Below are 115,343 nucleotides of genomic sequence, written 5' to 3'. Positions count from 1 at the left end.
GGTTTTTTATTTGGACAACTATGATGAACAAGATGAGTCACCGCCGCGCGGTGATCCTGATGATTTGCGCCGCGACTTTATGGAGCATCGCTGGCGTATTTACCCGGCATCTCGAAGTCGCCCGCGATTTTGAAGTGACCTTCTGGCGTAGTTTTTTTGCTGCGCTGTTTGTCGCTGTTGCCATGTTCAGACAATACAGGCGTGCCTTTATTCCGCGCCTGCGCTTGCTTGGCAAGATCGGCTTCTTGTCGGGTTGCATGTGGGCGACCATGTATAGCTGCTTCATGATCGCGATCACCATGACCACCGTGGCGAATACCTCGATCATGGAGAGTCTGTCGCCGTTGTTCACTGCATTTCTCGCCTGGCTGATTTTGCGCCAGCATATTCCTGCCAGAACCTGGTGGGCGATTGCCGCCGCCGGTGTCGGCATGTGCTGGATGTTTGCCGGCAGCATTTCGCAAGTCGATCAGCGTGGTTTGCTCGGCATGTTGATTGGTCTCGGCGTGCCGATTGCCGCGTCGGTGAATGTGATTCTCTTGAAAAAGGGTGGACATACGGTGGACCTGGTTCCTGCCGTATTCATGGGCGGTTCGATTTCTGCGTTGATGATGTTGCCGTTTGCCTTGCCGTTTCAGGCATCGCTGCATGACATCATCATCCTGGCGATTCTCGGTTTTTTTCAGCTAGGCTTTCCATGCATGCTGATGGTACGTGCATCGGCCAGTCTGAGCGCGCCGGAAATCGCCTTGCTGTCTTTGCTCGAGGTATTGCTGGCACCGCTCTGGGCCTGGCTCGGCGCCGGTGAAGTGCCCGCCCAGGCGACATTGATCGGCGGCGCGGTAGTGCTGCTGGCTTTGGTGTTTAACGAACTGGCAGCGCTGCGCGAAGAGTGATTTACCTCACATTAAATCCTTTGCCAGTGAAGTTTGGGAAATGCTGTAAAACCTATTCTTCTCTACCACTGTAGTGAGATGTTTGGATTTTTGTGGTCTTGATTGAAAATAGAACCCGCAGTCAATATGCGGCCGTCAGCACGATTTCCTGCCAGCAGGCGCATGGATATTGCGGATCCGGTTTTAAGGAATTTATTGATCGGCAAGTAAACAGGTGAATAAATTCAATTGAGGTCTCACGTCGTCGCTCCTGCGAAGGCAGGAGTCCAGTGTTTTTGGTTGCGCCATCAACGTCACTGGATTCTTGTTAAAAGCAGTGGGAATCAACTATTGTGTCTTCAGCACATCCGCAATCGCGCCAAACAAGTGATCGATCTGCGCCGGCGTGATGACCAAGGGCGGTGACAGCGCGATGATGTCGCCGGTGGTGCGTATCAGGACGCCTTTTTCCCAGAAACATCGGAGGAACACATCAAACGCCCGGGTACCGGCTTTGCCAGGAATACTCTCCAATTCAATGCCGCAGACCAGGCCCAGATTGCGGATGTCTTTGACATACGGCAGGCCTTGCAAGCTATGTGCAGCTTGCTCGAAATGGCTGGCATGCGCGGCGGCACGGTCGAATAATTTTTCTTCCTGATACACATCGATCGTCGCAATCGCGGCGGAGCAGGCAAGCGGATGGGCGGAGTAGGTATAGCCGTGAAAGAACTCGATGGTATTTTCTGGGGCGGCACTCATGAAGGCATCATGGATAGCCTGTTTGACGATCACGGCACCCATCGGGACTGCGGCATTGGTCAAACCTTTGGCGCAGACGATCATATCGGGTATCACGCCGAAATAGTCGGCGGCAAAGGCCGTGCCGAGACGACCGAAGCCGGTGATGACTTCATCAAAAATCAGCAGGATGCCGTACTTGTCGCAGATCGCCCTGAGTTTTTGCAGATACCCCTTGGGAGGCAGGATCACGCCGGTCGAACCTTGCAGCGGTTCTACGATGACCGCAGCCACGCTGGAGGGATCATGCAAGGCGAGCAGTCTTTGTTCCAGCTCGTCCGCCATCTCGGCGCCATGCTCGGGCAGACCGCGGCTGAAGGCATTCCTGGCGATGTTGAGCGGATGGCGCAGATGATCGACTGCCGGTAGCGCCGGTCCGAAATGTTTGCGGTTGCCGGCAATCCCGCCGACCGAGATGCCGCCAAAACCGACGCCGTGATAGCCGCGCTCGCGTCCGATCAGCCGATGCCGAATGCCGTCGCCGCGCACGCGGTGGTAAGCCAGCGCAATCTTCAAGGCGGTATCGACACCTTCCGATCCGTCATTGCAAAAGAACACGCGATTCATGCCTTCGGGTGCAATCGAGACCAGCTTGCTGGCCGCTTCAAAGGCTAAGGGATGGCCCATCTGGAAGGTCGGGGCGAAATCCATGCGCGCCGCCTGCTGCTGTATCGCACCGACTATCCTGGCATGCCCATGTCCGGCATTCACGCACCACAGACCCGCCGTGCCATCGAGGATCTGGCGACCGTCATCGGTCGTGTAATGCATGCCTTCAGCGGCGACCAGCAGGCGCGGCTTGCTCTTGAACTGGCGGTTAGCAGAAAACGGCATCCAGAAATGTTCGGTATTGACCGGTGTACTCATGACCTTAAGTCCTTGTGAAGTCTTACGAAAAATCGTTTGCCGATCTCGATTGTGGCATTACCGACCAGCTTACTCAAGTGCTGACCAGATCAAATTGCTTTGAACAGCTATTTTAAAAGCCTCTATTTAAATTTTCTTGTGGCTGACGGATCGGTACGTATCAGCGCAAAGCAGCGCTGAACATTGCATGAGTGCGTTAGCGTACAGACTTCATTACTGGCAGCGCGCATTCTGGCAATGTGAATAAACACTGCCTACTCTATGAAAGAGGTACCAAATGAATATCATCAAATGTGTCGATAAAGCGTATGAACACTTGAATTTTATTGAACTTGCCGATGCGCCAGTAAGTGCCTTGCAAGGGGTGAGCGCCAAGGATGCCGAGTTATTGAAAAAAGCCTTTCAAGTCGATACGATCCGCGATTTTGGCAAGCTGAAATTCGTTAAATGGGCAGCCGCTATCGCAACGCTGGCTGAGCAAGTGGAGACTGAAGAAGATAAAGCCAAAGAAACCCTGCTCGACGACGCGCTGGAAATGTCGTTCCCGTCCAGCGATCCTATCTCGGTGAATTCCGGCATTACCAGAATTGAAGTGGCGCCGGAAATGGTGAATGCGAGCACCGATCACCAGAATAGCCTGGCCATTGATCCGCCGAAAAAGGGCAAGTAAGGCTTGCTCCTCGTGGCACTCTTCCCGGATAAGCACGGGTCTATGAAGGCCCGCCGGTGAGTCTGACACATTCCCGGTATCTATAAAAAAAGCGCCTTTAATCATACCTGCCACAGTACGATTAAAGGCGCTTTTCTATTTATTTGCTTCCCGGCTGGCATCCCGGAATGTCGATAGCGGGCGCGCATGATCACTTGCATCACCTGCAGATGAGCTATGCCTCTGCCGCTTCACTCGCTCAGCAATTCCGCCACCGACTGCAAGCCATCAATGCGTTCAGACACGACGCGTATCGCAACGATGATAGGCACGCCCAGCAACAAGCCCCAGATACCCCATAACCAGCCCCAAAATAAGAGGCTGATGAAGACTGCCGCCGCATTCATTTTGGCGATCTTGCCAGTCATCCAGGTCGTGATGAACGTGCCTACCAGGACCGTTGCTGCCAGCGAGGATCCGGCAACCAGCAATGTTTGCGATAGCGATCCGAATTGCATGAATGCCGTCGCGCCGACCGCCAGGGTGATCAGCACCGGACCGAAATAAGGAATGATGTGCAGGCAGCCTGCGGCAACCGCCCATGCGCCTGCATTTTCCAGGCCGACCAGGCGAAATACGATCCACAACAATAAGGCGAGCAGCAGATTGGTCACCAGCAGCATAAACATATAACTCTGTATCGATTTATTGATGTCATCGAGAATATGTACCGTAATTTTTTTGGACGATAAAGAGGGGCCGGTGATTTTGACGAGTTTTCGTTTAAAACTATCACCCGATAATAGAAGGAAAAAAACCAGGAAGATCACCATCATGAACTGGCCAAGAGCGCCTGCTGCCCCCATAGAACCGGCCCACAGCCAATCCTGAACCTTGAACGCAGGACGCGCCACAATGACGGTGGTTGGCTGCCGTGCAGTCGGGCGGGCAGCGCTGGTCTGGCTGGTGGCTTTCTCAATCTCGCTCGCTACCGCTTGCATTTGCTGGATCGTACTCGGCTGATCGTCTTGCGTTTTGGTAATCGCCTGTGAAATCTGGTGCGCGGCATCGGGCAGGCGCACCAGGATAGAGTTGAATTCGGTCCGTAAAGAATTAGCGACCAGCGCGGTGCCGCATAGGATGGTGAGCATTACCAGGCTGGCGCCTGCCGCGCGTGGGATTTTGATATGTTCCAGCCAGACCACGACAGGATTCAGCGTGTACGAGATCAGGATGCTAAAGATCAGCGGAATAAAAAAATGCTGTGCCGACTGTAGTGCAAATACAAAGGCAACCGTGGCTAATATCCCTAGCGCCAGGCCACGTGCATTGACCGGTATATGGATGTTTGGTCCTTTGGTACTGAGTATCGAGTGCGCGGGGTGCGCTATCTGTGCATTCTCCGGTGCCTCCGGTGTTTCTTGGGCGGTATCTTCTTGTGGGGAAATGTTCATTTTCTTGCCCTGCTATTTTTATTGGATATCGGAATTTCTTCTCTATTAATAAAAAGCGGACATTGCTTATAACCTGATTGAAAAGAGACATCCAGTACTTGATGTGTCCTTCAATCTTGTTGCCACAATGCCCGCTTTTTTGTACTACTGACTTACTCGTTTGTACTTGTTGTTACTTAATCCGCATATCATTTTTGACCGACTTGACGCCTTTGACATTGCGCGTAACTTCTACTGCTTTATCGATGTCGGGTTGTGAAGAAACAAAGCCGCTTAACTGAACGATACCTTTGAATGTTTCAACATTGATTTCACGAGCTTTCAACATTGGTTCATTTAAAATCGCAGCTTTGACTTTAGTCGTGAGAACGGTGTCGTCGATGTATTCGCCAGTGCCTTCGGATTTAGGGGTTGATGCGCAACCTACTACGCTAATCAACATAAAAGACAGTAGAGCGGTTGCTACACGTTGTGGAATGTTCATGATAGTCCTTCGTAATAGATGAATAAAATCCCCTGGTATGACATGATTTTTTCAGGGGAGTGACCGTGATAAACAGATCGGATGAATCTACTGCTACACATGCATTGCTCAGCGCTGTTATTTACCGAACTGTTTTTTAGCAGTAGCGACGCAAGTGTCTTTGCTTGCACCGGCTAAGGCTTCACATTTCTCGATAGCGACTTTGTAGTTTGCATCGACTTTATCTTCACGGGCATCGACACGGGCTGCGACGACTTTTTTATCGGCCGTTGCATCGGCTTTAGCGGCGACCAGGGCTGCTTTAGCTTCTTTGATGCAGACGTCTTTTTCGTTGCCGGTTTTGCTATTGCATTTGGTCTTTGCAACATCGTAGTCGGCATTCGCCATCGCTTTGCGTGCATCGGTACGCGCGCTCATGGTGTTTTTATAGTTAGCTTCAGCTTCTGCTTTGGTATGCTTTTGCATCGACTCCGCTTCTGCGACGCAGACATCTTTAGGATTGCCGGCCAAGGCATTGCATTTTTCACGCGCTACTTTGTAATCGGCAGCGGCACTTTCTTTAGCGGCTTTATATGTGGCTTTCGCCTCATCCGTTGCAGCGCTGGCGAATGTACTGTAACCAATGGTCGCTGTACCGATCAGCAGTGTTGCGATAATGTTTTTCAGAGTATTAGTTTTCATTTTTTTGCCTTTCATTGATATTTATAAATGCCTGCAAAGAACCTTGCCGACAAACTGACTTCTCATTAAGAAGAACGACTTTCTTTCAAAAACTTTTGGAAAGCGACAACTTGCTTTTCAGCTTCATCCCGGTCTATGCCATAGGATTCTTGTATATGGCCAAGTAACTGGTCACGCTTGCCTGCGATAACCTCGATATGATCGTTAGTTAATTTGCCCCATTGGGCTTTAACGTGGCCTTTATATTGCAACCAATTTCCTTCAATTACATCCCAGTTCATATTCATCTCCTAGTGAAGCGATTCATCCCGCTAAAGTGGCGGCGGTATCGCAGTAGTTCTAAAAAAATTATCTAAATGTGCCAGTAATTGAATGTGTCATCGCTAACAATAAACATCAGAGAAAACTTCACTACAATCAATTATCTGAATTGATGATGCACTTTACGTGGCAGGTGTTTTTGGTTCTGTTCGTTGACGCACATTCGAATAATTATTTTTTATACGCTTGATATGAATCATGTGGAAATAAGAAAACATGTTCAGCAACAAGAAGCGACGTGGCTTTGATGGTGCGCATCCAACGCGCTAAACGCCACGTCCGCTAATCAGGCGCAGCAGTATCATGATTACCGCGACCACTAATAAAATATGAATGAAGCCACCAATGGTGTAGGACGTGACTAAGCCGAGTAGCCACAAGACGAGCAGGACGACGGCGATGGTATAAAGCATGATGTGTTCCTCTTTAGTTCATGGATGGAGTCGATGTCAGAACAGGATCAGCAGGACATAAGCTTTAGTCCCATCGACATCGTGAGAGTGAGTATCCGGCGAATAAAGCCAGAGTTCTGTACGTTGACGTACACAAGAAAATTTAAACAATAGATAACTTGATTGGGCTTGCATCAGCGCCCTCTGAAAAGAAAAAAAGCCCTTGCAGGTGATGACAAGGGCTTGATATCGATTGTGGTGCGACTAGTTTTACGGAGTCTCTCTGGTATAGCGAATCAGATGGCGTAGCACCGTCCCGATCTGTCTATCCGTTGGCGCGCAATACGCCATTGACAATTTTTACCCGGTCACCGGAGCGCCAGGCGGAGGTGCCTGCCTGTGTCAGTGTGCGCTTGGAGCCATCGTTCATGCGTATGGTGATTTCGGTGCTATGTGTCGCATTGACCTGGCCTTCGATTTGATTGCCAGCGACTGCACCGCCAATGGCACCGATGACTGTCATGGCTTCTTGTCCGTGGCCGCCACCGACTTGATTCCCTAACAGGCCACCCACTACGGCGCCGCCGGCGGCACCGATACCGCTGCCCGCAGCACGGTTGGTAATATCGCGGCTTGATTCAACAATACCGCAATAGCCGCAGATCGTTTTAGCCGATCCGTTATCGCTGGTGTTGGCATTCGCGTCAGCATTGTGCAGATTTTGATGCAACGGCATGGTGGACGCTGTAGCGCCTTCGTGCCGCTTTAAGGGCGGTACTTGCGTGCTGGTGACGGCTTGAACCGTCATTTGATCGGTTGCGCTCAAGCTCGCGTTATTACCGAGATTGCCGCCGATAGAGGTAGGGATCCATCCCATGATCGCTGCAATGCCGATAGCGCAAAACAAGATTACTGCCGCGCCTGCGACGAGGATCATCGGATGCAGTTTGGCTTTAGGGAAATTGCTAGGAATCGAATTCATATAGATTACCTTTTACGGTGTTGATACTGCCTATTCTTGACTACGCGATACCCGATGATCAGTTGGTATTCACCAATGCTGATCACCAGGAATCAGAAGCGCGAACATTGCGCTACATAATCGAGCTTACTTCTTCGGGTTGACCTGATTGCCGATGACGCCACCAACTGCGGCACCACCTACCGTACCAGCGGTGCTGCCACCGGTCAGTACAGCACCGACGACCGCGCCAGCACCGGCACCGATTGCGGTATTTTTATCTTGCCTGGACATGTCCGCACATGCTGTCAGACTCAGCGCCAGGCTGATCGCGGCGGCATATACGCCGATATGTTGAGTTGTATTCATTTGTAGTCCTCTTCGTTTATTTATTTGTTAAGCTATGTTTACACCATCTCTCATCGACATCATTCTGATGACCAGGCTGATTGCAACGAGAGAGAGTTGCCATCAGCAATACTTATTTCAATCGCATATCGTTTTTAACGGATGTAACGCCTTTTACGCCACGTGCCAATCTGACTGCGGTAGCGATGTTGTCTTCAGAGCGCACAAAACCGCTGAGTTGCACGATACCTTTATAAGTTTCAACATTGATTTCGGCGACTTTCAAAGTTGGTTCGTTCAGGATGGATGCTTTAACCGCAGCAGTGATGACAGTGTCATCGACGTATTGGCCGGTGCTTTCATGTTTCGGTGTGGCGGCACAGCCGACTATCGTCGTCAGCATCAGAGCGGCGATCAGGGTCGAGATAGAAGTAATATTTTTCATTTAGAGGTTCCTTAGATAGTTGATCTGGTTCATTTCACAGAGAATGCATTGTTCTATTACACCGCGGCGGCAGATCCTTATGCAGCGATGCGATAATGCAGAATGAGGCATATATCTCACTGCTTCAGTGCGCCAACGTACAGAAATGAAATTTAATTTTTGACATAGGGGTACGATTCTTTTTTCCGAAAAAATGTCAGCTTGGTTTTCGAGATGATTGCTTATGTGCGCTAACAGACGGACTATGTAGCCGATGCTAGATTATTGTGAGGAGTTGGTGGTGGGATGTGTTACATTGTTCCGCCGATAATAAGTCGGCATGCGCATGCATTTCATATTTTTCTGAGCTCGCATCTTCTAATTTTTCACGACTGGAAACAGAAACGCAGCTATGTCCAGTGTCCATAATCCCAATCAGAATCATCTGCTAGCCGCTTTGCTAGACGCTGAATATGATCGCCTTTCCGCGCATCTGGAATTAATCCCGATGCTGCTAGGTGACGTGCTATATGAGTCGGGCGGCAAGCTGCAGCACGTATATTTTCCGACGACGTCGATTGTCTCGCTGCATTATTTATTGGAAAACGGCGGCTCCTCTGAAATTGCGGGAGTGGGAAATGAAGGAGTTCTCGGAATCTCGCTGTTCATGGGAGGGGATACCACGCCGAGCCGGGCAGTTGTTCAAACCAGCGGTCACGCATATCGCTTGAAATCGCACATATTGATGGACGAATTTAATCGTGCCGGCCCGGTGCTGCGCTTGCTGCTGCGCTATACCCAGGCATTGATTACGCAGATGTCGCAAACTTCGGTATGCAATCGCCATCACTCGGTCGAGCAACAATTGTGCCGCTGGTTGCTGTTGACACTGGATCGTGTGCCATCGAATGAACTCACCATCACCCAGGAATTGATTGCGAATACTCTGGGGGTGCGGCGTGAAGGTATCACTGAAGCCGCCGGAAAATTACAGCAAGAAGGTTTTATCAGTAACCGGCGCGGTCATATTACGGTAGTCAACCGCGGCGGCCTGGAACACAAAGTATGCGAATGCTATGAGGTCGTCAAAAAGGAATTTGCCCGGCTTCTGTCTGATGTGCGTCAACGCTGATAGGTTGATGGACGGATTCAGGCAATGCATCAGTGAATCGCAGATGTAAGATTAAAACGCCTCGTTGGCGTCACGGCATCGCCGTTACCTTGTTTGAGCCCAGGTTAGCGCTCTCGTTTTTTGCTCCGCTTAAGTCATCAAGGTCAGAATAGATATGGTCGCCCTCAATAAATTATCAGTCGAACGCTTAATCTTAATCGGTATCGGCATGACACTCGCTGTCTTGTTGCTCATCGGCGGCATGGCGTGGAATATCGCTCTGCCGATTGCTTCCTATACCACGGTTGAACATACGCGCGAAGTCGTTTCTCGGTTTAATCAATTCAGTTCCGAAATTGATAGGGTTGAGAACGGGCAGTGGGCGTATTTTTTGACCAAGGAGAAAAAATTTCTTGAGGAGCGCAATGCCGCTGTAGCGCAGTTAAGGTCGGTCATCACACAACTGACCGACCTGACAATCGATAATGTCAGTCAGCGGGCACGGATCGTCCAGCTCACGGTATTGCTGGATAAACGCATCCGGATGCTGATCGAGAGCCAGGCGGTATTTGATGCGCAAGGCTTTGAATCGGCGCGTTCTCTGTTCAATAGCGGACGAGAGGCAGCGGGCGCTATCCGCGCACTGACGGCAGACGCTACTGCAGAAGAGCAGCGATTGTTAGGGCAACGCAGAAGTAGTGAGCTGTTACGATTTGAAGTGATGTTGATCAGTATCGTCTTATTATTCGGTTTTCTGGTATGGCTAGCTTTACACGTGCGGCGGCTGGCGCATGGCCGATCCGCGATGGAGCAGGCGATACAGTACGGTCGCCAGCCTTTGCTGAAAGCCGAAGCGTTGCAAAACGCGATTTTTAATAGCGCCAACTTTTCCGTCATTGCAACCGATGCACAAGGTGTGATCCAGATTTTTAATGTCGGCGCCGAACACATGTTGGGTTATCGTGCCGTCGATGTGGTCGATAAAATTACGCCGACCGGTATCTCCGATGAAGAAGAGGTGATCACGCGTGCTGCTGCGCTCAGTTTGGAATTGGATACCACTATCACGCCAGGTTTTGAGGCTTTGGTGTTTAAGGCGTCACGCGGTATTGAAGATATTTATGAGCTGACTTATATCCGTAATGACGGCAGCCGTTTTCCCGCGATCGTTTCGGTGACGGCTTTGCGTGACGAAGCCGATAAGGTGATCGGCTATCTGTTGATCGGTACCGATAATACGGCGCGCAAACAAGTCGAAGCCGAGCAGGCTTTGCTGGACCAGCGTCTGCGCGATCAGCAGTTCTATACCCGCTCTTTAATCGAATCGAATATTGATGCCTTGATAGCGACCGACCCCAAAGGCATCATCAGCGACGTGAATCAGCAGATGGAGGCCTTGACGGGTTGTACGCGCGACGAATTGATCGGGGTGCCGTTCAAAAATTATTTTACCGATCCGGACCGCGCCGAAGCCGCGATTACCCGGGTCCTGCGTGAAGGCAAGGTGACAAATTATGAATTGACCGCCCATGCCAAGGACGGCAAAGAAACGGTGGTGTCCTATAACGCCACCACGTTTCATGATCGTGATCGTAAGTTGCAAGGTGTATTTGCGGCTGCGCGTGATGTCACGGAGCGCAAGCAATTTGAGCATGCTTTGCAAGAGAATAATGTGGAACTGGAGAACGCCAAGGCCATTGCGGAAAAAGCCAATTTAGCCAAATCGGAATTCTTATCCAGTATGAGTCACGAGTTGCGCACGCCGCTCAATGCGGTGCTGGGTTTTGCACAATTGATGGCATCCGAGACGCCGCCACCGACCTCGGCACAAAAATTGTCGATCGATCAAATCTTGCAAGCCGGCTGGTATTTGCTGCGCCTGATTAATGAGATCCTCGATCTGGCCATGATTGAATCGGGCAAAGTCACGATGTCGCACGAGGCGATATCCCTGACCGAAGTATTGCAAGACTGCCAGGCCATGATAGAGCCGCAAGCGCAAAAGCGCGGGATCCATATGACGTTTCCGCAGTTCGATGATTTGTTCTACGTACACGCGGACAGAACCAGGGTCAAGCAAATCGTCATCAATCTATTATCGAATGCGATTAAATACAATCGGGATGGCGGCGTCGTGATTGTTCAATGCAATGCGAGCGGCGACAAGCGTATACGTATCAGCGTGCAGGATACCGGTGCTGGTTTGAGCGCAACCCAGTTAGCGCAGTTATTTCAGCCCTTTAATCGCTTGGGGCAAGAGACTAGCGCCGAGGAGGGTACAGGCATTGGCCTGGTCGTGACCAAGCAGCTGGTCGAGTTGATGGGCGGCGTGATCGGTGTTGAAAGCAATGTCGGTATCGGCAGCGTATTTTGGGTCGAGTTACCCGCCTGTAACGCCCCCGAGCTGACCACCGATAGCAGCAAGGACATTGTCGAAGATAGTGTGGACCGTTCGAATAATGGAGTTATCGCGGCTCAACGTACCTTGCTCTATGTCGAAGACAATCCAGCCAATCTGGCCTTGGTAGCGCAATTGGTGGCGCGCCGCAGCGATTTAAAACTGTTGTCCGCGATTGATGCGCATCTTGGTATCCGCTTAGCCCGTGCATACCTGCCAGACGTGATTTTGATGGATATCAACTTGCCCGGATTAAGCGGATTCGGCGCTCTTAAAATTTTACATGACGATCCATTGACCAGTCATATCCCCATCATGGCGCTATCGGCAAACGCCGTGCCGCGCGATATTGAGAGAGGGCTGGAGGCGGGATTCTTCCGCTATCTAACCAAGCCGATTAAGGTCAATGAATTCATGGATGCACTGGATGTCGCATTGCATTTTGCCGCAGAAAATAGCTTGCTAGAAAAGTAGGCCGCTGGTCATAGTCGCGGTATGAGCGATATAAGCGTTTTTGAAAAATATTTGGAAGATCATCATGTTAGAAGCAGCCGAATTCCTCAATGCGAGTATCCTGGTCGTCGATGACCAAAAAGCGAATGTGATGTTATTGGAGCAGATGCTGACGAATCGCGGTTATACCAATATCACCAGCACCATGGATCCACGCACAGTCTGCGATCTGCATGCAGAACATCGCTATGATTTGATTTTGCTGGATTTGCAAATGCCTGGATTTGATGGCTTTGAGGTGATGGAGGCATTGAAGAGAATTGACGCCGATAGTTATCTCCCCATACTGGTCATCACCGCGCAGCCGGGACACAAGTTGAAGGCACTGCAAGCCGGTGCCAAAGATTTTGTCAGTAAGCCGTTTGATCTGGTTGAGGTGCAAACGCGGATTCACAATATGCTGGAAGTACGGCTGTTGTATCGCAAGTTGGAAAATTACAGCAAAGTGCTGGAGCAAACCGTCATGGAGCGCACCGCAGAATTACGCGCGAGCGAAGCCCGCTTCAAGAGTTTTACTGAACTGTCTTCCGACTGGTACTGGGAACAGGATCCTCAGGGTAATTTCACCAGCATATCCGGTCCGGTGTTCGAGATGCTGGGTATTGATGCCGACGATATGCTGGGCGAAAGTCCTAGAGCCCTGGCTGGCTGGAATGCCGCCGAGCGCGCCCAATTGAATGCCAACATCGCGAGTCGCCGCCCGTTTCTCGATTTTGTGTATAGCCGTACCAATGCGGATGGCAGTATTCAATATCTGCAAGTCAGCGGCGAACCGATGTTCGACTCATCGAGTCGCTTTACCGGCTATCGCGGCATCGGTATGGATGTCACGCATCGCATGCGACCTGAGCGCAAATAGCGTTGGCTTTATATTTGCTTGAACTTCAACTTGGTCTTTCTTAGGTAGATCAAGGCAGATACCCTCCAAATCTAACCGCATTTAACCCCCTCTCCCGCATGCGGGAGAGGGTTGGGGTGAAGGCGGTTCACATTATCGTCATAGTTGTTTCAGCCGTAGGTTTTACGCAAAACCAAAATTACTCACTACTGAGACATAGAAAAAGGCGAGAGTAAACGGCTCGATAGAATGTCGATATTAAAAACGAAGCCGCAAGCCGGATGCGCCTGTTGGCACGAAATGTCTCTGTAAGCCGCATTCAGCCTGTGGCTAAGCGGGATGTGGTTTTGCATTTCAGCGTACATGCATATCCAAACGCGCCACCAAACTTGGTGAATATCCTTATTTAACAGCCGCTTTAGCGCGGTAGGTTTTACCCGGTGCCGGTGCGACGGGTTTTACCCTGGCATCTGCCAGCAATTGGGTGCAGCCGCTCTCTGCATCAGGTCCGGCATTGATCAGCGGCAACAGGGCTGCAACAGGTGCGGCGGCGGCCAGGGCGAGCGCGCCGCCGGCCTTTAAGGCTAATACGCCTTTATCGATGCTGACTTTCGGATCTTTAAAACTGCCGCGTACATAGAGCGGTGTCCTGAGCGAAAAAATGCGCAGACCTTTGCTATTGGGCTTGATCGTCAGATCTAATTGTTCTTGCGTCATATTGATATTGCCGTTGACATTTAATATCGCATCATCCGTATCGACAATAAAAGTACGGGTTTGCATCACGCCATTGGTCACGGAAAAATCCGTCGCCATGCAATTGAGTTTGACTTGCTTGTCGCCGGAAAGGTAGGTAAGGACGACATTGCCGATATTTAATCCCATTTCCTCCAGCAAGCGCTTGCTGATACTACCTTGATTGATCTGGGTCTTGATTTCGCCGTTTGATGCGCCTAATAAGCTGGCGACCGAGTTGCCAGTTGCCGATAAGGACGCGTCGCCGTTGATCTCGCCTATACTGGCTTGCAGCGCGTCCAGGGTCGGGAATAATTGTTTCAGCTTGAGATGACGGGCGCTGATTTTCATCCTGGCCTTGATGGCATGCTGATCGGCTTTGCCGCTGCCGTCCAGAGTGATATCGGCATTGAGCTTGCCGCTGGCGACATCAAAACTCAGAGGAGATAGTCGCAGCACGCCGTCTTGTAGTTGCAAGGTGGTGGTCAGTTTATTGATCGGTAATTCTTTCTCGCGAATAATTTTTTCTGCACGGAATTGTATTTTTGCATCGACGCTAGTCCAGCGCTCTGTCTTGAATTTTTCTACTGGCAATACTTTATCGGCCGGTTGATGTGCCGTCGCGCCGCGTTCTGCTTTGCTGCTATTCGAGTCTGCGCCAATCAGCGGCGCAAGGTCGGAGAATTGCAACAGGTGCGACAGAATTGTTCCTGTCAGTACAGGACGGCTTGGCCGGGTTTGTAAGTCGAGGGTTCCACCGATATCGCTGGAACCGACTTTGCCGCTGAAGTTGTCATAGATCCAATGGCTGCTGTGCCGACCCAGCGTCCCGATCAGATGCCCCTCGGTGGTAAACGGCGGCGTCTCCGGCATCACAATGCCGCTCAGCGCATACAGGCGCGCCATGCTGGTTCCTGCTATTTTCAAACGCATATCCAGCGCAGCCAATTCAGTCGGCTTGGTCAGCGTACCTTCAATCGCGATCATGGTTTTACCGAGGTGCAGATTGGCCATTATCGGGTAGGGCGCGGTCTGCTGTTGCAGCGACAGTATCGCGCCTGCTTTGCCGCTGCCACTGACGGTTTCTCCATCGTATTTGCCATGCAATTTCCAGCTAACGCCGTAGCCAGGATCGGTGTCGATAGTATCGATATCGGCATGTACATCGGCATGTTTTACCGCGTCGAGTAAATGTACGCTGCCTTTGGTAAAAATCACCCGCTGTAATTCGATTTTCCAGACGGATGCCTGATCGTTGCCGGGGAGCGTCCAATTATTTTGTCCGTCTGCATTGCGCAATAAGTTTACTGAGGGGGCGTCAAAACGCAGTACCGGGATAGCGATTTTTTTATCCAATAAAGCTAAAGGATTTAATGAAAAAGCAAACTGCTCGATACTCGCCATTTCAGCAGCCGGGCTAGCGTCACTTGATCCCCCGACCGTTGACACAGCCAGCGATGCCGGATTGCTGATGTGAATATCTTTGGCAATCAGGTGCGGCCACGGAATCATGCCGCGCCAATTTTTTTCCAGCTCCGGTCCCACTGCTTGCTTATCCCAGGTCAGAGACAGATCGCCACGGATCGCAAACGGTCGTCCAAGCGTTTCGCTGGTACGGGCGTTGAGCCAGGGCTTGGCACGATTCCAATCGAGATGGGTGAATACGATAAGTGCGATGACGGGAATCGCCAGCAGGCAAGTAAAGACGATGAGTTTGATGCGATACATAGATTCTATTGAAAAAAATTATTTACATCGAGGAACTTCGTCAGATTGCCGATCAGCATGTATACGCTCATCACTGCCGCCATCGGGCGCGGTACCACAATAGCGGAAAACTTGGCGATCAGTGACATCAGCGGCATAAACATAAGCGAGGTATTCATGATGCCAGACTTTCGATGTTGGGTAGATATTGGATACGATGAACGTCAGGCTAGGTTATCCAGATTTTTCGATATGTACGTTGACATACCGAATTGAGGTTTAATTTAATTTTTAAAAATACTACGTGTGTGCGTCAGCGTACCGATCTCTCCAGTAATACGGCCTATAACCTTCTACATCGTGGGCAAAACCCTGCTCGATGAATAGTTCACCGGAGAGAAATAATGACGATACATCTAAACTTATACTTCGCGGCCCTGTGTGGTGCTGCAGTGATATTGACTACTGGTTGCAGCAGTATGAAGACCCCGGCGACAGCGAATGTTGCCGTTTCTAAAGCCGCCGTAGACAATGCCTCTAGTGCAGGCGGTGCGGAATTCGCACCAGTCGAAATGGCATCTGCCCGCGACAAAATGGCGCTCGCCAACAAAGCCATGGCGGCAAAAGACTATAAGCTGGCGAACGACCTGGCGACCCAGGCGCAGGCTGATGCCAAGCTGGCCCAAGGCAAGGCGAATTCAACTAAGGCACAAGCCGCAGCCGATGCTCTGCAAGACGATATTCGCGTTCTGCGTGAAGAGTTAGCCCGCAATAACGCAATCAAATAAAACGGTATTACTGCAGACTGGTTGTCGATGGATCTGCAGTGCAGTGTGCATCGCTTTAAGTGGGCACGTTAAGCTTATTCCAAAAAATTAAAAGGTCCTATCATGAAGAAAACACATTTCACCCCAGTTCTGTTGGCGATGGCTGTTTTTGTATCGGCATGCAGTTCCATGCCAACAACAACGAGTTTGCTAGACCAGACCCGCAATGACTATGCCGCAGCGCAAAGCAATCCCAAGGTAGCGAGTTATGCACCGCTGGAAATGAAACAGGCAACTGATGCATTGGATCAGGCAAACGTGGCAGCAGCGAATAAAGACGCCATAGAAAAAATCGACAAATTAGCCTATGTCGCCAAACAAAAAATCGCATTGACGCTAGAAGTTGCCAAGCAAAAATCTGCAGAAGCCGAAGTGGCCAATGCCGGTAAAGAGCGCGACCAAATTCGTTTAGATCAACGCACCAATGAAGCCAATCAAGCGAAGGTCAGCGCCGATCAGGCGAAGTTGGCCGCACAAATAGCGCAAGGCGAAGCTGCCGATGCGCAACGTCAGACCAAGGATGCACAGGCACGCGCTGCCCAATTAGAGGCGCAGCTAGCCGACCTGGCCGCCAAAAAAACCGAGCGGGGTATGGTGATCACCTTGGGTGATGTCTTGTTCGGTACGGACATGGCGCGCCTGAATCCAGAAGGCATGCGTACTGCAAAAAAACTCGCCGATGTATTACAGCAGAATCCGCAACGGACGGTATTGGTTGAAGGTTTTACCGATAGCACAGGCACGGCCGCCCATAACCAGCAATTGTCCGAACGCCGCGCCATGGCAGTGCGCAGCGCCTTGCAGGAAATGGGTATCGCGGGTGAACGCATCGCGCTCCGCGGATATGGCGAAGCCTATCCGGTCGCTGGCAATGCCACCGCGCAGGATCGCCAGTTGAATCGCCGGGTAGAGATCGTGCTGTCTGATGCCAGCGGCAAAGTTGCGCAGCGTTAATCAATTTCTTGATTCATTCAATACGTCAATTTGGGAGAAAGCATCATGCACGAAGTTAAAAAAATGAAACATACCGCAATCGACACCGCCGCCATCAGGGATGCTGCCAAAAATCTCGACGATGGCGCAGTGACCGTCGGTTATCAGGCCGATCGTAAAGAGGTGATTGCTATGTTGAATGGCGCATTGGCGACCGAACTGGTGTGCGTATTACGCTATAAGCGCCATTATTACACCGCTAACGGTTTGCAGAATGGCCCCATCAAAGCAGAGTTTTTACAGCATGCGATGGAAGAGCAGGCGCACGCCGACTTGCTGGCGGAACGGATCGTGCAACTCAACGGCAGCCCGGATTTTAATCCGGCTACCCTGGTCGAGCGCAGTCATGCGGAGTACGATGATTCTGACAATATCCAGTCGATGATCAAAGCCAACCTGATTGCCGAACGCATCGCGATCGAGGCCTATCGCCAGATGATAGAGCAGATCGGTGACACCGACCCGACGACGAAACACATGCTCACTGGCATTATGGCGATGGAAGAAGAGCATGCTGACGATATGCGGGATTTGCTGGCGTAACTCCGCAAGTAACTATTAAAAATTGACTAAACCTCAATCTTAAACTTAAACGACGTGTTTTGAATTCGTTTGAGCTTGACAGCTTGAGATCAAAAATATCAGGCCAGGTAAGTTAAATAATCACACATTTTTTAGGAAAACATCATGTTGGAATCAAATTTAAAAGCAGTCAACACCGACGTTAAAGTCTTATTGAAAGATTCGCAAGCCCTGTTCGTCGCCGCCGCTGCGTTAACCGGCGAGAAGGCGGAAGAAGCACGCGCTCGTGCCATGCAGATGCTGGATGCGGCTCTGGTGAAAGCACAGGAAGCGCAAGCCAACGCCATCATTAAGGGTAAGGAATTGGCAACCTCTGCCGATGTTTATGTCAAAGAAAATCCGTGGTGTGCGATCGCCACCGCTGCCGGTGTTGGATTGTTACTGGGCATGGTAGTGCGCCGGAAATAGACCAACTGCCAGATGTAGTTTGCTGATATTTACGCGCTATCCGCATACGGGTAATTGCTGCAGATGATATTGAATTGGGGCGTTGATAAAGCAGGCGAATCGTCAAATGCGTCTTGAGATGAATTTATTCCGAGTCATCTCGATAAACGAAAAAATGGTTGCAAAAGCCTTATTCGCTTAGTGCTTGTGCTGATGATGTGCATCAGGGAAGTGTGCATGACCGTGCGTCAATTGGCTGTGCTTGTGAGGATGGCTGTGCTTAACGCCTGTCTCAACTGGAAATTCGTGTGCATGCTGATGATGCTTGTCATGAACATGTTCATGCCCATGCTCCAATTCTTCGTGGGTGTGCAGATGATGATGGTGTTCGGTCAGATGCAAATAAATTCCCAACGCCATTAATAGCCCGGCAAAGATCAGGCTGAGGCTCAGTGGCTCGCCCAGCAGCACTGCCAGCGTCGCCCCTAGGAAGGGGGCAAGCGAAAAATACGCACCCGTCCTGGCGGTGCCAAGGTGTCGCAAACCGATCACGAACAGGCTCAGGCTGACACCGTAAGCAAAGAAGCCAAGCAGCGTGGCTGCGATCAAGTCGGGCATTGGCGGAATGGCCGCTCCTGACATAAAGGCTAAAAATAAATTTACCGATCCCGCTACCAGACCTTTAACCGAGGCAATCCACGACGCATCGGATAATGATACTTTGCGCGTTAAATTATTATCGATCCCCCAGGCCAGGCAGGCTCCCAGGATCGACAATGAAGGCCAGATATTTTCCATCCGGAGATCATCGGGCCAGCTTAATATCAAAGCGCCGGCAATAATGGCGAACATCCCAAATGCGATACGGCGGTCGAGGTTTTCTTTAAATACGAACCAGGCCAATGCCGTTGTAAACACGCCTTCTGCATTTAACAGGAGCGAGGCGCCCGATGCCGACATGCCGCTCAAGCCCAGCATCAGCAAGACGGGGCCAATGATGCCTCCGGCAACGATGGCGCTGACAAACCAGGGGATGTCGCTACGAGCTAATGCGACGCTCGCAGATCGACGCACATAGCGATACAGGAATAAGCCTGTGCCGGATCCCAGGTACAGCAATCCGGCCAGCATCCACGGATTAATCGATCCCAATAGTAATTTGGCGAGCGGCGTACCTATGCCGAATAATAAGGCAGCACCGAGAGCCGCCATGACACCCGATTGAAAAAAACGCTGAGTGACCATATCATCCTATTCTTTGGCAGTGCGGTAGCAAATGACGCTGCAAGATATTCCGCATTTGCTATGTGTAAACCGTGCTGGCTGGTCCGTGTATGGTGAACTGGTATCGTGAACTAGCGGCGAATCCATCCGCGTGCAATTGGCTGGGCGAACAGAACGCGATAAATTTTCTCACACCATTTTGTGATCGCATCGCCCATTTTATTCCACAAAAAAGTCAGGCCTAGCCAAGCGATGCAGGATACAAGAACCGCTCCCAGCATATCCAGTGGAAAATGGACGCCCAAAAATATACGCGACCAGGCAACCAGGGCGCCCATGGCTAAAATTATCCATCCTGTTGCCGATCGCAGCGATGAAAACAAGAACGTTAATCCTATCGATGCAAATGCAGTGCCATGATCGCTAGGGAATGATGCGTCAGCCGCATGCGGAATAAAGCTGTGACCCAGGCCTATCATAAAAGGTCGGGGATGCGGCCAATACATAATAATGAGCTGATTCATTCCAAGTGCAATCAATGCGACGGCACATGCTTTCAGCGCCAGGTTGCGTTGAACAGTATTACCCCAACACCATAGGATGATGAGCAGCAAGGGAATCGCCAGAATCAAGTATTCAGCGATGAATATGGCTAGATTGAGTTGCCAGTTCGAGGTCGTTAAATCTGCATTGATTTGTAAAAAAACAGATTGATTAAGTTGCTCTAAAAAATCGGAAGATTGATCAATACGATAGACAAGATTGGTCATTGGTTTTATGGAATTGTCTGAAATTAACCGAATGTGCGGAATTTTATAATAAATCGCACATGAACCCGTTGATTTTAAGGAATGCTGCGTGCTTGTTTCCTATTAATGGACGGCTTGCTGTCGAACATACTCAGCCCGTTTCATCTCAACATAATCGCTTTGATCGAGTTCGTGCAATTGGCGGGGATATTTCTCGGTGGCGGAATACCAGCTTAGCAAGCGCTTCTCTAATTGCCCATCAGGAGCACTATTTGCCGAGTCCAGATAACTATCAATCGCCAGGTAATAGCGCATGGTATTGCGCTCCATCAGGCCGCGTACGCCGCCGATATAGTCGGGCTGACCATCTGCCTGTTTGCCGGTGATGGTGAATCCGACTTTGCCATGACCGACGGTAGCCAGATAGGTTTGCATCGCGATGCGTCCGGCAACGCTGACTGCGTAGGAGTAGGTCAGGTGTAGGAAGGTTTTTGTTTTTGACAGCGCGATGGCTTCGAGGATGATGCGATAGTCGCTCGTGCCCAGCGGTCCTTCGTCGGCGCTGAGGTTGATTTGCAGATAGTCAGGTCTGCTTGTTGCGAGCATATAGTTGAATTCCACACGCTTTGCATCGGCTAAGTCTTCCGGTATTTTTTTTCCGATATAGATTCTCAGCTTGGTGGCAGGAGAATCGCTCTCTGCTCCCTTAATGACATGGCAGTACTTGGTATTAATGTGCAAGTGCATGATGTCGCACCAGTGTTCCGGATTGTTGAGTCCCGTGGCGACGGTAGCGATCGGGTAGTTGACGACGGCGTAAATATCGCCTTTTAAACGATGATCTATCTCTGCCGATTCGAGCACCAATGGCCGATTGAATTGATTTTGTTTAAGCTGAGGCTCGAATGCCGCGTACTTGGCTTGCATGGTTTTGACGGGATCGAACGCCTTCGGATCATTGTCTGCCAGTACCTTGTGGTTAATATTTACAAATAGGAATAGCGCGAAAAATAGCGGAGCAAAGCTGACATGCTGTGATAAGCGGGCCAGCTTTATATTGTTGATGCTTGGCATTGCAACTCCATTGATTTTTTTTGAGGGAAGTTTCTTCAATGATTTATGAGGCCATGTTCACTGAGAACTGTCCTTGCGATGACTCGTCAGGATTAGAGCCAATATTCCATGCTGCGCGCAGCCCATTCCTTCAGTTTGTCGCTCATTGGCCGACGTGCCCATTCTTGCTGCGTGATTTCGACTGAATAGCGTAAATCTTCCAGGAAGGTCGCTTCCATCGTTTTACCAAATTCTTCGCCAAATACCACGACATTGATTTCATTATTATGCAGGAAACTGCGGGTATCGATATTGGTCGATCCTATCGTTGCCCAGACCTGGTCGATAACGGCAGTTTTGGCATGCAAGACGGCGATCTGCAACTGATAAATCTTGATCCCGCTGGCAAGCATCTCACTATAAAAAGACTGCGCGGCATGAAATACCAAGCCGCTATCCGTGACGCCCGGCAGAATAATCTTGACGTCCACCCCGCGTTGGCTGGCCTCGCTCAAAGCGCGCAGGATCTGCGCATCCGGCACAAAATAGGCGCTGGTGATGTGGATACTCTGCCTGGCTTCTTGTATCGCCAGAATATAGGCTTTATAAATTTCGTAATTGCTGCCTGGCTCGCTGGCGAGTACCCGCACCAATTTATCCCCGATTTCTTTTAAAGGCGGAAAGAAATTACTGTCGGACAGCTCCGGCGATTTCTGGTTTGTCCAGGTATTGATAAATATCCATTGCAGGGCAGCGACTGCCGGACCTTCAATTTTGATGTGGGTGTCGCGCCAGCCCACCTTGGTATCGCGTTTGGTTTTTGAACGGAATAATGAACTATTGGCGTAGGCAGCGCTGATGTTGACGCCGCCGGTAAAAGCCACCGTACCATCGACGATCAGAATTTTTCTATGGTCTCGGTTATTCGGTTCCCATGGTCCGATCAGTTTTAATGGATTGACTGGATTGAAAGCTAGCAGGTGAATCCCTGCAGACTGCATCCGGTTAAAGAATGCTTGAGGTGTTCCTATCGTCCCAACGCTGTCGTAGATGATGTTGACCTGTACGCCTGCGTTTTGCCTGGCAATCAATAAGTCGGCAAAGCGGATACCCAGTTCATCCTGGTCGAAGATATAGGTCTCCAAATTGATGTGGTCTTTTGCGGCGCTGATTGCGTCCATCATCGCGGCTATCGTCTGCGGGCCGTCGTAGAGCAAGGAAACTTTATTGCCGGCGATGAGTGGGCTGCCGGTAGCCGCTTCCTCAAGTGCGGCCAACGCGGCAAGATCCGTGTGGGAATTGCGCCAGCGTTTGGTCAGCAGAAGATTGGTTTTCTTTGCGCTGAGCGCGCCTTGCGCATTCGTAACAGTCGGGCTGCCTGGCGCAGTGAGCGACGTATTCAGATAGCGCACCTCAGGCAGCGCAGCGCAGGCAGTTGCCATCAGGCTGACCATGATGATGCTAAGAGTACGAATTACGTCAATAACATGATTGGTAATGCTGGCGATCAAGCGAGGACGAGTGTTGAATTGCATGCTTGCTCCAAGTGACTCTGTTCTGGCTATCTTTAATATGGCTAGTCATCCCAGAACGCCTGTGCAGCGCTCTGGAATTGACTGGTAAAACCGATCGTTGTTAATTGCGTGCGATGACGCCATTATTGATCTGTACTTTGTCACCGACCCGATAGCCCGGTTCGCTCGTAAATGGAATCGTTTGCGTCGCGCCGTTCTGCAGACGTACTACGACTTCGTAGTGATTCGTTTTGCGTGTATTACCTTCGATGTTACGACCTACGTAGGCGCCGCCTAAAGCCCCGGCGATTTCTGCTGCGGTACGTCCATTGCCACCACCTACCTGGCTGCCAAGGAGTGCGCCGACCACACCGCCGCCGATGGTGCCGAGGTAGCCGCCTTCACCGTTGACTTCAATCAGGTTGACCGCTTCTACGGTGCCGCAGTTATAGCAAATGCGGGCGGCTTGCACAGGTGCTTTAGCTGGCGCTTGTGCTGCTGCAATTTGCAAATTTTTACCCAATGTCGCACTGGTCACGCGTTCCACACCACGATCCATGACGCGTAAATTCGCAATAACACTGCTATTTGCCGTAATGTGATCACGATTCCTGATGGTGTAGGTGTTGCTGTACTCGCCGCTGCTTACTTCAGATAAAAGTAATTTTCCCTTGACACCGTTGATCGTGAGATCGACTTTGCCGCCGGGTGTGCCGAATACGGTAAAACGCAAATCGTTACCGCCCCCAAGGTCTGATACAGGATCAACATTGAAACGGTCGATTTTTGGCATGAGTCCCGAGACCGGCTGATTAGTATGATAGCCAACACCGATTTGCAGGGATTCATTTAACACGGCGCTGGTGACTTGATTGCCAACCCGCAGATTGGCAGTGACCGCGCTGCGTGCGGCGATTTTGTCTCGGCTGTTGATGGTGTAGGTTCCCTCGTATTGACCGGCTTCGACTTCAATCAGATTGAGATTGTGGGTCGCGCCGGCAATACGTAATGTCGCCATGCCGCCTGGTGTACCGTAGATACTAAAATTGAGTTCAACGCCAGGTGCAATCCGCGGCACTTCATCGACATTGAAGCCCTCGATCCGGGGTGTTGCTTGTGATGCGTTATATTGTTGCGCCTGAGCTTGAATAGGCGTAGCCAGCATTGGTATCAGACCGGATAGGGCGAACATGCCGACAACGAATTTTTTTGACATAATCATGTGATTCTCCTGATTTTTTGTGAGATGAGAACGACTAATACAGATGAATTAGCCGATATATTGTTAGATGCGAATTCACCAGGCTGCAGGCATACCTACATTTTTAGTTGCTTCAGCACGCGCTACTTACTGTGATCCTTGTGTCATTGATCTGGCTCTTGCCAGATCCTGTTGATACATAGCCTGTGCTTCGCGCAAACATCCGGCGCGCGCAACACGTGCTAATTTTTTGCAAGCGAATTGTGATTCTTGAAGAACCGCACCCGCTTCTTTCTTTAAGGTCAGGAAGCGCGCTTGTGGCGTCGTATCTTCCTGGAACCAGCGGGGTGGATCAATCAACGGTGCACCTGCTTGCGGCATGCCTTCTGGCGATGTCTGTGCCCAGCCTGCATTCATCAGCAACACGGATGTGGCAATGCCCATCACGGTCTGACAAAAATAACGAATAGATTTTTTCATTTCAATTCCTTGGTGATATGCTGGTGTGTGATTAAAAATAATGCTGCGCCAGGCGAGGTTCATACGATCACGTGAAAATAGCGCCTTATAATCGACCCGTCAGCAGCATGACAATAAGTACGATAACGATTAAACCCGTCAAGCCGCTTGGTCCATAGCCCCAGTTACGGCTATGCGGCCAGCTTGGAAAAACGCCGATCAAGGCGAGGATTAAGATAATGATTAAGATGGTGCCCATGATGTAATCCTGAAAGATAGTAAAAATATAGTAAGAAATAAGAGCGGATCGAGTGTTCTGTGCTGCTTATCTGGTTAATGCTTCGCTTTAAAGTCGTGAAAAGTTTTGATAAATGCGTCGCGCACTTTGTCCGTACCGATGACCAGATCCTTCCATGATTCTTCGGCCGCATCTTTGGGCTCCATGAGTTTTTCGGCCGCTAGTTCTGATTGCTCACGTAGTTTCGCCATCTCCATGACATATTTTTCATGCGCTTCTTCCCTTGCTTTTTGCGTTTTAGCTTCAAGTTCTTGCATGGTGAAATTTAATTCATCAAGTTGTCGTTTCATTGCGGCGATATGGCTGTCTCCGCTGTATTTGCTAAGCATGATGATTCCTTTGACAGGTGAAAAATGTCAGTGATGATGGCGCCAGATAAAAAATACATTCGCCAGTATTCTTGTTAATAGCGATTAACCTGGCCGTTGATAAGTCGAATACGGTCGCCGACGCGCAGGTCGTAAATATTGTCTTGAACGATAGTGGTGTAGCTGCCGTTATCCAGGCGTACTTGAATTTGAAATTGATCTGAAGTACGGACATTTTTATTTTGTTCTACACTGTTGCCCACCATTGCGCCGCCAACTGCGCCGGCCACTGTCGCAGCTGTCCGACCATTGCCATTCCCTACCTGATTACCTAACAAACCGCCAATCAGGCCACCAACAATCGCGCCACCGCCGCTGGTATTATTGGCTGGACGTATCACTTGGATAGCGTCGATGACGCCATAGTTACTCGCATTATTTTGATAGGGCGTTGAATACGTATTGGAATTTTGTTGCGCATAATTCGGCACATTGTTGGGGGCATTACTCGCGCAACCCGTCAGCAAGCTGATTGCAAGCAATGGTGTTGCAAAAATAAATATACGGACGACAGAGGTTGATTTCATTTTGTTCTCCTGGCTAAGTGTGCGACCAGAATAGAACCGATAAATCACAGGGTCTGTACGTTGCCGCACTAAGCATGGATATCCCTTATCTGATGGTAAATAAGGCCTGTATGCCCTATGTCAGCTATAATTCGGGCATTCGAAAATCCCTCTTATTGATCAAAAATGATCGATAAATAGCAAATAAATCAATGAGTTACAAATCAAGAAGAATATCTGTCGCGCCCATGATGGATTGGACAGACAGACATTGCCGTCAATTTCACCGGCAGATTACGCGGCATAGCTGGCTGTATACCGAAATGGTGACCACCGGTGCTTTATTGCATGGAGACGTGCCGCGCCATCTTCAATTTAACGAAGAAGAGCATCCGCTTGCCTTGCAACTGGGCGGCAGTGAGCCTGCTGATTTAGCGCAGAGTGCCAGGTTAGGTCAGCAATGGGGTTACGACGAGATCAATCTTAATTGTGGCTGCCCATCCGAGCGTGTACAAAAAGGGGCTTTCGGCGCTTGTCTGATGTCGGAGCCAACCTTGGTCGCTGATTGCGTTAAAGCGATGAAAGATGCGGTCAGTATTGATGTCACCGTCAAGCACAGGGTTGGTATTGATGACATCCAGTCTTATGATTTCGTGCGTGATTTCGTTGGGAAAATTGCAGAGGCAGGGTGTAATACGTTTATCGTTCATGCACGCAATGCGATACTCAAGGGATTAAGCCCAAAAGAAAACCGTGAAATTCCGCCTTTGAAATATGAGTATGCTTATCAGTTGAAAAAAGACTTCCCGCAATTAGAGATTTTGATTAATGGCGGCATCAAAACGATAGAAGAAATCGATTTGCATTTACAACATACCGATGGTGTGATGCTGGGACGTGAGGCATATCACAATCCGTATCTGATGGCGACGTTTGATCAGCGCTATTACGGTGATGCCGCGCCGGTTAAATCGAGAGAGGAAGTGGTTGAGGCGATGCTGCCGTATATTCATGCCCAACTGACGCAGTTCGGCAGCGGCAGCGCCCCCAAAGGCGGTGGCCTCAGGCTCAATAGCATTACCCGCCACATGCTGGGGCTGATGACGGGTTTGCCGGGCGCCAGAGTTTTTCGTCAGACTTTATCGGATAGTAAAAAATTGGCACTCGGTGATCCCGCTTTGCTGCTTGAGGCAATAACGCGTATGCAGGGATTGCGGGATTACGTTGAACATAAACACGTTTAGAAAGAGGATGAACCCATGAAATTCAAAGCACAGATTGTCATTGCAAGCTTGGCCTTGATCAGCGTCGCAGCACATGCCGAAGTCAGCGTGAAAGATGCCTGGATCAGAGCAACAGTCGCACAGCAGAAATCGACAGGCGCATTTATGCAATTGCAGTCCAACAGCGATGTACAAATTGTTGACGTGCAAACCGCAGTAGCAGGCGTCGCTGAGATCCATGAAATGAAAATGGATAACAACATCATGAAAATGCGCGCAATCCCCCAATTGACCTTGCCGGCAGGCAAAGCAATCGAATTGAAGCCCGGCGGTTACCATGTCATGCTGATGGATTTAAAAACGCAAATTAAAGAGGGCGATACCGTGATCATGACCTTGACGGTAGAAGGCAAAGACAAAAAACGCGAAGTGATTGAGGTGAAAGCAAAGGCGAGGGCGTTGAACGGTGCTCAAGGGAAGATGTGATTGATGATTCTTACTACTTAGTGGTAAGTTAATTTCCTCATCTATGCACCGGTAATAATTTGTAAAAATTGGCAGTTGTTGGTTATTGGCCGGCTATATTTCAATTGTTTCAAACTTACTTCCTTACCCTCACGCCGATCGTGAGTTCTGCCCGTGCTAACGCTGCCCGGGCTTTTTTTTGAATTTTAGTCGTGCGGTCATTGGCAATTCATAACAAAGAGTTTGCCAGGAACGTAAAAATCTCGTATAATGTTTTGCTTTCTTGCAGAGAATTGTTGCAAAATAAATCTCAGTAAGTTTTCAGTGGTGGTCGTAGCTCAGTTGGTAGAGTCCAGGATTGTGATTCCTGTTGTCGTGGGTTCGAGCCCCATCGTCCACCCCAAAATATTAAATGATTTAGCCCGCTTTCGAGCGGGCTTTTTCATTTTTTGGAAGATATTTTCTCAAAACGTCTATTCTGTCGCAATAGCATGCTGTGACGCCGCGCCGATTTTGTCTCCCGTTTGCCAATCTTTTGTCGTTGCAGAATACGATGAATTCGCAGATTAATTGCCCCCAAACACAAAAAATTATTTCCGCAAATTTCATCTTTGAAATGATGGATATAAATACAGCCTGTTACTCTTTACATCGTACCGTCGATGTAAAGAGTAACAGGCTCAAAGTCGTGTTTAAATTCAACTAATTCCGTTACAGACCAGATAAAAGGCAAATACTAAAGATGGCGCTGTAATGCGGATATTAGCTGCAGGCCTTGCCGTGATCAGCATGCGCCCCTTTGGTTTTGGCCTCGGCTTCCGTCATATACTCGCCTGCCTTTGTTTTTCCATAAAATTTGCTGCCCGGACAGTGGTAGGTATTCGATTTTGAGTTTACCCAAACCTTACCTGCACCGCCACCGGCTGCTTCAGGCGTTGCAGAAGCAGACGCTTTCGCCGTAGCTTTTGCGCTGGCTGCGGCCGGCGGCGGCATTTTGGTGGCAGGTGTTGAAGCAGGCGCTGGAGCGGGAGTTTGAGCAAAACTCACACCTGCAATGAGAGTGCCAATTGCGAATAGAACTGAATTGAATTGAATTTCATTTGATATTTCCTTTCAGAAGTACTACTCAAAACGACCGGCATAGAAAACCTATGTCAGTATGGGTAAACATCAGAATAACGATTGCTAGATTTTCTGTATATAGAAAAATAAATTTTAATTTTGAGCCAGTAACTATCGAACAGATTTAGCGTTCATGCTCACGTCTATCTCGTTCAGTTCGCTTCTTTTCTTCTTTTGGTTCATCACTTTGCGAATGAGGGATGGGCTTTGAGCTGATTGATGCGCTATTTGCTGGATGTATGTCATTTCTGTTTAATGGTTGTTGGGTACCCGCGGGAGAGACAATGGGCTGCGGAGCCTGCTTGATACTCTCTGGAGTATGTTCAAATGGCGCTCTATTTTGAGAGCTGTAGGCGTTGCCCTGAATCCGTCCGTTTTCTGCTTGGTTCTGAATATAGGTTCTGCGGTCTTGTTGGAATTGGTCAGTTGGCATTTTGTTGTTTTGAGATGATTGTATATTCAGTGGTGCTGGATTCATCGCTGGCTGTACGACTCCCTGTTGCTGGCTTGGCGTGGTGATTACATTGGGATGAATTTGTTCTGCCGCACGCTCCCGCATAAATCCTGTTACCTCTTGTTCATATATCGGCCGTGCCGTATTTGGAGAAAAGCGATCTCTTCCTTGAGCATAAGTCGATACAGGTTTTGTAGATAAGGGTTCTGGCGCCATACTATTTACAACAGGGGAGATTTTCGCAGCTAGGTGAGCTTGATTGGGTACTGAAGAGTTAACCGCTTGTCCGTTTAGGGTCGCAAATGCCGGGGCAACAATGGTTACATTTTTGATGTTAGACACATTATTGATAATCGTAGTGTTGCTAACATTATTCATATTGATGCGCATACCCTCCCTAATCACAGGCGGCGCGCTTGTTACTACCGCAGGCGGCGTACCTATTGGCGCCGGGATCACCAGGCCGAACCTCGATCCTGGCGGCGGCGGAACAAAACAACCAATCGGACCTATCGGACGAGGGCCCATTACTACGCCGATATTCACTGATGCAAATGCAATATTCAGGCTGGGGGGCGGCGCGACGAAATGAACGCCGGGAGCGGCCCAAAAACCATTCACGAAGATGACAGAGTCGCCTCGATTTTCATAATAAGGATGGATCCAGGCGTATCCAGGGCGTGGCGGCGGAGCCCAGCGCCCATGCGCCCAAACCCAATTTCCCTCCCATATCCAATATCCACCAGTCCAAACAGCTTCTTCGTATGGCTGCGGCGGCGGGAGTTCCACCAACATCGGAGGGGGAGCCCAGGCGACCCTTACGGGCGGCGGCTGATAAATAGGAGGTTCCACATATACACTGACAACGGATTGCGGTGCCGGCAGTGTATAGGTGGTCGAGTCCGGAGCTCGTTGAACATAAACGATTCTTGGCGAAGGCGGCGGTGCTGTAACGCAAGCACTTAGCATCGTGCTTGCAAGACCAGTTGCCAAGATCATTTTTTTCATTGGACTTCCTATAAAATTCGACTCTTTAATGACAATAATATCCCAAGATGGCTACTTAATTTGCGCGGCATCCTTGTTGCGTTGCTTTACGTCATTATTGCGATCTTTACGATCTTTATGAAGATTGTTTTTGTCTTTGTTAAGATCGTGCTTGTCGTGGTTAATTTCATGTTGCTCGTGTTCGCGACGCTTTTCCATTTTTTCTGCGCCGGCCAGATTACCGTTTTTAATATCTCTGTTTTCTGCACGCTGAGCTGCATTACGTGCCTGACGATCTTCCGCCAGTTCTTTTTGATCTTTACTGATGTCACGTTTGTCTTTACGGATATCTTTATTATCGCGATGGATTTCTTTGTTGTCTTGTTTGACTTGATCTACCGGATTGGAGGCTGGCACTTGGGCGAAAGCCGAGACTGAAAAGACTGTTGCTATTGCAGTAAGAATGAATTTCGTTTTCATGATGTCCTTTTTTAAAAGTAGATTTAGACCGTAAATTTTTACGTGGTCTCAATCACAAAAACGAAATGGACAATAAACTGGATGACAGCAAATTAAACAAACTTGCAACAAACTGTAAGTCGCACAGCGATCTACTTATTAGATTTATACAACAATACAAATTTGTCGATACCCCAATGACTTATTGCCTGAATTGAGAAAACCTCAACAAGCGTAAAATAAAAAATATCACTTCGGTAAAGATTATTTTTTAAGTTCCTTTTCTTTTTTAAACAAGACTCACAGTTAATCAATCCTATGATGTCAGCAGATCTGCAAACACCTTACGAACTAGGCAATCATAATCAAACCACGACCTGGGAGCAGTGCATCGCTTTTTATCAGCAACTGGCGCAACGTTTTCCGACGATTTTGCATTTCGGTCAGATCGGTGTGTCGGATGCGGGCGTACCTATTCATGCCGGCGTGGTGACGGCCGATGGCGTGTTTGATCGGGAGCAGATCGCGCTTGAAAAACGCCCGGTGTTTTTTAATAACAATGGCATTCATCCGGGAGAGCCGGAGGGGATTGATGCTTGCATGGCGCTGGTGCGCGATTTCTGTATGCAGCCGGATCGGCTTGCCCGCTTAGGTCGTAGCGTATTTTTATTCATCCCGATCTATAACGTAGATGGTTGCCATCATCGGCAAAATACCTCGCGGGTGAATCAGGATGGACCGGAAATGTTTGGTTTTCGCGGGAATAGCCTACATCTGGATCTGAACCGCGATTTCATCAAATGCGATAGCCTGAATGCGCAGGTTTTCAATCAATTTTTTACGGCCTGGGATCCTGATGTGATGGTTGATACGCATACCTCGAATGGTGCGGATTATCCTTACACGATGACCTTGATTCATACCCAGGCAGATAAGTTGGGCGGTGGCCTCGGGCAATTCCTGCGCGAGACGATGCTGCCGGCCATATATCAAGGCATGCAGCAACGCGGCTGGCCGACTTGCCCCTATGTGAATCCTGTTCAGGAAAGCCCGGATCAGGGTATTGAAGAATTTTTAGAAACGGCGCGTTTCTCAACTGGCTATGCAGCATTACATCACACCATCGGTTTTATGCCGGAGACGCACATGCTGAAGCCCTTTGCCGATCGTTATGCATCAATGCGCGCGCTGGTCGAGGTCGCACTCGAATTCACAATCGATCATGCTGCGCAGATTCAGCAATTGCGTGATGCAGCGCGGCAAAACGGCAAGACCCGCAATCATTGGCCTGTTAATTGGCAACGCGACGATGAGAGGGTGTCGACGGTACGCTTTAAGGGATATGCCGCTTGCCATCGTCCTAGTATAGTGGGCGACTACAGTCGCTTGTATTACGACAAGAATCAAATCTGGGAAAAAGAGATCCCTTACTACAATCATTTCAAAGCAGCCGTCGTGGTGCGTGCGCCGCTTGCTTACGTGGTGCCGCAACAATGGCGCGCTGCGATTGAGCGCCTGCAATGGAATGGCGTGGAGTTTGAGCGACTCAGCGCGAATAAACCAGTGCAGGCACAGAGCTATACCATACGCTCAGTCAAATCGCGTCCGCATCCTTACGAAGGCCACATGTTTCATGATGAAATGGAGTTGGAAACTGCCATCGGTCAGCACCAGCTCAGAGAGGGAGATGTCTGGGTTCCGCTCAATCAGGAGCAGGCACGATACGTGATCGAGACGCTGGAGCCGCAGGCGCATGACAGTTTTTTCCGCTGGGGATTTTTTAATAGCGTGCTGGAGAAAAAAGAAGCCTACTCAGATTATGTATTCGAAGACATGGCTGCTGAATTACTGGAGACCGAGCCAGCGCTTAAAACCCAGTTTGAAGCATGGAAACTCGCGCATCCAGAACTGCTGATGCAGCAAAGTGCCGTTCTAGATTTTATCTTCGCGCACTGCCAACGGTTTGCCGAACCAGAATGGCGACGTTATCCTGTGTTGGCAATCTTTGAATAGGACTTGCGCAAAAATCAAAACCTCTCACCACAGAGATACGGAGACACAGAGAAAAGCAAGAGAACCGGTTCTATGAAATGAATATAAAAACGAACCCGCAAGCTGGGTGCGCCTGTTGGCACGAAATGCCGCTGAAAGCCGCATCCAGCCTGCGGGTTCAATATGAACGGTGGTAAGCTTGCCGTTTTGTGTAAGCCCTAAAAAAACAAAGGAATGCCTCTGTCTCGGCTATAAATCATGACTGAAAAGGCATGCTTCCCTCTAAAAACGTTTTTCGAAAAACAGTTGATTCACAGGATACAAATTTAGGCTTTGAATTTGATCTAAACTTAATTAAAATCAATATAGCCTCGCCAGGCTATTCAATTCACTCAGGAGTCGCCATGAAGAAATTTGTCTCAAAAGCAGTTATTGGTTTGTTGTTGGTTTCAGGCATTGCCTCAGTTGCACAAGCAGGTACTGTAGATACATCTGTCGATGGCATTTTCACTGCGCTGACAAACAGCAAAGATTTGCAAGCAACTGTCGATACATTGATGGCGAACGGCGCTGGCGCCGGTTCAGTCGTATCCGTCGCAGCAGCGGCTGGTATCTCGCTCGATACGGTCAAGGATTTGTCTATCTGCACAAATGACATCTCCGCTGATTCCCGCGTACTGAGCGCCACATGCCTCAAACCTCGCACCGTGGCAACAGCTTATGTTGCCGGTATGAACGATCCTTTGAAATATCTGCCGGCAACAGCAGCAGGTGTCCGCAAAGATAAAACAACGAAATAAGCTTTTAAATTATTTGTAATTTTGTTTAAAAAAAGCGGTGCAGATTTTTAGTCTGCGCCGCTTTTTAATATCGTCTGCAATAAACTATTTGCGCCTTGTCATCCCGAATGACGATAAAAGCTGGAGCGGTGGTTAACGCTACCAAATACACCTAGCTTGATCTGTATTTCATCCTGATCTTTGAACAAAGAAAAAGTCAAACAAAGCAAGGGGCGATTGTTTATGAGTGCATCGATCAAAAAGAGAAAATTAAATTGATTTATTGATAATAAAAACATATATTGCTGTAACAATAGCAAATCAATTTCGAAAAATACCCATGATCTATTGATCGCATCGCACTAAACATCGTTAAACCGAGCTGAACTGATTTCGCATGGGATAATACTGAAAAAATATTGATTTAACAAAATCTTTGATAATTGTTGAAAAATAAAGATAAACAATTTATTGAAATGAAACAGAGGAATTAATGCAACTTTTCCCGACAATTTTGTGTGGTGGCGTAGGGGCGCGCTTGTGGCCAGTTTCCCGGGAGTTGCACCCGAAACCTTTTATTCGCCTCGCGGACGGTCAAAGTCTCTTACAAAAGGCTTTTTTGCGCGGAGCGCACTTACCCGAAGTAAAAGAAGTTTTAACGGTCACCAACCGGGAACTTTTTTTTAAAACGCAGGATGAGTATAAAGAAATCAATCGCGACAAACTTGATACCTCTTTCATCCTTGAACCTTTTGGCCGCAATACATCCGCCGCTATTGCATCAGCAGTGCTGTATTTGACAGAAGCCTACGGAGCCGATGCGATGATGCTGGTCCTGGCGGCAGATCATTTAATCGAAGATCAGGCTGCATTTGCGACCGCGGTGAAAGAGGCGACCAGGCTGGCAGAGCAGGGTAGTCTCGTTACGTTCGGTATTCAACCCGAAGCGGCTGAAACTGGTTATGGTTACATAGAAGCAGATGGCAACAAAGTTGTGCGCTTTGTAGAAAAGCCTTCGCTTGAAAAAGCCAAAGAATACCTTGCCTCAGGCCGTTATTTGTGGAACTCCGGCATGTTCTGTTTCAAGGCGGGATCCATACTGAAAGCCATGGAGCAATATTGCCCCGACATTCTTACGGCAACAAAAAAATGCATGGCACAATCGCGTACCCTCAAAGGTACCGGATACAGCCAGGTCGAGCTTGAACCAGCAACGTTCGAGCTTATCCCGGATAATTCGATCGACTATGCCGTGATGGAGCGATCGGACCAGGTTGCTGTTATCCCTTGCAATTTGGGCTGGAGTGATGTCGGCTCATGGGTTGCATTAGGCGACCTGACAATGCCAGACACCAATGGCAATCGTATTGACGGCGAAGCCTTGCTCCACGATGTGTCAAATTGCTATATCCAAAGCAATAAGCGCGTCATTGGCGCGGTTGGCGTCGATAATCTGATTATTGTCGATACTCCTGATGCATTGCTGGTTGCTGATAAGTCCAGCGTCCAGGATGTAAAGCATCTGTACGCAGCGCTGAAAAGCAGCGGTCACGACGCACATAAATTGCATCAGACGGTACATCGCCCTTGGGGTACTTACACGGTGCTTGAACAAGACACTAAATATAAAATTAAGCGTATTGAAGTAAAACCTGGTGCGTCATTGTCCCTGCAAATGCATCATCACCGCAGCGAACACTGGATCGTTGTGAGTGGCATGGCAAAGGTAGTCAACGGCGACAAAGAGTTATTGATTAGCACCAATGAATCTACTTTTATTCCTGCTGGTCACAAGCATAGATTAGAGAATCCCGGGATTCTGAATCTGGTCATGATTGAAGTCCAGAGTGGTGAATATCTTGGTGAAGACGACATTGTTAGGTTCCAGGATATTTATGGTCGTTTCTAGTCATCCGCCAATTTACGTCCATGCACGTACCAATCCGACCGCCAGTCCTTCCAAAGAAAAATCTTCGTCTTGCTCTGTAATTTTGATATTTGGATAATCGGGATTTTCGGCAAGCAATTCAATCATGTTGCCTGATTTTTTGTATCGTTTAACAGTCACATCGTCGCCCATGCGGGCAATCACGATTTGCCCATTTTTTGCTTCACTGGATTTTTTAACTGCAAGCAAGTCACCATCCAGAATGCCGGCATCGCGCATTGACATGCCCCTTACTTTTAACAAGTAATCAGGAATGGCGGAAAATAGTGCCGGATCAACCTGATAGCTTGTGTCGATATGTTCCTGTGCGAGGATAGGTGAACCCGCAGCTACTCTGCCGACTAAAGGCAAGCTGAGTTGCATCAACGCGGGATGGGGCAAAGCCAGCTGTGCTCCGGAGCTAAATTTCCCTTTGATATTGCTCAATGCAGAATCAAGCAAGCGGATGCCGCGCGATGTGCCTGGAGCTATTTCGATGACGCCTTTGCGCGCCAGTGCTTGCAGATGCTCTTCTGCTGCATTGGTTGAGCGAAAACCTAACTCGGTCGCAATTTCTGCCCTGGTCGGAGGGAAGCCTGTATTCTGAATCGCATCTTTAATCAGATTCAGAATCTGTTCTTGGCGGGCAGTGAGTTTTAACATAATGAAATTCCGTTTAAACAGAGTTGGGCTGGGTTTATATGCAGCCTGTATTTTTGTACAGTATAAACATAAATGCTTGAATAACCAAAAATTTTTAATTCGACATTGGATAAATTGATTGAAGTCACAATTACTTCACTTATCATAATAAGTGCTTGAAACTATTGAGTAAATTGAAAAAATGCAGTATAGTCATGGGCTTTTCCTCTTCCCGCACTCGTCTTGACGCCGAGGCGGGCTATTTTATTGTCCACAAGGAGAATATATGCGTCATTATGAAATCGTATTTATCGTACATCCTGATCAAAGCGAGCAAGTGCCGGCAATGATCGAACGTTACAAGGCTTCTGTTGTTGCTCGTAACGGTCAAGTACACCGTGTTGAAGATTGGGGCCGTCGTCAATTGGCTTACATGATTCAAAAACTGGCTAAAGCACATTATGTTTGCATGAACATTGAGTGCGATGCTGAGACTCTGCTTGAGTTGGAAACCGCATTCAAATTCAATGATGCTGTTCTGCGCCACCTCACAGTCAAGATGAAGAAAGCTGAAACAGCGCCATCTCCAATGATGAAAGCTGTACAGAAAGAAGATGCTGCCAAGACGCAACGCGTAGAAGCGCCAGCAGCATAATTGACCTTTAGAGGACGCAACAGAAGTCAGTGAATCAGCTTAAAGTTGTTGCCAGTATTTTGGAGAAATCGGCACTGCGCTATACGCCAGCAGGAATTCCGATAGCCTCTGCAGTACTGGCTCACAGTTCTAAGCAAGAGCAGGCAAGTACCCAACGTGTAGTCGAATTTGAAATCAACGCAGTAGCAGCAGGCGATATTTCAAAACGATTTTTAGAGATAGAGTTGGGTGTAGTCATGCAATTCACCGGGTTTTTGTCGCGCAAGAACCGTAACAGCAAAAGTCTCGTATTTCACATTACTGAGTTCGAGACGACTTTACTAGATTAGGAGCCAAAAATGGCATTCGGTAAAAAATTTGACAAAAGCAAACTGAAACAAAAGCGCCAGCAACAAAACCCTTTGTTCAAGCGTAAAAAATTCTGCCGCTTTACAGCAGCACACGTAGCGCAAGTTGACTACAAAGATGTCGATACACTGAAAGACTTCGTGCAAGAAAACGGCAAAATCATGCCAGCACGTTTGACCGGTACTAAAGCTTTGTACCAACGTCAAGTCGACACAGCGATCAAGCGCGCACGCTACCTCGCGTTGCTGCCGTACACTGATCTGCACACAGCGTAATTGACGACAAGGTACTAGGAGAAAAATATGCAAGTTATTCTGATTGATAAAGTCGTTAATCTCGGCAATCTGGGCGATGTAGTTAAAGTTAAAGACGGTTACGCACGTAACTTCTTGATCCCGCAACGTATGGCTCGTCGCGCAACCGCTGCTGCAATCGCTGAGTTCGAAGCGAAACGTGCAGACTTGGAAAAAGCTGCTGCCGAGCGTTTGGCTGTAGCGCAAGCTGCGGGCGAAAAACTGTCAGGTCTGACGGTTCAGATCTCACAAAAATCTGGCGTTGATGGCCGTTTGTTCGGTTCTGTGACTAACTTCGACATCGCTGAAGCCCTGGTTAAACAAGGTTTTGCGGTTGAAAAAGCACAGATCCGTATGCCACAAGGCCCATTGAAAATCGTTGGCGATTACTCTGTTGCAGTCGCATTGCACACAGACGTGGTTGTGAATGTCACTGTTGCTGTATTGGGCGAGCACGCTTAATACGCCATTTCAGTTTCAAAAAAGCCGGGCTTGCCCGGCTTTTTTTGCGTTATAAATTGTGTTTCAGGTGAGCTGTTCGCTGTGTTTTCTTTGTTTTTGAGCTTGAATAAAAAGGTATAATGCGCGCCATGAAAGCACCTTCCGATCCGCAGTTAGACTCCATTCGCGTACCCCCACATTCCATCGAGGCAGAGCAATCTGTGTTGGGAGGTCTACTGTTAGATAACGCGGCCTGGGACAGGATTGCTGACTTCATTCGTGAGGATGATTTCTATCGCTACGATCATCGTATTATTTTCCAGGCGATCGTTAAGCTGATTAATGCGACCAAGCCGGCCGACGTGATCACGGTGTATGAGGCCTTAACCGGCATCAATAAAGCCGATGATGCTGGTGGCCTGACCTATCTGAATGCGTTGGCGCAAAATACCCCTTCTGCGGCAAACATTCGTCGCTATGCCGAGATTGTGCGTGACCGTGGCGTGCTCCGTAAGTTGATCTCGGTCTCGGATGAAATTGCCGGCAATGCGTTTAATCCGCAAGGCAAAGAAGTCAAGCAGATGCTGGACGAGGCCGAGTCGAAAATCTTTGCGATTGCCGAAGAGGGCGCACGCGGTGCGCAAGGCTTTACGGCGATCCAACCTTTACTGACGCAAGTCGTAGAGCGTATTGATGAACTGTATAACCGCGACCATACGAGTGATATTACCGGCGTCCCGACGGGTTTTGCGGATCTGGATCGCATGACTTCTGGTTTGCAGCCGGGCGATTTGATCATCGTTGCAGGCCGTCCATCGATGGGTAAAACTGCGTTTTCTATCAATATCGGCGAAAATGTCGCTATCGAAAGCGGTTTGCCGGTTGCCGTGTTTTCGATGGAGATGGGTGGTGCGCAATTAGCGATGCGTATGCTGGGGTCGGTCGGTCGCCTGGATCAGCATCGCTTGCGTACAGGACGTCTGGTCGATGAGGACTGGCCGCGTTTGACGCATGCGATTCAAAAGATGAACGATGCGCAGTTGTATATCGATGAGACTCCGGCGCTCAGTTCAATCGAGTTGCGCGCCCGCTCACGTCGTTTGTCGCGTCAATGTGGCAAATTGGGTTTGATCATTATCGATTACTTGCAATTGATGTCGGGTAATTCCAGTGGTGAAAATCGTGCGACGGAAATTTCTGAAATATCCCGTAGTTTAAAAGGCCTGGCGAAAGAATTGCAATGCCCGGTCATTGCATTATCCCAGTTGAATCGCTCACTTGAGCAGCGCCCGAATAAACGTCCCGTCATGTCAGATTTGCGTGAGTCAGGTGCGATTGAGCAGGATGCGGATGTGATCTTGTTTATTTATCGCGACCAGGTATATAACCCGGATTCGCCCGACAAAGGTACCGCTGAGATTATTATCGGTAAGCAGCGTAACGGTCCAATCGGTAGCGTACGCCTGACCTTCCTGGGCGAGTACACCAAGTTCGACAACTACACAGGTTCATTGTCTATTTATGGCGATAACGAATAGTTCTAGTTTCGTTCTTCGCAGTTGGTTTTAGTAAATTTATTCAATATTGAAAAGCGTCTGAAGTTATAGGGAACACCCCTGTAACTTCGACACAATTTTAGTGTTACTACTTTAGTGAGAAAAAAATGTTTGGACGATTGATGCCTACAGAGGGAAAGTTTTTTGAACTCTTTAATCAGCATGCTGAATTGTGTGTCAAAGGATCAAAAGAAATGGTCGCTCTGATGACTAATTTTGATGATCTGGAAATCAGGGTTCATGCGATCGAAGCGATTGAAAAACAGGCGGATACGGTCACTTACAACACTATCGAGCTCTTGCACAAGACATTCATTACTCCAATAGATCGAGACGATATCCATAAGCTGATCACGCGTATGGACGATATTCTCGATCTGCTGGAGGACGCTGCCCAAACCATTTCTTTGTACGATATTCGTGAGATCACGCCTGAAGCGAAGCGCCTGGCGGAGTTGTGCCTCGCTTGCGCTGAAAAGGTCAAGGATGCGGTGGCATTATTGCCGAATATGGCGAACTCGCGTCAGATGCTCTCCATCTGCGAGGAAATCGATCGCCTGGAATCGGATGCAGATCACGTCATGCGCGCGGCGATGTCCAAGTTGTTCCGCGATGAGCCGGACGTGCGTAACCTGATCAAGCTGAAGGCGATTTACGAAATTCTTGAAACGGTTACCGATCGTTGCGAAGATGTGGCAAACATCATTGAAGGCATCATTGTCGAAAACGCTTAAACCTCATCAACTGAGTCATCAAACTCAGCTTTGCTCGCTTGGTGCGAGATAGTTGATCAAGATATTTAGGCAATAGTTTTAACAGGTGCTCGTTCCCGGTTGACTCAGGGAATTGAAATGAGAACTTAAAAGAGAAGTGAATTCCATGCAAACCGTCCACATGAGCCTGTACGTTATCGCCTTACTGGTGATCCTGGCTTTGTTATTTGATTTTATGAATGGCTTCCATGATGCTGCCAACGCGATTGCGACGGTGGTCTCTACAGGAGTGTTAAAGCCGCAGCAAGCGGTCGCGATGGCCGCGTTTTTTAACGTCATTGCTATCTTGTTTTTTCAATTGAAAGTTGCTGCGACGATCGGTAAGGGTACTATCGATCCATCCGTGGTTGATCATTATGTGATTTTCGGTGCTTTAGTCGGGGCTATCTTTTGGAATTTGGTTACCTGGTATTTTGGTATCCCGTCTTCCTCATCCCACGCCCTGATCGGCGGCCTGGTGGGTGCCGCAGTAGCCAAGGCCGGTACCGGTGCCTTGGTTTCCAAAGGTTTGTGGACCACGATCATCTTTATTGTGGTGTCGCCCTTATTGGGATTTGTCCTGGGCTCCGTCATGATGCTGATTGTGTCCTGGCTGTTCGTCAAATCGACGCCATTGAAGGTCGACAAATGGTTCCGCCGCTTGCAATTGGTGTCCGCATCGATGTTCAGCCTTGGGCATGGCGGCAATGACGCCCAAAAAACCATTGGCATTATCTGGATGTTGCTGGTGTCTGCCGGTTACGTTTCCAATAGTGACGCTCTGCCGCCGATGTGGGTCGTCATTTCATGCTATGCATCGATCGGTCTCGGGACTTTGTTTGGCGGTTGGCGCATTGTGAAAACCATGGGGCAAAAGATTACCAAATTAAAACCTGTGGGCGGCTTTTGTGCCGAGACCGGCGGGGCGATTACCTTGTTTGTTGCATCGCATTTCGGGATCCCTGTCTCGACTACCCATACCATCACGGGCGCCATCGTTGGCGTAGGTTCGGCCCAAAAAATGTCGGCAGTGCGTTGGGGTGTCGCGGGGAATATTGTCTGGGCCTGGATTTTGACTATCCCTGCCAGCGCTTTTGTTGCAGCGATTGCCTGGTGGATCGGACTCCATATTTTATAAATACTCCCCCCAGTGAATTTGTATAAATAGGGTAGATCGCGCAGTAAGGACTGGATTATTTAAAAATTCATAGAGGGAGTATTGGATTGTTATCCATCAAAGCCGCAACCATATCAGTGGTTGCGGCTTTGCTATTGACGAGATCGCATTTAGTGCCGGTCGCGAAAACCTAAGATCGTCTGAGCCTGGCCAAGACACGACCAGCTCAGCCTGGTGTATTCATCCTCAGAATCAAGTGCGGCCTGCAAATCTTCAATTTTTTCCAGTTCAGCCTTGATAAATGGCATCCACGTACGGTTGATGTCTTCGCTGAGTTGTTCTTTGGTTCTTCCTATGGGACCAATCAAAGGGGTATTGGCGTAGCGTTTGCTCATCTCCTGACGTACTAAATCGGCTAAAGCGGGCAATTTTTCTTTATACAATTTTACGTGCTGCATTTCATGTTCGAGAATCTCGTTATAGACGCATGAATTCTCGGGAAATTCTTTACTCACATAGACATCAATTGCAGGATGCTCCATGCTTATTTCGATTCGTGGCGCGAAGCATTCCTGATTATTCTGCTTGTCTTCGATCATAGGGCCCTCAAAATCGATTTGAATAATACTGTGTCTTGAGGTCAGTCCCAGAATATAGTCGGTGGAATAGGCTTTGCTACTCATTGTGCGCAATTTTCGGCTGCTCACATTATTGTGTATGGAGTAGGGTCCCTCGGCTTCAGTCACGATGATGCTGGCTTGCGGCAATTCTCTATTGCATCGCAGTTGAAAACTGGTCTGGGACAGTGCCTGATTCGTGAGAAGTCCGCATAGACAGAGGAGCGCCATCGGGAATAATTGCATTTTCCTCATCATAGCTCTCCTCGTCCCTGGCGGTTATGTCGATACGATGAATAACACATCTGCCAGACTCATCGCTGCACTACCTGTTTCTATCAATATAGGTAATTTTTCTTGATAGCACCGGATATGTTCGGCGTTGTGCTGCAAAGTTTTTAATCAGGCTACATTTGCTTGAACAAATGTACAAAGCTGCGGCTTACTTCTAATTTTTCTGTCAGTCCTTTTACTTGCACTAAGTGGCGCCCTCGCAAATCACGCACGACACCCGAGATGGCTTTTGCATTGACCAGCGTGGCGCGATGAATTTGCCAAAATAAGGCCGGATCAAGTTCTTCGGCGAGATCGCGCACCGGTTTCCTGATGAGCGCCTCATACGTTGCCGTTTGCACCCGGGTATATTTTTCATCCGACTGAAAGAATAAAATTTCTTCTACCGGAATCAGGCGCAACTCCTGGCCAATCGATGCTTGTATCCATTGCAGGTAATTGACCTTGGTGCCTATACCCATTTGCCTGGCGAGCTGAGCCAGCATATTGCTCATATCGTTCGGCTCGTCTTTGCTGCTCAAGCGAGCTTTTAACCTATCGACGGTTTTGCTAAGCCGCTCTATATCTGCCGGTTTTAAGACGTAATCGACGGCACCGTGATCGAATGCCTCAATCGCATATTGGTCGTAGGCAGTGATGAAGACGATGTGCGCTTTGCTGCCAATTTCTTTCGCCGCTTCCAATCCGGTTTTTACTGGCATGCGGATATCCAGAAAGGCGAAATCAGGCGTCAGGTTCTCGACTAGCTGAATCGCTTCCTCGCCATTTTTGGCCTCATCGAGAATTTGCAGTTCCGGCCAGACCTGCTCCAGGCGCGACCTTAATTGGTCGCGCATCAGTCTTTCATCATCGGCTAGTATCGCTGTAGGCATAGTGGAATCAGTGTTAATTAGTTGGCTAACTCATAAGGAATTTCTATAGTAACGCAAACTCCCGTTGGTTGATTGGGTGTAATGATCATTTGTGCTTTTTCTTTGTAAATGAGTTTCAGGCGTTCCCGGATATTCTGCAAACCCAGGCCGGTGCCGTTGCTAGGCATCGCACCAAAACCAAGACCGTCGTCACTGACCGATACACGCAACTTGTTGTGGGCGACTTCCACGTGGAAGCGCACCGTGCCGCCTTCTGCTTTTACCTCTAATCCATGCTTAATCGCATTTTCGACCAGCGATTGCAGCATCATTGGCGGGAAGCAGGCACTGCGTAATCCCTCTGGCATATTGAAGTCGACTTCCAATCTTTCTTCCATGCGCATTTTTAAAAGCTCGAGATACGACTTCACCATATCGGCTTCGCGACCGAGATTGGTTTTGGTCGCGTTCTCGCGCATTTGCGGCAGCACCGCACGCAGGTAAGAGATCAGGCTGCGTTGCATCGCAGCGGCCCTTGGCGGGTCTGTCTCGATCAAATGCTCGACGGATGCCAAGGTGTTAAACAAAAAGTGCGGTTCGACCTGCGCCTGCATCATTTGCATCTGCGCTTCACTGACCTGGCGCAATAGGGACTCGCGTTCGGCAGACAGATTTGCTTCCCTGGCTTTTTCTTCTGCCCGGACTTTACCGCCCATCAATGCCTTCATGCCTAAAAGACCGAAGATCAGGAGCATGACAAAATTGATAAACCATTTGGATGATTTCTTCTGGTAGCTTTTCACTTCCTCATCGGCGGCATCTGCCACCGCGTCCTCGATATCATTGCTGATCTCTTGGGCAATGTCTGGCGGCAGCTTGATATGGATATCATCCTGACCAACTTTTGGCACGGCTGGCGGAGTTGGCGCTGATGCGGGCCTGGAGGCATCTGGTGCGGCGGGAGGCGTGGGTGCGGCAGGTGCCGCCGGGACTGCCGATGGGGACGGCGGAGCGGGTGGTACCGGTACGCTGGCTTCCTTCAGGACACGGATCCCGTTTTCATCAATTTCGATTTGCTTGCCGCTACCGTCCGTTTTGTTTTTGCGAATATGAATACCGGTACCGTCGATTTCAATATTGGTATCGCCATCATTGAGGTTCTTGGTCTTGCTGGCTTTTTTTGCGGCTTTTTTATTGGTGACAATGACACTGTCTTCCGAGCTCAGGATATTGTCCTGAAAGATCGAACCGGCAATCATCATGATTAAGGCAAACAAAAAAAACTTCCACCAGGATAACTGAGTCACCCAGGCAGCAGTCTTGTCAAATGCCTGACTCAACCAATGCAGGAATGCAGTGGCAAGTTGTTTGACGGTTTGGATAGCGTTGGGATGCATGATGGGATTCTCTAATAAAGTGTTACTTTTTTGCTTGGCCAACCATAGGGAATTACCAAAGCAAACTGATTTAAGACATGTTGTTACTGTAAAGAAATCGGCGGGTGATTGCCATTAACATGCGACAGTCTGCAAAATTGGGGGAATAGAAATAGAAAATCCTGACCTGGTACGTCGATGAAACAGCCAGTGTTATTCCTGATATTCATCTTTGATGGCGATGTAGGGCGTAATAAATAAGATTAAAACAGATTAAAACAGATTAAAACAGATTAAAACAAGATTAAGGAACGCTTGAACAGGGCGAGTCCAGGTGCGAAGAATACCTGACGTCAAGTTGACTAGCCAAGTCGTTTTATAGCAGGGCTGATCCCGGGCGTGTTGCGCTCAGCCCTTGCGAGAGCCGGGTCGCATCGTGTTGCGGTATCGTTAGAAGGCGTTTTATGTTGGTGATAAGGTCAACAAAACAGGGGCGGCAAACGTTAGTCAGGTATTCCAATATGAAACCCGTGCTATTTATGCTGATATTTTTTCGCAAGTTTCTGCTCGCTGCGGTAATGCTTCTGCCATTGGCGGCCTGCCAGACCACCATGAATCTGAGGCAGGATTGCAAGGTAGGCGACTGGAACTTCATCGGCAATAAAGACGGTGCGCAAGGTTTTGATGCGCGCTTTGAGGAGCGTCGCCAGTTTTGTGCGACGGTTGACGGCGACAAAATTAAGCAGGAGTCTGCGAGTCAGTACCAAGCTGGCTGGCAACAGGGTAATCAGCATTTTTGGGAGCAGGTCGGCGTGCAGGATGGCATCAGTGCCCTGGCAATCTCGAATTATGAGCAGCAGTTGAAGACTGACACCATCGTTAAAAATCACACACCGCCGAATCAGGATGCGTATCAGCGCGGCTGGGTGCGCGGCAATGCCGACTATTGGTATGGTGTTGGCGATACCGATGGCAAAGCAGGACGTTCCGCCAAAGACGAGCAGCTAAGGGCTGCCAGCGGCCAGGCGATCGGTTTCAATCAAGGCAGTTACCAGCAAGGCTGGCATGCCGGCAATTATGCGTATTGGACGCAGACCGGTTTTCAGGATGCGCATGACGGAGTGCCGGATAGCGAGCTGAAAAATCACGCGCAAGCGGCACAGGCAAAGGGTGTGCAGGTACGCGAAGATGCCTATAAAGCAGCCTGGAATAAAGAAATCGTCGAATACTGGCGCCGCCTCGGCTGGAGCGATGCGACTGAGGGGCGCGATGTGATTACCCGACGTGCCGATGCCAGGGCGCGTGGCTTGAAATTCAGCGAAGCAGAATACCAGCAGCAATGGGAGCAAAGACTGATCCAGTATTGGCGCGAAGCCGGGAATGCAGATGGCTTCGGCCAACCGAATCAAATCGAAGAGCGCATCAGCAACGCCCGGCGCAATAATGTGTTCGTGATTCCGCAAACGCGCGATACCTACAATCAGGCATGGTTTGCGCAAAACGCCGTCTACTGCAGCCCTGAGAATGCCTTCGCTTTTGGCCGCCGCAATCACCGGATGGCTCTCGAAGTCTGTCAAGCCAGCCAGCAAAATCAGGTACGCCGCGCTTGGAATGCAGGCCAGGACTACGAGGATATTGCCAGAAAGCTCAGCAACATTCATATCGATCTGGCCTCGTTAAACGACCGGCGCGCTGATGCCGCTCGCCGCCTGGAGCGGATTGAGCGTGAGATCCGGCGTGATCAGGATGATAAGAATCGTGTGACCAATAACGATACCGCCAGTAATGACCGCAGGCGTGAACGCGAACGGCAGGAGTTGCGCGAATTTTTGCAAGGTTCTGCCTACCGCATGGAGGAGCTGCGCAGCTGGGAGTTCCGTTATAGCCAGCAAATGCAGCAGATCAAACGCGATATTTACCGGAATGATTAAGTTAGATGGAAGAATTGCATCCGCATATTCCATGCGCCTTTTGAGCCATTTATGCCTGCTAAGCCGCATCAGATATGCGGCTTCAGTTTTATATGATGCCTGGCGCAAATATTTAGCGCGCTAAAGTTCACAACAGGGAACGAAGCCCTTATAATCGCGCTACTTGATCAGGAGAGCGTGGCTGGACAAAGTTTTGTCAGCCGCCGCCGAAGGGGCTAACACCCAAAAACTCTCAGGCAAAAGGACTGATCAGCGGGGTTGTAGAAACACCCCAAACTCTGGAGAGCGGTAGCGGCAACTGTCATCAAGCCGAACTATCCACCGAAGGTGCGCACGGATGGGCGTTATAGCCAGTCCGTAATCTCTCAGGTATCAGGACAGAGGGGTCTGCGATGTCATCGCATGTGATGGGCAAGTTCCCGTCTGCGTGATGCATTGTCCCTTCTATTTTGGTAATGAGGTTCTCATGACGCAAGCAGCCGCAACTCTCAAGGCAACCCCCCTCAACGCAGCCCACCGTGCCGCCGGCGCAAAGATGGTCGATTTTGGCGGTTGGGACATGCCAGTCAACTACGGTTCACAAATCGAAGAACATCATGCAGTCCGTACCGATTGCGGCATGTTCGACGTTTCCCACATGTGCGTAGTCGATCTCAAAGGGACAAATGTCCGCAGCTTCTTGCGCGGCCTGGTTGCCAACAACGTCGATAAATTACAAGTTCCTGGCAAAGCGCTGTATTCCTGCATGCTGAAGCCGGAAGGTACGGTCGTTGACGATCTGATTATTTATTATTTCAGCGAAGACTGGTTCCGTCTGGTCGTCAATGCAGGCACCGCAGAAAAAGACGTAGCCTGGATGAATGCGCATAATCTTGCAACCCAGGCCGGTATCACCATTACGCAGCGTCGCGATGGTGCGAACGCCTTTGCCCTGGTCGCCGTACAGGGCCCGAATGCCCGCGCCAAAGCATGGGAAGTTTTACCGGAAACCAAGGCCGCCAGCGCCGAGATCAAGCCTTTCAACGCCGTCATTGTTGCCGGCACGGCATTCGGCGAAGTCATGGTGGCTCGCACGGGTTACACCGGTGAAGATGGTTTTGAAATCGCGGTCGCTGCGGAACGTGTCACCTATCTGTGGAACGCTCTGGCTGCCGTCGGCGTCAAGCCCGCAGGTCTGGGTGCACGCGACACCCTGCGCCTGGAAGCCGGTATGAATCTGTACGGACAAGACATGGATGAAACAGTCAATCCATTGAATGCCGGTCTGGCATGGACCATCGATCTGGTTGCCGAGCGCGATTTCGTCGGTAAAAAAGCCTTGCAGGAACAAGGCCAGACCGCACAATTCCTCGGCCTGATTCTGCGTGAAAAAGGCGGCATCCTGCGCGCTCACCAAACAGTCATTACCGCACAAGGCGAAGGCGAAATCACCAGCGGCACGTTCAGCCCAAGCATGCAGCAAGCGATCGCTCTGGCGCGCCTGCCTATGGGCGTTGCGATCGGCGATACCGTGCACGTCGCGATTCGCGATAAGCAATTGGCTGCGACGGTAGTGAAATTGCCTTTCGTGCGTAACGGCAAGGTATTGGTAGCGTAAGACATATTTGAGAGGTTTTTATGTTTTTAATGATTTCGTCTCGTAAGCTTATCCGTAACAATTTATTATTTTAATTTTTTGGAGAACCCCATGACAATTCCAGCTAACCTCAAATACACAGCGTCCCACGAATGGGTGCGCGTTGAAGCCGACGGCACGATCGCTGTCGGTATTTCCGATTTCGCGCAAGATGCCTTGGGCGATATCGTGTTCGTCGATTTGCCAAAAGTCGGTCAGGTATTGACTGCCGGTAAAGATTGCGCTGTGGTGGAATCTGTCAAAGCGGCAGGCGACATCTACGCCCCTGTCTCTGGCGAAGTGGTCGAAGTCAATCAAGCGGTAGTCGATGCGCCGGAATCCATCAATACGGATGCCTTCGGTTCATGGATGTTCAAACTGAAGCCAGCGAACATGGCCGATGTCGATGCCTTGATGGACGCCGATGCTTACGCCAAAAATATCGGCTAATTCCTGTCACTGTTCAATCGCACAACTGATCCATTGATACGCTTTTTTGATTGCCGGAGTGGATGTCATCGCTCCGGCAGCAGCGATTTTTATTTGAAGTCGCTTTCATCATCGCCACTTTTTCTGCAGACATATTATGACCCGCACCAGCCTGACCCAACTCGAAGCGCATGACGCTTTCATCGCCCGACATATCGGACCTTCCGAGGCAGAACAAGCCGCCATGCTCAAGACCTTGGGTTATGCGACGCGCACCGCTTTGATCGATGCGATTGTGCCCGCCAATATCCGCCGCCATGACGTACTGCCGCTGGCGCAATTCACCGACGCCAAATCAGAAACAGAAGCGCTGGCAAGCTTGAAAGCATTGGCTGGTAAAAACAAGGTACTCAAATCCCTGATCGGTCAGGGTTATTACAACACCCATACGCCCGGCGTGATTCTGCGGAATATTTTTGAGAATCCGGCCTGGTACACCGCGTACACGCCTTACCAGCCAGAGATTTCTCAAGGCCGTCTGGAAGCGATTCTGAACTTCCAGCAAGTCGTCACCGATATGACCGGCATGGACATCGCGAATGCCTCAATGCTGGACGAAGGTACAGCGGCAGCGGAAGCGATGACGCTGATCCAGCGCGTCGGCAAATCGAACTCGAATGTGTTCTACGTGGCTCACGATGTCTTGCCACAAACCCGTGAAATTATCGAAACCCGCGCCCAGCCTCTGGGTATCGAAGTCCGTACCCTGACCGCTAACGAAGCCCTGGAAAACGATTGCTTCGGCGTCCTGTTGCAATATCCAAGTGTGGATGGCACGATCCGCGATTACCGCGAATTCGCTGCGGCTGTGCATGCCAAAGGCGCCATGGTGATTGCCGCTGCCGATTTGCTGGCCTTGACACTGATTACGCCGCCAGGCGAGTGGGGCGCCGACGTGGTCGTCGGCAACAGCCAGCGCTTTGGCGTGCCGCTCGGCTTCGGTGGTCCGCATGCCGGTTACATGGGGACCCGCGATGCGTTCAAACGCAGCATGCCGGGACGCCTGGTGGGGGTGACCATCGATGCACAGGGCAAGCAAGCGTATCGCCTGGCATTGCAAACACGTGAACAACATATCCGCCGCGAAAAAGCCACATCGAACATCTGTACCGCCCAGGTTTTGCTGGCAGTGATGGCTTCCATGTATGCCGTGTATCACGGCCCGGCCGGTTTGCGTCAAATCGCACAACGCGTGCATCGCTTCACCGGCGTATTGGCGGCTGGCCTGAACAAGCTCGACGTGAGCGTCGCGAATCACACTTACTTCGACACCCTGACCATCAATGTCAAGGACGCAGCAGCAACCCATCAAGCCGCACAAGCAGCGGGCTACAACCTGCGCCAGATCAGCGCAACCCAAGTTGGCGTATCGCTGGATGAAACGACTACGCGTGTCGATATCGACGCCTTGTGGGCCATCTTTGCAAATGGCCTTTCGATTCCTGACTTTGCTGCAACGGAAGCCGCTGTGAACGACGCCTTGCCAGCAGCCTTGTTGCGCACCAGCACTTACCTGACGCATCCGACATTCAATCGCTATCACTCCGAACATGAAATGCTGCGTTACCTGCGCAGCCTGGCGGACAAAGATCTGGCATTGGATCGCACCATGATTCCATTGGGTTCATGCACGATGAAATTGAATGCGACATCAGAAATGATCCCGGTCACCTGGCCGGAATTTTCCAGTATCCATCCATTCGCACCGGACGATCAGACCATCGGCTATCGCGAAATGATCGCGCAGTTAGAAGCCATGCTGTGCGCAGCGACCGGCTATGATGCCGTATCCCTGCAGCCGAATGCCGGTTCCCAGGGCGAATACGCCGGTTTGCTGGTGATCCAGGCATATCACGCATCGCGCGGCGAGGCGCATCGCAATATCTGCCTGATCCCCTCATCGGCACACGGCACCAATCCGGCATCAGCCAGTATGGTCGGTATGGATGTGGTGGTGGTGGCATGCGACGACAAAGGTAACGTTGATCTGCCTGACCTCAAAGCCAAAGCGGAAAAGCACAGCGCGAATCTGGCGGCGGTCATGGTTACTTATCCATCGACGCATGGCGTGTTTGAAGAAGGCATTCAACAGTTGTGCGAGATCGTCCATGCGCACGGCGGCCAGGTGTATGTCGATGGCGCGAACATGAATGCGCTGGTCGGCGTTGCCGCTCCGGGTAAATTCGGCGGCGATGTCAGCCACCTGAACTTGCATAAAACTTTCTGCATCCCTCACGGCGGCGGCGGTCCTGGCGTTGGCCCGGTGGCAGTCGGTGCGCATCTGGCGAAGTTCTTGCCGAATCAAAAATCGACAGGATATATTCGCGGTGAAGACGGCATTTCTGCGGTGAGCGCAGCGCCATTCGGCTCGGCCAGCATTTTGCCGATCTCATGGATGTACATCGCCATGATGGGTTCTGAAGGCTTGAAAGCGGCAACCGAGACAGCGATTCTGGCCGCGAACTACATCGCGAAACGTCTGGCGCCGCATTACCCGGTACTGTACTCAGGCCACGATGGCCTGGTCGCGCATGAATGTATCCTGGATCTGCGCCCCTTGACCGATGCGACTGGCATCAGCAATGAAGACGTAGCAAAACGCCTGATCGACTTCGGCTTCCACGCACCGACCATGAGCTTCCCGGTGCCGGGTACGCTGATGATAGAACCGACCGAAAGCGAATCGCAAGCGGAGCTGGATCGTTTTATCGACGCGATGATCGCGATTCGTGAAGAAATCGCCAAGGTCGCGAGCGGCGAGTTCGACGCCCAAGACAATCCATTGAAAAACGCCCCGCATACGGCTGAAGTCTTGGTCGCAAATGAATGGACCCATGCCTACGGTCGTGAAATCGCTGCTTTCCCGCTACCGTCTTTGCGCAAGCAAAAATACTGGGCACCGGTAGGTCGCGCGGACAACGTGTATGGCGACCGTAATCTTTTCTGTTCTTGCATTCCTGTGAGCGACTACGAATAAGAACGACAGTTAGTAATATGAAAAAAGCGGCTATCTGCGAGCAGATAGCCGCTTTTTATTTTGGCTAAACCGATTCAGCTAGGTTCTGCTTAACCGAATCGGTTTAGTCGGTTGCAAAACTATTTACCTAACTTGGGCATCGTCGGCGTCTGCTGTCTCTGTACCGCTTGATATGTCTGGAGTTTTTGCATGACATTCTGGATTGCCGCATCGAGCTGAGTGTCTTTGCCTGCATTGACCTCGGTAGGATCGAGTTCGACATCGATATCCGGCGATACGCCTTCATTTTCTATGCGCCATTCACCTTCGGGCGTAAAGAATCGGAAGAAAGGTACCAGCAAGAATCCGCCGTCAATCAGTTCGGGATTGGCGGAAATCCCGATCAGGCCGCCCCAGGTGCGTTTGCCTATCAAGGTGCCCAGACCGAGACGCTTGAATGAATACGGCAAGAAGTCGCCGCCGGAGCCGGCATCCTGATCGATCAACATCGCTTTCGGGCCGTAAATCGCAGCGCCCGGCGTGGTAAACAACAGGCCGTCGCGGTCTTTCCAGCTTGCCAGGTACTGGCGGTTCAGGATGTCGGTGATGTAGTTGGCCGCTTGCCCGCCGCCATTGCGGCGTTCGTCGATGATCAGGGCGGACTTGTCGGCTTGTGCATAAAACATGCGGTTAAAGTATTGATAGCCGTCGGAACCGGTATCCGGCAAGTACACGTAAGCGACTTTGCCGTCGGTTTTTTTCTGGACGTATTCGCGATTTTTTTCTATCCAATGCCATTGGCGCAATGCTGTTTCATTGGCGACCGGTTGCACGATCACGTGCCTGCCTGGCGTATTCGTCAGGTCGCCGGCGACGGTCAGGGTCACTTGTTTACCGACTGTGTTAGCTAACAGCGAGTACAGATTTTTACCCTTATCCAAAGCTTTGCCGTTGATCGCCAGCAAGTAATCGCCTTCCTTGATATTCATGCCGGGAGCCGCCAAAGGTGCTGCGAGGAAAGGATTCCAGCGATCGCCGCGATAGATGGTTTTAATACGATAATGTCCCTGCTCATAGCTATAATCGGCGCCGAGCAGACCAACGGCGACAGGTTTCTCTTGATAGACATCGCCGCCACCGGTGCGATTATGGCCGACTTGCAGCTCGCCTATCATCTCGACCAGCAACTCATTCAGATCTTCCCGACGCTGCACGTGTTTGAGCAGCGCATGGTAGCGCGTATAGATGGCATCCCAGTCGATACCGTGCAGGTTGGCATCGTAGAAAAATTCTTTTTCCATCCACCATGTTTCATTGAAGATTTGCTCCCATTCTTCACGTGGATTCACTTGCATACGTACTTGCGATAAATCGATCGGTTTCGCATCCAGTTTTTCGCCGGCATCGCCAATGTCGAGTTTGCTCTTGGCATACTGGATCAGGATCTTTTTACCGTCGGCGCTGAGGCTGAAAGAGGCGATGCCCTGGCGCAGTGATTTCGCTTTTTTATCTTCAAAACTAAAACGCATCAGGTCCGCATCATCATCGTCCTTATTGGCTGGCGGCTCATGGCTGACGCCGGGCTGGCGATGCTCCAGATAGAATAAGGAACCATCCGATGCTACTGCGAGATTGTCGTAATTGCGCTCTGCGACCGGCAGAGCGGCGATACGTTGCGGCAAACCGGCCAGATCAATCTTGACTGGCTTGATGACTTTGGCAGCGGCGTCCTTACTTGCGTCTTTGTCTTTCGCCGCATCTTTTGCAGGGTCTTTAGCCGCTTCTTTTTTAAGTTCGTCTTTTTTCTCATCGTCTTTGTTGCTTCCCTCATCGCCAGTCTTGGGTAACAAAGGCGACTTGCCATCCGCAGCCAGAACCGCGACATACAAGCCATTGCGTAGCGGCCGTTCCTGGGTTGACATATCGAGACCGACCTGGGTCGGGCCGGCATTGATCGAGGCGGTGAAGTATAAATAGTCGGCCGCCGCAAACACAGGATGGTCGGCGTGACTCATGCCGTCGGTCAGACTGGTATTTTTCGCCGTCGTGAAATCATGTAATTTGATTTGCGAAAAATGATTGGCGCCCACGACGGTGTAGGCCAGCCATTTACTGTCGGAAGAAAACGAGACGTTGAATTTTGAACGTCGCGCGCTCGCGTCGATCTTGCTGATGCTGCCGTTATTGAGATGAATTACATACAACTGGAGATGGTTGTCCTGATACACGATCATCTGGTTATCCGGCGACCACGCCAGCAGCGTGTAATAGCCCGACTGACCTAAGCTCAGTGTTTTCGCTTGATCGAGTCCGGCCTGGTCACGCAATACCAGGCGATGCTGACGGCCGACGTCAGAGATGTAGGCAATGCGTTTGCCGTCGGGGCTCCATAAGCCGTCTTTTTCGCGTATGCCGGAGCTCTCGGTCAGGTTGCGAACCGAGCCGTCTTTTACCGGGACGGTAAATACCTCGCCACGCGCGCTCAGCACGACACGTTTGCCGGTTGGCGACAGATTGGCCGAGGTGATGGTGCTGCTGGCATCTTTCCATTGCGGACGGGCCTGAATCGCTAGCGTGGTCTGCGCTTCCAGATTGATATGAATGGTTTGCGTCTTGCCCGTCGCTGCATCGAATTCTTTCAGCTCGCCACCGGCCTCGTACACCACGCTATTGCCGGACGCGCTGATATTACGGATATCCCAGGTGGTTTCCCTGGTGACTTGACGCACGGCTTTGGTGTTGCGGTTATAGGCAAACAGATTCGCTACTTTGTTATCCCGGTCGGAAATAAAAAATACCTCGTCGCCGACCCAGACCGGATTGCTGTCGTTGGCATTGTCATGCGGTATTTTTTCCAGCTTGTTATTCGCGACATCCATGATCCAGATCGGCGGTGTAGTGCCGCCACGGTGCAGCCGCCAGCCGCTGGGACCGCTATAGGCCTGGCGGAAGGGACGATAGGCGAGATATTTGCCATCGCCTGACCAGTTGCCTTCAAAGGCGATGGCTTCCATGACTTTTTTCTCGTAGCCACCTTCCAGCGGCACTTCATATAGCTGATTGCTGCGGCTATTGGCGATCTCGCGATTCGATGCGAACAAGACGCGCTTGCCGTCGGCACTCCAGCCGACCACGACGTCCTGACCCGGATGCCAGGTCAGGCGACGCGCTTCTCCACCGTCAACCGGGATAACATACACGTCGGTATTGTTGTCATAGCTGGCTGAATAGGCGAGCCATTTACCGTCGGGCGAAAACTTGGGAGAAAACTCGGATGCAGGATGCGTAGTCAGCCGCACCGGGTTTTGGCCGCTACGACTGGTCAGCCAGATATCGCCGGCATAGACAAAGGCGAGATGGTCGCGCGATACGCTGGGCTGGCGTAGCAGCAGCGTATCGGCGTCGGCAGACTGCACTGCAAAACAGGTGCTTAATATGAGACCTAAGATCGTCTTGTTACCGAGGTTTGTCCTGCGCATTCGATTCTCCTTTGATGTTTTTGGCCGGGTTGATGATATTGACTGATGCAAGGTATTTTTTGATGCGTTGAATCGAATTAAATTCAAATTAAATTAAATTGAATGACTATGCGGGCTTACGCAAAATAGAAAACTGTTTGCCACAATTCAGATTGAACCCGCAGACTGGATGCGGCTTTCCGGGGCATTTCGTGCCAACAGCCGCACCCGGCTTGCGGTTCATTTGAATATTGAAATGCCATAACGCCTTTCCTCTCCGGTCTTTGCCCTATGTCTGCGTGTCTCTGTGATGAGAGGTTTTAGTTTTTGCGTAAGTCCCGACGATTCAATTAGGTTTAATTTGCGATGTTTACTGCCGCAACTGCCACATCAGGGCGATTTTTGAATGTTAAAATTGTTAAGATTGTGCAGGTTATATGAAACACGCGAGGGTGGCTAGCCCACCATTGAGTCTTATTTTCTTCTTCCCGGTACCGGAAAAATGACAGAGCCAATACCAGCGAACTCTCCCGCAAAGGCATCCCCGCCTTCGTCCCTGAACCAACTCAAAATCGATCGTAGCGTCGTTCCTTCCGGCAAGAAATCGGGGCGAGGTAAATGGCTTGCGATTATCGTCGCCATCGTGGTCGCCACAGGCGTTGCGCTGCGCCCGGGCAAAACCGAAGTGCAGGCGACCTCCGTGCTGACCGCTTACCCATCGCAGCAGTATGCGCAGCTGACCGCTTCGGGATATGTGGTCGCACAACGCCGTGCCGCGGTGGCGAGCAAGGCCACCGGGCGACTGGTCTGGCTGAATGTACGCGAAGGCAGTCAGGTCAAGCAAGGGGAGGTGATCGCCAAGCTGGATGCGAGTGATGTACAAGCCTCGATCGCCTCGGCGCAAGCGAGTATCCGGCAGGCCGAAGCCGGGGTCGCCCAGAGCAATGTGGAACTGATCAATGCCGAAGCAGAACTTAAACGCAGCCAGGGTTTAAAAGCGCAAGGCTTTGTCTCTGCGCAGGCGCTCGACAGCGCAACCACGCGCGTGAATTCGGCAAAGGCGGCAGTGATCTCCGCGCAAGCGGCAGTTGCAGTGGCACGCGCCCAGCTTAAAGTGCAACAGGTGAATCAGGACTTTACCGAGATCCGCGCGCCTTTCGACGGTGTGGTGCTGGTCAAGAACGCCAATGTCGGCGACATCATTACGCCATTCTCCAGCGCGGCCGGCAGCCAGGGGGCGGTAGTGACGATGGCCGACATGAGCACCCTGGAAGTCGAGGCGGATGTATCGGAGAGCAATCTGGCAAAAGCCAAAATCGGCCAGCCTGTCGAGATTACCCTGGATGCCTTGCCGGATAGCCGTTTTCGCGGCAACGTCGTCGGGATAGTCCCAACCGTGGACAGGGCCAAAGCCACGGTCATGACCAAGATACGCTTTGAAAAACTCGATCCGCGTATCCTGCCCGAGATGAGCGCCAAGGTCACTATCCTGTCGCAGGCGGCGACCGATGCGGATCAAAAACCGGTGTTGGCACTGAATCCTAAAGCAATCGTCGAACGCGCAGGGAAGAAAGAAGTGTTCCGCATCAAGGATGATACCGTCGAGGCTATCGAGGTCAGCGTCGGCCGCAAAATCGGCGACAATGTCGAGATCAAGGCAGCGCTGCAATCGGGCGACAAACTGGTGTTGTCTCCGGGCGAAAAATTAGTTGCCGGAACAAAAATTGTGGTGGCCAGCAAATGAACGATAGCGCCGTGGTTGAAGCAGTTCAGCAAATTGTTCCTGAAGAGCCGATCATCAGGATACGTCAGCTGGATAAGTCCTATGTGCGCGGCGGTCAGTTGATACCTGTGTTGCAGGGCGTCAATCTGGATGTCCAAAGAGCCGAGTTCCTGGCGCTGATGGGGCCGAGTGGTTCGGGTAAAAGCACCTTGTTGAACCTAATTGCGGGGATCGATAAAGCAAGCAGCGGCACCATAGAAATAGCCGGTGTCAATATCGCCGAGCTGAGCGAAGGGCAACTGGCGGACTGGCGTGCCGCCAATGTGGGCTTCATTTTCCAGTTCTATAACCTGATGCCGGTGCTGACGGCATTTGAGAATGTCGAACTGCCCTTATTGCTGACCCATTTATCCGGCACCCAGCGCAAAGCCCATGTAACCGCGGCCTTGCATATGGTCAGTCTCGATGACCGCATGGATCATTATCCGAATGAGTTATCCGGCGGCCAGCAACAACGCGTCGCAATCGCGCGCGCCCTGGTGACTGATCCGGCCTTGATTGTGGCCGATGAGCCTACCGGCGACCTGGATAGGGTGACTGCGGAAGAGATCTTGAATTTGCTCGATGAACTGCATCGCAATTTGGGTAAGACCATCATCATGGTAACGCATGACCCCAAGGCGGCATCGCGCGCACGGCGCCTGGTGCATCTGGAAAAAGGCGTGCTGGTGCCGGATGAGGCGCTTAATGGCAGCGCTGCTCTTGCCGTCGCACATTAACGACGCGACGTATGTTCATACTCAAGCTATTACTCAAGAATGCCTTTCGCCATCGCTTGCGAACCTTGCTGACTATGGTCGGTCTGGTCGTGGCGATTTGTGCTTTTGGTTTATTGCGGACGATTGTCGATGCCTGGTATGCCGGCGTGGAGGGAACCTCAAGTACCCGTCTGGTGACGCGCAATTCGATTTCCCTGACTTTTCCTTTGCCGCTCAGCTACGCTGAGCGCCTGCGCAATGTGGAAGGCGTGACCGGCCTAAGCTGGTCGAATTGGTTCGGCGGCGTCTACATCACTGAGCGTAATTTTTTCCCGCAATTTGCGGTAGAACCCGCCAGCTATCTCGCCCTGTATCCGGAATATGTCCTGAAAGACGAAGAGAAAAAAGCCTTTATCTTGGACCGGCAAGGCGCCATCGTCGGTCGCAAACTCGCCAATCAATATGGCTGGAAGATAGGCGACCAGATTCCGATTCGCGGTACGATTTATCCGGGTACCTGGACGTTTACCTTACGCGGTATCTGGGACGGCGTGGATGCCAAAACGGATGAATCGCAATTACTCTTCCATTGGCAATTTTTGTCCGAATCGGTACGTAAGCGCCTGGGTAAAGGTGCCGATTTTGTCGGCGTCTATATTGTACGTATCAATGAACCGAATAATGCGCCGCTGGTCTCCGAGCGTCTCGATGCCTTATTCAAAAATTCGCTGGCAGAGACGCTGACCGAAACAGAAAAAGCCTTTCAACTCGGCTTTGTTTCCATGAGTGAGGCGATTCTGGTGGCGATCAATGCCGTCAGTATCGTCATCGTGATCATCATCATGGCGGTGATGGCGAATACCATGATGATGACGGCGCGTGAACGGCTGGCAGAATATGCGACGCTCAAGGCACTGGGTTTCTCCCCCGGCTTTGTCGTGAAATTATTATTTGGTGAAAGTCTGGTGATTGCTCTGATCGGCGGCGCGGCCGGTTTATTCGTCACGCTGCCGATTGCGAATGCCTTTGCAAAAGCGGTCGGCACCTTGTTTCCAGTCTTCGTCGTATCGCAGACCACAATGCTGCTGCAACTGGCTGCCAGTATCGTGGTCGGGGTGGCGGCAGCGGCATGGCCAGCCTGGAAAATGAGCAGGATCGATATCGTCAATGGTTTGAGGCATGTGGGATGAACGCCAGTAAACACCCGATGAGAACGACATGAGAGCCATTCCCTTATCCTATGTGGCGCGTAATCTCTGGGTACGCCGGGTGACGACCTTATTGACTGCGGGCGGTATGGCATTGGTGGTGTTCGTATTTGCCGTGGTGCTGATGATGAGCGAGGGCATACGCGCGACTTTGGTGGCAACCGGACAGGCCGATAATATGCTGGTGCTGCGTAAAGGGGCGGGGGCGGAAATCAATAGCGGTATCAGTCGCGACCAGGCCGCGATTATTGAAAGCTTGCCCGGTATCGCGAGTAATCGTCAGGGTTTGCCATTAGTCAGCAAAGAGCCGGTGGTGCTGAATAATCTGCCGAAACGCAGTAACGGCAAGCCCAGCAATGTGACTGTCCGCGGCACCTCGGCATTGGGTCTTGAGTTGCGTCCGCAAGTACAGTTGGTGCAAGGGCGCATGTTCCGCCCCGGTACTGCGGAGATCATCGCCGGGCATTCGATTGCCAGCGGCTTTAAAGGAACAGGTTTGGGGGAGACCCTGCATTTCGCCCAACGGGACTGGCTGGTCGTCGGGATTTTTGATTCCGGTAAAACCGGATTCGATAGCGAAATCTGGGGCGATAGCGAACAGATGATGGCGGCCTTCCGACGCAATGCGTATTCCACTATCGTGTTTCGCCTCGCCGACCAGAGTGCGACAACAGCCGTGACGAAAGCGATAGAAGCCGATCCGCGTTTACAGATCGATGCCAAGCCGGAGATACGGTTTTATGCTGAACAGAGTGAAGCCCTGGCGACCTTTATCCGCATTCTGGGACTGAGTTTGTCGGTGATCTTTTCGATCGGCGCCGTGGTCGGCGCCATGATCACGATGTTTGCCGCAGTGGCGCAGCGTGTTGGCGAGATCGGTACACTGCGGGCCTTGGGTTTTCGCCGGATGGCGGTGCTGATTGCCTTCTTGCTGGAGTCGCTTTTACTGTCTTTGGTCGGCGGCGCGATAGGCTTGTTCGCTGCATCGTGGATGCAGGCCGTTGATATTTCAACGACCAACTTCCAGACCTTTAGCGAACTCGCATTCCAGTTCAAACTGACGCCGCAGATCGTGGTGCAGACGTTGATATTTTCATTGGCGATGGGTTTTGTCGGCGGCTTTATCCCAGCCTGGCGTGCCTCGCACATGAAGATCGTGGATTGTCTGCGGGCGTCTTAGGCCGATTCGTTGACGCATCGGTCTGATCAGTCCGGTACGAACCTTATGGCTTTATTTATAGCCTATGGTTTGGGCGGCTTCGTGCACCAGTTGCTCAAATAAATCGTGGCGCATTTGTGCAATTTCACCGGATTGAACGGCGGCTAAAATCGCGCAACCAGGTTCGGTATGGTGATGGCAATTATAGAATTTGCATTTGCCCAGATGCGGTAAAAATTCCGGGAACGCGCGTTCCAGCATGCCTTCGCTCAAATGATGCAAACCAAATTCCTGGAAACCCGGTGAGTCGATGACTGCCGTGTCGCCTTCCATCTGGTACAGCCGGGTGAAGGTCGTGGTGTGTTTGCCGGTATCGAGCGCTGCCGAGATTTCACGGGTGGCGATTTCAGCGTCCGGGATTAACAAGTTGATTAACGAGGATTTGCCCATGCCCGATTGACCGATCAGGATGGTGCTATTGCCCTGGATCAGATTCAGCATGGTCGCGCGGGTAGCCTCGGGCGCTGCGGTAACCGAGACTTCCAGTACCGGATAACCAAGACCGGCATATAAGGCGAGACGCTCGCGTGCTTTGGGCAAGCTTGCGGCGACGTCGATTTTGTTCAGGACGATGGTGGCTTTGATGCCAGACGATTCGGACGCAACCAGCGCCCGTGAAATCAAGTCGTCGGCAAAGCTGGGCTCGGTGGCGACCACGATCAGCAGTTGCGTCAGATTTGCTGCCAGCATCTTGGATTTGTACTGGTCGGAGCGGTACAGCAACGTCTTGCGCGGTGTAATCGCTTCAATCACCCCCTGGTTCTTCGAGGTAAGCTGATATTCGACGATGTCGCCGACGGCCACATCCGTTTTTTTGCCACGGGTGACGCAATGCAATTTGATGTCTTCCGCCTGTACCAGATAGTGTCTGCCATGGGCAGCGATGACGGTTGCTAGCAGCCTGGCCTTACTCATCAAGAAAAACTTTGCTGAAAAATCGCATCGACTTTGGCGGCGCAGATAAAGTCGTTTTCTGAAATGCCGCCTTTGCCGTCGTTGACGGTATGCGTGTCGAATTTAATGATGCAACGGTTGTAGGTGACGACCAGCTCCGGGTGATGGTCTTCTGCATGGATCACATAAGCGATCGCATTGATGAAGGCCAGCGTTTCGTAATAATTTTTGAAGTGAAAGGTTTTTACGATGCGCGGTCCATCCTGCGCCCAGCCTGGCGTCGCTGCAAAATACGCAGGCAAGGCGCTGACATCGAGCGCGGTCTCAGTATGGACAGATTTTTTGGCGAGCAAGGTCGTAGTGTTGATCATGATGGATGTACCGAAAGAAGTTGATGAATGCGCACAGAGGCAGGCGGGTGCGAATCGTAGAATTTAGAATGCAAGGGGTCCGGCGTTAAGGTCGACGCATTGTCTTCATACAGTTTCACCAGCGCGGCCACCAGATCGTTCGCATTGGTATGTTGCGCGGCAAAGGCATCCGCTTCAAATTCATGCTTGCGTGAACTGATCGATGTCAGCGGGGACAAGATAAAAGTAAACACCGGCAAAACCAGCATGAACAGGATCAGGGCCATGGCGTCATTCGATGCCAGCAGCATAGGTTCGACGCCGAGACCGTGGTAAAACCAGAGTTGCTGTTTCAGATAGCCGAGCAGGGCAAGGAAGCCGAGCGACACCAGGAACATCACGCTGATACGTTTGACGATGTGTTTGAGCTTGAAGTGGCCGAGCTCATGGGCTAACACTGCTTCGATTTCCGGCGGCGACAAGCGCGACAACAAGGTATCAAAAAATACGATACGTTTGGCCGCGCCAAAGCCGGAAAAATACGCATTACCATGGGCACTGCGCCTGGAGCCGTCCATCACGAACAAGCCGCTCGAAGCGAAACCGACACGTTGCATTAAGCCCTCGATGCGGGTACGCAGACTGTCATCTTCCAGCGGTGTGAATTTATTAAACAGCGGCGCAATGACGCTAGGATAGATCAGCATCATCAAGAGTTGGAAGCCGCTCCAGACCAGCCATGCATACAACCACCACCAGGCGCCGGATTTATCCATCAGGCTCAACACGATCCAGATCAGGGGCAGGCCAATCGCCGCGCCGAGCAAGCTGCTTTTCAGCAGATCGGCAAAAAACAGGGCTGGCGTCATCTTGTTGAAGCCAAACTTCTGTTCCAGCACAAACTGTTTGTAGTAATCAAAAGGCAAGTCGATCAGGCTGCCGATCAGGGCAAACGAAGCCAATAAGCTCAGCTGATAGGTCATCCCGGGACCGGTGATCTTGACCAGCGTCACAGATAGCAGTTGCAAGCCGCCTAACAAGGTAAAGCCGATCAGCACGGCAGTATTCAATACCAGCAACACCATGTCCAGCTTGGTCTTGGCAATCGTGTAGTCGGCTGCTTTTTGATGTGCAGCGAGCGGGATTTTTTCTGCAAACTCGGCAGGAACCGCAGCGCGGTGCTGCAAGATATGGCGAATATGGCGCGAGCCCAGCCAGAAGCGCAATACCAGTGTCAATAGTAAAAATGCCGCGAATAAAACAGAAAATGCTACAGAAATCATGGGAAAATGCCGCATTGATTAAGAGAAGGAAGAATTATGTCACAAGCTGCCGATATTCAAGCAAACGCTGTATCGACTGAACCGGCCACGCCGACCAAGCCTAATGAGTTTAATCTGATTTGGCTCGACATGGAAATGACCGGACTGGATCCGGACAACGATCGCATCATCGAGGTAGCGGTGGTCGTCACCGATATGCAATTGAATGTGCTGGCCGAAGGGCCGGTGTTCGCGATTCACCAGCCTGACGATATCATGGATAAGATGGATGCCTGGAATAAAGGGACGCATGGCCGCTCCGGCCTGATCGATCGGGTTAAAGCATCGACCGTATCGGAGGCAGATGCAGAAAAGGAATTGATCGCGTTTCTGAAAAAGTATGTGCCCGCCGGCAAATCACCGATGTGCGGCAATTCTATTTGTCAGGACCGGCGTTTTATGGCGCGTGGCATGCCGAAGCTGGAAGCTTTTTTCCACTATCGCAATCTTGATGTCTCCACCTTGAAAGAATTATGCAAGCGTTGGAAGCCGGCGGTTGCCAGCGGCTTTAAGAAACACCAGAAACATACGGCGATGGCCGATATTATTGAATCGATCGAAGAGCTTAAGTACTATCGCGAGCATTTCATCAAGGAATAATCTGTCGCGATCAGGTGTCTGGGTTCATGATTTGAAGTCAAGGCAGGAGTAATAGTTCTGATGAATGCGGCAGAACATCAAGCGCTACCCTCGTCAGTCCAGGCTGATGCGATGCTGGACCATCTTGCTGCCGTATTCGATGTCCAGCATCTGCGGGCGATGTGCGCGAGGCACCCTGGTTTTCGCTTGGCGGTCAATGGCTTGATGCAAAAGCTGATTGCACAGGGACAGGCGCCGATAGCGCAGGCACGGCAAGCCTGGCAAGCCGGTAAAAATGATCAGGTCATTGCGTTGTTTCACACTTTGCGCGGCAGTTTAGGCATGCTGGGCGCAGCGGATTTTCAGGATATCGCCGGGCAAATAGAAATGGCTATCCAGAATGATCCGCATGGACAGAACGGACCAGAGGCGCAGATCGCAATCTTGTTCGATATTGCAGCACAACGTTTGCAAGTTCTTGTCGATGCTGCTGAACTATGGCGTCAGCATTATGCGTATGCAGACACCTACAGCACACTTGATAAAAAAACTTCAAATCTTGATGCCACTGTTCTGGGCGAATTCAAGTCTTTGTTGGTGCAAAAAAATATGCGGGCTTGCGATGTCTATGCGCAGATTCGTTCCCGGCTAGCAGGCACTTATGCAAAAGATAAATTGGATGAACTTGACCAGCGCATGCAGGAACTGGATTTTGAGCATGTATTAGCTTTACTCGGATAGGCACCAACTCATCTGGATATTGTTGTCAAGCCGACGCAATATGGCCGGTTTCAAGCACCGATTTGAGTCGTCATAGAAATACCTTAGAGTGCGTTACTCAGGACAGGTATATTCGGAAAAATGGCTGTGATCCTCGCGCCTTTTCCCGGACGGCCATCAACGTCGATGGTTCCACCGTACAAGTTTGTGACCAGATTGTAGACGGTGTACATGCCGATTCCCGAGCCGCCTTGCCCTGCTTTGGTGGTGAAGAAAGGATCGAAGATGCGCAGCTTGATATCATCGGAGATGCCGACGCCATCATCTTCATAAGTGATGATCAGTTGATCTTCATTGTGCCTGGCGCTGACACGCATTACGCCAGAGCTTCTGTCAGGGAAAGCGTGGGCGATAGAATTGGTGATCAGATTCGTCACGATTTGTTCTAAGGGCCCCGGGAAACTCTGCAGTATGATTCCTTGTGGAATATCTATTTCGACCGTGAATGGCGTCGCCCTGAGGGTGGGGCGCAAGGTGCTGACGGTGTGGCTGATGATGTCGCGTAAGTCGAATTGACAACGACGATCACTGCTCTGATCCACCGAAACTCGTTTGAAACTCTCTATCAACGAATAAGAGCGCTGTGATGCGCGTTCTATCAGGGCGCTGCTGTCACGACAATAAGAAATAAAATTATCCAGATTCGAACGGGAAATTTTGCCGGTATCGAGTTCGCCAGCCAATTGCTCAACCCGGTCAAGTAGTGCTGCTGAGGCCAAGCGCATATTGCTGAGGGGGGTATTCAATTCATGCGTGATGCCGGCGACCAGGTTGCCTAACGTTGCCATCTTCTCTCTTTGCAGCAGATGCTCCATGGCGAGCTGCAACTCTGCCGTGCGCTCGGCAACTCTTGCTTCTAAGGTGCGATTGACTTCTTCAATTCGCCCGGTCTGGAATTTCAGCATCAGGTGCGTTTTTACTCTTGCCCTGACCACGGCAGTATTGACGGGTTTAGAAATAAAATCGACGCCGCCGACCGATAAGCCCATCGCTTCTTCCCTGGGATTATTTTGACCGGTAACAAATACCACCGGGATATCGGCTGTAGCCGGATCGGCCTTCAATCGCCGACAGACTTCAATACCATCCAGATCAGGCATTAAGACATCCAGCAGGATCAGGTCTGGCGGCGTGTTTTGACAAAACGACAGAGCTTGTTCGCCGCTGGTCGCCATAAATACCTCGTGATCCGCAGAAAAAATTTGATAGAGGAGCTGAATATTGATGGCCTGATCATCTACCACCAACAAGCGAAACCGCGGCGTCGTATGCGCTTCTCTCATTATCGATTGTTCGCCCATTGAATGCTCTCTCATGCCATGGTCTTTTATTCATTCGGATAACTCTATTTGTGTATCCGCCTGGCAAGCTTACACTGATGCCGCAAAGAAAACCGTGAAACACTGTTAAACCCAATTTTTTGCCAACATATTGAATTTATTGAGTTTTATTGCTGGGGGATAGATGCTGGATTGAATGAGTTACTGAATTATTTAGCCAGTTATAGAGTGCTCAATGACATGGCCAAGGAATAGCGAAGATGTGCCGGCGATCTTGATGTCGGGATTGAGAATGAGAGGATTTCTTTTAGTGGGCAGCATGACACCAGGTGTTGATATTGTTTGGACTTGTATAGTGTGATTGCAGAGCGGGGAATGCCAATAAAAAGTCCCCGATGATATCGAGGGCTTTTACATACTGGGGATAAGTATATTTTCAATGCGCAATACCAGCAAGCGCATTGCTTACGGTTTTAAGTCATACTCCCTCTATTGCTGACTTTTTTTAAATTAGACGCCCAATAATTCCACTTCAAAAATCAAAGTCGCATTCGGGGGAATCACGCCACCGGCACCGCGTGGGCCGTAACCGAGCGACGATGGAATAGTCAAAATACGTGTACCGCCGATTTTCATGCCTTGCACGCCTTCATCCCAGCCTTTAATCACATGACCTGCGCCCAATGGGAAAGAAAAAGGATCGTTGCGGTCTTTGCTGGAGTCGAATTTTTTGCCTGCGCTGCCGTCAGGGTTTTGCAGCCAGCCTGTGTAGTGCACAACAACATGATCGCCGGCAACTGCTTCAGCGCCAGAACCTGCGACTTTATCTTCGTATTGCAAACCGGACACGGTAGTGATAGTGGACATGATATTTCCTTCAATGTGGATCGAAAAACTGGCGCAATTGTACCCAAAATCTGCGGCTGGATTTGCAGTACCGTCATAAATCCCTTGCCCGGCAGCGACATATGCCTTGATTTTCCGCAAAAACAGGTAAAAAGCAGGCCTGAAGCGAGAAGAAAGCGGTAGTAATTCGCGGTAATTGACAGTAATTGGCAGCTTGTCACGATACTAAGCTGCTGGGCAGGGTAAAATACGGTAATTATTTTTCATACTTATTCTTCACTGCAAAGCGGTAAAAATTCATGCGTAGTCGTTTTTTGTGTTTGCTGTTGTCCTTGTCCTCCGTCCTTATTTCACAAGCAGAAGCCAGTGTGGTCGTGATCCTGAATTCGCGCGATGCGACCGTCAGTTTGCTGGATCAAGATACACAAAAAGAAATCAGCACTTTTCCGATTGGCAAAGAACCGCATCATCTGATGGCGACGCCAGACAATAAATCCCTGATCGTGGCAAACGCGGTTGGCGATGAGTTGGTGTTTCTGGATCCTAAGACCGGACAAATTCAACGCCGTATCAAAGATATCGCCGATCCTTATCAAATCGGCTTTTCACCCGATCAAAAATGGTTTGTTTCCAATTCATTACGCCTCGATCGCGTCGATTTTTATAAATATGACGGTAAGGATCTGACGCTGGTGAGCCGCGTGCCCCTGGCGAAATTGCCTAGTCACATGGCATTCGATGCCGCCAGCACGACAGTATTCATCACGCATCAAGGCAGCGATCAGATTTCTGCGATCGATCTGGCTACGCAAAAAATCAAATGGACTATTCCCGTCGGCAAACTGCCTGCCGGCATCACCATGACGCCCGATGATAAGTATTTGTTAGTCGGTATCATGGGGAGCGATTATGTCGAAGTGATAGACTGGCGCACCCAAAAAACCATCAAGCGCATTAAGGCCGGCGCCGGCGCGCATAATTTCCGTGCGCTTGGCGACAAACGCCATGTGTTCGTATCGAATCGCGTCGCCAACTCGATTAATATCATTGATCAGGCCACGCTGGAAAATGTCGCGACCATCCCGGTTCCTGGCGGCCCGGATTGTATGGAGCTCAGCGATGATGGCAAAACCTTGTGGGCCACCTTGCGCTGGATTAAAAAGGTCGCAGTGATCGATGTTGCGTCCAGAAAGGTTGTTAAATTGATACCGGTGGGTCGTTCACCTCATGGCGTTTACTTCATCAATCATGCGCCGCGCATGTAAATTCCCCTTGCTCAAACCTGTCGCTGGCTTGACTCCTGTATGGGTCGGCGGAGCGAGCGCACTGGTGGCGTTAAGCCTCATGGCAACTACTGCGGCTACTGCAGCTACAGCGCCTGCGGCAGCCTGCAAAGGCAAAATCTATCTTACTTTTGATACCGGCAGCCAGTCGCAGGCAGAATTGGTTGCGAGCACCTTGCGTCGTCATCGGATCAAGGCGACATTTTTTCTGGCGAATGAAAAAACAGTGAATGGCGATTATTCACTGGATCCGGCATGGCGCGCTTACTGGAAAAACCTGGTTGCGGATGGTCACGCATTTGGTACGCATACCTACGATCATGTGTATGCAGTCAGAGATCTTGCCGGTGGCCGGATTGAGGTAAGACCGCAGTTCGGCGCTCATGCAGGGCACAACATCAGCTGGACGGCGCAACAATATTGCGACGAACTAAAGCGGGTAGATCAGCGTTTTGAGCAACTCACCGGCGGTAAGCTGGATGCGTTTTGGCGCGCCCCGGGCGGTAAGCTGACTCCCAATTTGCTGAAGGCAGGACAAGCCTGCGGTTATGCGCATGTGGGGTGGGATCCTGCCGGATTTTCCGGCGATGAGCTGCCCAGCGAAAAATGGAGCAATCCTGTCTTATTGCAACGCGCCTTGCAGCAGTTGAAAGATGGCGATATCTTTATGGCCCACCTTGGGATCTGGTCGCGTGAGCAAGCGTGGATGCCGGACAATCTGGAGCCGCTGCTGACCGGTCTGGAACAGAAAGGTTTTTGCTTTGCGACTTTGCGTGAGCATCCGCGTTATCAAGCGAAATAAGTGAATCAGATCACTACGTTGTTGTCATCCGCTGCGGCGCTCACGAGTTACAGGTAAGATTCGCTAATAGCCAGCTTAATCTTCGATGTGAGCAGTTTTACCGTTTCCACTAAAAAAGTATTCACTTTATCTAATGAATTTTTCAGACGCGTTTGCCTGGTTACAGGCCTGGATTTTTGAATCCCTGGTTCAACCATTTGTTCTTTACGCCGGCTTGGGTGAGTTCACCGAGCAAGCGTTTGAAGGGGTCGAATGGTTTCTCATCGGTATCTGCGAATTAGTCGTGCTATACCTGGTCTTGCGCCCGATGGAAGCCTGGATACCGGTACATAGCTTTACCGACCGCCGGGCGCGATGGAATGATTTTATCTATACCGCTTTACACCGTCTCGGCATTTTTACGCTGCTGATTTTTTTCGTTCTCGACCCCGCCTTAGATGCATTAACGGGCATGTTGCGGCTGGAAGGAATGAATCCTTTTAACCTGGAAAATCTCTGGCCGGACATGAATAATCATCCGGTCATCGTGTTCATGTTGTACCTGGTGGTGCTGGATTTTTTCGATTACTGGTACCACCGCGCCGAGCATCAGTTCGATTGGTGGTGGGGGCTGCATAGCCTGCATCATAGCCAGCGTAATATGAATTTGTGGAGTGACAACCGCAATCACTTATTCGATGATTTTTTGCGCGATGTGTACATGGGACTAATTGCGATTGCGATCGGTGTGCAACCTACCCAATATGCGTTGCTGGTGGTCGTGTCGCGCATGATACAGAGTCTGCAGCATGCGAATATCCGCGTGCATTTTGGCGCAGTAGGTGAACGTGTGCTGGTATCGCCACGCTATCATCGTGCCCACCATGCGATTGGCATCGGTCATGAATCAAAAGGCGAGGGAACTCTTGGCGGACATAATTTTGCGGTCCTGTTCCCCATCTGGGACATCGTGTTTGGTACCGCTTTATTCGATAAAAATTTTTACAGGACCGGCATACGTGATCAATTGCCCGCACCGGAAGGCAGCGCGCGCGAGTATGGACGTGGTTTTTGGATGCAACAATTATTGGGTTGCAAGCGCATGCTGGGTTTAGATAAACCAGTAAGCAGGGAGCATCTTTGATGCGCAGGTTGTTGAGTGTCGGCGGTGCCTTGGGGCGCGCGTTTGTCGGGCAGTTTCATCCGCGTATGCTGATGTTGACTATCCTGCCTCTGATCATTTCGATCTTGCTGTGGGGCGGACTGATGTGGTGGGGTTTGCAGTCGATGATCGATTATATCCAGGCCGCTTTGATGGAGCATGACGGCTTTCGGATTGCCGGCGATTTCCTGGCATTGCTGGGCGCTTTGGCGTTGAAAGCGGTGCTGGCGCCCTTGCTGGCGATGTGGCTGTTACTGCCGCTGATGATCGTCACTACCTTAATGTGCATCGGTGTATTTGCGATGCCGATGATTTCGCGCCATGTGCAGCGCCGTCAATATCCGGATATGCAAGCGCGTCATGGCGGTTCGTTGCTCGGCAGCCTGTGGCACGCCGTCTCGTCTTTTGTGATTTTCATTGTATTGTGGGTGCTTGCCTTGCCTTTGTTATTCGTGCCCGTAGTGAACGTGGCGGTACATGCCGTGTTGTGGGGCTGGCTGACTTATCGCGTGATGGCGTATGACGCACTGGCTGAACATGCGGATGCCGATGAGCGTGCGGCGCTGCTACGTACTCATCGCTGGCCCTTGCTCCTGATAGGCACGATTACGGGGGCCCTGGGCGCTGCGCCCAGTATGATGTGGCTGGGTGGCGTGCTGGCGATGGTTTTTCTGCCGGTCATGGCTGCTGTGGCGGTTTGTTTGTATATTTTGATTTTTGTATTTAGCGGATTGTGGTTTCAGTATTATTGTCTGGATGCTCTGACGCAATTCCGCGCAAAACAAATCTGAAGGAGATTCCTATGGCTATTGGCGTCATCATTATCGGCGATGAAATTTTGTCAGGAAAGCGCGCCGATAAACATCTCTCCAAAGTGATTGAACTACTCGCGGAGCGCGGCCTGCAATTGGATTGGGCTGAATATATCGGCGACGATCGTGCCCGGATCACGGCGACGTTAGCGCGTTCGTTTGCAGGTAACGATATCGTATTTTGCACCGGCGGCATTGGCGCTACTCCGGACGATCATACGCGGCAATGCGCTGCGGCGGCGCTAGAGTTGCCGCTGGCCTTACATCCCGAGGCAAAGATACTGATACAGCAAAGAATCACCGACATGCTGATCGAGGCCGGTAAACCGGTTGAACTGGATACCCCGGAAAACCTGCACCGGCTGAAAATGGGCGAGTTCCCGCAAGGCGCTCAGATCATCCCTAATCCGTATAACAAGATTCCCGGTTTTGCGATTCAAAACCATTATTTTGTCCCCGGTTTTCCCGTCATGGCATGGCCCATGATGGCCTGGGTATTGGATACGCACTATCCGCATCTGTTCCATCAGCATGCTCGCGAGGAGAAATCCGTTCTGGTATTTGAGGCGATGGAATCGACCCTGACGCCGATGATGGAGGCGCTCGAAGCACAATATCCGCTGATTAAAGTATTCAGTCTGCCCAGCGTCGGCAATCATCAGATCCGCAGGCATATTGAATTGGGCGTCAAAGGCGATCCTAGACAGGTCGATGCTGCGTTTGAACAGATGCTGCGCGGCCTGGACGGCTTTAATGCGGAATATGTACCGGCTTGAGCTTGCAGACCGTCTCGCTTATCGCTGGCTGTGTAAACTAAATAAGATGAAGTGAGTTAATGCCAAAAATAAAATTCACCTTGTTTTCGATCAGAGATTTACTGGTGGCTTTCGGCCCGATGACGCTGATGGTATTGCTGGTCTGCGGTCTTGGTTACTGGCTGGTCGATCCGGCGCCGCCACGCACCATCGATTTTGCGACAGGGCAGGAGAATAGTGCCTACCAGCGTTTTGCCCGGCAGTACGCGGATGAACTCGCTAAAAACGATATTACGATTCATTTTCAAGAAACCCAGGGCTCACAAGAGAATCTGCAGAAAATTAGCGATCCCGATTCCGAGATTGAACTGGGTTTTGTGCAAAGCGGTTCTACCAACGAGACCGAGGCAAAAGAAAAAGGTTTAATTTCGTTGGGCAGTTTATTTTACGAGCCGATCTGGGTGTTTTACCGCGGTAATAAAGAAATCACCAACCTTGCCCAATTCAAAGGGAAGTCCGTGAATGTCGGCCCCGATGGCATGGGTGTTGCGCGTTTATTTAAACAGATTTTGTCCGTCAATGGCATGGAAGAAGCGGATGTGCATCTGAGCAGTCTGGAAAACACACCGGCAACCGTTGCCCTGTTGGATGGCAAGGTCGATGTCCTGGTATTCAGCTCGGCTTCGGATTCGCCTTTGCTGCAAATGTTGTTGCAAACGCCGGGCATTAAATTATTTGATTTTGTCCAGGCAGAAGCCTATACCCGGCGCTTTCCCTTTCTTTCGCATGTGGTGCTGCCGCGCGGTATCGTCGATTTGGGCAAAGATATTCCTGCCCGCGATTATCATTTGATTTCGCCAACGGCAACTATGGTCGCGCATGAAAGCCTGCATCCTGCATTGATCAGCCTGCTACTGCAAGCCGCGCAGCGGATACATGGCGGTGCCGGATGGTTTCGCAAGCAAGGCGAATTTCCCTCGGATAAATACACCGAGATACCAGTGGCAGCACAGGCTGAAAAATTCTATAAAAATGGCTCGCCGCTGCTGCAGCGTTACCTGAGTTTTTGGCTGGCGAATTTTATCGAGAGAATGTGGGTGGTGCTGGTCGCCTTGGGCGCTTTGATATTGCCGCTGTCAAAGATTATTCCGCCGCTGTATGTTTGGCGCATACGCTCACGGGTGTATCGCTGGTATGGTCAATTGCGCCTGGTCGAGCAGGCGATTGACGAGATTCCTGCCGAACAAAGACAGGAAGTCTGTGCAGAACAGTTACAAAGACTGACCGAGATCGAGGAAAAAGTGAATCGCATATCGATCCCGCTATCGTACGCGGAAGAACTCTACGGCTTGCGCAGTCATATCAATTTTGTGCGTATGCGGATAGAAAATTTACGGCAGACGGATAAGCCTGCATTGGCATAGCGGACTAGCGGTGCTGTGATCCTGCTAGGCCCGTCCGGTGTGCGGCAGAGTGAACCAGAACGTGGTGCCCATGCCCTCTGTCGATGTAAAGCTAATTTTCCCATGCATTTTTTCGAGTAAGGTCCTGGTGATATTCAAGCCCAGACCCGTGCCGCCTTGCTGGCGTATGTTGGTGCCATCTGCCTGCGCAAATTTACCAAAAATCCGCTCACGGAAGTGCAGTGGTATGCCGGCGCCATGGTCCTCTATCTCGACCCGAAATAAATGCTCATTCGCCTGAATGCGGATATGCACCAGACTATTGGCGGGAGAAAATTTTGCGGCGTTCGATAAGAGATTGGCAAAAACCTGCAGTAGCCTGTCCACATCGGCGTTGACATACGCTTCGCCTAAGCTGGTTTCCAGCTCATAGCGGACGCCGTAACTATCGGCGTAGGCGGCATTCTCTTCTATCGATTGGCGGGCAATGCCGATCAGGTCCACGGTTTGGATTTGTAAATTCAGGGCCCCCGACTGGATTTTTTCCAGGTCGAGAATGTCATTCACCAGATTGACCAGGCGCTGGCAATTTTTATGCGCAATCTTGATTAAATCCAGGACCTTATTCGGCAGTTCAGCGATACGTCCTGATTCTAATAATCCCAAAGAACCGCGAATCGAGGTGAGCGGGGTTCTCAGTTCATGACTGACCACGGAGATAAATTCGGATTTAAAACGATCGGCATCCTTGAGCTTATTGCTTTCCCGCATCAACAGTTCGTTGGCGGCTAAGAGTTCGCTGGTACGTAATGCTACTTCGGTTTGCAAGGCTGCTTTTTGTTTGTGCAAATAATGGACGCGTTGACGGTACATCAAAAATATCAGCGCACACAGGACGACGACGGACAGCAGATAAAACCACCAAGTCTTCCAAAACGGCGGCAGGATAATGATCGGTAATGAGATGCCGTCTTCATTCCAGACACCGTTGTTATTGCTGGCTTTGACGCGGAATTCATAGCGGCCCGGATTCAGATTGGTATAGGTAGCGATCCTGTGCGCCGCATCGGTTTCTATCCAGCTTTCATCAAAACCCTCTAATTTGTAAGCGTACTTGTTACTCAGCGGGTCCGCAAAATGCAAAGCCGCAAACTCGATGGAAAAAACGGATTGGCGCCATGACAGGCTCAGCGATTTTGGCGCATATTCGGTACCGATCAATTCGATACCGCCGGACTGCTGGCTTTGATTGAGCGGGCGATTGAAGATCGTAATATCGGTGATCGCAATCGTTGGCGGCAATGCATTGACCTCGACATGCTGAGGTAAGACTGAGGTCATGCCCCTATAACCGCCGAAATATAAAACCCCGTTGTCCTTATAAAAAGCGCCATCATAGAACCGGCCATCCGTAATGCCATCGGAAGGAAAGTAATTATTGGCTTGTCCGGTTCTTGGATTGAACTGGGCGAGGCCAGTCTGATTGGTAATCCATAGTTTGCCGTCGTCATCGCCGATAATCGCGCCATACTGGCTGGCCTGCAGGCTGCTATCTTGCGGGTTGTAGGAGATAAATTTAATGCTGCCATCTGCTCCTACTACGGCCTTGCTGAGGCCTGGCAAGGTACTGATCCATAATTGACCTTGTTTATCTTCATATAAACCGCGTACGTCATTGCTGAGCAGGCTGCTGATGTTTTCCGGATCATGCAAAAAATGTCGGAATTTTCCAGTTGCCGGATCCAGCATATCCAGACCGCCCCCATTAAATCCGCTGACCCAGAGGCGTCCAGCTTTGTCCTCCAGCAGGAAGTTGGTGTAATTCACCGAGCGGCTATCCGGATCGGCAAAATCGTGCTTGTAGTATTTGGGGACACCGGTCTTGATGTCGTAGCGTATCAGCCCACCTTCTGTGCCTAACCATAAGACGTCGCCGCGGCCGGGAGTAATCTTACGGATGATGTCCGTCAGACGAGAGTCGAAATGCACTGTGCTGTAACGACCATTGACCGGATCACGCCAACTCAGTCCGGCAGAAGTGCCTATCCATAAAGGGCCATTCGCTTGCTGGTACAGGCTGGCGATCTTGTCGGTCGGTAAGGACAGCGGATTTTTCGCATCATGTTTGAAGCTGCTGATGATTTTATTCCGGGCAGGATCAAACAATAGCAAACCATTTCCCATCGAACCTAACCACAGTTGACCGCGCCCGTCGCCGGCAATACTGCCCACCGCATTGTTGAAGACATCGTTTTTAATATCCGGAGGACGGGGATAGAAGCGCTGAAATCCCTGGTTAGTCAAGTCGACGCGATTGACTCCCGAACGCCAGACCCCGACCCACAAGGTATCCGAACGATCCTGCTGGAGCAGCGTGACGGCACCGTTTGGCAGGCCATAGGGATCGCTTGACCAGTATTCATAGGCGATCAGCTTTTGTGCATTTTTATTCCAGTAGGCCAAGCCGGCCTCGGTGCCGATCCAGACAGTTGAGGCGCTGTCCTCAAAAAAAGTCCTGACCGTAAAGTCGTCGATACCCGGTGGTTGATCGAGGTGCCTGCGTTCTGACCATGGCGTTCCTGGTTGCCACAAAAAAATGCCGTTACCCGAACCTATCCACAGATTCTGCCTGCGATCGACATAGATCGCACGGACATTATTCGATTTGGATTTCAGGCCAGGATCCAGCAGGTAATGGCCGAATGTATCAGTACCGGCAGCGAGATAATCGACGCCGGAAGATTCTGTTGCTATCCATAAACCTTGCTGGGTGTCGAGACAAATATCGTTCAGTATGTCGCCAGAGATACTGTCCTTCCTGTCATTGTCATGGACCAGATTTTTAAATACGCCAGTTTTGGGATTAAAGTGCTGTAAGCCGTCTTTGCTCAATATCCACATGGCGCCTCGGCCATCGCTAATGATTTTGACGATGCTTTTGTGTTGAGCGACCCGTTCGGAATCGGCGACGGGAGAAAAGATTTTGAAGCCATTCAGTTGCGGCTCGAATCGTGCGATGCCGTCGTTAGTACCGACCCAGATTTGACCTTGTTCATCTTCGTATAGGGCATTGATACGATCAGCATACAGGCTATGCGGATTATTGCTGTCGTGTTTGTAGTTGACGGCCTTGTAGCCATCAAACCGGAATAAACCGGTGTAGGAGCCTATCCAGATATAGCCGTGCCTGTCCTGAATCAAGGAGGTGATGGCATTGTCCGGCAATCCCGCAGCGAGTTTTGTGATGTTTTCAAATCGCATGGAACGCGAGGGCGCCGCACTGACGTTAAGGCTCAAGAGTAGGCACAAGGCAAGCAGGAGCAGTTCCCCAAATAGGGCCGTACTCATGCGGAAAAAGTGAGAGACGGTTTTACGGTCGGATGCGCAATTCAGGAGATTTTTACCTTGTGGAAATGAACTTGCTTTCACCATAACCTAAATCACGTCATCAACTGCATGGAGGGACAGATACGGATTAATTAATGCTTACGGATCTGGTGCCATATCATAATCTATTTAAGGCGCGCTCTTCGTAGTGTGAAGCCCTTGCGTCTCAGCGTAAGTTGCAAAAAACCAACTTTTCTTCAATTCAGGACTTACGCAAAAACCAAAACCGCTCGCCACAAAGACACGCAGACACAGAGAAAAGACAGGAGAGGAATTGGCTTCATGGCCTTTCGATATTCAAATGAATCTGCAAGCTGGGTGCGCCTCTTGGCGCGAAATGCCGCTGAAAGCCGCATCCAGTATGCGGGTTCGATCTGGATTGTGGTAAACAATTTGTCGTTTTGTGTAAGTGGTAGTCAACAATTCAATGTGCGATGCATACGTACTGACAAATGAAAAAGCCAAGCTGAGGACGTTGGCTTTGTTAAAAAGCGATGTCGCCAGGTTGCGGATACAGCCGTATTTAAATTTGCAAACGGCTTTACGGCATTGCTCGACGAGTCAGAACGGGGCGAGGCCTATTTTTTTCTGGCAAGCAAACTGATGATGCCGACAAGGATTAACAGCGGCAATAAAGCGGGGATGATCGCCAGCAGAATGGCGCCCGCGATGAAAGCGCATAGTGCGATCAAGAAAATGCTGACGCCTGCCAATACGATACCAGTAACACCCAAGGCAAAGAAGGTCGCGATACAGCCGATGACGACGCCGCCTATTGCCAGGCCGACACCGGTGATTCCGTGGATCGGTTCGCCATCTATGGTGATGGCCGAAGTGTCCATAGAAAAATAGCTCAGGCAGACCAGTGCAAAAAATGCGCTGAGCAGGCTGAGAGCGATGACATAGTGACGTTTGCTGTTTGTCATGTTAGGTCCTTTCAAAGTTGAAGTTCTGCAAGCAGATCGCTTGTGCTATTGATGAAGCAGCATAGGCCGGCCTGTATCGGGCTGCAATGCGCTTGCGACAAACTGCAGGAAATGATGGCTCAAGCGAAATATCGCCTGATGAACGTGGCAGTTGATTGTTGGATGTTGCCTGATATTGCGTGGTTCAAATGGCAGCCAGTGATGTGGCTTGTGCCCAAACGGCATTCAACCTTGACTCGCGATGCGCGGGCATGCCTTGGCGGGGGCATGCATCTTGACTCAGCCAAAAACATTTTCGGCAAGCTATTTGAGAGCATCGTCTCAGCGATGCTCCGGTGAGATAGCGGGAGGTCAGCCTAAGGTGGCAATGACCGGCGCATGGTCAGACGGTTGTTCCCATTTGCGTGGCACCTTATCAATGACGCAGGAGGTGCAACGGCTTGCCAGTGGCCCGGAAAGCAGAATGTGGTCAATCCGGACGCCTTTATTCAGCCGGAAACCGAGTTGGCGATAATCCCACCAGCTAAACGATTTTTCTGCCTGCTCGAACATCCTGAAGCTGTCCTTTAAACCCAGATCCAGCAAGGCTTGCAACGCGGCACGCTCAGGCGGCGAAACCAGGTTCATCCCTTCCCAGGCGGCGGGATCATGCACGTCCCTGTCTTCGGGTGCGATGTTGTAGTCCCCTAATAAGGCAAGTTGCGGATGCTGCAGCATTTCTTGCTGCACCCATTTTTTCAGCGCCTCCAGCCAGCTTAGTTTATACGGATATTTCTCGGAATCCAGCGCTTGTCCGTTCGGCACATAGGCGCAGATGATGCGCATGTCAGCGATCGTTGCAGCGATAATGCGTTGCTGTTCATCTTCAAATAATGGATTGTTTTTTTGTACGTCGCTGATCGGATGACGCGACAGGATGGCGACGCCGTTGTAGGTTTTTTGACCGGTAAAGGCGACTTGATAACCCGCTGCTTCAATCTCCGCCTGAGGAAATTTGTCGTCAGTGAGCTTGGTTTCCTGTATGCAGAGCACATCGACAGGATTGCTGTCCAGCCAAGTGAGGACTTGGGGCAAACGCACCTTCAAGGAGTTGACGTTCCAGGTGACTAATTTCATGTAAGGATATCTCCTGATTTTATGTGGCTGAGAGGCTGCAATGCAATTCAGTAAAAAATATAAGGCAAGTTTAACTGAGATTGGCATCACGCTAAACCAATTAGGGCTTACGCAAATAGCCCGTACTGCATAAAAATTTCTTCACCACAGCGATACGGAGACGCAAAGAGCAAAATCAGAAATAGGACTTATGCAAAAACCCAAACCACTCACCGCCGAGATACAAAGAAAAGGCAAGAGGAACTGGCTGCGTGGAGTATAAATATTAAAACGAACCCGCAAGCTGGGTGGGCCTGCCGGCACGAAATGCTTCCGAAAGCCGCATCCGGCGTGCGTTGCTCTGGATTTCCCTCTATGGCCCGGCGCTTCTGTATTGTGATGGTTTTGTCTTGGCGTAAGTCCTGCCAATAAAAAAAGCGTGTACTGATATGTCAGCACACGCTTTTGCTCATTTTTATTCAGCTAAAATCAGCCGGCGCGGTTGATCAGGAATGCAGTCAGCAGGGGTACTGGACGACCGGTTGAACCTTTTGCCGGACCCGATTTCCATGCAGTACCCGCGATATCCAGATGGGCCCAGGTATATTTCTTGGTGAAGCGTTCGAGGAAGCAGGCGGCGGTAATACTGCCACCCGCCGGGCCGCCGATGTTCGCCATATCAGCGAAATTCGACTTCAGTTGCTCGTTGTAGGCTTCTTCAATCGGCATGCGCCATGCGGTATCACCCGTTTGTTTACCTGCGCTCAGCAATTCCGCAGCGAGTTTGTCATGCGCATCATCGTGACGTGTGAACAAACCTGTGTTGTGGTGACCCAGAGAGGTTACGCAAGCGCCGGTCAAAGTCGCTACGTCAACCACAGCGGCTGGCTTGAAGCGTTCGACATAAGTCAGGGCATCGCACAAAATCAGGCGGCCTTCGGCATCGGTATTCAGGATTTCTATGGTCTGACCGGACATCGAGGTGACGATATCGCCCGGACGTGTTGCGCTGCCAGACGGCATGTTTTCGCAGGTAGGTACGACTGCGATGACATTCAGCTTCAATTTCATTTCGCCAATGGCACGCATGGTGCCAATCACGGAAGCGGCACCGCCCATGTCATATTTCATCTCATCCATACCTGCGCCGGGTTTCAGCGAAATACCGCCGGAATCAAAGGTAATACCTTTGCCGACCAACACAGTTGGCGCGTCTTTGGCTTTGCCGCCCATGTGTTTCAGGACGATGAATTTAGGTGGTTCGTCTGAACCGTTGGTCACCGACAGGAAGCTATTCATTTTGAGCGCTTGCAATTGCTTGCGATCTAAAATTTCTATGCCCATTTTGTAGTCAGCAGCGATTTTTTTTGCGGTAGTCGCAAGATAGGTCGGGGTGCAGACATTCGGCGGCAAATTGCCTAGCTCTTTTGTCAGGTCCATGCCATTTGCCAGGGCAATGCTTTGCGCCAGCGCGTTTTTAGCCGCCGTTGCGACAGCTGGGGTGACGCCGATAGCGACTTTTTTAACACCGGTAGCGGTGGCGTCTTTTTTACTTTTCAAGCCGTCAGCGCGGAAAATCGATTCGCGGAAGGCTAATACGGTAGTGCGGACTGTCCATGCCGCGTCGCGTTCTTTGACCGCTGGCAAGGCCAGTATCGCGTCATTTGCGCCCAAGCCTGAAAGCGCGCGAGCCGCCGCTTGAACCGCTTGCGTGTAGGCTTTTTCCGAGACGGCGCTTGCTTCTTCGCCTAAACCTAGCAGCAGCACGCGCTCGGCAGCGATATCCGCGACGTTGCGCAGCAATAAGGAGGAGCCAATCTTGCCAGTGATATCGCCCGATTTCAGGGCAGCGGCGATCTCGCCTTTTTTATCCAACGCGGCAGCGGATGACGATAATTTTTTGTTTTCGAATACGCCTACAACGACGCAACCGGTTTTGGTGGCATTCACAGTGCTTTTGGCGTCGAATGTTTTTATGCTAAAGTCCACGTATTACTCCTCTTTGTAAGTCTCGTAAAACCGACATTATAACCTTCCATGATTTTTCAGCGCGCGCTTCGACGTGAATTGCTCAGTGCCGCAGGTGCTGTTTTTACGATTCTGTTCACAATTACCATCACATTTATGCTGATCAAAATTCTCGGCCAGGCGGCCGGGGGCAAGGTTGCATCCTATGATGTGATCGCTTTGATCGGTTTCTCTGTCCTGCAATATTTGCCCGTGTTATTAATTTTGACCGGCTTTATATCGGTTTTGATGGTCGTGACACGAACCTATCAGGACTCGGAAATGGTGGTCTGGTTTGCTTCCGGCCTGAGTTTGTCGCATTGGGTACTGCCGGTATTGCGCTTTGGTTTCCCGCTGATCGTGATGACAGGTTTATTGAGCTTCGTTGCCACGCCATGGGCCAATCGTCAAAGTGCTGACTTCAGGGAACGCTATGAAAAGCGTGAGGATATCGCCAAGGTCTCGCCCGGTAAATTCCAGGAGTCGGCGTCGTCGGATCGCATTTTTTTTGTCGAGGAAGTTGCCGGTGATTTGAGCAAAGTGCAGAATATTTTTATCAATACTTTCCGGAATGGCCGCTCCAGCGTGGTCGTGGCAAAAGAAGGAAAAATAGAAATTGATCTACGTGGCGATAAATTTTTAGTCATGCGCCAGGGACGGCGCTACGACGGTTTGCCGACCGAGCCGGATTTTCAGATGATGCAGTTTGAGAAATACGGGATTCTCGTTTCAGGACAAACCAAGGCCGCCGCTGGCGATAAATCTGCAAAATCACTTAGCTTGCAAGAGTTGCTGAAAGACCCGAATAATTTTAATCGTGGTGAATTATTGTGGCGGATTTCCCTGCCTTTGATGTGCCTGGTGCTGTTATTGCTGGCGATACCGCTTGGTTTTGTGAATCCCAGGGTGGGACGTTCTGCTAACGTGATTGTCGCACTGCTGTTAGTCGTGCTGTATCTGAATCTGGTCAATATTATGCAAGCAGCGGTGGTGCAGGAGCGATTCAGTTTCGGACATGCATGGTGGCCGATACATTTATTTACCGCCATTGTGGTGGCATTGTTATTCGCCTGGCGCCTTTATGTAAACAGTCACTACCATCCGCTGGTGCTCTGGTCCAAATTGAAATGTGCGATGCGTGGCAAGGATATGAAAGCGAAGTGCGCATCATGAGAGTCTTGCAACGTTACTTTGGTGTTGAGGTCATTCGCGCCGTCTTGTTTGTGATGCTGGCATTACTGGCCCTGTTCGCTTTTTTTGATTTGATGGGGGAATTGCAATCGGTCAACAGAGGCGGCTATCGCTTGCAACACGCCTTGCTATACGTCGCACTCGGTCTGCCCGGATATATTTATGAGTTCATGCCAATTGCAGTCCTGATCGGAACGATTTATGTATTGGCGCAATTTGCCTCGAATTCTGAATTTACCATCATGCGCGCAGCCAGCATGTCGACATGGATGGCCGGCCGCATGCTGGCAAAAATCGGTTTGCTATTCGTTGTGCTGACCTTTGTATTCGGTGAGTTCGTCGCGCCGATGAGTACCAAACTCGCAGAGAAAGTGAAGCTCAATGCGATCGGCGCTTCGCTGGCGCAGGAATTCCGCACCGGCTTGTGGACCAAGGATCTGGTGCGTGAAAATGGACTCAAAGGTAGCGTGGTCGGATCGCGGTTTTTGAACGTCAAAGAAATTCTCCCGAACAGAAAATTGATCGGCGTCAAAGTCTATGAGTTTGACAGCCGCTTCAATTTATCCAAAGAAGTCACGGCAGAAGGCGCCGAATACATGGGTCAAAACATCTGGCGCTTGTCGAATGTGACGCAGACTTCTTTTCCTAAGAGTTTATTGATGCAAGATATTTCGACCGTGGCAAGTATCAAGCTGGCGAGCCTGGATGTCGCGTCCGAAATTACGCCGGATATTTTGTCGGTCTTATTCGTCGATCCAGACCGTATGTCAACCTACGATCTGGCGGCGTATACCAAACACCTGGCGGATAACAAGCAAGACACAGAGCGCTATGAAATTGCCTTCTGGAAGAAAGTTACCTACCCTTTCGCAATCCTCGTCATGATGGCGCTGGCATTGCCGTTTGCCTACCTGCATGCGCGTAGCGGCGGTATCAGCCTGAAAATTTTTAGCGGAATTATGATAGGCATGGTGTTCTACCTGATGAACAGTTTGTTCTCCCATGTGGGTTTATTGAATACCTGGCCGCCGTTGATTACGGCACTGGTGCCGAGTATCGTATTTTTATTGATGGCCATGACGGCGCTATGGATGGTAGAGAGACGATAATGCAAAAGAAAGCGCAAATATTATTCGCCCACGGCGCACGCGATCCCCGCTGGGCAGCGCCGTTTGAACGCCTGCAGCAATTGACGCAAAGCCGCTTGCCGGACGTGACAGTTTCTTTGGCTTTTTTGGAATTGATGACCCCGAGCTTGCCCGATCTGGTCGCGCAGATGGTCGCCGATGGCGTTACTGATATTAGTATCGTACCGATCTTTTTGGGGCAGGGCGGCCATGTGCTGCGCGATCTTCCTGTCATCCTCGATCAGTTGCGAAGCAGCTATCCTGCATTGACCATCGCGGTCGCCGAAGCGGTCGGCGAGAATGCGACGGTACTGGCGGCGATCAGTGATTATTGTGTGCGTGCTTTATAACGGATTGAGACAGGCATCAGCAGATGTCGTCGGATTTACGATGGCTGTTTGCGCGCTCTCATGGCCTCGCCTATCATCACCAGAACCGGTCCTTCGGAAGCGCTGAGACCTTGTTCCAGATCACCGAGATTGAGTCGCAGGATGCGTTCGTTTGAACGGCTGCAATTTTCAATCACAATCACTGGCAAATCGACGGCATAACCTAGACCTAACAAGCGTTGCGCAGTCAGCGTCGCTTCTTTGCCGCCCATGTATTGAATCAAGGTGTCGCAGTCAGGAATCCGGGTATCGGCATTTTCGCCGGGCGCTGTGCTTGAGGTAAAGAAGGCGACGCTGCGGGCGATGCCGCGTTTGGTTAAAGGTTGTCGGGCACTGGCTGCTGCGGCGACGGCGGTGGTGATGCCCGGCACGATGGCGTAACGGATACCCGCCTGTTCCATTGCCACCAGTTCTTCGTCGGCACGACCGAATAGCATAGGATCGCCGCCTTTAAGGCGCACGACGATGCCGTATTGTTGCGCGCAACTCAGGATTTGTTCGTTGATGTGTGATTGTGCGGCAGAGCGCTGGCCGCTGCGTTTGCCGACGGATATCTTGACGGCTTGCGGACATAATTCCAGCATGTCTGACGTGACCAGCGCATCATGCAAGACGACTTCAGCCTGCGCCAGGATACGCGCGCCGCGCACCGTAATCAGGTCAGCGGCACCCGGACCGGCACCGATTAAATAGACTTTGCCGCCGGCCTTTTGCATGATGTTATTGGTTTTAAGTGAGGCGTATCATGCCTGCGGCTACGGTCTGATGCGTAACTTCATCAATCAGGATAAACGCGCCTGTCGAGCGCAAGTCATCATAGGCATCGGCCGCCAATGGTTGTTGCACATTGAGCGTGACACGGGCGATGTCATTGAGTCTCAGATTCTCTGCGCCACGCCGCTCTTGCGTATTGATGTCGAGCAGCGTATCAATCGCACTGACTTTGGCCGCAACTTGCTTGGTGGTGTGCTTGAGCCAATATCTGCGGCGGATATCCAGGGCGTCCTCGGACAACCAGCATAAATCTGCCTGGACCGTTTTGAGCAGGCTTGCCGGACGATCCGCAGCTGCCAGCATGTCGCCGCGCGAAATATCCAGATACTCATCGAGCAAAATCGTGACGGACTGGCCGACCACTGCCGATGTCAACGAACCATCGAGTGTCTGGATGTCTTTTACCGTCGCAGTCTGGCCGCCCGGTTGCACCACCAGTTTGTCGCCCTTGCTGACTTTGCCCGCTTCGATACGCCCCATATAGCCGCGGAAATCATTCGCTTCGTGGCCATTGTGGCGTGCCACTAATTGCACCGGGAAGCGGAACGGTTCGTCATGGCATTCGTCATACACGCTCAGGGACTCCAATAATTCGATGAGTGTGGGGCCGGTATACCAGGACAGTTTGTCGCTGGCAGTGACTACGTTATCGCCTGCCAGAGCCGACAGGGGAATCGGGCGTATATTTTTCAAGCCTAATTGTTCGGCAAACATCTGGTAGGCGCCGATGATGCGGTCATATACGGCCTGATCGTAGTTGACCAGATCCATTTTATTGACGGCGACAATGACATGCTCGATTTTCAGCAGATGGGCGATGGTTGAGTGGCGCTTGGTTTGCACCAGTAGTTCAACACTGCCATCGTCACCGAGTTTGACTTTGGATACGTCGATCAGGATGATGACGGCATCGGCGGTCGATGCGCCGGTCACCATATTGCGCGTGTATTGCTCGTGACCCGGCGTGTCGGCGATGATGAACTTGCGTTTTGGTGTCGCGAAATAACGATAGGCAACGTCAATCGTAATGCCTTGTTCGCGCTCGGCTTCGAGTCCATCTGTCAGCAAAGACAAATCGATGGTGTCGCCGACCGTGCGCTTGTGTTTGGCGCGTGACATGGCATCGAGTTGATCGGCGAAAATCCCCTTGCTGTCGAACAGCAGGCGACCGATCAATGTACTCTTGCCGTCATCCACGGAACCGGCGGTGATAAAGCGTAGCAGGCCGCGTTCTCTGGTAGCATCTTGAATGATAGTTGCGGCCGAAGTTACTGTGCTCATTAGAAATATCCTTCTTTTTTGCGTTTTTCCATGGAGGATTCTGAGGTCTGGTCATCCATACGGGTAGCGCCGCGTTCGGTGATCTGGGTAATCGCAGTTTCGGCGATGATCGCTTCTACCGTCGCTGCGTCGGACGATACCGGGCAGGTGCAGGAGATGTCGCCAACAGTGCGGAAACGCACCACTTGCGTTTCAACCGTCTCACCCTCGCGTGGTGGTGTCAGGTCGGTTAACGGCACCAGCAAACCATTGCGCGGAATCACCTGGCGTTCATGCGCAAAGTAGATTGGCGGCAGTTCCAGTTTTTCGCGGGCGATGTATTGCCAGACGTCGAGCTCGGTCCAGTTGGAGATCGGGAACACGCGCATGTTTTCACCGGGATGGACGCGGGTGTTATATAAATCCCAGAGTTCCGGACGCTGGGCTTTAGGGTTCCATTGACCGAATTCATCGCGGAAAGAAAAGATACGCTCTTTGGCGCGGGCTTTTTCTTCATCGCGACGGGCGCCGCCCATGCAGGCGTCGAACTTATGCTCAGCGATCGTTTCCAGCAATGTCACGGCCTGAGCCGCATTGCGTGAATCGGTGGCCGGGTTACGCAGGCGCACCGTGCCGCGCTTGATCGAATCCTCGACTGAACCGACGATGAGCCTTTCGCCCAATTCGGCTACGCGCTTGTCGCGGAAAGTGATGACTTCTTCAAAATTGTGACCAGTATCGATATGGACCAGCGGGAATGGGAACTTACCCGGACGGAAGGCCTTTTCGGCGATGCGCAACATCACGACGGAATCTTTGCCGCCCGAAAACAGTAGCGCAGGATTGCTGCATTCAGCAGCGACTTCGCGCATGATATGAATCGCTTCGGATTCCAGCCAATCCAGATGGCGATTGCTCGCGGCATCGATAAAATGATTTTCCACAACTGTATTCATGATTGTTTTTCGCTCAGCTTACTTGTTTAATTCGGATCAGTTTGCCGTCGACGACATGCAAACCGCACTCCTTGGATTCCGGATTTTCCCACCACCAACGGCCGGCGCGCACATCTTCACCCGGCTGGATGGCACGGGTGCAAGGTTCACAGCCTATCGAGGGATAACCTTTGTCATGCAGAGGATTGTAAGGCACATTGTTGCTGCGAATATAGTGCCAGACATCTTCTTCCGACCAATCTGCCAGCGGATTGAATTTTTGCATGCCATGCGCAACATCCTCTTCTTGCACCGCTAATTCAGTGCGGGTCGCCGCCTGTGAGCGACGCTGACCGGTAACCCAGGCCTTGTTGCCAGCCAAGGCGCGTTTCAGGGGTTCGACTTTACGGATGCGGCAGCATTCCTTGCGCATTTCTACGCTATCGTAAAACGCATTCAAGCCATGCTGCTCCACATAGGCCTGCACCGCACTGGCTTCTGGTTTGAATAAGCTGATGTCACTGCCATAGCTTGCTTTAATCCGATCCAGCATGCCCAGGGTTTCTGCATGCAGGCGACCGGTTTCCAAAGAAAAGATACCGATATTCAGCTTGTGGCGCAAGATCAGGTCGGTCAGCACCATGTCTTCCGCCGCCAGGCTAGACGCCAACACTGCAGGCGCAAACTCATTGGCAATGCGCGTCAATATTGCCTGGGTATCGGCCAGACGCGAGGCAAAGTCGCTCATTGCGTTGCTCCGCTACGCTCCGTGCGGCGGAACAAGGGATTTTTCTCGTCCCATGAGGTTTGGTATTTTTCCGAAAAATCGCTCAGGCCCTTGATTGCGTCGCGAATATTCTTATCCGGACGGGTCGCAAAAGAATTGAAGCCGACCCGCTGCATATAAAACAATTGATCGCGCAGCACATCGCCGATGGCCCGTAATTCACCGGAAAAACCGAGGCGGGTGCGCAAGTTGTAGGCAATCGAATAACCGCGGCCATCGGTAAATTTAGGGAAATCCACCGCGAGCAAACTGAAGTGAGCGATATCCTCCTTCAATTCCTTGGCTTGTTCATCACTGCTAAACCAGACCGCAATATCGGTGCGGCTCACCAGGCTATTACGCTGTAACAGCCAGACTTTGAGCGGGACGATCACTTTGCCTTGCGGTACAGTCACCGCATCCGGTGTTTCATTTTCGGCCAGATTCAAAACTATCCAGTCATCCTGGACGATCGCTTTATCTTTGATAATTTCTCTCATGATCTTCTTTCTGCGCTTTCGTCTTTGTGCTTGGCTTAATACGCGACAGGAGCGCCGGCGTCTTCACCATGATGCTCTGTCGTTTTGATCGGACTGGCGTAGACATATTCCTTGAACGGCGCGATACCGAGACGCTGTGCGGTATCGATAAAGCGTTCATTCTCCAGACGGTCCCTGACATACACCTCGATGATGCGGGCGATGACTTCCGGCATCTGGCCAGCCGCAAACGATGGACCGATGATCTTGCCGATCGCTGCATTGTTGCCTTGCGCACCGCCGATGGACACCTGATAAAACTCGCTGCCATCTTTGTCGACACCCAGGATGCCGATATTGCCGACGTGATGATGGCCGCAGGCATTGATACAGCCGGACATATTCAATTCGATCTCGCCGATGTCGTGCAGATAGTCGAGGTCGTTAAAACGATCCGTGATGTCGAGTGCAATAGGAATCGATTTTGCATTCGCGAGAGCGCAGAAGTCGCCGCCCGGGCAGCAAATCATGTCTGTCAACAAGCCGATATTCGGCGTCGCCAGGCCGTGTGCTTTGGCTTCTTGCCAGACGGTGAATAAGTCCGCTTGTTTTACATCGGACAAAACCAGATTTTGCTCATGCGTGACGCGCAATTCGCCGAAGCTGAAATTGTCAGCCAGATCCGCAATGAAATCCATTTGCTCTGCACTCGCATCGCCGGGTGGAACGCCCGGCTTCTTCAAGGACAAAACAACCGCGGAGTAACCCGCGACCTTATGCGGTTTGACGTTACGCCTGACCCAATTCGCAAAAGCCTTATTGTCTGCCAGATGCTGCTCATACGCTGCATCGCTGGCAGGCAGCGTCTGGTAGGCAGGTGTCGTGAAATAACTTGCTACGCGCTGGAATTCCGCTTCAGTCAAGGTGGCAGGGCCGTCTTTGATGTCTTGCCATTCCTCTTCGACCTGACGCGCGAATTCTTCTACGCCAATGGCTTTCACCAAAATCTTGATACGCGCTTTGTAGATGTTGTCGCGGCGACCGTATTGATTGTAGATGCGCAAAATCGCTTCGAGGTAAGTCATCACGTGTTGCCACGGCAAGAACTCGCGAATCACGCTGCCCAGGATCGGTGTGCGGCCCATGCCGCCGCCGACCATGACTTTAAAGCCGACTTCGCCCGCTTCGTTGTGCACGACGGTCAGGCCGATATCATGCACGGCAATCGCGGCACGATCTTCTTTGGCGCCATTGATGGCGATTTTAAATTTACGCGGCAGATAGGCGAATTCCGGATGGAAGGTGGTCCATTGACGCAGGATCTCGGCATACGCACGCGGATCAATGACTTCATCGGCGGCAACGCCGGCGAATTCATCAGAGGTGATATTGCGCATGCAGTTGCCGGAGGTCTGGATCGCGTGCATTTCTACCGATGCCAATTCCTCCAGGATATCCGGCGTATCTTCCAGATTGATCCAGTTGTATTGAATGTTTTGACGGGTTGTGAAGTGCCCATAGCCGCGATCATACTTGCGGGCGATATGCGCAAATTTGCGTATCTGCGCCGAGGACAGCATGCCGTAAGGTACGGCGACGCGCAGCATATACGCATGGCGCTGCATGTACAAACCGTTTTGCAAACGCAGGATACGGAATTCATCTTCAGTCAGCTCATTCGAAATCCGGCGACGTACCTGATCGCGGAATTGGGCAATCCGCTCTTTGATGATTTGATGATCGTGTTGATCGTAGCGATACATAATCTAGTCCTAAAATCCGCTTGAAAGGTGACGAAAAGCCTACAGAACCAGCTTGGCCGCAACCAGGGTCAGCGTGGTAGCGAGCAATCCGCGTAAAAATTTTTCCGGCACAGCGCGTGCCGCCATCGAGCCTATCGTGATGCCGGGCAAAGAGCCCAGCAGCAAGGTGCCCAGTAATTCCCAGTTAATCGATCCCAGCCACCAGTGACCAACGGCAGCGATCGCGGTCAAAGGCACGGCATAAGCGATATCTGTCCCGGCGATATGTGCGGCAGACATGCGCGGATACAGCATGACCAGCAGCGTCGCGCCGATTGCGCCGGCGCCAATTGAAGATACCGTGACCAGAGTGCCCAGCAGGGCGCCAGAAATGATGGTTGCCGCAGCCAGAGGCGTGCCGTGCAATTGTTTTTCCGGATGACGATTTAACCAGGCCAGCATTTTAGCCTTGAATAGCAAAGCGATGACGGTCAACAGCACTGAACCGGCAATCGAGTAACGAATAATCTGGCCGATTTCCTTATCCAGCGTACCGAAATATTTCAGGCTCAGGGTCGCCAGCAAAGCGGACGGCAAGGCACCGTAGCACAGCAGGCGCACGACATGCCAATCGACGGTGCCGCGCAAGCGATGCGTAAAGGTGCCGGTGGCTTTGGTAATAGACGCAAACGCCAGGTCGGTGCCAACTGCAACCGTAGGCGAGACACCAAACAGCAAGGTCAGCAAAGGCGTCATCAAAGACCCGCCGCCTACGCCAGTCAAGCCGACCAGCGTACCCACGGCAAATCCAGAAATCACATAGGTTAAAGTCATACCACCTCGCATTAAGAGGAAGTATCGTAATAGCTAAGTGCTTTATTCCAAACTACTTAGTATTTATTTGCTTATATGTGGTTTCGATATAAGTAAATTTGCCTGGAGAATACCGCTATTGGAGAGTGTATATCTCAATTTGATAGCAATAGTAACAAGACTTAAATCGACTGATTTTGCACTTCATTCGCCAGCAGCATCATATCCGACACCGGCTCCAGTATCACTTCCGGAAAGTTTTCGGCAATGGCAGCGCGCATCCGAGCTGCAGCAGCGGCATCCAATGACTCGCCGCCAAAGGCTGCGGTTCTGGCTGCGGCGCTCGGCCACTGTGCATAGCTATACCAGATACCGTCTTCGCCTTTGTGCAAGCGCGAACCCAAGGAGCCGCGTTCGGCCAGCAACAGCGCAGAGATACGGGTCCAGGCTTCGATAAACGCCGTTTCTGATCCGGGGTGGAGCCGCCAGCGGTATAAGACGATAAATCCCGGGCAACGTTCAGTCAGTGTGGCACCGGATTGATGCGCTTTGATTTGCATTCTTTATACGTCCAGTCAAAATTTGATGCAGATAGCGGTTTGACGACAAATACCTTTACCATTACCCGGTAGGATGCCAGCGAACGTGGCAGAACGCGGCGATATAGTCAATCTGATTTCATCATGTAAAAGGCACTCACAATGAAAAACGCGGTGAAAAATAGTGGCAAAGCGCTGGCAGTTTTATGGTGGGTGTCGCTGACGGTCTCGGTATTTGCCGCTCCCGCCGATTGGTACAAATGGCGCAGTAAAATCGAGACTACCGAAGTCTGTTCACAAACCTCACCGGGCGAGGGTTGGGACAAGGCCAGCGGCCCCTACAAAGATGCGCAATGCATCAAGTTAAAGTTGTGATGGTGAGGGCTGAAACTGAATCCGCAGTAATTATGCGGCTCTCAGGCCGAAATAGGGCTGTGAGGCGCATACAATATGCGTACTTGGTCATGGATTCAATAAAATAACTCCAGCCTATTTCCCCCGCTTCCTGCAGCTAAACGGTAACATCCCAGGCGGAATGGTGGTCTGGTCTATCCCTTTGACCGTCATCTTGTCCGGTACATCGGCGCTAGCGCAGACCCATTCCACGGGGACGACTGGTGCATCTGCGACGACTGCCGGTCGTATGGTGAGTACCTTATCTTTGATGGCGCCGTTGGCCTGATTGCCGAAAGTTACATTGATGACGCCGTCTGTGACGCTGACGCTGCTGACATAGTTGCTCACCATCTTGTCGGCGTTCGGCAATCCCGCTGCGGCATTATCGACCGGCATTTTTTGCGTGGCAGCCCATATTGCTGCAACCGGTTTTTTTGCGACGTCGGTCAGTGGGGTAATCGACTCGATTTGTTTTTGTATGATCCGATATTGAAAAGACGGGTAGGCCATCGCCGCCAGTATCCCGATGACGGCGATCACAGCCATCATTTCGACTAGGGTAAATCCTGAATGTAGTTTTTTCATAATGCGATCAAGGCGGTTGAATTGGAACTGGATTGAAGGTAGTTTAACCCAGGATTCAGGTCGCCTAGCATTGTTCAATAACGAGATTTTTCGTTTTCCTGCATCTGGACAAATTACCCTCTATCGCGTACCGTCACATCCTCTGCTCATGAGGCAGTATCAACCCGGCTTTCTATCCATTGTGCATCCCTGCTCCGGAGTCATTACATGCGCCGTCCACTCAAGTCTAAACATTTCACAACACCTTTTGTCGCCTGCGCTTTACTCGGCACTTTGGGATTACTGCAAAACCAGTATGCGGTCGCAGCAGAAGCCAAGGCAAAAGCAAAGCCAGCAATGGCCGATCTGATCAAGGCATCCAGTGCATCCGACTGGCGCGCCCTGGATCCCGAGAATACCCTGTACATGGAATTGGAAAAAGGTCGCGTGGTGATGGAACTGGCTCCCAATTTCGCACCGAATCATGCGGCGAATATCAAAGCGCTGATCAGGGAAGGGTATTTCAACGGACTCGCAATCGTACGCTCACAAGAAAACTATGTCGTGCAATGGGCCGATCCTGACGATGAGAATCCGGCGAAAAAACGCGAAGTCAAAACCGCACGAAAAAATCTCGATCCTGAATTCACCGTCAGATACGATAAAAAATTACCTTTCACACGCTTGCCGGATGTGGACGGCTATGCGCCTCAGGTCGGGTATGCCAATGGCTTTCCGGCCGGACGCGACCCCAAGAACGGCACCGCCTGGCTCGCACATTGCTATGCCGCCGTGGGTGTGGCACGCGGTAATGAATCGAACAGCGGCGACGGCACTTCGCTGTATGTCATCACCGGACAAGCACCGCGTCAGTTAGATCGCAATATCACGGTGATTGGCCGTGTGATGCAAGGAATGGAATTATTGACCACCACGCCGCGTGGCAAAGGTGCTTTAGGGTTTTACGAAAAACCGGAAGAAATGACGCCGATCAAAGCGATTCGTATCGCTGCCGACATGCCGGAAACCGAACGCAGCAAATTAGAAATTATCCGCACCGATACCCCGACATTTAAAGCAATCGTCGAGGCGCAACGCAATCGCGGCGGCGACTGGTATAAGGTTCCGGCCGGGCATATCGACCTGTGCAATGTGCCGATTGTGGTGCGTCCAAAACAATAAAGTCACAACGGCTTAAGAGTCGTCATTGTATGATCGAATAGCGGCAAATACCTGAGTGATTTACCGCTTTTTTATGCAAACCGATTTAAGCGAGACGCAATACGTTACCTTTGCGAGGATCGATTTTGCCAGCGTGCATGGCCGCAATCAATTGTTGCGCTTCTTCGTAGCCATGACTCTCAACGACTTCCATCCAGGGTTTATCGACTTGGCTGATCTGCTGGATAAAAGCGCGTTGTGCCGCGTTGAAGCGTTGATTCACGACATCATGACCCCAGTCGATATTGCGCTTCTTGATTTGTACCGGCGCAAAATACAGGATAGGTTTTGGTCCCGGCAGATTGGTGTCGCGCAAGAAATCCGTATTCTGTGCCGAACCGGCAAAACAATCGTAAGTCAGCCCGTCGCCAAAATGCCGATGTACTTTGGCGCGCAAATCCTCATCTCCGGAAAAATCCAGATACAAGCTCGCCTCTTTGCTGGAAATTGCATCGAGTTCGTCGTAGCTGATGGTCCGGTCGTAGCAACCAAGACTCTCGACAAAGGCGCGATTCCGCACCGAGGTCATGGCGATCAAGCGGATGTCAAATTGCTTGTTCAGGCAAAACGCGGTTCCGTATGCTGTTTTGCTTGATGCACTGGAAACGATGATCTGTTTTGCACCGAAAAAATCATTGTCCTGTAAAAAATCGGCCCCCATGAACGAGGTGATGAAGAGCGGCCGGACGATCATCTGATAGTTCTCGTCCTTTGCGACATAGGCTTCATCCTGACTGCTGCGCATGTATTGATTGTAGGCCGAGGTCAGTTTCATGCGATGTTCGGACCCGTCATAAAATCCACGAGGTGAAATACGCACCGCCCGCATTTTGATATGGCTGGCAATAGGGAAGTAACCGTAGAAACGTTCGCCGGCTTCGACGCCGGGTACTGTCGATATCAGCACATCGGCAAATCCCCAGACAGGCATATGTCCCCAATCGGGATCTTGCGTAGGGAAAAAATCCCAATACTGCATAGCATCGCCAAACGCGGCATAAGTGATGTTATTGGTCGTCACGGCGACGCGATCAATTTTCAATAATATTTCACCCGATTGCAGGGGTAGAGCGATGTCCATGCGATCAATACGGGTTTGATCCAAGGCGTTTTTACGGGTCAGTAATCGTGTTACAGTCAGTTTGTCATTCATCACGTTTCTCTCGTTACAGATCAGATGGAATGAGTCACTTTACGCTTCTTTATGTAGACCGAGGTTCGGAAACATGACTGCCCGCAATACGGATCAGCTAATCCGCAATAAACCATTGAAACGCCCATCGCAGGCACGTGCCAAATTCACGGTTCAGGCGATATATGACGCTTTTGTTCGGATTTGGCGCGATAAAGGATGGGCAGGAATAACCACCAGAGCAGTCGCTCTGGAAACGGGCATATCAGTCGGCACTTTGTATGATTATTTCCCGAATAAACACTCGCTGTTGTCCGGCTACGTAAGACATTGTATTGATACGCTGCTGGAGCAAATAGACGCGCAGGCGATAGTCCCTGCGGATCTCGTGTGGCAGGAGCGGATACACCGGTTGATACGACTGACCTGCGGCGTCAATACGCCTGAGCTACCTTACTTCGATCGTGACATGATGATGCTCGAATCTCAAATCGCCGAAACTAAACATCATCGCCGTGCCTATGAAGAAATTTCCGTCAAATGGATGCAAGTCTTTGACGTTTGTGCTGATGTGCCGCGCAAGCCTGATGTAACGATGGTGAAATCCCTGTTTTTGTCGGTCTGGGGTGGCCGGCGATATTTATTGTTGGTAGAGCCCGACGATATCAATGCGGCGCAGTGGGTGTTAGAAATGGAACGTCAATGCTTTCAAATTGCAAATAATGTAGAGCCATGAAAGAGTGGAGTAAGAATGCCGTTGCTCACTCCGGATTAATTCGATGTTTACTGCCCCGGATTACAAAACTCCGCATGAATCGCATTGACCCCGGCGATCAGGTCAGCCGACAAGCGGATGTCGAACGCATCGATATCTTCTTTCAACTGCGTCAGAGTCGTTGCGCCAATGATGGTGCTGGCGACGAACCAGCGTGAGTAGCACCAGGCGAGGGCGAGTTGTGCCGGTGTCAGGCCGTGGGCGCGGGCGAGTTCGGCATAGCGGCGGCTGGCTTCGAACACGGCAGGGCGCATGTAGCGTGGGCTCCAGCTTGCCGGAAAGCGTGTCAGTCGGCCTGCGGCCTGGGCGTCTTCATTGTATTTGTTGGTGAGTTGGCCGAACGCGAGCGGGCTGTAAGCGAGCAGGCCGACGTTTTCGCGGAAGCAGGTTTCATCCAGTCCCTGTTCAAAGCTGCGGTTGACGAGGTTGTAGGCATTCTGGATGGAGGCGATGCGGGCGGCGGATTGCTTCCCGGCTTCTTTGACGAATTCACTGACTCCCCAGGAGGTTTCATTCGATACGCCGATGTGACGGATTTTGCCTGCTTTGACCAACTCATTCAGCGCAGCCAGAGTCTCGGCAATGGCGATGGATGGGCGTTCCAGCGCCGGGTCGAATGATTTCTGTCCGAAGATCGGTGCGTTGCGGCTAGGCCAGTGCAGTTGGTATAGATCGATGTAATCAGTTTGCAGGCGTTGCAGGCTGGTTTCGACAGCGGCGCGGATATTCGCTGGCGTGAGGTCGGTGTCGCCATTGCGTATCCAGCCGAAACCGCGTGACGGTCCGGCAGCTTTGGTAGCGAGAATAATGTCTTTGCGCTTACCGGATTTCTTCATCCAGGTGCCGATGAAGCGTTCGGTCGAGCCTTGGGTTTCGGCGCGCGGCATGACCGGATACATTTCTGCGGTATCGATAAAATTGATGCCGCGCTCTAGTGCATAATCGAGCTGGCTATGGGCTTCGGCTTCGCTATTTTGTTCGCCGAAGGTCATGGTTCCGAGGCAGATTTTGGATACTTGTAAATTGCTGGTGCCGAGTTGGGTCGTTTGCATAATTGACTCGTTGCGTTATCGGAGTTTGGTGAAGACAGGTGACTGTATGAATACGGAAAATCGGTTTACTTTAGCGCGAATGACGCAAAGCTGCTGCGCACTCCCTGACCAGCGCCGGGCCGCGATAAATCAGGCCGGAATAGACTTGTACCAAGGCTGCGCCGGCCTGCATTTTGGCTTGCGCATCCGCACCGGAAAAAATGCCGCCGACACCGATAATCGGCAAGGCATCGCCGAGCTCGGATTTGAGTCCGCGTATCACTTGATTTGATAATTCAAACACCGGTTCGCCCGACAATCCGCCTGCTTCTTCGCCGTGTTCCAGACCCTTGACAGCATCGCGTGTGATCGTGGTATTGGTGGCGATGACGCCGTCGATATTGTGTCGCAACAAGGCTCCGGCGATATTCTTGATTTGTTCGCTATCCATATCGGGTGCGATTTTTAGTGCTAGAGGAACGTAGCGTTTATGCTGGTCTGCCAGGCGTTGTTGCGCGTCTTTGAGTTGCGATAACAGGGCGTCGATTTCGCTGGCACCTTGCAGTTGGCGCAGGTTCTTGGTGTTGGGGGAGGAGATGTTCACGGTGACGTAGCTTGCATACGGATAGACTTTTTCCAGGCACAGCAGGTAATCGTCGGCAGCGCGTTCTATCGGCGTGTCGGCATTTTTGCCGATATTGAGCCCGAGCACACCTTGCTTGTCCTGATAAAACCGCGAGGCTTGTACATTGTTGACGAAGGCATCGACGCCGCCATTGTTAAAGCCCATGCGGTTGATGATGGCATTGGCCTTGGGCAGGCGGAACATGCGCGGCTTGGGATTGCCGGCTTGCGCACGCGGCGTGACGGTGCCGATTTCGATGGAGCCGAAACCCAGGCTCGCCAGGCCGTCGATGTAAGCGCCGTCTTTGTCCAGGCCCGCTGCCAGACCCACAGGATTCGGGAAGGTGATGCCCATCACCGTACGCGGATCGCTGGCGGGTTTAGCAATTAGCCTGGTCAAGCCCAGTGCGGCTGAGCGGCGTAATGCCGGTAGCGTGAAGTTATGCGCTTGTTCGGCGTCCATCGCAAAAAGAAATGGGCGTGCCAGGGCGTAGAATAATTTGTCGGGCATGATTTTTTATTTGTATGGGGACGTAAAGATAAAAATAGGTGGCAGCTTCAGATGTGAAATGCAAATCCCCCAAAGTCAGAAAAGGCAGACGCGATTGCATTCAGTTTTTTTGAGCGATGCGCTATACGCATCGTATCCCAGGCGAACGCACGTTTTGGTTGACGGTTTTATCTGCTATTTCTTGCGTTTTGGTGATAACACGGTTGGCAAGGCCTTCGGTAAAGTATCCGGATAATCGCGGCTGAAATGCAGGCCACGGCTCTCGCGGCGGGACAGTGCGCTATTGACGATCAGCGAGGCGACGTCGACCAGATTGCGCAGCTCCAGCAAATTATTGGAGATGCGGAAATTTGCGTAGTACTCGTCGATTTCTTCCTTCAACAAGCGGATGCGGTGCTTGGCGCGCTCCAGCCGTTTATTGGTGCGCACGATGCCGACATAATTCCACATGAAGCGGCGTAACTCATCCCAGTTGTGGGCAATCACGACTTCTTCATCGGCATCCGAGACGCGGCTTTCATCCCAGGCCGGTAAGCCTGGTGAAGCGCGCTGTTCTTGCGCGGCGATATGCTGGGCTGCCGCTTTGCCGATCACCAGACATTCCAGCAGTGAGTTGCTGGCAAGACGATTCGCGCCATGCAGACCGGTGTAGGCGGTTTCGCCTACCGCATATAAGCCGGGCAGATCGGTTCTGCCAGTCGTGTCCGTCACGATGCCGCCGCAAGTGAAATGCACAGCGGGCACGACCGGAATGGCCTGCTTCGTGATATCGATACCTAGTTCCAGGCAGCGCGCATAGATCATCGGGAAATGTTCTTGTAAAAACTCGGGCGGCTGGTGCGTAATGTCGAGTTCGACGTAATCCAGGCCCCGTTTTTTCATTTCAAAGTCGATCGCACGCGCTACCACGTCACGCGGCGCAAGTTCGGCGCGTTCATCATGCTCCAGCATAAAGCGTTTACCGGCACTGCCTCCGGCTTCTACGGGCAATTTAAGAATGCCGCCTTCACCGCGGACCGCTTCAGTAATCAAAAATGATTTGGCATACGGGTGATATAGACAGGTTGGATGGAATTGCATGAATTCCATATTCGCGATACGGCAGCCAGCGCGCCATGCCATCGCAATCCCATCGCCGGTCGCCGTATCCGGGTTGGTGGTGTACAGGTAAACCTTGCCTGCACCGCCGGTTGCCATCACCGTATGCTGTGCTTCGAAAGTATGCACTTTACCGGTTTTGACATCCTGCACATACAAGCCGAGGCAGCGCGGTGTCGCGGAAGCCTCGCCTAATTTTGCCGATGTGATGACATCAATCGCATAGTGGTGTTCAAACAAGCTGATGTTTGGATGCGCACGTACTATTTGCTCCAGGGTCAGTTGTACCGCGTGCCCTGTCGCATCGGCAGCGTGAATAATGCGTCGCTGGCTGTGACCGCCTTCACGTGTCAGATGAAAGCCGAGTTCAGCCTCATCGTCGCGAGTAAACGGCACGCCTTGCTCAATCAGCCAATCGATCGCTTCACGGCCATGCTCAATGATGTAGCGAGTGGCGCCCTCATCGCATAGACCGCCACCGGCAATCAGCGTGTCGGAAATATGCTGTTCATGGCTATCGTGCGAATCGAGTACCGCTGCAATACCTCCTTGCGCCCAATCGCTGGCGCCATCGAGCAGCGCACGTTTAGAAATCACGGCGACTTTGCGCGTTTTGGCGAGATGCAGAGCTACTGACAAGCCAGCCAGGCCACTGCCTACAATTGCGACATCAAATTTCATATATATCTTTTATAAACAGCCATGAAGGGACTTAACTATATGCGAAATTCAGAGAATCTGATGAAACGCATCAATCGCCAAGCGGAAATAAACCCCGATCCGATCGGCTCTTGTGTCACTCTTGTGAAATCCGCCTCTTCGAATCGGACCGCTGTCGAGGTGTTGCCGAAGCGTTATCGAGATTTCTGGTAACAGATTAATCTACGATGACAGGCTTTACTTTAGCCGCAGCCGCTTTGGCCAGCATTCTTGCCGTATCGGTATCTTTTGCGGTAGCCAGAGCAACGCCCATGCGGCGACGGCTGAAGGATTCTGGCTTGCCAAACAAACGGATATCCGTGCCTGCTACCTGCAATGCCTCGGCCACGCCCTCAAAGGCAATCGCCTTATGATTGTGCTGCCCATAGATGACCGCGGATGCGGCGGGGCTGCGCAGAGTCACGTTGACAGGCAATCCGAGAATCGCTTTGGCATGCAACTCAAATTCATTTTGAATCTGGCTCGACATCGTTACCATGCCGGTGTCATGCGGACGAGGACTGACTTCCGAGAACCAGACCATCTCCTCTTTGACGAATAATTCGACCCCAAACAAACCCAGTCCACCCAGATCGTCCGTCACTTTTTTGGCGATATCGCGTGCGCGCTCCAGTGCTTTGCCGTGCATGATTTGTGGTTGCCATGATTCGACATAATCGCCTTGTACTTGCACATGGCCGATAGGTTCGCAGAAATGCGTTTCGATTTGACCGTTGCCGCCCATTGCGCGCACCGTCAGCAGGGTGATCTCGTAGTCGAAATCAATGAAGCCTTCGACAATCACGCGTCCCGAATTTACCCTGCCACCGACTGCCGCATACTCCCATGCGGCCTGTACTTCAGCCGCGCTGTCAATCTTGGACTGACCTTTGCCCGAAGAGGACATGACAGGTTTAATGATGCATGGAAAGCCGATTTCCTGGCATGCCGCTTGCAGCTCGACCAGGCTATCCGCAAAGCGGTAGGGTGAAGTCGGTAACGCCAGGGTCTCTGCTGCAAGGCGGCGAATGCCTTCGCGGTTCATGGTCAGCCAGGCCGCGCGGGCAGTGGGGATGACGCGGGCTTTGCCTGCCTTTTCCAACTCCACCAGCATCGGCGTTGCGATTGCCTCGATCTCAGGCACCACCAGATCCGGACGTTCTTTCTCAATCAAGCTGGCGAGTGCCGCACCATCTGTCATGTCGATCACATAGGAGCGATGCGCAACCTGGTGCCCCGGCGCATTTTCGTAACGATCGACTGCGACGACTTCAACTCCCAGGCGCTGCAGGGAAATAATGACTTCCTTGCCCAATTCGCCCGAGCCCAGGAGCATGACTTTGGTCGCGTTGGCAGAAAGAGGTGTGCCGAATTGCTGTATGGTTTTCATGAATAATTCTCAGGACGTTTGCTTGATTAGGTTGATAAATTTTTTAATAGCGGGCGATGCTGCAATTAAATAGCTTGATCCGATGGCTTAAAACAACAGGCTTGATCTTGCTTAATGATGCTGTTGTGGAGAGGAATCGCAGGCGAAATCCGAATTTCGAAATTATACTTTTGATTTAATAAAGAAAACCCAAGAAGATTTCAGTAAAACCTTGCAAACCGCTTGACACAAGGGTTTCCGGCTTGATTTAATACCGGATGCAGATTTTCTGCTTGCCGTGATGGATGCCCGACCAATAAACAATCGAATACATCATCGCGAAGTTAAACTAGACTTTTGTGAGGAGGACGTAAGTGAATAAAACTGAATTGATCGATCACATTGCGAAAACAGCTGATATTTCAAAAGCAGCATCGTCACGTGCACTGGATGCCGTGATTGGCGCAGTAAAAACAACATTGAAAAAAAATGGCACAGTGACTTTGGTCGGCTTTGGCACATTTTCTGTCGGTAAACGCGCAGCAAGAACAGGCCGCAATCCCCGTACCGGTGAAGCAATTAAGATCAAATCTGCTAAGGTTCCTAAATTTAAGCCTGGCAAAGCTTTGAAAGATGCGGTAAACTAATGGACTTCGTGGTGCAGTGACAAGCGCCACACTGTTGTCAATTTGATGGGGCGCTTAGCTCAGTTGGTAGAGCGGAGCCCTTACAAGGCTTAGGTCGGGAGTTCGAGCCTCTCAGCGCCCACCACAAATTTTCAGCATTGCAGTACATAGGAGTGGTAGTTCAGTTGGTTAGAATACCGGCCTGTCACGCCGGGGGTCGCGGGTTCGAGCCCCGTCCGCTCCGCCAAGATTAAAAAGGTGAACGCAAGTTCACCTTTTTTCATATTCGGTAACAGTTTGTCAGAGTGATCGGTTGACCATGTTTGAGTATATTCGTACACACCAGCGATTGATGCAGTTTTTATTACTGCTGATTATTTTCCCGTCCTTCGCCTTTTTTGGCCTGGAAAGCTATACGCGTTCACGCGGTGCCAATGAGCCCGTCGCAACGGTGGCCGGGCAATCGATCAGCCAGCAAGAATTTGATGCGGCTCAGCGCGATCAACTGGAACGCTTGCGCCAAATGTATGGCCCTCAGTTCGATTCCAAACTGTTGAACACTGCTGAGGCGCGCCAATCGATCCTTGATGATTTGATTACGCGTAAAGCACTGGATGCTGAAATTGCACATCAACATTTGAGTGTTTCTGATCAAACTTTGCAGCAGGCAATCTTGTCCAATCCCGGTTTGATGAAACCTGACGGCACGCCAGATCTTGAACGGTATAAAAGTCTGTTAGCAGCGCAAGGCATGACGCCGGCCATGTATGAGCAGCGTTTGCGCCATGATATGGCTTTTCAGCAGTTGTTGAGCACCTTAAAAGATACGGCAATCGTCCCGAAAACTGTCACAGATTCCCTATCTGCGATCAATGAGCAGGAAAGAGAAGTCCAGGCCTTGAATTTCCAGTCCGCTGATTTTGCCTCGCAAGTCAAAGTGACTGACGAGATGTTGAAAGCGTACTACGAAAAAAACTCGGCGCAGTTTGAAATACCGGAAACGATCAAAGCAGAATACGTAGTCTTAAATAACGACGTATTGAGCGCACAAATTACTGTATCCGATGCCGAGGTACAGGCGTTTTATGAACAAAATAAAAAACTGGCCACGATAGAAGAGCAGCGTCGCGCCAGCCACATTCTGATCGCAGTGAACAAAGACGCCAAAGATGCGGATAAGGCGGCTGCCAAGCAGAAGGCCGAGAAGCTGTTGGCGGATGTGCGCAAGAACCCTGAATCATTTGCGAAATTAGCGAAAGAGAATTCCCAGGATCCGGTCTCTGCAGAGCGCGGCGGTGATCTGGACTACTTCGGTAAAGGCGCGATGACAAAAGCATTTGAAGATACGGTTTTCAAGCTGAAACAAGGCGAAATCAGCGAACTCGTTCAAACCGAGTTCGGATATCACATCATCCAATTGACCGCGATCAAACCGGCCAGCGTCAAGCCTCTGGAAGAAATGAAGTCACAAATCGTGGCTGACATCAAAAAACAAAAAGCATCGAAAGCCTATGCAGAAGCGGCAGAAACGTTTACGAATACCGTGTATGAACAAGCAGACAGTTTGAAACCGGTGGTCGATAAACTGAAGTTGCAAGTGCAGACGACCACTGCCTTGACCCGTCAGCCAAATCCGGCTCTGCCAGCGACGACTTTGTTCAATAATCCCAAGTTCTTGAAGGCGATTTTTTCTGATGAAGCCGTCCAAAAGAAGCACAATACCGAAGCGGTAGAAGTTGCGCCTAATACCTTGGTTTCTGGGCGAGTATTGGAGTACAAGGCTGCCAGCAAGCGTCCATTCGAGGAGGTGAAGGCAGTGATCCTCTCTCGCATTACCTTGAGCGAGTCAGTCGCGCTGGCTAAGAAAGCCGGTGAAGATAAACTGAAGGCCTTGAAACTTGCTGATAATGCGACAGGATTTTCTGAAGGAAAAACGATTTCCCGTCTGAAAAATCAAGAAATTGCGCCGACCGCTTTTGCCGCAGTCATGAAGGCCGATGCGCAAAAACTGCCGGCGTTCGTCGGCGTTGAAACGCCTGGTTCCGGCTACAGTATTTATCGTATTGCCAAAGTGAGTGCGGGTACAGTCGACCCGGGACGACGTAAAATTGAACAAGCCCAGTTTGTCGATGCAATTGCACAGAAGGATATGTTCTCTTACATTGAAGCATTGAAACAAAAATCAAAAGTCACGATTAACAAATCGATGGTTGCTGCGACGGCACCTGCAACTCCGCAATAACGGCAAACGTGTTCGTCTGCTCCACAAACAAAAAGCACCGTAAAGGTGCTTTTTGTTTTTGCATTATGCATAGATGAAACATGATAGGCGTTTATGTCATCGGTTTTTAATGGAAGAATGAGGAAGCTAAAAAATTAAGCTTTGATATTAATGATGGTGCCAAGTATCTCGTCGGATGTTTTGACCACTTTTGCATTAATGTCAAAACCTGCTTTAAATTCTAACGATTGAATAATCTCTTTCGTCAGATCGGTGCTACTGGCAGTGCTTGAACTGCCATCGGTTTCTACGCCATTGCTGATAGTGGTCGTGACGCCGCCATTTTTTCCTTCCTGAAACGCGACCTCTTGCGGCTGAAAGCCATTCGTGCTGGCGTTAGCAATACTGTTGGCAGAGTTATCCAATGCACGTTGGTAAGATTGCAAACCGGATAAACCTGCATTAAGTGCTGAAATCGACATGATGACTCCCATAAAAACAGTCTAAGCATACGCTACTTTTAGGCCGCATGAGCGACCTGGCGCATTTGCGAATGACATGTCGCAGTCGTTTAATGCGACATCAGAACGGGAATCGTCATACTTTCCAAAATCGTCCTGGTGACGCCGCCCATGATCATTTCGCGGAAACGCGAATGGCCGTAACCTCCCATGACCAGCATGTCGCTGTCGAGATCGTGTGCCAGGGACAGCAGTGCATTGCCGATATCGGTCGATGTCTTATGTATGGAGACTTCGACTTTAATGCCATGACGGGCAAGATAGAGCGCAATATCCGCACCGGGTTGTTCGCCATGCGCATCGGGAGTCGCCTTCGGATTAAAGATGGCAACCTGCACCAGATCGGCACGCTTTAATAACGGGATTGCATCGGTTACGGCGCGAGTAGATTCGCGGCTTGCATTCCAGGAGATCATGGGGCGCTTGGCGACCGTGGTGAAATCGCCGGTATAAGGAAGGATCAGTACGGGGCGGCCCGAATTCATCACGATATATTCCGGAAAGTCCGGCAATACTGAGGGGGACGGTTCATCGCGGTCAGTTTGTCCGATCACGACCAGATCGCTGTAACGCGCTTTTAAGCCTATGCCGCCGCCAGCTTCATCGTTTGCAATGATGCTCTCGAAAGATTGCACGCCGAAATCTCGTACATCTTTGTCGAAGCTGGCAATCGCTTTTTCGGCACGCTCACGCAAAAAATTCAGATGCACCGTCAAATTAGGATCGCTGGCACTGATGTTGCCGTCCTGATAGATAAAGCGCGAAACGCCGGTAACCGCAGTGCCGATCAGGTGGGCATTGTCGGCAATCGCGATCTCCGCTGCGACCTTGACTCTGAGCGCAGAGCGATTTGATTCATCTACATGGACGAGTACGGTTTTATAGGTCATGTTGAACTCCTGGTGGGCGAACGTTGGAATGGCATCTATTGCAGTTACGTCTCTAAATAAACTAACACTAATTCAGCACTACAGCAACTTCTTTGCCCTGTTGTGGGATGACGGTTTTTCCTGCCATGACAGTGATGGTTGCAAGGATTTTCGATGCCGGCTTTAGGTAGTTTTCGGCAGGAAAAACCAGGAGATCCGTACTGCTCAAGCTTGGCTGGAGAGGTCTGACGGCTGCCGGGGAGTTGGGTTGATACTGAACTACAACAGATTGTGTGCTATTGCTTATGTGCTTAAGCATAGTGTTATCCATCTACCGGTTTCTAAAAAACGATAGTGAGTAACTTACTTCGGTGATGTAGATATTCTGGTCCCGGATTATCGGTGCGCTAGCGAATTTTTGTCTTATGTCATGCGTCTTGCCGTTCGTGTTGATGCCTGGGTTTTTCTTGCCGCTTTAGCCGTGTTTGATTCTGTGGACCAGGACCGGGATCTGGCAAATCGACAACACCTTGGTAGTGACGCTGCCGAGTAAAAAATTACCCAAACCGCTTCTGCCATGTGAACCCATAAAAATCAAATCACAGCCATGTCGTTGAGCGATATGAACGATTTCTTTGGCAGTCGAATCGCTGAACCGGGTCTCGGTTTGTACAATGATGCCCAAGGAGTTTGCTGCCTCCTTGACTGGCTGAAAATAAGTTTCTGCCATTGCCGTCATCGCAGCCTGATATTCTTCGTCGGTCTGGCTGACCGGTGGGATAAATTCGCTATATACCGGATATTGATAGGTCGGTGCAATAAAGGCGGTGACAACCGATGCCTGTAATTGCCTTGCCAGTTCCAGCCCTGCGTTAGCGCTATCGTGTGACAGTACTGAACCATCAACAGGTAAGAGGATTTTGCTATACATGATATGTCTTCCCTTTATTCAAGTGAATTGACAATATCTCTACACCAGGCATCCTGCCTTGACGGGTTTTGCATCCGGGCAAAGCCTATAGGGAAATAGTAGTTTATTTTTGGTAAATTACAAATTTGGCGACGTAAGAAATGTTGACGATAGCCAATAAAGACGCCTGGAGACTTGATTGGCTATAACAGTACTAATAGGATTTACGCAAAAACCAAAACCTCTCACCACAGAGACACGGGGAAAAGCTAAGGGAGGAAGTAGCTCTATCGTGTTTTGATATTCAAATGAACCCGCAAGCTGGGTGCACCTGTTGGCACGAAACGTCGCTGAAAGCCGCATCCAGCCTGCGGTTTCAATTTGAATTGCCGTAAGCGGCTTGTCGTTTTGCGTAAGTCCTACTAAAGTCGAATTATCAGCAAGCCGCGTGATTCACGGTAACCACATGTACTGCCAGGCCGCCCAAAGACGTTTCTTTGTATTTGGTCTGCATATCAGCACCGGTCTGGCGCATGGTTTCGATGACCTGGTCCAGGCTGACGTGATGGGTGCCATCGCTTTTTAGGGCGAGGGATGCCGCAGTGATTGCCTTGACCGCGCCCATGCCATTGCGTTCTATGCAGGGAATTTGTACCAGGCCGCCGATAGGGTCGCAGGTCATGCCAAGGTGATGTTCGATACCAATCTCGGCAGCCGATTCGATCTGTTCATTGGTGCCGCCGAGTGCCGCGGTCAGGCCCGCAGCTGCCATCGCACAGGCTACGCCGACTTCGCCCTGACAGCCGATTTCTGCACCTGAAATCGAAGCATTCTTTTTGCAGAGCATGCCGATTGCAGAAGCCACTAATAAAAAATTACGTATTCCTTGTTCGGGATTGCTTGGCTTGCAGTCTTCCGCGTAATAACGCAAGACGGCTGGAATAATCCCCGCAGCGCCATTGGTAGGCGCAGTCACGACGCGGCCGCCAGCGGCGTTTTCTTCATTGACTGCCATGGCATACAGGCTGACCTTATGCATGCCGTCGTGCGGCAAGACATCGGCATTTTCATTCGCGCTGCGCCACAGTTTTGCAGCACGTCGTTTCACATGCAGACCGCCTGGCAATTCACCGGAAATTTGCAGACCGCGTGAGATGCAGCCCTTCATCACCGACCAGATTTTATCGATCCCCGCATCCAGCTCGGCATCGCTGCAACGGGTGATCTCATTGGCACGCAACATGGCCGCGATCGAGAGTCCGCTACGCTGGCCGTGCGCCAGTAACTCGGCCATCGTGCCAAAAGGGAAGGGGAGAGAAGATGTGGCCGCAGTACCCGCTTCGCTGCCACCCTTTGCAGATTGCTGCAGCTCGGCTTCAGTCGAGATAAAGCCGCCACCGGTAGAATAAAACACTTGTTCGCAGCGAGTGCCGTCATTGCGTGTCAGCGTAAAACGCATACCGTTCGGATGGCCGGGCAAGACTTCTTGTTTGTGCCACAAAAGGTCGTCCATCATGTCGAACTTGACCGGATATTCACCTAGCAAATTTATGCTGCCGCTGCTTGCCAGCGCGCTCAGTTTATCCTCTACCGAATCGGGAATCACGTCTTGCGGCGTCTCGCCCATCAGTCCGAGCAAAATTGCTTTATCCGTGGCATGGCCGTGACCGGTGAGGGCGAGTGAGCCGTACAGGGCAACCTGGATTTTGCTGACTTTAAATAATTCAGGACATTCGAGCAAGAAGCGTCGCGCAGCCAGCATGGGACCGACGGTATGCGAACTCGATGGACCTACTCCTATTTTAAATAAATCAAATACCCGCATGTCCATACATTGTCCTTTGTCTCTTGTGTCCGGATTGCGCCCGCTCCTGCTTCTGGCATGAGTCGCGCCGATCCGTTTTTGTTTTATGCAGCAAGCGCTCCATCACTGATCTTGACGTTCTTCAGCATGTCGCTTACCAATTGTTCCAGACCAATTTGTGCTTGCCATCCCCAGTCTTTGCTGGCGCTACTGTCATCCAGGCTCTGCGGCCAGGTTGCCGCAATAGCTTGGCGGCTGTCTGGGGCGTAGTGTATGTCAAAGTCCGGCAAATTTTGTTTGATTGCAAGGGCCAATTCCCGTGGATTAAAGCTTAAACCGGCAACATTATAGGAAGAACGTATAGAAAGTTTGCCGGCAGGAGCCTCCATCAATGAAATCGTTGCGCGGATCGCATCAGGCATGTAGATCATCGGCAGCGTTGTCTCTGCATCGAGGAAGCATTCATAGCGCTCGCCCCGCAATGCTGAATGGAAAATCGCAATCGCATAATCGGTAGTGCCGCCACCCGGAGGGGATTTGTAGCTGATGATGCCTGGATAGCGAATGCTGCGGACATCGACGCCGTATTTTTGGAAATAATATTCACACAGACGCTCACCTGCCAGCTTGCTGATCCCGTAAATCGTACTCGGATCCATTACCGTATATTGCGGCGTATTGACGGCTGGCGTGTTCGGTCCGAAGGCGGCGATCGATGACGGCCAGAAGACTTTTAAAGGCTTGCCGGCTGCGCCGCGAATACGTGCGAGTTCGAGGATGTTCAGCAAACCATCCATGTTCAGCGTCCAGGCTTTCAATGGCGCCTGTTCGCCGGTAGCCGATAGCAGGGCGGCTAATTGATACACCTGCGTCACATGATATTGCTCGACGACTTCGGCAAGACGTGCGGTATTCAGTACGTCGATGACCTGATATACCTTGGCGCCATACAAGCTGCTCTGGCTGATATCTGCCGCTATCACATTGTCTGCGCCGTGTTGCGCTGCCAATGCCTCTACCAGTTCGCTGCCGATCTGGCCGTTCGCGCCTATGACTAATATTCTTTCCATGTGATTTCCTGTCTGCGTATTTTTGAAATGGATTAATGGTCGTTAAAGAATTTACTAATTATCCTATTTAATCAAGCCCAGTTCGCGACCGGCTTGCGCGAAGGCGGCGAGAGCGGTGTTCAGTTGCTCTGTCGTGTGGGCGGCAGACAACTGCACGCGGACGCGGGCTTGTCCCATCGGCACCACCGGATAAAAGAAACCAGTCACCAGAACCCCAAGATCGTATAGGCGGGCAGCGAATTTTTGTGCCACCGGCGCATCGAATAGCATCACCGGCACCACCGGATGGGTGCCTGGTTTAATCGTGAAGCCGAGTGCGGCAACCTCTCTGCGGAAATGCGCGGTATTTGCATGCAAGCGATCGCGTAATTCCGTTGAGGAGGACAGGCGTTGCAATACCGCCAGCGATGCACCGGCGATCGATGGCGCGAGCGTGTTGGAAAACAAATAAGGACGGGATTTTTGCCGCAAGGTATCGATCACTTCTTTGCGGGCAGCGGTAAAGCCGCCCATCGCGCCACCGAGTGCCTTTCCCAGCGTGCCGGTGATGATGTCGATGCGGCCCAGGACATTGTGATGCTCATGCGTGCCGCGACCGGTCGCGCCCATGAAGCCGGAGGCATGGCATTCATCGATCATGACCAGTGCATCGTATTTGTCTGCCAGAGCGCAAATTTTATCGAGCTGGGCAATCGTGCCATCCATAGAGAACACGCCGTCGGTCACAATCACGCGATGACGTTTGCCGGCTGCAGTTTGCAATTGGGTTTCCAGATCCGCCATATCGTTGTGAGCATAGCGCAAGCGCGCTGCTTTGCACAGACGGATGCCGTCGATGATGGAGGCGTGATTTAGCGCGTCGGAAATAATCGCATCGTTTTCATCAAACAAAGGCTCAAACACGCCGCCGTTTGCATCAAATGCCGCGGCGTACAAAATAGTATCTTCCGTTCCCAAAAAATCGGAGAGCGCACGTTCTAATTGTTTGTGTACGGTTTGCGTACCGCAGATGAAGCGCACCGAGGACAGGCCGTAACCATATTGCTCGGTCGCCTTGATCGAGGCTTGCACCATGGCTTCATCACCGGACAAGCCCAGATAATTATTGGCACACAGATTGATCAGTTGGCGACCGTCGTCGCAGGTGACTTCGGCTCCCTGGCGGGATGCAATGACACGCTCAGGTTTGTACAGCCCTTGCTGGCGCAGATTGTCCAGATTCTGGCTTAATCCGTTAAAAAACGCCTGTCTATTCCCTGTTGTCGTTGTTGTAGTGCCCATGCTTGCCTCCGGTATGGCTGAAAAAACATCCCAACAGCATTGCAGTCTGGTAAGATGTTTTTAATCTATTGAAATATTCGATATGAAGAACTAAAGTTCGATATAGTGGATATTATCTGTGCTTATGGAACTATGCAAGAGAAAATATGAAAAAAATTTTGCCGAATACACCGCCCGAAGTGGGCGCGACCTTACAAAGAATGCGCCTGGATCGTAGCCTGACCCTGGAGGACTTATCTCGTACTGCCGGGGTATCGAAGTCGATGTTGTCCCAGATCGAGAGAGAAAAAGCCAATCCCACGATCGCCGTTGCTTGGCGTCTGGCGAATGCGCTAGGGGTGGGAATCGCCGAACTCTTGTCCGCCGAAGCGCCCAAAGTCGATGTGATCCGCATGCTGGAGCCGCATGAGACGCCGACCTTGCCAGGCGAGCATGCGGGCTATGTCCTGAAAATTCTCGGCCCGATGGAGCTGGCCGGCAAATATGAATGGTATGAGCTTAGCCTGGCGCCGGGCGGCGCACTGGTTTCGAACTCGCACGATCCCGGCGCTACCGAACATTTGACTCTGTTGAACGGTCATGTGGAGGTGGAGGTCGATGGGATCAAGAAAAAACTCAAAGTGGGCGGTACGGCACGTTATGAAGCCGATAAAAATCATGCCATACGCAATATCGGTAAAACCGAGGCCAAGGCGCTGATGGTGGTGATACATCGTTAATAAAATGTTGCTCTTCCCTAAACCGGATTCCCTTCATGGGATTGTCAAAGCCAGTGGATACAGTGACTTTCTCAGTACGCCACCGGCTTCCAGTCTTTGCTGGAATCACGAGCTTCTGGGTGGACTGGAATAGTCGATGACTCAGTGAGTAAAAATACTGGGTAGCTTGCAGGTCTGAGGTATGAGGTTGCCATGAGTAAAAAAGTAGTTCAGGTGTATAACCGGCCAGCGGGCGGCTGGGGTGCCCTGAAAAGCGTTGCACAACAAATTATCGAACAAGGTATTCCCGGTAAAGGCGCAAAAACCCTGTTGTCGGCGAATCAGCCTGACGGCTTTGATTGTCCCGGTTGCGCCTGGCCGGATGCGGATCACACCTCGACTTTTGAATTCTGCGAAAACGGCGCCAAGGCGGTTGCCGCCGAATCGACAGCGCGTCGCGCCACACCGGATGTCATCGCCGCCCATACCGTCAAAGAGCTGGCTGCCCACAGCGATTATTGGCTGGAAGGCCTGGGCCGCATGACCCAGCCTATGCAGTACGATCGCAGCAGCGACCGCTATCAGGCGATTTCCTGGGAGAGTGCGTTTGATCTGATCGCGACACATCTGAATGCCTTGCCGTCGCCGGATGATGCGATTTTTTATACCTCCGGTCGCACCAGTAATGAGGCCGCTTTTCTATACCAATTGTTCGTGCGTGAATTCGGTACGAATAATTTTCCGGATTGCTCGAATATGTGTCACGAACCCTCGGGCTTGGCGATGCGCGAGGCCATCGGTGTCGGTAAAGGAACCGTGCTGTTATCGGATTTTCAGATTGCCGATGCGATTCTGATTTTTGGGCAAAATCCGGGCACCAATCATCCACGCATGCTGGGTGAGCTGCGCGCCGCATCGAAGCGCGGTGCGGCGATTGTGTCGTTCAATCCTTTGCGGGAGCGCGGCCTGGAAAAATTCCAGAATCCGCAAGACATGACGGAAATGATCAGCGGCCAATCGACGGCGATTTCATCCGATTATTTCCAGCTTAAAATCGGCGGCGATCTGGCGACCGTCAAGGGCATGATCAAATGCGTGCTGGAAGCCGATAGCGCGGCGCAGGCTGCCGGTAAGCACCGCATCATCGATGTCGGATTTATCGCTGAACATACCGCCAATTTCGAGCAATTTGCTGCCGAAGTATTGACTGAGCCGTGGGATGTCATCATCCGCGAATCCGGCCTGGAACGAGCGCAGATCCAGCGTGCCGCCGATATTTACATGGGTGCCGGTAAAGTTATCGCCTGCTGGGGCATGGGTATTACCCAGCACAAGCATTCCGTCGCGACTATACAGATGATCGTGAATCTCTTGCTGTTGCGCGGCAACATCGGTCGCCCCGGTGCCGGACCTTGTCCGGTGCGCGGTCACAGCAATGTACAGGGCGACCGCACCATGGGTATTTATGAAAAACCGGGTGCCGCTTTTCTTGATCGATTAGGTCAGGTGTTTGATTTCACTCCGCCGCGTGCGCACGGCTACGACACGGTCGGCGCGATCCAGGCGATGCTGGATGCGCCAAACAAGGTCTTTTTTGCGCTCGGCGGCAACTTCGCGACGGCGACGCCGGATACGGAACTGACGCACAAGGCTTTGCAAAATTGTGCCTTGACTGTGCACGTAGCCACCAAGCTGAATCGCAGTCATCTGGTGTGCGGACGCGATGCCTTGATCCTGCCTTGTCTGGGCCGCACCGAGATTGATATCCAGGCGGGCGGACCGCAAGCCGTGAGTGTGGAAGATTCCATGAGCATGGTGCATCTGTCGTCCGGGATTAATGCACCGGCCTCGCCCGACCTGTTATCGGAGCCGATGATCGTCGCCCGGCTGGCTGCGGCAACGCTGAAAGGGCGCACTAAAACCGATTGGCTATGGCTGGTCGCAGACTATGACCGTATCCGCGACAAGATCGCCGCAGTGTTCGATGATTTTGCCGACTTTAATACCCGTGTCAAAGTACCGGGCGGTTTTCATTTACGCAATACTGCATCGGAGCGTCTGTGGAAAACCGCAAGCAATAAAGCGAATTTTTATACGCATGCTGTGCCTACCGATTTGCCGATTCATCAGGCGCGTGCAAGCCGCAGTTCACCGGTATTCAATCTCGCGACGATGCGTTCGCATGATCAGTACAACACCACGATCTACGGCATGAATGACCGTTACCGCGGCGTATTTGGCGAACGCAGGGTCTTGTTCATCAATCGGGAGGATATGCGCGAGCTGGCAATGCAGGCTGGCGACTGGGTCGATATCGAGAGTCTGTGCGATGACCATGCCCGACGTCAGGTAAAGCGTTTCATGCTGGTCGAATACAATATCCCGCGCGGTTGTCTGGCCGCTTATTTTCCCGAAACCAATGGCCTGGTGCCGTTGTCGAGTTTCGCCGATTATGCACGTACTCCGACATCCAAATCGATACCGGTCGTGATTGCGCCGCACATCACTGTAATTAACTGAGCCACTGAATTCAGGTGAATCATGAATGAGGACGTGCCAAAACCAATGTCAACGCAGGTGACCGGCGCGGCTGCCATCAATCCGGTTGCCGGTTTGGCCGATGCTTTGCTGGCAGAACTGGCGACGCAGCCGGAACCGGTATCGATGGCGCGGCTGAGCAAAAAACTCGGTGCGCGGCACAGCAGCTTGCTGCGCTGCCTTGCGTATCTTGGTGAACAGCGCATCGGTCAGGAGCAAGGACTGGGCTGGGTACATGCCGTGCAGGATGGCGACAGGACCATGCTGGCATTGACAGAAAAAGGGCGTGCAGCATGCATCGCGACAAAATGAATCCGGCCGATGAAATGGCGCGTGCCAGTCGTCGTTTGCCGATAGAGCGGCATACATTCTCGGCGCACGCGGTGGCGCGTACCGATGACGCGATCGCGGAAGAAATGCCGGTGGCGCTGGTCTTTAACGGCATCTCGCATGCCGTCATGATGGCGACCCCGATGGATCTGGAGGACTTCGCGATAGGTTTCAGTCTGACCGAACAAATCGTTGACCGGCTCGATCAGATCTACGATATGGAGTGCGTACAGAATTCTGCTGCCTTCGGTATCGAAGTTCGGATATCGATCGCTTCCGCTTGTTTCGCCAGATTAAAACACAAGCGCCGCAGTCTGTCCGGCAAGACCGGTTGTGGCCTGTGCGGACTGGAGAGCCTGACCGCACTGGATCTGGCGACACCGGTCGTGACCAAGCGCCCGCAAGTCAGTAAATCGGCATTGAAAAAAGCTTTCAGTAATTTACAGGCAAGGCAGCCGGTGAATGCGCTGACCGGTGCCTTGCATGCCGCAGCATGGGTTGACCTGCAAGGCGATATCCAGATCGTCAGGGAAGACGTGGGACGTCACAATGCGCTGGATAAATTGATCGGTGCATTGGGTACTGATATGCAGGGCAAGAATCAAGTGGCGCCACTTGTCGCCGGCTTTGCACTGATGACCAGCCGGGCAAGCTATGAATTGCTACAAAAGGCAGCCCGTGCCGATATCGCGATTCTGGCAACGATCTCGGCACCGACCACACTGGCAATCCGTATTGCGGAACAGGCAGGGATATGTCTGATCGGTTTTGTACGGCAGCAAGGTTTTGTGGTGTACAGTCATCCCGGGCGTTTGCTGGATGAATAAGCCATCAACGCCACCACACGGTGCGCACCGGGCGATGGTTTTTCTCTCTGCCTGTCTGACGGCTGTGTGGTGCGGTATTTTTGCATGCTCCCTCATGGAATTATCCCGAATCGGGGGCTGACCAAATTTTCGCAGGTTAGGGCAGGGTAAGGGCGATATAATACGGAGAATATTCGTCCAACTCCTCCAATTTTGTCTGTCATCTTATGCAATACGCTTCAACACGCGGACATGCCGCACGCCCGAATTTTTCCGAAATACTCTTAGGCGGTCTGGCTCCCGATGGCGGCCTGTATTTGCCGACATCCTACCCGCAAGTCAGCGCTGATGAACTGAATGCCTGGCGCAAGCTGTCCTACGCCGATCTGGCATTGGCAGTATTACAAAAATTTGCCAGCGATATTCCAGCCGCCGATCTGAAGGCAATTACCGACAAGACCTACACTGCCAGCGTGTATCGCAATGCGCGCGCGGGCGAGGACGCTGCCCAAATCACGCCGCTGCGCGTCCTGCAAGACCAGGACGGCCGCAAACTGCTATTGCAGGCTCTGTCGAACGGCCCGACGCTGGCGTTCAAAGACATGGCGATGCAATTGCTGGGGAATTTATTCGAATATACCTTGGCCAAAAATCATGCCGAGTTGAATATTTTTGGCGCGACCTCGGGCGATACTGGCAGCGCTGCCGAATATGCGATGCGCGGTAAAAAGGGTATACGGGTATTCATGCTGTCGCCGCATAAAAAAATGAGCGCCTTCCAGACTGCCCAAATGTTCAGCTTGCAAGATCCGAACATTTTTAATATCGCGGTCGAAGGCGTGTTCGATGATTGCCAGGACATGGTCAAGGCAGTCTCGAATGATCTTGAGTATAAAGCCCGGCAAAAAATCGGCACCGTCAATTCGATCAACTGGGCACGAGTCGTGGCGCAGGTGGTGTATTACTTCCGCGGCTATTTAAGCGCGACTGCCAGCAACGATCAACAGGTGTCGTTCACTGTGCCGTCCGGTAATTTCGGGAATATCTGCGCGGGTCATATCGCCCGCATGATGGGTTTGCCGATTGCCAAACTGGTTGTGGCAACCAATGAAAACGATGTGCTCGATGAATTCTTCCGCACCGGGGTGTATCGGGTGCGTAAGTCGGCCGAGACCTGGCACACCACCAGTCCGTCGATGGATATTTCCAAAGCCTCGAATTTTGAACGCTTCATCCATGATCTGCTGGACGGCGATAGTGCGCGTCTGGCGGCGCTGTTCCGTAAAGTCGAAACGCAAGGCGGTTTCGATTTATCCGGCAATCCAGGCAGCGATGGCGATGAATTTAAAAAGATCGCGCGCTTCGGTTTTGAGTCGGGTAAATCCATCCATGCAGACCGCCTGAGGACGATTCGTCAGGTCGAAAAAGATTACGGCATCACCGTTGATACGCATACTGCCGACGGTATCAAAGTCGCCTTGGAACGCATAGAGCAAGATATTCCAATGATCGTGCTGGAAACCGCCTTGCCAGCAAAATTCAATGAGACGATACAGGAAGCTTTAGGGCGCAATGCAGAACGTCCGGCAGGCTTTGAAAACATCGAGGCATTACCGCAGCGCTTTGAGGTCATGGGTACCGACGTAGCAAAAATGAAGGCGTTTATCGCGAGTCATACGGGTTTGTAGAATTGTTCAATATACGATTTTCAAAGCCGGGAGTGTATTTTTAATACCTTCCGGTTTTTTTAATTTGTATCCGCCGTATTCATGCGCCTTACAGCGCATTATTGCTCGCTAAACCGCATCGGTATTACGGATTCGTTTTTAATCTTAATCCATGATGGGGCGGCAGCATGACAAATCAATACGCGGCTTACGCAAAAACTAAAACCTCTCACCACGGAGAAAAGATAAGAGAGGAACTGACTTCATGCCGTTTTAATATCGGAATGAAGCCGTAAGCTGGGTGCGCCTGTTGGCACGAAACGTCTCTGAAAGCCGCATCCAGTATGCGGTTTCAATTTGAGTAGTGGTAAGCAGTTGGTCGTTTTGCGTAAGTCCTACCTATCCAATAGCGGACCCAATAATCTTTGGTTTGAATGTCATTTTGCCCGGCATCACTGCACCAGTCCTTGTGTGCTGTCGCAACCCAGGGATTTCAATTGGCTTTCTATACTGCGGCGCTGTTGGTTCAAACTATCCATGGTGCCTGCGCTACCGCCCCATCTCTGAGCACTACGGGTATTTGCCAACTGATTTTTTAGCGTATCGCATTGCGCGCGTTTCAGTGCTGCGGTATTCGTCGTATCGGCGGCATTATTCGTTTGTTTTTCTTGTGCGGCATTGGTGTTTGCCCGCTGAGCCGCAGTGCGTGCCTGGCTCGGTAGATCTTCATCGATTCTGTTGCCGAATTGCTGGGCGTTGGCTTTTTCTGCCATGCAATCGTTCTCAATCGCGGCCCGGACATCGCTGGAATTGCCGCGGATGGCGTACACATCGGCAATCAATTTGCGCCGTTCGCTGGAGCTGGCTTCTGCCAGTAATTTATCCTGTAACGCACCGCCTTCGCGCATCCAGATAATTTTTTTTGCTTCCTCACCGCGCCGCGTACAACTTAAGTCCAATACCGGTTTATCCGAAGAGCCCGGCGTCTTGATTGTGCCGATGACTTTTTGCTGGCCGCTCTCACAGGGACGGTCCTGAAAAACGCTGCCGCAACGGTACATGGTTTGCGCATGTGCAGGCCTCAGCAAGCCTGATGCAAGGATGGCGAATAATGACAGTAGATAGATTGGATAGGCTGGCAGATTGCGCTTCATTGGTGCTTACTCTGTTGGCTAATTCTTTACTTTATCATTTTGGGAAAGCCTTGTGCCATACCTTGAAGAATTTCCGCCTATTTTCGCACTTGTTGCCTGCATTTACTTTGTCGCTTGCTTCACCGTAGTCTCGGCGGCTAACATGTGGTTATTCAGATGCGGCAATCTGCATGACTTTTGCAAAACTTACGCAGCGTCGCAGGGGCGGTTTTGCGCTCATCCTGCATATGCTAATCTGTCAGCCCGTCCTAGTACCGAGATAACATGTTCATCGCCAATTCGCCAGACTATCAAGAGATTCTTCGCACGATTTATGACGAAGTG

General features: G+C 51.1%; 111 protein-coding genes, 3 tRNA genes and 2 riboswitches (1 of these 116 only partly in view). Of the genes, 56 read left to right on the top strand and 58 right to left on the bottom strand.

The annotated features are described in order from the left end of the window. Window positions 1–32 precede the first annotated feature (32 nt). Complete coding sequence (locus LPB67_RS08850; RefSeq protein WP_316685162.1) at window positions 33–896, top strand: DMT family transporter; 864 nt, start codon at window positions 33–35, stop codon at window positions 894–896. Between the two features lie 327 nt (window positions 897–1,223). Here LPB67_RS08850 and LPB67_RS08845 read toward each other — a convergent pair whose 3' ends face one another. Further along, entirely contained in the window at window positions 1,224–2,543 is a 1,320-nt protein-coding gene (locus LPB67_RS08845) for an aspartate aminotransferase family protein (protein WP_262836760.1), read from the bottom strand. A gap of 277 nt (window positions 2,544–2,820) precedes the next feature. On the opposite strand from LPB67_RS08845, the gene LPB67_RS08840 reads away from it, so the two are divergent. Beyond that, complete coding sequence (locus LPB67_RS08840) at window positions 2,821–3,213, top strand: hypothetical protein (protein ID WP_262836759.1); 393 nt, start codon at window positions 2,821–2,823, stop codon at window positions 3,211–3,213. Between the two features lie 230 nt (window positions 3,214–3,443). On the opposite strand, the gene LPB67_RS08835 is transcribed toward LPB67_RS08840, so the two are convergent. The 8 genes from LPB67_RS08835 to LPB67_RS08800 form a co-directional block, all read right to left on the bottom strand. Next, entirely contained in the window at window positions 3,444–4,646 is a 1,203-nt protein-coding gene (locus tag LPB67_RS08835; RefSeq protein ID WP_262836758.1) for an AI-2E family transporter, read from the bottom strand. A 172-nt stretch (window positions 4,647–4,818) separates the two neighbouring features. Next, entirely contained in the window at window positions 4,819–5,130 is a 312-nt protein-coding gene (locus LPB67_RS08830; RefSeq protein ID WP_262836757.1) for a BON domain-containing protein, read from the bottom strand. Window positions 5,131–5,247: 117 nt separating this feature from the next. After that, on the bottom strand, window positions 5,248–5,811 hold the full coding sequence (locus LPB67_RS08825; protein WP_262836756.1) for a hypothetical protein: 564 nt from the start codon (window positions 5,809–5,811) through the stop codon (window positions 5,248–5,250). Between the two features lie 65 nt (window positions 5,812–5,876). Next, the gene (locus LPB67_RS08820; RefSeq protein ID WP_262836754.1) at window positions 5,877–6,092 is read right to left on the bottom strand and encodes a CsbD family protein; all 216 of its coding nucleotides are present in this window, start codon (window positions 6,090–6,092) and stop codon (window positions 5,877–5,879) included. Between the two features lie 306 nt (window positions 6,093–6,398). Further along, entirely contained in the window at window positions 6,399–6,545 is a 147-nt protein-coding gene (locus LPB67_RS08815) for a lmo0937 family membrane protein (protein WP_262836753.1), read from the bottom strand. 304 nt (window positions 6,546–6,849) lie between these two features. After that, window positions 6,850–7,506, bottom strand: a complete 657-nt coding sequence (locus LPB67_RS08810) for a glycine zipper 2TM domain-containing protein (protein WP_262836752.1) — start codon at window positions 7,504–7,506, stop codon at window positions 6,850–6,852. A gap of 126 nt (window positions 7,507–7,632) precedes the next feature. Next, window positions 7,633–7,854 carry a glycine zipper 2TM domain-containing protein gene (locus LPB67_RS08805; RefSeq protein WP_262836751.1) on the bottom strand — a complete coding sequence of 74 codons (222 nt, stop codon included), beginning with the start codon at window positions 7,852–7,854 and terminating at the stop codon, window positions 7,633–7,635. Between the two features lie 112 nt (window positions 7,855–7,966). Next, on the bottom strand, window positions 7,967–8,278 hold the full coding sequence (locus tag LPB67_RS08800) for a BON domain-containing protein (protein WP_262836750.1): 312 nt from the start codon (window positions 8,276–8,278) through the stop codon (window positions 7,967–7,969). A 391-nt stretch (window positions 8,279–8,669) separates the two neighbouring features. On the opposite strand from LPB67_RS08800, the gene LPB67_RS08795 reads away from it, so the two are divergent. The 3 genes from LPB67_RS08795 (at window position 8,670) to LPB67_RS08780 (ending at window position 13,138) form a co-directional block, all read left to right on the top strand. Then, a complete protein-coding gene (locus LPB67_RS08795) occupies window positions 8,670–9,389 on the top strand; it encodes a Crp/Fnr family transcriptional regulator (RefSeq protein ID WP_262836749.1) in 720 nt (239 codons plus the stop codon). A 208-nt stretch (window positions 9,390–9,597) separates the two neighbouring features. Continuing rightward, window positions 9,598–12,240: a PAS domain S-box protein gene (locus LPB67_RS08785; RefSeq protein WP_410482717.1), complete on the top strand. Its 2,643-nt coding sequence runs from the start codon at window positions 9,598–9,600 to the stop codon at window positions 12,238–12,240. Window positions 12,241–12,304: 64 nt separating this feature from the next. After that, the gene (locus tag LPB67_RS08780) at window positions 12,305–13,138 is read left to right on the top strand and encodes a response regulator (protein ID WP_262836748.1); all 834 of its coding nucleotides are present in this window, start codon (window positions 12,305–12,307) and stop codon (window positions 13,136–13,138) included. Between the two features lie 381 nt (window positions 13,139–13,519). Here the strand turns inward: LPB67_RS08780 and LPB67_RS08775 are convergent, their stop codons facing one another. Next, window positions 13,520–15,580, bottom strand: a complete 2,061-nt coding sequence (locus tag LPB67_RS08775; RefSeq protein WP_262836747.1) for an AsmA family protein — start codon at window positions 15,578–15,580, stop codon at window positions 13,520–13,522. Between the two features lie 5 nt (window positions 15,581–15,585). Further along, on the bottom strand, window positions 15,586–15,738 hold the full coding sequence (locus tag LPB67_RS08770; RefSeq protein WP_262836746.1) for a hypothetical protein: 153 nt from the start codon (window positions 15,736–15,738) through the stop codon (window positions 15,586–15,588). 225 nt (window positions 15,739–15,963) lie between these two features. Between LPB67_RS08770 and LPB67_RS08765 the strand changes: the two genes are divergently transcribed. The 4 genes from LPB67_RS08765 to LPB67_RS08750 all read left to right on the top strand — a co-directional run bounded on the left by LPB67_RS08765 (window position 15,964) and on the right by LPB67_RS08750 (window position 18,369). After that, complete coding sequence (locus LPB67_RS08765; RefSeq protein ID WP_262836745.1) at window positions 15,964–16,347, top strand: DUF4398 domain-containing protein; 384 nt, start codon at window positions 15,964–15,966, stop codon at window positions 16,345–16,347. Window positions 16,348–16,449: 102 nt separating this feature from the next. Further along, window positions 16,450–17,340: an OmpA family protein gene (locus LPB67_RS08760; RefSeq protein ID WP_262836744.1), complete on the top strand. Its 891-nt coding sequence runs from the start codon at window positions 16,450–16,452 to the stop codon at window positions 17,338–17,340. Window positions 17,341–17,385: 45 nt separating this feature from the next. After that, window positions 17,386–17,922 (top strand): ferritin-like domain-containing protein, encoded by a 537-nt coding sequence (locus tag LPB67_RS08755; protein WP_262836743.1) that lies wholly within the window; start codon window positions 17,386–17,388, stop codon window positions 17,920–17,922. Window positions 17,923–18,066: 144 nt separating this feature from the next. Continuing rightward, entirely contained in the window at window positions 18,067–18,369 is a 303-nt protein-coding gene (locus LPB67_RS08750) for a YqjD family protein (protein WP_262836742.1), read from the top strand. Between the two features lie 177 nt (window positions 18,370–18,546). Here LPB67_RS08750 and LPB67_RS08745 read toward each other — a convergent pair whose 3' ends face one another. The 9 genes from LPB67_RS08745 to LPB67_RS08705 form a co-directional block, all read right to left on the bottom strand. Beyond that, window positions 18,547–19,593: a DMT family transporter gene (locus LPB67_RS08745; protein ID WP_262836741.1), complete on the bottom strand. Its 1,047-nt coding sequence runs from the start codon at window positions 19,591–19,593 to the stop codon at window positions 18,547–18,549. 110 nt (window positions 19,594–19,703) lie between these two features. Next, window positions 19,704–20,342 (bottom strand): phosphatase PAP2 family protein, encoded by a 639-nt coding sequence (locus tag LPB67_RS08740; protein WP_262836740.1) that lies wholly within the window; start codon window positions 20,340–20,342, stop codon window positions 19,704–19,706. Window positions 20,343–20,444: 102 nt separating this feature from the next. Continuing rightward, window positions 20,445–21,395 (bottom strand): hypothetical protein, encoded by a 951-nt coding sequence (locus LPB67_RS08735; RefSeq protein ID WP_262836739.1) that lies wholly within the window; start codon window positions 21,393–21,395, stop codon window positions 20,445–20,447. Between the two features lie 92 nt (window positions 21,396–21,487). Further along, complete coding sequence (cls, locus tag LPB67_RS08730; protein WP_410482723.1) at window positions 21,488–22,828, bottom strand: cardiolipin synthase; 1,341 nt, start codon at window positions 22,826–22,828, stop codon at window positions 21,488–21,490. A gap of 181 nt (window positions 22,829–23,009) precedes the next feature. Then, on the bottom strand, window positions 23,010–24,110 hold the full coding sequence (locus tag LPB67_RS08725; RefSeq protein ID WP_262836737.1) for a glycine zipper 2TM domain-containing protein: 1,101 nt from the start codon (window positions 24,108–24,110) through the stop codon (window positions 23,010–23,012). A gap of 126 nt (window positions 24,111–24,236) precedes the next feature. Continuing rightward, window positions 24,237–24,632, bottom strand: coding sequence for a hypothetical protein (locus LPB67_RS08720; RefSeq protein ID WP_262836735.1), 396 nt, complete (start codon window positions 24,630–24,632; stop codon window positions 24,237–24,239). A gap of 22 nt (window positions 24,633–24,654) precedes the next feature. Next, entirely contained in the window at window positions 24,655–24,807 is a 153-nt protein-coding gene (locus LPB67_RS08715; RefSeq protein WP_262836734.1) for a DUF3309 domain-containing protein, read from the bottom strand. A gap of 74 nt (window positions 24,808–24,881) precedes the next feature. Continuing rightward, on the bottom strand, window positions 24,882–25,175 hold the full coding sequence (locus LPB67_RS08710) for a hypothetical protein (protein ID WP_262836733.1): 294 nt from the start codon (window positions 25,173–25,175) through the stop codon (window positions 24,882–24,884). 74 nt (window positions 25,176–25,249) lie between these two features. Next, window positions 25,250–25,741, bottom strand: coding sequence for a glycine zipper 2TM domain-containing protein (locus LPB67_RS08705; protein ID WP_262836732.1), 492 nt, complete (start codon window positions 25,739–25,741; stop codon window positions 25,250–25,252). A 191-nt stretch (window positions 25,742–25,932) separates the two neighbouring features. On the opposite strand from LPB67_RS08705, the gene dusA reads away from it, so the two are divergent. The 3 genes from dusA (at window position 25,933) to LPB67_RS08690 (ending at window position 27,811) form a co-directional block, all read left to right on the top strand. After that, on the top strand, window positions 25,933–26,964 hold the full coding sequence (gene dusA / locus LPB67_RS08700) for a tRNA dihydrouridine(20/20a) synthase DusA (RefSeq protein WP_262836731.1): 1,032 nt from the start codon (window positions 25,933–25,935) through the stop codon (window positions 26,962–26,964). Between the two features lie 15 nt (window positions 26,965–26,979). Then, window positions 26,980–27,429 carry a copper chaperone PCu(A)C gene (locus tag LPB67_RS08695; RefSeq protein ID WP_262836730.1) on the top strand — a complete coding sequence of 150 codons (450 nt, stop codon included), beginning with the start codon at window positions 26,980–26,982 and terminating at the stop codon, window positions 27,427–27,429. 306 nt (window positions 27,430–27,735) lie between these two features. Continuing rightward, window positions 27,736–27,811: transfer RNA gene (locus tag LPB67_RS08690), tRNA-His, on the top strand. 843 nt (window positions 27,812–28,654) lie between these two features. On the opposite strand, the gene LPB67_RS08685 is transcribed toward LPB67_RS08690, so the two are convergent. Beyond that, a complete protein-coding gene (locus LPB67_RS08685) occupies window positions 28,655–29,992 on the bottom strand; it encodes a YXWGXW repeat-containing protein (RefSeq protein WP_262836729.1) in 1,338 nt (445 codons plus the stop codon). A gap of 51 nt (window positions 29,993–30,043) precedes the next feature. Beyond that, on the bottom strand, window positions 30,044–30,451 hold the full coding sequence (locus tag LPB67_RS08680) for a hypothetical protein (protein WP_262836728.1): 408 nt from the start codon (window positions 30,449–30,451) through the stop codon (window positions 30,044–30,046). Between the two features lie 300 nt (window positions 30,452–30,751). Between LPB67_RS08680 and LPB67_RS08675 the strand changes: the two genes are divergently transcribed. From LPB67_RS08675 to LPB67_RS08665, 3 genes are all read left to right on the top strand, one after another. After that, a complete protein-coding gene (locus LPB67_RS08675) occupies window positions 30,752–32,443 on the top strand; it encodes a M14 family zinc carboxypeptidase (protein ID WP_262836847.1) in 1,692 nt (563 codons plus the stop codon). Between the two features lie 251 nt (window positions 32,444–32,694). Beyond that, window positions 32,695–33,222, top strand: a complete 528-nt coding sequence (locus LPB67_RS08670) for a hypothetical protein (protein ID WP_262836727.1) — start codon at window positions 32,695–32,697, stop codon at window positions 33,220–33,222. A 472-nt stretch (window positions 33,223–33,694) separates the two neighbouring features. Next, window positions 33,695–35,110 (top strand): mannose-1-phosphate guanylyltransferase/mannose-6-phosphate isomerase, encoded by a 1,416-nt coding sequence (locus tag LPB67_RS08665; protein WP_262836726.1) that lies wholly within the window; start codon window positions 33,695–33,697, stop codon window positions 35,108–35,110. A 12-nt stretch (window positions 35,111–35,122) separates the two neighbouring features. Here the strand turns inward: LPB67_RS08665 and lexA are convergent, their stop codons facing one another. Continuing rightward, window positions 35,123–35,791 (bottom strand): transcriptional repressor LexA, encoded by a 669-nt coding sequence (gene lexA, locus LPB67_RS08660; protein WP_262836725.1) that lies wholly within the window; start codon window positions 35,789–35,791, stop codon window positions 35,123–35,125. Window positions 35,792–36,056: 265 nt separating this feature from the next. Between lexA and rpsF the strand changes: the two genes are divergently transcribed. From rpsF to LPB67_RS08625, 7 genes are all read left to right on the top strand, one after another. Then, on the top strand, window positions 36,057–36,425 hold the full coding sequence (gene rpsF, locus LPB67_RS08655; RefSeq protein ID WP_262836724.1) for a 30S ribosomal protein S6: 369 nt from the start codon (window positions 36,057–36,059) through the stop codon (window positions 36,423–36,425). A 29-nt stretch (window positions 36,426–36,454) separates the two neighbouring features. Next, window positions 36,455–36,754 carry a primosomal replication protein N gene (gene priB / locus LPB67_RS08650; protein WP_262836723.1) on the top strand — a complete coding sequence of 100 codons (300 nt, stop codon included), beginning with the start codon at window positions 36,455–36,457 and terminating at the stop codon, window positions 36,752–36,754. A 9-nt stretch (window positions 36,755–36,763) separates the two neighbouring features. Further along, a complete protein-coding gene (gene rpsR, locus LPB67_RS08645; RefSeq protein WP_126773305.1) occupies window positions 36,764–37,048 on the top strand; it encodes a 30S ribosomal protein S18 in 285 nt (94 codons plus the stop codon). A gap of 27 nt (window positions 37,049–37,075) precedes the next feature. After that, window positions 37,076–37,528, top strand: a complete 453-nt coding sequence (gene rplI, locus LPB67_RS08640; RefSeq protein WP_262836722.1) for a 50S ribosomal protein L9 — start codon at window positions 37,076–37,078, stop codon at window positions 37,526–37,528. A 128-nt stretch (window positions 37,529–37,656) separates the two neighbouring features. After that, window positions 37,657–39,045, top strand: a complete 1,389-nt coding sequence (locus LPB67_RS08635) for a replicative DNA helicase (RefSeq protein ID WP_262836721.1) — start codon at window positions 37,657–37,659, stop codon at window positions 39,043–39,045. Between the two features lie 125 nt (window positions 39,046–39,170). Beyond that, window positions 39,171–39,797, top strand: a complete 627-nt coding sequence (locus LPB67_RS08630) for a DUF47 domain-containing protein (RefSeq protein WP_262836720.1) — start codon at window positions 39,171–39,173, stop codon at window positions 39,795–39,797. Between the two features lie 145 nt (window positions 39,798–39,942). Then, entirely contained in the window at window positions 39,943–40,953 is a 1,011-nt protein-coding gene (locus LPB67_RS08625) for an inorganic phosphate transporter (protein ID WP_262836719.1), read from the top strand. Between the two features lie 149 nt (window positions 40,954–41,102). Here the strand turns inward: LPB67_RS08625 and LPB67_RS08620 are convergent, their stop codons facing one another. From LPB67_RS08620 to LPB67_RS08610, 3 genes are all read right to left on the bottom strand, one after another. Next, entirely contained in the window at window positions 41,103–41,531 is a 429-nt protein-coding gene (locus LPB67_RS08620) for a hypothetical protein (RefSeq protein WP_262836718.1), read from the bottom strand. Between the two features lie 425 nt (window positions 41,532–41,956). After that, a complete protein-coding gene (locus LPB67_RS08615; RefSeq protein WP_262836717.1) occupies window positions 41,957–42,715 on the bottom strand; it encodes a LytR/AlgR family response regulator transcription factor in 759 nt (252 codons plus the stop codon). A gap of 17 nt (window positions 42,716–42,732) precedes the next feature. Next, window positions 42,733–44,091 (bottom strand): sensor histidine kinase, encoded by a 1,359-nt coding sequence (locus tag LPB67_RS08610; protein WP_262836716.1) that lies wholly within the window; start codon window positions 44,089–44,091, stop codon window positions 42,733–42,735. A gap of 518 nt (window positions 44,092–44,609) precedes the next feature. Here LPB67_RS08610 and LPB67_RS08605 point away from each other — a divergent pair. The 4 genes from LPB67_RS08605 to gcvP all read left to right on the top strand — a co-directional run bounded on the left by LPB67_RS08605 (window position 44,610) and on the right by gcvP (window position 51,082). After that, the gene (locus LPB67_RS08605) at window positions 44,610–46,001 is read left to right on the top strand and encodes a DUF2799 domain-containing protein (protein ID WP_262836715.1); all 1,392 of its coding nucleotides are present in this window, start codon (window positions 44,610–44,612) and stop codon (window positions 45,999–46,001) included. A 158-nt stretch (window positions 46,002–46,159) separates the two neighbouring features. Beyond that, window positions 46,160–46,259: riboswitch (glycine riboswitch) on the top strand. Between the two features lie 10 nt (window positions 46,260–46,269). Further along, window positions 46,270–46,392: riboswitch (glycine riboswitch) on the top strand. A gap of 75 nt (window positions 46,393–46,467) precedes the next feature. Continuing rightward, complete coding sequence (gene gcvT / locus LPB67_RS08600; RefSeq protein ID WP_262836714.1) at window positions 46,468–47,598, top strand: glycine cleavage system aminomethyltransferase GcvT; 1,131 nt, start codon at window positions 46,468–46,470, stop codon at window positions 47,596–47,598. 90 nt (window positions 47,599–47,688) lie between these two features. Further along, window positions 47,689–48,066, top strand: coding sequence for a glycine cleavage system protein GcvH (gene gcvH / locus LPB67_RS08595; RefSeq protein ID WP_262836713.1), 378 nt, complete (start codon window positions 47,689–47,691; stop codon window positions 48,064–48,066). A 136-nt stretch (window positions 48,067–48,202) separates the two neighbouring features. After that, window positions 48,203–51,082, top strand: coding sequence for an aminomethyl-transferring glycine dehydrogenase (gene gcvP, locus LPB67_RS08590; protein ID WP_262836712.1), 2,880 nt, complete (start codon window positions 48,203–48,205; stop codon window positions 51,080–51,082). A 119-nt stretch (window positions 51,083–51,201) separates the two neighbouring features. Here the strand turns inward: gcvP and LPB67_RS08585 are convergent, their stop codons facing one another. Beyond that, entirely contained in the window at window positions 51,202–54,540 is a 3,339-nt protein-coding gene (locus LPB67_RS08585; RefSeq protein WP_262836711.1) for a S41 family peptidase, read from the bottom strand. A gap of 481 nt (window positions 54,541–55,021) precedes the next feature. On the opposite strand from LPB67_RS08585, the gene LPB67_RS08580 reads away from it, so the two are divergent. Genes LPB67_RS08580 through LPB67_RS08565 form a run of 4 tightly spaced genes read left to right on the top strand, consistent with a single transcriptional unit; the run spans window position 55,022 to window position 59,388 of the window. After that, window positions 55,022–56,263 carry an efflux RND transporter periplasmic adaptor subunit gene (locus LPB67_RS08580; RefSeq protein WP_262836710.1) on the top strand — a complete coding sequence of 414 codons (1,242 nt, stop codon included), beginning with the start codon at window positions 55,022–55,024 and terminating at the stop codon, window positions 56,261–56,263. After that, a complete protein-coding gene (locus tag LPB67_RS08575; RefSeq protein ID WP_262836709.1) occupies window positions 56,260–57,021 on the top strand; it encodes an ABC transporter ATP-binding protein in 762 nt (253 codons plus the stop codon). The genes LPB67_RS08580 and LPB67_RS08575 overlap by 4 nt, the downstream gene beginning before the upstream one ends. Before the next feature lie 11 nt (window positions 57,022–57,032). Beyond that, a complete protein-coding gene (locus tag LPB67_RS08570; protein ID WP_262836708.1) occupies window positions 57,033–58,190 on the top strand; it encodes an ABC transporter permease in 1,158 nt (385 codons plus the stop codon). A 28-nt stretch (window positions 58,191–58,218) separates the two neighbouring features. Next, the gene (locus LPB67_RS08565; RefSeq protein ID WP_262836707.1) at window positions 58,219–59,388 is read left to right on the top strand and encodes an ABC transporter permease; all 1,170 of its coding nucleotides are present in this window, start codon (window positions 58,219–58,221) and stop codon (window positions 59,386–59,388) included. A 51-nt stretch (window positions 59,389–59,439) separates the two neighbouring features. Here the strand turns inward: LPB67_RS08565 and rsgA are convergent, their stop codons facing one another. From rsgA to LPB67_RS08550, 3 genes are read right to left on the bottom strand one after another with little or no spacing between them, the layout of a single operon-like run. Then, window positions 59,440–60,342: a ribosome small subunit-dependent GTPase A gene (gene rsgA / locus LPB67_RS08560; RefSeq protein ID WP_262836706.1), complete on the bottom strand. Its 903-nt coding sequence runs from the start codon at window positions 60,340–60,342 to the stop codon at window positions 59,440–59,442. Then, window positions 60,342–60,695 (bottom strand): 4a-hydroxytetrahydrobiopterin dehydratase, encoded by a 354-nt coding sequence (locus LPB67_RS08555; RefSeq protein WP_410482722.1) that lies wholly within the window; start codon window positions 60,693–60,695, stop codon window positions 60,342–60,344. Before LPB67_RS08555 ends, rsgA begins: the two co-directional genes overlap by 1 nt. Continuing rightward, window positions 60,689–61,954 carry a M48 family metallopeptidase gene (locus LPB67_RS08550; RefSeq protein WP_262836703.1) on the bottom strand — a complete coding sequence of 422 codons (1,266 nt, stop codon included), beginning with the start codon at window positions 61,952–61,954 and terminating at the stop codon, window positions 60,689–60,691. Before LPB67_RS08550 ends, LPB67_RS08555 begins: the two co-directional genes overlap by 7 nt. 36 nt (window positions 61,955–61,990) lie before the next feature. On the opposite strand from LPB67_RS08550, the gene orn reads away from it, so the two are divergent. Both orn and LPB67_RS08540 read left to right on the top strand, forming a co-directional pair. Beyond that, the gene (gene orn / locus LPB67_RS08545) at window positions 61,991–62,593 is read left to right on the top strand and encodes an oligoribonuclease (protein WP_262836702.1); all 603 of its coding nucleotides are present in this window, start codon (window positions 61,991–61,993) and stop codon (window positions 62,591–62,593) included. 60 nt (window positions 62,594–62,653) lie between these two features. Beyond that, window positions 62,654–63,313 (top strand): Hpt domain-containing protein, encoded by a 660-nt coding sequence (locus LPB67_RS08540; protein ID WP_262836701.1) that lies wholly within the window; start codon window positions 62,654–62,656, stop codon window positions 63,311–63,313. Window positions 63,314–63,396: 83 nt separating this feature from the next. Here the strand turns inward: LPB67_RS08540 and LPB67_RS08535 are convergent, their stop codons facing one another. Both LPB67_RS08535 and LPB67_RS08530 read right to left on the bottom strand, forming a co-directional pair. Beyond that, window positions 63,397–64,635 carry a response regulator gene (locus tag LPB67_RS08535; protein WP_262836700.1) on the bottom strand — a complete coding sequence of 413 codons (1,239 nt, stop codon included), beginning with the start codon at window positions 64,633–64,635 and terminating at the stop codon, window positions 63,397–63,399. Between the two features lie 507 nt (window positions 64,636–65,142). Further along, window positions 65,143–65,499, bottom strand: a complete 357-nt coding sequence (locus LPB67_RS08530; protein ID WP_262836699.1) for an FKBP-type peptidyl-prolyl cis-trans isomerase — start codon at window positions 65,497–65,499, stop codon at window positions 65,143–65,145. A gap of 278 nt (window positions 65,500–65,777) precedes the next feature. Here LPB67_RS08530 and LPB67_RS08525 point away from each other — a divergent pair, with 278 nt between their 5' ends. From LPB67_RS08525 to LPB67_RS08500, 6 genes are all read left to right on the top strand, one after another. Beyond that, the gene (locus LPB67_RS08525; protein ID WP_262836697.1) at window positions 65,778–66,743 is read left to right on the top strand and encodes a cytochrome D1 domain-containing protein; all 966 of its coding nucleotides are present in this window, start codon (window positions 65,778–65,780) and stop codon (window positions 66,741–66,743) included. A 79-nt stretch (window positions 66,744–66,822) separates the two neighbouring features. Then, a complete protein-coding gene (locus LPB67_RS08520; protein ID WP_262836846.1) occupies window positions 66,823–67,563 on the top strand; it encodes a polysaccharide deacetylase family protein in 741 nt (246 codons plus the stop codon). A 133-nt stretch (window positions 67,564–67,696) separates the two neighbouring features. Further along, the gene (locus LPB67_RS08515; protein ID WP_262836696.1) at window positions 67,697–68,686 is read left to right on the top strand and encodes a sterol desaturase family protein; all 990 of its coding nucleotides are present in this window, start codon (window positions 67,697–67,699) and stop codon (window positions 68,684–68,686) included. Then, window positions 68,686–69,495 (top strand): EI24 domain-containing protein, encoded by an 810-nt coding sequence (locus LPB67_RS08510; protein ID WP_262836695.1) that lies wholly within the window; start codon window positions 68,686–68,688, stop codon window positions 69,493–69,495. The genes LPB67_RS08515 and LPB67_RS08510 overlap by 1 nt, the downstream gene beginning before the upstream one ends. An 11-nt stretch (window positions 69,496–69,506) precedes the next feature. After that, window positions 69,507–70,292, top strand: a complete 786-nt coding sequence (locus LPB67_RS08505) for a competence/damage-inducible protein A (protein ID WP_262836694.1) — start codon at window positions 69,507–69,509, stop codon at window positions 70,290–70,292. 59 nt (window positions 70,293–70,351) lie between these two features. Further along, on the top strand, window positions 70,352–71,695 hold the full coding sequence (locus LPB67_RS08500) for a TAXI family TRAP transporter solute-binding subunit (protein ID WP_262836693.1): 1,344 nt from the start codon (window positions 70,352–70,354) through the stop codon (window positions 71,693–71,695). 24 nt (window positions 71,696–71,719) lie between these two features. On the opposite strand, the gene LPB67_RS08495 is transcribed toward LPB67_RS08500, so the two are convergent. Together LPB67_RS08495 and LPB67_RS08490 are read right to left on the bottom strand one after the other, a co-directional pair. Next, window positions 71,720–74,971, bottom strand: a complete 3,252-nt coding sequence (locus LPB67_RS08495) for a sensor histidine kinase (RefSeq protein ID WP_262836692.1) — start codon at window positions 74,969–74,971, stop codon at window positions 71,720–71,722. A gap of 668 nt (window positions 74,972–75,639) precedes the next feature. Next, on the bottom strand, window positions 75,640–75,987 hold the full coding sequence (locus LPB67_RS08490; protein ID WP_262836691.1) for a hypothetical protein: 348 nt from the start codon (window positions 75,985–75,987) through the stop codon (window positions 75,640–75,642). Window positions 75,988–76,101: 114 nt separating this feature from the next. Here LPB67_RS08490 and LPB67_RS08485 point away from each other — a divergent pair, with 114 nt between their 5' ends. Then, window positions 76,102–76,326, top strand: a complete 225-nt coding sequence (locus LPB67_RS08485) for a hypothetical protein (RefSeq protein ID WP_262836690.1) — start codon at window positions 76,102–76,104, stop codon at window positions 76,324–76,326. A gap of 12 nt (window positions 76,327–76,338) precedes the next feature. Here the strand turns inward: LPB67_RS08485 and xth are convergent, their stop codons facing one another. Continuing rightward, entirely contained in the window at window positions 76,339–77,103 is a 765-nt protein-coding gene (gene xth, locus LPB67_RS08480) for an exodeoxyribonuclease III (protein ID WP_262836689.1), read from the bottom strand. 468 nt (window positions 77,104–77,571) lie between these two features. Next, window positions 77,572–79,071, bottom strand: a complete 1,500-nt coding sequence (locus LPB67_RS08475; protein WP_262836688.1) for a leucyl aminopeptidase — start codon at window positions 79,069–79,071, stop codon at window positions 77,572–77,574. Window positions 79,072–79,119: 48 nt separating this feature from the next. Here LPB67_RS08475 and lptF point away from each other — a divergent pair, with 48 nt between their 5' ends. From lptF to LPB67_RS08460, 3 genes are read left to right on the top strand one after another with little or no spacing between them, the layout of a single operon-like run. Beyond that, window positions 79,120–80,262, top strand: a complete 1,143-nt coding sequence (gene lptF, locus LPB67_RS08470; protein WP_262836687.1) for an LPS export ABC transporter permease LptF — start codon at window positions 79,120–79,122, stop codon at window positions 80,260–80,262. Next, window positions 80,259–81,389 carry an LPS export ABC transporter permease LptG gene (gene lptG / locus LPB67_RS08465; protein ID WP_262836686.1) on the top strand — a complete coding sequence of 377 codons (1,131 nt, stop codon included), beginning with the start codon at window positions 80,259–80,261 and terminating at the stop codon, window positions 81,387–81,389. Before lptF ends, lptG begins: the two co-directional genes overlap by 4 nt. Next, complete coding sequence (locus tag LPB67_RS08460) at window positions 81,389–81,757, top strand: sirohydrochlorin chelatase (RefSeq protein WP_262836685.1); 369 nt, start codon at window positions 81,389–81,391, stop codon at window positions 81,755–81,757. The genes lptG and LPB67_RS08460 overlap by 1 nt, the downstream gene beginning before the upstream one ends. 35 nt (window positions 81,758–81,792) lie before the next feature. Here the strand turns inward: LPB67_RS08460 and cobA are convergent, their stop codons facing one another. The 8 genes from cobA to LPB67_RS08420 form a co-directional block, all read right to left on the bottom strand. Further along, a complete protein-coding gene (cobA, locus tag LPB67_RS08455; protein WP_262836684.1) occupies window positions 81,793–82,512 on the bottom strand; it encodes a uroporphyrinogen-III C-methyltransferase in 720 nt (239 codons plus the stop codon). Window positions 82,513–82,525: 13 nt separating this feature from the next. Continuing rightward, complete coding sequence (locus tag LPB67_RS08450) at window positions 82,526–83,851, bottom strand: sulfate adenylyltransferase subunit 1 (protein ID WP_262836683.1); 1,326 nt, start codon at window positions 83,849–83,851, stop codon at window positions 82,526–82,528. After that, a complete protein-coding gene (gene cysD / locus LPB67_RS08445; protein ID WP_262836682.1) occupies window positions 83,851–84,786 on the bottom strand; it encodes a sulfate adenylyltransferase subunit CysD in 936 nt (311 codons plus the stop codon). The genes LPB67_RS08450 and cysD overlap by 1 nt, the downstream gene beginning before the upstream one ends. 13 nt (window positions 84,787–84,799) lie before the next feature. Continuing rightward, window positions 84,800–85,513, bottom strand: coding sequence for a phosphoadenylyl-sulfate reductase (locus LPB67_RS08440; protein ID WP_262836680.1), 714 nt, complete (start codon window positions 85,511–85,513; stop codon window positions 84,800–84,802). Then, window positions 85,510–86,031 carry a DUF934 domain-containing protein gene (locus tag LPB67_RS08435; RefSeq protein ID WP_262836679.1) on the bottom strand — a complete coding sequence of 174 codons (522 nt, stop codon included), beginning with the start codon at window positions 86,029–86,031 and terminating at the stop codon, window positions 85,510–85,512. Before LPB67_RS08435 ends, LPB67_RS08440 begins: the two co-directional genes overlap by 4 nt. Before the next feature lie 35 nt (window positions 86,032–86,066). Then, window positions 86,067–87,773, bottom strand: a complete 1,707-nt coding sequence (locus LPB67_RS08430; protein WP_262836678.1) for a nitrite/sulfite reductase — start codon at window positions 87,771–87,773, stop codon at window positions 86,067–86,069. Between the two features lie 39 nt (window positions 87,774–87,812). Continuing rightward, complete coding sequence (locus LPB67_RS08425; protein WP_262836677.1) at window positions 87,813–88,586, bottom strand: sulfite exporter TauE/SafE family protein; 774 nt, start codon at window positions 88,584–88,586, stop codon at window positions 87,813–87,815. Window positions 88,587–88,747: 161 nt separating this feature from the next. Then, the gene (locus tag LPB67_RS08420) at window positions 88,748–89,125 is read right to left on the bottom strand and encodes an antibiotic biosynthesis monooxygenase family protein (RefSeq protein WP_262836676.1); all 378 of its coding nucleotides are present in this window, start codon (window positions 89,123–89,125) and stop codon (window positions 88,748–88,750) included. A 141-nt stretch (window positions 89,126–89,266) separates the two neighbouring features. Here LPB67_RS08420 and LPB67_RS08415 point away from each other — a divergent pair, with 141 nt between their 5' ends. Further along, window positions 89,267–89,479, top strand: coding sequence for a hypothetical protein (locus LPB67_RS08415; RefSeq protein ID WP_262836675.1), 213 nt, complete (start codon window positions 89,267–89,269; stop codon window positions 89,477–89,479). 114 nt (window positions 89,480–89,593) lie between these two features. Here LPB67_RS08415 and LPB67_RS08410 read toward each other — a convergent pair whose 3' ends face one another. Beyond that, complete coding sequence (locus tag LPB67_RS08410; RefSeq protein WP_262836674.1) at window positions 89,594–90,085, bottom strand: pilin; 492 nt, start codon at window positions 90,083–90,085, stop codon at window positions 89,594–89,596. Between the two features lie 207 nt (window positions 90,086–90,292). On the opposite strand from LPB67_RS08410, the gene LPB67_RS08405 reads away from it, so the two are divergent. Next, window positions 90,293–91,246 carry a peptidylprolyl isomerase gene (locus tag LPB67_RS08405; protein WP_262836672.1) on the top strand — a complete coding sequence of 318 codons (954 nt, stop codon included), beginning with the start codon at window positions 90,293–90,295 and terminating at the stop codon, window positions 91,244–91,246. 85 nt (window positions 91,247–91,331) lie between these two features. Here the strand turns inward: LPB67_RS08405 and LPB67_RS08400 are convergent, their stop codons facing one another. Continuing rightward, window positions 91,332–92,438, bottom strand: a complete 1,107-nt coding sequence (locus LPB67_RS08400; protein ID WP_262836671.1) for a DUF2855 family protein — start codon at window positions 92,436–92,438, stop codon at window positions 91,332–91,334. A gap of 73 nt (window positions 92,439–92,511) precedes the next feature. Between LPB67_RS08400 and LPB67_RS08395 the strand changes: the two genes are divergently transcribed. Further along, window positions 92,512–93,153: a TetR/AcrR family transcriptional regulator gene (locus LPB67_RS08395; RefSeq protein WP_262836670.1), complete on the top strand. Its 642-nt coding sequence runs from the start codon at window positions 92,512–92,514 to the stop codon at window positions 93,151–93,153. A 47-nt stretch (window positions 93,154–93,200) separates the two neighbouring features. Here LPB67_RS08395 and LPB67_RS08390 read toward each other — a convergent pair whose 3' ends face one another. From LPB67_RS08390 to nadB, 3 genes are all read right to left on the bottom strand, one after another. Beyond that, window positions 93,201–94,244: an aldo/keto reductase gene (locus LPB67_RS08390; protein WP_262836669.1), complete on the bottom strand. Its 1,044-nt coding sequence runs from the start codon at window positions 94,242–94,244 to the stop codon at window positions 93,201–93,203. A gap of 70 nt (window positions 94,245–94,314) precedes the next feature. Beyond that, entirely contained in the window at window positions 94,315–95,358 is a 1,044-nt protein-coding gene (locus LPB67_RS08385; protein WP_262836668.1) for a quinone-dependent dihydroorotate dehydrogenase, read from the bottom strand. 174 nt (window positions 95,359–95,532) lie between these two features. Continuing rightward, complete coding sequence (gene nadB / locus LPB67_RS08380; protein WP_262836667.1) at window positions 95,533–97,137, bottom strand: L-aspartate oxidase; 1,605 nt, start codon at window positions 97,135–97,137, stop codon at window positions 95,533–95,535. A 60-nt stretch (window positions 97,138–97,197) separates the two neighbouring features. On the opposite strand from nadB, the gene LPB67_RS08375 reads away from it, so the two are divergent. Next, window positions 97,198–97,329 (top strand): hypothetical protein, encoded by a 132-nt coding sequence (locus tag LPB67_RS08375; protein ID WP_262836666.1) that lies wholly within the window; start codon window positions 97,198–97,200, stop codon window positions 97,327–97,329. Between the two features lie 4 nt (window positions 97,330–97,333). Here LPB67_RS08375 and purT read toward each other — a convergent pair whose 3' ends face one another. After that, complete coding sequence (purT, locus tag LPB67_RS08370; protein WP_262836664.1) at window positions 97,334–98,545, bottom strand: formate-dependent phosphoribosylglycinamide formyltransferase; 1,212 nt, start codon at window positions 98,543–98,545, stop codon at window positions 97,334–97,336. 353 nt (window positions 98,546–98,898) lie between these two features. On the opposite strand from purT, the gene LPB67_RS08365 reads away from it, so the two are divergent. From LPB67_RS08365 to LPB67_RS08350, 4 genes are all read left to right on the top strand, one after another. Beyond that, a complete protein-coding gene (locus tag LPB67_RS08365) occupies window positions 98,899–99,171 on the top strand; it encodes an HU family DNA-binding protein (protein WP_262836663.1) in 273 nt (90 codons plus the stop codon). A gap of 48 nt (window positions 99,172–99,219) precedes the next feature. Then, window positions 99,220–99,295 (top strand) — tRNA-Val (locus tag LPB67_RS08360). A 25-nt stretch (window positions 99,296–99,320) separates the two neighbouring features. Beyond that, a tRNA-Asp gene (locus LPB67_RS08355) sits at window positions 99,321–99,397 on the top strand. Window positions 99,398–99,469: 72 nt separating this feature from the next. Next, on the top strand, window positions 99,470–101,392 hold the full coding sequence (locus tag LPB67_RS08350; RefSeq protein WP_262836662.1) for a SurA N-terminal domain-containing protein: 1,923 nt from the start codon (window positions 99,470–99,472) through the stop codon (window positions 101,390–101,392). Window positions 101,393–101,526: 134 nt separating this feature from the next. On the opposite strand, the gene LPB67_RS08345 is transcribed toward LPB67_RS08350, so the two are convergent. The 7 genes from LPB67_RS08345 to kbl form a co-directional block, all read right to left on the bottom strand. Next, window positions 101,527–101,853, bottom strand: coding sequence for a flagellar basal body rod C-terminal domain-containing protein (locus LPB67_RS08345; RefSeq protein ID WP_262836660.1), 327 nt, complete (start codon window positions 101,851–101,853; stop codon window positions 101,527–101,529). An 89-nt stretch (window positions 101,854–101,942) separates the two neighbouring features. Next, window positions 101,943–102,782, bottom strand: coding sequence for a universal stress protein (locus tag LPB67_RS08340; RefSeq protein WP_262836659.1), 840 nt, complete (start codon window positions 102,780–102,782; stop codon window positions 101,943–101,945). A gap of 67 nt (window positions 102,783–102,849) precedes the next feature. Then, entirely contained in the window at window positions 102,850–103,080 is a 231-nt protein-coding gene (locus LPB67_RS08335) for a hypothetical protein (RefSeq protein WP_262836658.1), read from the bottom strand. Between the two features lie 156 nt (window positions 103,081–103,236). Beyond that, complete coding sequence (locus tag LPB67_RS08330; protein WP_262836657.1) at window positions 103,237–103,692, bottom strand: universal stress protein; 456 nt, start codon at window positions 103,690–103,692, stop codon at window positions 103,237–103,239. Window positions 103,693–104,107: 415 nt separating this feature from the next. Continuing rightward, entirely contained in the window at window positions 104,108–105,502 is a 1,395-nt protein-coding gene (locus LPB67_RS08325) for an L-serine ammonia-lyase (RefSeq protein ID WP_262836656.1), read from the bottom strand. Between the two features lie 77 nt (window positions 105,503–105,579). Then, a complete protein-coding gene (locus LPB67_RS08320; protein WP_262836654.1) occupies window positions 105,580–106,545 on the bottom strand; it encodes an NAD-dependent epimerase/dehydratase family protein in 966 nt (321 codons plus the stop codon). Window positions 106,546–106,608: 63 nt separating this feature from the next. Continuing rightward, window positions 106,609–107,826, bottom strand: coding sequence for a glycine C-acetyltransferase (gene kbl, locus LPB67_RS08315; protein WP_262836653.1), 1,218 nt, complete (start codon window positions 107,824–107,826; stop codon window positions 106,609–106,611). Window positions 107,827–107,972: 146 nt separating this feature from the next. Between kbl and LPB67_RS08310 the strand changes: the two genes are divergently transcribed. The 5 genes from LPB67_RS08310 to thrC all read left to right on the top strand — a co-directional run bounded on the left by LPB67_RS08310 (window position 107,973) and on the right by thrC (window position 113,886). Next, the gene (locus LPB67_RS08310; RefSeq protein WP_262836652.1) at window positions 107,973–108,545 is read left to right on the top strand and encodes a helix-turn-helix domain-containing protein; all 573 of its coding nucleotides are present in this window, start codon (window positions 107,973–107,975) and stop codon (window positions 108,543–108,545) included. Window positions 108,546–108,737: 192 nt separating this feature from the next. Further along, window positions 108,738–111,044 (top strand): FdhF/YdeP family oxidoreductase, encoded by a 2,307-nt coding sequence (locus tag LPB67_RS08305; protein ID WP_262836651.1) that lies wholly within the window; start codon window positions 108,738–108,740, stop codon window positions 111,042–111,044. A 21-nt stretch (window positions 111,045–111,065) separates the two neighbouring features. Then, window positions 111,066–111,374 carry a hypothetical protein gene (locus LPB67_RS08300; RefSeq protein WP_262836649.1) on the top strand — a complete coding sequence of 103 codons (309 nt, stop codon included), beginning with the start codon at window positions 111,066–111,068 and terminating at the stop codon, window positions 111,372–111,374. Beyond that, window positions 111,356–112,219 (top strand): formate dehydrogenase accessory sulfurtransferase FdhD, encoded by an 864-nt coding sequence (gene fdhD, locus LPB67_RS08295; protein WP_262836648.1) that lies wholly within the window; start codon window positions 111,356–111,358, stop codon window positions 112,217–112,219. Before LPB67_RS08300 ends, fdhD begins: the two co-directional genes overlap by 19 nt. A 206-nt stretch (window positions 112,220–112,425) precedes the next feature. Then, window positions 112,426–113,886: a threonine synthase gene (thrC, locus tag LPB67_RS08290; RefSeq protein ID WP_262836647.1), complete on the top strand. Its 1,461-nt coding sequence runs from the start codon at window positions 112,426–112,428 to the stop codon at window positions 113,884–113,886. A gap of 431 nt (window positions 113,887–114,317) precedes the next feature. Here thrC and LPB67_RS08285 read toward each other — a convergent pair whose 3' ends face one another. Then, on the bottom strand, window positions 114,318–115,019 hold the full coding sequence (locus tag LPB67_RS08285; protein ID WP_262836646.1) for a hypothetical protein: 702 nt from the start codon (window positions 115,017–115,019) through the stop codon (window positions 114,318–114,320). A gap of 264 nt (window positions 115,020–115,283) precedes the next feature. Here LPB67_RS08285 and LPB67_RS08280 point away from each other — a divergent pair, with 264 nt between their 5' ends. Continuing rightward, window positions 115,284–115,343, top strand: partial view of a glutaminase gene (locus LPB67_RS08280; protein ID WP_262836645.1) — the start only. Its footprint extends 873 nt past the window's final position; only the first 60 of its 933 coding nucleotides appear in the window; its start codon is at window positions 115,284–115,286; its stop codon lies beyond the right edge, outside the window.

Origin of the sequence: Undibacterium sp. Jales W-56, from assembly GCF_025548535.1 — a bacterium.
GTDB lineage: Bacteria > Pseudomonadota > Gammaproteobacteria > Burkholderiales > Burkholderiaceae_D > Undibacterium.
Note: the sequence above shows the minus strand (reverse complement) of the source record. Positions and strands in the feature narration are given on the sequence as shown.

Bases quoted from the DNA above. Each gene is read 5' to 3' on its own strand.
- LPB67_RS08850 (WP_316685162.1), top strand. From the start codon at position 33: ATGAGTCACCGCCGCGCGGTGATCCTGATGATTTGCGCCGCGACTTTA.
- LPB67_RS08845 (WP_262836760.1), bottom strand. From the start codon at position 2,543: ATGAGTACACCGGTCAATACCGAACATTTCTGGATGCCGTTTTCTGCT.
- LPB67_RS08840 (WP_262836759.1), top strand. From the start codon at position 2,821: ATGAATATCATCAAATGTGTCGATAAAGCGTATGAACACTTGAATTTT.
- LPB67_RS08835 (WP_262836758.1), bottom strand. From the start codon at position 4,646: ATGAACATTTCCCCACAAGAAGATACCGCCCAAGAAACACCGGAGGCA.
- LPB67_RS08830 (WP_262836757.1), bottom strand. From the start codon at position 5,130: ATGAACATTCCACAACGTGTAGCAACCGCTCTACTGTCTTTTATGTTG.
- LPB67_RS08825 (WP_262836756.1), bottom strand. From the start codon at position 5,811: ATGAAAACTAATACTCTGAAAAACATTATCGCAACACTGCTGATCGGT.
- LPB67_RS08820 (WP_262836754.1), bottom strand. From the start codon at position 6,092: ATGAACTGGGATGTAATTGAAGGAAATTGGTTGCAATATAAAGGCCAC.
- LPB67_RS08815 (WP_262836753.1), bottom strand. From the start codon at position 6,545: ATGCTTTATACCATCGCCGTCGTCCTGCTCGTCTTGTGGCTACTCGGC.
- LPB67_RS08810 (WP_262836752.1), bottom strand. From the start codon at position 7,506: ATGAATTCGATTCCTAGCAATTTCCCTAAAGCCAAACTGCATCCGATG.
- LPB67_RS08805 (WP_262836751.1), bottom strand. From the start codon at position 7,854: ATGAATACAACTCAACATATCGGCGTATATGCCGCCGCGATCAGCCTG.
- LPB67_RS08800 (WP_262836750.1), bottom strand. From the start codon at position 8,278: ATGAAAAATATTACTTCTATCTCGACCCTGATCGCCGCTCTGATGCTG.
- LPB67_RS08795 (WP_262836749.1), top strand. From the start codon at position 8,670: ATGTCCAGTGTCCATAATCCCAATCAGAATCATCTGCTAGCCGCTTTG.
- LPB67_RS08785 (WP_410482717.1), top strand. From the start codon at position 9,598: ATGACACTCGCTGTCTTGTTGCTCATCGGCGGCATGGCGTGGAATATC.
- LPB67_RS08780 (WP_262836748.1), top strand. From the start codon at position 12,305: ATGTTAGAAGCAGCCGAATTCCTCAATGCGAGTATCCTGGTCGTCGAT.
- LPB67_RS08775 (WP_262836747.1), bottom strand. From the start codon at position 15,580: ATGTATCGCATCAAACTCATCGTCTTTACTTGCCTGCTGGCGATTCCC.
- LPB67_RS08770 (WP_262836746.1), bottom strand. From the start codon at position 15,738: ATGAATACCTCGCTTATGTTTATGCCGCTGATGTCACTGATCGCCAAG.
- LPB67_RS08765 (WP_262836745.1), top strand. From the start codon at position 15,964: ATGACGATACATCTAAACTTATACTTCGCGGCCCTGTGTGGTGCTGCA.
- LPB67_RS08760 (WP_262836744.1), top strand. From the start codon at position 16,450: ATGAAGAAAACACATTTCACCCCAGTTCTGTTGGCGATGGCTGTTTTT.
- LPB67_RS08755 (WP_262836743.1), top strand. From the start codon at position 17,386: ATGCACGAAGTTAAAAAAATGAAACATACCGCAATCGACACCGCCGCC.
- LPB67_RS08750 (WP_262836742.1), top strand. From the start codon at position 18,067: ATGTTGGAATCAAATTTAAAAGCAGTCAACACCGACGTTAAAGTCTTA.
- LPB67_RS08745 (WP_262836741.1), bottom strand. From the start codon at position 19,593: ATGGTCACTCAGCGTTTTTTTCAATCGGGTGTCATGGCGGCTCTCGGT.
- LPB67_RS08740 (WP_262836740.1), bottom strand. From the start codon at position 20,342: ATGACCAATCTTGTCTATCGTATTGATCAATCTTCCGATTTTTTAGAG.
- LPB67_RS08735 (WP_262836739.1), bottom strand. From the start codon at position 21,395: ATGCCAAGCATCAACAATATAAAGCTGGCCCGCTTATCACAGCATGTC.
- cls (WP_410482723.1), bottom strand. From the start codon at position 22,828: ATGGTCAGCCTGATGGCAACTGCCTGCGCTGCGCTGCCTGAGGTGCGC.
- LPB67_RS08725 (WP_262836737.1), bottom strand. From the start codon at position 24,110: ATGATTATGTCAAAAAAATTCGTTGTCGGCATGTTCGCCCTATCCGGT.
- LPB67_RS08720 (WP_262836735.1), bottom strand. From the start codon at position 24,632: ATGAACCTCGCCTGGCGCAGCATTATTTTTAATCACACACCAGCATAT.
- LPB67_RS08715 (WP_262836734.1), bottom strand. From the start codon at position 24,807: ATGGGCACCATCTTAATCATTATCTTAATCCTCGCCTTGATCGGCGTT.
- LPB67_RS08710 (WP_262836733.1), bottom strand. From the start codon at position 25,175: ATGCTTAGCAAATACAGCGGAGACAGCCATATCGCCGCAATGAAACGA.
- LPB67_RS08705 (WP_262836732.1), bottom strand. From the start codon at position 25,741: ATGAAATCAACCTCTGTCGTCCGTATATTTATTTTTGCAACACCATTG.
- dusA (WP_262836731.1), top strand. From the start codon at position 25,933: ATGAGTTACAAATCAAGAAGAATATCTGTCGCGCCCATGATGGATTGG.
- LPB67_RS08695 (WP_262836730.1), top strand. From the start codon at position 26,980: ATGAAATTCAAAGCACAGATTGTCATTGCAAGCTTGGCCTTGATCAGC.
- LPB67_RS08685 (WP_262836729.1), bottom strand. From the start codon at position 29,992: ATGAAAAAAATGATCTTGGCAACTGGTCTTGCAAGCACGATGCTAAGT.
- LPB67_RS08680 (WP_262836728.1), bottom strand. From the start codon at position 30,451: ATGAAAACGAAATTCATTCTTACTGCAATAGCAACAGTCTTTTCAGTC.
- LPB67_RS08675 (WP_262836847.1), top strand. From the start codon at position 30,752: ATGTCAGCAGATCTGCAAACACCTTACGAACTAGGCAATCATAATCAA.
- LPB67_RS08670 (WP_262836727.1), top strand. From the start codon at position 32,695: ATGCTTCCCTCTAAAAACGTTTTTCGAAAAACAGTTGATTCACAGGAT.
- LPB67_RS08665 (WP_262836726.1), top strand. From the start codon at position 33,695: ATGCAACTTTTCCCGACAATTTTGTGTGGTGGCGTAGGGGCGCGCTTG.
- lexA (WP_262836725.1), bottom strand. From the start codon at position 35,791: ATGTTAAAACTCACTGCCCGCCAAGAACAGATTCTGAATCTGATTAAA.
- rpsF (WP_262836724.1), top strand. From the start codon at position 36,057: ATGCGTCATTATGAAATCGTATTTATCGTACATCCTGATCAAAGCGAG.
- rpsR (WP_126773305.1), top strand. From the start codon at position 36,764: ATGGCATTCGGTAAAAAATTTGACAAAAGCAAACTGAAACAAAAGCGC.
- rplI (WP_262836722.1), top strand. From the start codon at position 37,076: ATGCAAGTTATTCTGATTGATAAAGTCGTTAATCTCGGCAATCTGGGC.
- LPB67_RS08635 (WP_262836721.1), top strand. From the start codon at position 37,657: ATGAAAGCACCTTCCGATCCGCAGTTAGACTCCATTCGCGTACCCCCA.
- LPB67_RS08630 (WP_262836720.1), top strand. From the start codon at position 39,171: ATGTTTGGACGATTGATGCCTACAGAGGGAAAGTTTTTTGAACTCTTT.
- LPB67_RS08625 (WP_262836719.1), top strand. From the start codon at position 39,943: ATGCAAACCGTCCACATGAGCCTGTACGTTATCGCCTTACTGGTGATC.
- LPB67_RS08620 (WP_262836718.1), bottom strand. From the start codon at position 41,531: ATGATCGAAGACAAGCAGAATAATCAGGAATGCTTCGCGCCACGAATC.
- LPB67_RS08615 (WP_262836717.1), bottom strand. From the start codon at position 42,715: ATGCCTACAGCGATACTAGCCGATGATGAAAGACTGATGCGCGACCAA.
- LPB67_RS08610 (WP_262836716.1), bottom strand. From the start codon at position 44,091: ATGCATCCCAACGCTATCCAAACCGTCAAACAACTTGCCACTGCATTC.
- LPB67_RS08605 (WP_262836715.1), top strand. From the start codon at position 44,610: ATGCTGATATTTTTTCGCAAGTTTCTGCTCGCTGCGGTAATGCTTCTG.
- gcvT (WP_262836714.1), top strand. From the start codon at position 46,468: ATGACGCAAGCAGCCGCAACTCTCAAGGCAACCCCCCTCAACGCAGCC.
- gcvH (WP_262836713.1), top strand. From the start codon at position 47,689: ATGACAATTCCAGCTAACCTCAAATACACAGCGTCCCACGAATGGGTG.
- gcvP (WP_262836712.1), top strand. From the start codon at position 48,203: ATGACCCGCACCAGCCTGACCCAACTCGAAGCGCATGACGCTTTCATC.
- LPB67_RS08585 (WP_262836711.1), bottom strand. From the start codon at position 54,540: ATGCGCAGGACAAACCTCGGTAACAAGACGATCTTAGGTCTCATATTA.
- LPB67_RS08580 (WP_262836710.1), top strand. From the start codon at position 55,022: ATGACAGAGCCAATACCAGCGAACTCTCCCGCAAAGGCATCCCCGCCT.
- LPB67_RS08575 (WP_262836709.1), top strand. From the start codon at position 56,260: ATGAACGATAGCGCCGTGGTTGAAGCAGTTCAGCAAATTGTTCCTGAA.
- LPB67_RS08570 (WP_262836708.1), top strand. From the start codon at position 57,033: ATGTTCATACTCAAGCTATTACTCAAGAATGCCTTTCGCCATCGCTTG.
- LPB67_RS08565 (WP_262836707.1), top strand. From the start codon at position 58,219: ATGAGAGCCATTCCCTTATCCTATGTGGCGCGTAATCTCTGGGTACGC.
- rsgA (WP_262836706.1), bottom strand. From the start codon at position 60,342: ATGAGTAAGGCCAGGCTGCTAGCAACCGTCATCGCTGCCCATGGCAGA.
- LPB67_RS08550 (WP_262836703.1), bottom strand. From the start codon at position 61,954: ATGATTTCTGTAGCATTTTCTGTTTTATTCGCGGCATTTTTACTATTG.
- orn (WP_262836702.1), top strand. From the start codon at position 61,991: ATGTCACAAGCTGCCGATATTCAAGCAAACGCTGTATCGACTGAACCG.
- LPB67_RS08540 (WP_262836701.1), top strand. From the start codon at position 62,654: ATGAATGCGGCAGAACATCAAGCGCTACCCTCGTCAGTCCAGGCTGAT.
- LPB67_RS08535 (WP_262836700.1), bottom strand. From the start codon at position 64,635: ATGAGAGAAGCGCATACGACGCCGCGGTTTCGCTTGTTGGTGGTAGAT.
- LPB67_RS08530 (WP_262836699.1), bottom strand. From the start codon at position 65,499: ATGTCCACTATCACTACCGTGTCCGGTTTGCAATACGAAGATAAAGTC.
- LPB67_RS08525 (WP_262836697.1), top strand. From the start codon at position 65,778: ATGCGTAGTCGTTTTTTGTGTTTGCTGTTGTCCTTGTCCTCCGTCCTT.
- LPB67_RS08520 (WP_262836846.1), top strand. From the start codon at position 66,823: ATGGCAACTACTGCGGCTACTGCAGCTACAGCGCCTGCGGCAGCCTGC.
- LPB67_RS08515 (WP_262836696.1), top strand. From the start codon at position 67,697: ATGAATTTTTCAGACGCGTTTGCCTGGTTACAGGCCTGGATTTTTGAA.
- LPB67_RS08510 (WP_262836695.1), top strand. From the start codon at position 68,686: ATGCGCAGGTTGTTGAGTGTCGGCGGTGCCTTGGGGCGCGCGTTTGTC.
- LPB67_RS08505 (WP_262836694.1), top strand. From the start codon at position 69,507: ATGGCTATTGGCGTCATCATTATCGGCGATGAAATTTTGTCAGGAAAG.
- LPB67_RS08500 (WP_262836693.1), top strand. From the start codon at position 70,352: ATGCCAAAAATAAAATTCACCTTGTTTTCGATCAGAGATTTACTGGTG.
- LPB67_RS08490 (WP_262836691.1), bottom strand. From the start codon at position 75,987: ATGACAAACAGCAAACGTCACTATGTCATCGCTCTCAGCCTGCTCAGC.
- LPB67_RS08485 (WP_262836690.1), top strand. From the start codon at position 76,102: ATGGCTCAAGCGAAATATCGCCTGATGAACGTGGCAGTTGATTGTTGG.
- xth (WP_262836689.1), bottom strand. From the start codon at position 77,103: ATGAAATTAGTCACCTGGAACGTCAACTCCTTGAAGGTGCGTTTGCCC.
- lptF (WP_262836687.1), top strand. From the start codon at position 79,120: ATGATTTTTCAGCGCGCGCTTCGACGTGAATTGCTCAGTGCCGCAGGT.
- lptG (WP_262836686.1), top strand. From the start codon at position 80,259: ATGAGAGTCTTGCAACGTTACTTTGGTGTTGAGGTCATTCGCGCCGTC.
- LPB67_RS08460 (WP_262836685.1), top strand. From the start codon at position 81,389: ATGCAAAAGAAAGCGCAAATATTATTCGCCCACGGCGCACGCGATCCC.
- cobA (WP_262836684.1), bottom strand. From the start codon at position 82,512: ATGCAAAAGGCCGGCGGCAAAGTCTATTTAATCGGTGCCGGTCCGGGT.
- LPB67_RS08450 (WP_262836683.1), bottom strand. From the start codon at position 83,851: ATGAGCACAGTAACTTCGGCCGCAACTATCATTCAAGATGCTACCAGA.
- cysD (WP_262836682.1), bottom strand. From the start codon at position 84,786: ATGAATACAGTTGTGGAAAATCATTTTATCGATGCCGCGAGCAATCGC.
- LPB67_RS08440 (WP_262836680.1), bottom strand. From the start codon at position 85,513: ATGAGCGACTTTGCCTCGCGTCTGGCCGATACCCAGGCAATATTGACG.
- LPB67_RS08435 (WP_262836679.1), bottom strand. From the start codon at position 86,031: ATGAGAGAAATTATCAAAGATAAAGCGATCGTCCAGGATGACTGGATA.
- LPB67_RS08430 (WP_262836678.1), bottom strand. From the start codon at position 87,773: ATGTATCGCTACGATCAACACGATCATCAAATCATCAAAGAGCGGATT.
- LPB67_RS08425 (WP_262836677.1), bottom strand. From the start codon at position 88,586: ATGACTTTAACCTATGTGATTTCTGGATTTGCCGTGGGTACGCTGGTC.
- LPB67_RS08420 (WP_262836676.1), bottom strand. From the start codon at position 89,125: ATGCAAATCAAAGCGCATCAATCCGGTGCCACACTGACTGAACGTTGC.
- LPB67_RS08415 (WP_262836675.1), top strand. From the start codon at position 89,267: ATGAAAAACGCGGTGAAAAATAGTGGCAAAGCGCTGGCAGTTTTATGG.
- LPB67_RS08410 (WP_262836674.1), bottom strand. From the start codon at position 90,085: ATGAAAAAACTACATTCAGGATTTACCCTAGTCGAAATGATGGCTGTG.
- LPB67_RS08405 (WP_262836672.1), top strand. From the start codon at position 90,293: ATGCGCCGTCCACTCAAGTCTAAACATTTCACAACACCTTTTGTCGCC.
- LPB67_RS08400 (WP_262836671.1), bottom strand. From the start codon at position 92,438: ATGAATGACAAACTGACTGTAACACGATTACTGACCCGTAAAAACGCC.
- LPB67_RS08395 (WP_262836670.1), top strand. From the start codon at position 92,512: ATGACTGCCCGCAATACGGATCAGCTAATCCGCAATAAACCATTGAAA.
- LPB67_RS08390 (WP_262836669.1), bottom strand. From the start codon at position 94,244: ATGCAAACGACCCAACTCGGCACCAGCAATTTACAAGTATCCAAAATC.
- LPB67_RS08385 (WP_262836668.1), bottom strand. From the start codon at position 95,358: ATGCCCGACAAATTATTCTACGCCCTGGCACGCCCATTTCTTTTTGCG.
- nadB (WP_262836667.1), bottom strand. From the start codon at position 97,137: ATGAAATTTGATGTCGCAATTGTAGGCAGTGGCCTGGCTGGCTTGTCA.
- LPB67_RS08375 (WP_262836666.1), top strand. From the start codon at position 97,198: ATGAAACGCATCAATCGCCAAGCGGAAATAAACCCCGATCCGATCGGC.
- purT (WP_262836664.1), bottom strand. From the start codon at position 98,545: ATGAAAACCATACAGCAATTCGGCACACCTCTTTCTGCCAACGCGACC.
- LPB67_RS08350 (WP_262836662.1), top strand. From the start codon at position 99,470: ATGTTTGAGTATATTCGTACACACCAGCGATTGATGCAGTTTTTATTA.
- LPB67_RS08345 (WP_262836660.1), bottom strand. From the start codon at position 101,853: ATGTCGATTTCAGCACTTAATGCAGGTTTATCCGGTTTGCAATCTTAC.
- LPB67_RS08340 (WP_262836659.1), bottom strand. From the start codon at position 102,782: ATGACCTATAAAACCGTACTCGTCCATGTAGATGAATCAAATCGCTCT.
- LPB67_RS08335 (WP_262836658.1), bottom strand. From the start codon at position 103,080: ATGCTTAAGCACATAAGCAATAGCACACAATCTGTTGTAGTTCAGTAT.
- LPB67_RS08330 (WP_262836657.1), bottom strand. From the start codon at position 103,692: ATGTATAGCAAAATCCTCTTACCTGTTGATGGTTCAGTACTGTCACAC.
- LPB67_RS08325 (WP_262836656.1), bottom strand. From the start codon at position 105,502: ATGGACATGCGGGTATTTGATTTATTTAAAATAGGAGTAGGTCCATCG.
- LPB67_RS08320 (WP_262836654.1), bottom strand. From the start codon at position 106,545: ATGGAAAGAATATTAGTCATAGGCGCGAACGGCCAGATCGGCAGCGAA.
- kbl (WP_262836653.1), bottom strand. From the start codon at position 107,826: ATGGGCACTACAACAACGACAACAGGGAATAGACAGGCGTTTTTTAAC.
- LPB67_RS08310 (WP_262836652.1), top strand. From the start codon at position 107,973: ATGAAAAAAATTTTGCCGAATACACCGCCCGAAGTGGGCGCGACCTTA.
- LPB67_RS08305 (WP_262836651.1), top strand. From the start codon at position 108,738: ATGAGTAAAAAAGTAGTTCAGGTGTATAACCGGCCAGCGGGCGGCTGG.
- LPB67_RS08300 (WP_262836649.1), top strand. From the start codon at position 111,066: ATGAATGAGGACGTGCCAAAACCAATGTCAACGCAGGTGACCGGCGCG.
- fdhD (WP_262836648.1), top strand. From the start codon at position 111,356: ATGCATCGCGACAAAATGAATCCGGCCGATGAAATGGCGCGTGCCAGT.
- thrC (WP_262836647.1), top strand. From the start codon at position 112,426: ATGCAATACGCTTCAACACGCGGACATGCCGCACGCCCGAATTTTTCC.
- LPB67_RS08285 (WP_262836646.1), bottom strand. From the start codon at position 115,019: ATGAAGCGCAATCTGCCAGCCTATCCAATCTATCTACTGTCATTATTC.